At 68.7% G+C, this 80,828-nt stretch carries 76 protein-coding genes, 6 pseudogenes and 1 riboswitch (1 of these 83 only partly in view); of the genes and pseudogenes, 46 read left to right on the top strand and 36 right to left on the bottom strand.

The annotated features are described in order from the left end of the window. Positions 1 to 471: 471 nt before the first annotated feature. The 12 genes from OHB13_RS37370 to OHB13_RS37315 all read left to right on the top strand — a co-directional run bounded on the left by OHB13_RS37370 (position 472) and on the right by OHB13_RS37315 (position 15,850). Positions 472 to 1,098, top strand: a complete 627-nt coding sequence (locus OHB13_RS37370) for a hypothetical protein (protein WP_328374568.1) — start codon at positions 472 to 474, stop codon at positions 1,096 to 1,098. Positions 1,099 to 1,134: 36 nt separating this feature from the next. Next, positions 1,135 to 3,804 (top strand): DEAD/DEAH box helicase, encoded by a 2,670-nt coding sequence (locus OHB13_RS37365; RefSeq protein WP_328374570.1) that lies wholly within the window; start codon positions 1,135 to 1,137, stop codon positions 3,802 to 3,804. 16 nt (positions 3,805 to 3,820) lie between these two features. Further along, the gene (locus OHB13_RS37360) at positions 3,821 to 6,211 is read left to right on the top strand and encodes a helicase associated domain-containing protein (RefSeq protein WP_328374572.1); all 2,391 of its coding nucleotides are present in this window, start codon (positions 3,821 to 3,823) and stop codon (positions 6,209 to 6,211) included. Positions 6,212 to 6,313: 102 nt separating this feature from the next. Continuing rightward, positions 6,314 to 7,168 (top strand): TnsA-like heteromeric transposase endonuclease subunit, encoded by an 855-nt coding sequence (locus tag OHB13_RS37355; RefSeq protein WP_328380181.1) that lies wholly within the window; start codon positions 6,314 to 6,316, stop codon positions 7,166 to 7,168. Positions 7,169 to 7,181: 13 nt separating this feature from the next. After that, entirely contained in the window at positions 7,182 to 9,308 is a 2,127-nt protein-coding gene (locus OHB13_RS37350) for a transposase (protein WP_328374574.1), read from the top strand. Positions 9,309 to 9,421: 113 nt separating this feature from the next. Next, the gene (locus tag OHB13_RS37345) at positions 9,422 to 10,408 is read left to right on the top strand and encodes an ATP-binding protein (RefSeq protein WP_328374576.1); all 987 of its coding nucleotides are present in this window, start codon (positions 9,422 to 9,424) and stop codon (positions 10,406 to 10,408) included. Further along, positions 10,405 to 11,112, top strand: a complete 708-nt coding sequence (locus OHB13_RS37340; protein ID WP_328374578.1) for a TniQ family protein — start codon at positions 10,405 to 10,407, stop codon at positions 11,110 to 11,112. The genes OHB13_RS37345 and OHB13_RS37340 overlap by 4 nt, the downstream gene beginning before the upstream one ends. 74 nt (positions 11,113 to 11,186) lie before the next feature. Then, positions 11,187 to 11,360, top strand: coding sequence for a hypothetical protein (locus tag OHB13_RS37335; RefSeq protein WP_328374580.1), 174 nt, complete (start codon positions 11,187 to 11,189; stop codon positions 11,358 to 11,360). A 401-nt stretch (positions 11,361 to 11,761) separates the two neighbouring features. Further along, positions 11,762 to 11,947 carry a helicase associated domain-containing protein gene (locus OHB13_RS38865; RefSeq protein WP_443062988.1) on the top strand — a complete coding sequence of 62 codons (186 nt, stop codon included), beginning with the start codon at positions 11,762 to 11,764 and terminating at the stop codon, positions 11,945 to 11,947. Between the two features lie 315 nt (positions 11,948 to 12,262). Beyond that, positions 12,263 to 13,363, top strand: coding sequence for a dsDNA nuclease domain-containing protein (locus OHB13_RS37325; RefSeq protein WP_327372368.1), 1,101 nt, complete (start codon positions 12,263 to 12,265; stop codon positions 13,361 to 13,363). Next, complete coding sequence (locus OHB13_RS37320; protein ID WP_328380180.1) at positions 13,353 to 13,934, top strand: hypothetical protein; 582 nt, start codon at positions 13,353 to 13,355, stop codon at positions 13,932 to 13,934. The genes OHB13_RS37325 and OHB13_RS37320 overlap by 11 nt, the downstream gene beginning before the upstream one ends. Next, positions 13,931 to 15,850 (top strand): hypothetical protein, encoded by a 1,920-nt coding sequence (locus tag OHB13_RS37315; RefSeq protein WP_328380179.1) that lies wholly within the window; start codon positions 13,931 to 13,933, stop codon positions 15,848 to 15,850. Before OHB13_RS37320 ends, OHB13_RS37315 begins: the two co-directional genes overlap by 4 nt. Before the next feature lie 67 nt (positions 15,851 to 15,917). Here OHB13_RS37315 and OHB13_RS37310 read toward each other — a convergent pair whose 3' ends face one another. The 6 genes from OHB13_RS37310 to OHB13_RS37285 all read right to left on the bottom strand — a co-directional run bounded on the left by OHB13_RS37310 (position 15,918) and on the right by OHB13_RS37285 (position 21,539). Then, the gene (locus OHB13_RS37310; RefSeq protein ID WP_328380178.1) at positions 15,918 to 16,028 is read right to left on the bottom strand and encodes a hypothetical protein; all 111 of its coding nucleotides are present in this window, start codon (positions 16,026 to 16,028) and stop codon (positions 15,918 to 15,920) included. A gap of 472 nt (positions 16,029 to 16,500) precedes the next feature. Then, positions 16,501 to 16,761 (bottom strand): hypothetical protein, encoded by a 261-nt coding sequence (locus OHB13_RS37305; RefSeq protein ID WP_328380177.1) that lies wholly within the window; start codon positions 16,759 to 16,761, stop codon positions 16,501 to 16,503. Between the two features lie 411 nt (positions 16,762 to 17,172). After that, positions 17,173 to 17,829 carry a hypothetical protein gene (locus OHB13_RS37300; protein ID WP_328380176.1) on the bottom strand — a complete coding sequence of 219 codons (657 nt, stop codon included), beginning with the start codon at positions 17,827 to 17,829 and terminating at the stop codon, positions 17,173 to 17,175. An 801-nt stretch (positions 17,830 to 18,630) separates the two neighbouring features. After that, positions 18,631 to 18,828 carry a hypothetical protein gene (locus OHB13_RS37295; RefSeq protein WP_328380175.1) on the bottom strand — a complete coding sequence of 66 codons (198 nt, stop codon included), beginning with the start codon at positions 18,826 to 18,828 and terminating at the stop codon, positions 18,631 to 18,633. Between the two features lie 728 nt (positions 18,829 to 19,556). Then, complete coding sequence (locus OHB13_RS37290) at positions 19,557 to 20,510, bottom strand: IS481 family transposase (RefSeq protein ID WP_328380123.1); 954 nt, start codon at positions 20,508 to 20,510, stop codon at positions 19,557 to 19,559. Between the two features lie 120 nt (positions 20,511 to 20,630). After that, positions 20,631 to 21,539 (bottom strand): TetR/AcrR family transcriptional regulator C-terminal domain-containing protein, encoded by a 909-nt coding sequence (locus OHB13_RS37285; RefSeq protein ID WP_328380174.1) that lies wholly within the window; start codon positions 21,537 to 21,539, stop codon positions 20,631 to 20,633. Between the two features lie 116 nt (positions 21,540 to 21,655). Here OHB13_RS37285 and OHB13_RS37280 point away from each other — a divergent pair. Then, positions 21,656 to 23,201, top strand: a pseudogene (locus OHB13_RS37280) (MFS transporter). A 323-nt stretch (positions 23,202 to 23,524) separates the two neighbouring features. On the opposite strand, the gene OHB13_RS37275 reads toward OHB13_RS37280, so the two are convergent. After that, on the bottom strand, positions 23,525 to 23,698 hold the full coding sequence (locus tag OHB13_RS37275) for a hypothetical protein (protein WP_328380173.1): 174 nt from the start codon (positions 23,696 to 23,698) through the stop codon (positions 23,525 to 23,527). A 213-nt stretch (positions 23,699 to 23,911) separates the two neighbouring features. Between OHB13_RS37275 and OHB13_RS37270 the strand changes: the two genes are divergently transcribed. Together OHB13_RS37270 and OHB13_RS37265 are read left to right on the top strand one after the other, a co-directional pair. Then, a complete protein-coding gene (locus OHB13_RS37270) occupies positions 23,912 to 25,054 on the top strand; it encodes a PQQ-binding-like beta-propeller repeat protein (protein ID WP_328380172.1) in 1,143 nt (380 codons plus the stop codon). Positions 25,055 to 25,300: 246 nt separating this feature from the next. After that, a complete protein-coding gene (locus tag OHB13_RS37265; protein WP_328380171.1) occupies positions 25,301 to 25,984 on the top strand; it encodes a TetR/AcrR family transcriptional regulator in 684 nt (227 codons plus the stop codon). Positions 25,985 to 26,025: 41 nt separating this feature from the next. Here OHB13_RS37265 and OHB13_RS37260 read toward each other — a convergent pair whose 3' ends face one another. The 3 genes from OHB13_RS37260 to OHB13_RS37250 form a co-directional block, all read right to left on the bottom strand. Continuing rightward, the gene (locus tag OHB13_RS37260) at positions 26,026 to 28,509 is read right to left on the bottom strand and encodes a glycoside hydrolase family 3 protein (protein WP_328380170.1); all 2,484 of its coding nucleotides are present in this window, start codon (positions 28,507 to 28,509) and stop codon (positions 26,026 to 26,028) included. Positions 28,510 to 28,618: 109 nt separating this feature from the next. Then, entirely contained in the window at positions 28,619 to 29,209 is a 591-nt protein-coding gene (locus OHB13_RS37255) for an NADPH-dependent FMN reductase (protein WP_328380169.1), read from the bottom strand. Positions 29,210 to 29,223: 14 nt separating this feature from the next. Further along, positions 29,224 to 30,327 (bottom strand): LLM class flavin-dependent oxidoreductase, encoded by a 1,104-nt coding sequence (locus tag OHB13_RS37250; protein ID WP_328380168.1) that lies wholly within the window; start codon positions 30,325 to 30,327, stop codon positions 29,224 to 29,226. A 267-nt stretch (positions 30,328 to 30,594) separates the two neighbouring features. Between OHB13_RS37250 and OHB13_RS37245 the strand changes: the two genes are divergently transcribed. The 4 genes from OHB13_RS37245 to OHB13_RS37230 all read left to right on the top strand — a co-directional run bounded on the left by OHB13_RS37245 (position 30,595) and on the right by OHB13_RS37230 (position 35,424). Continuing rightward, positions 30,595 to 31,980, top strand: coding sequence for an MFS transporter (locus OHB13_RS37245; RefSeq protein WP_328380167.1), 1,386 nt, complete (start codon positions 30,595 to 30,597; stop codon positions 31,978 to 31,980). Positions 31,981 to 32,393: 413 nt separating this feature from the next. Further along, positions 32,394 to 33,191 carry an IclR family transcriptional regulator gene (locus OHB13_RS37240; RefSeq protein WP_328380166.1) on the top strand — a complete coding sequence of 266 codons (798 nt, stop codon included), beginning with the start codon at positions 32,394 to 32,396 and terminating at the stop codon, positions 33,189 to 33,191. A 121-nt stretch (positions 33,192 to 33,312) separates the two neighbouring features. Continuing rightward, positions 33,313 to 34,338 (top strand): aromatic ring-hydroxylating dioxygenase subunit alpha, encoded by a 1,026-nt coding sequence (locus OHB13_RS37235; RefSeq protein WP_328380165.1) that lies wholly within the window; start codon positions 33,313 to 33,315, stop codon positions 34,336 to 34,338. Between the two features lie 117 nt (positions 34,339 to 34,455). Further along, a complete protein-coding gene (locus tag OHB13_RS37230) occupies positions 34,456 to 35,424 on the top strand; it encodes a PDR/VanB family oxidoreductase (protein ID WP_328380164.1) in 969 nt (322 codons plus the stop codon). Positions 35,425 to 35,538: 114 nt separating this feature from the next. Here the strand turns inward: OHB13_RS37230 and OHB13_RS37225 are convergent, their stop codons facing one another. Both OHB13_RS37225 and OHB13_RS37220 read right to left on the bottom strand, forming a co-directional pair. Continuing rightward, entirely contained in the window at positions 35,539 to 36,162 is a 624-nt protein-coding gene (locus OHB13_RS37225; RefSeq protein ID WP_328380494.1) for an IclR family transcriptional regulator, read from the bottom strand. Positions 36,163 to 36,250: 88 nt separating this feature from the next. After that, on the bottom strand, positions 36,251 to 37,159 hold the full coding sequence (locus tag OHB13_RS37220; RefSeq protein ID WP_328380163.1) for a LysR family transcriptional regulator: 909 nt from the start codon (positions 37,157 to 37,159) through the stop codon (positions 36,251 to 36,253). 136 nt (positions 37,160 to 37,295) lie between these two features. Between OHB13_RS37220 and OHB13_RS37215 the strand changes: the two genes are divergently transcribed. The 9 genes and pseudogenes from OHB13_RS37215 (at position 37,296) to OHB13_RS37175 (ending at position 45,407) form a co-directional block, all read left to right on the top strand. Next, entirely contained in the window at positions 37,296 to 38,297 is a 1,002-nt protein-coding gene (locus tag OHB13_RS37215) for a fumarylacetoacetate hydrolase family protein (protein ID WP_328380162.1), read from the top strand. A 5-nt stretch (positions 38,298 to 38,302) separates the two neighbouring features. Continuing rightward, positions 38,303 to 39,259, top strand: coding sequence for a cyclase family protein (locus tag OHB13_RS37210; protein ID WP_328380493.1), 957 nt, complete (start codon positions 38,303 to 38,305; stop codon positions 39,257 to 39,259). Between the two features lie 46 nt (positions 39,260 to 39,305). Next, positions 39,306 to 40,439, top strand: coding sequence for an FAD-dependent oxidoreductase (locus tag OHB13_RS37205; RefSeq protein WP_328380161.1), 1,134 nt, complete (start codon positions 39,306 to 39,308; stop codon positions 40,437 to 40,439). After that, positions 40,436 to 41,446 carry an amidohydrolase family protein gene (locus tag OHB13_RS37200; RefSeq protein WP_328380160.1) on the top strand — a complete coding sequence of 337 codons (1,011 nt, stop codon included), beginning with the start codon at positions 40,436 to 40,438 and terminating at the stop codon, positions 41,444 to 41,446. The genes OHB13_RS37205 and OHB13_RS37200 overlap by 4 nt, the downstream gene beginning before the upstream one ends. 4 nt (positions 41,447 to 41,450) lie before the next feature. Next, entirely contained in the window at positions 41,451 to 42,389 is a 939-nt protein-coding gene (locus OHB13_RS37195; RefSeq protein ID WP_328380159.1) for a VOC family protein, read from the top strand. An 86-nt stretch (positions 42,390 to 42,475) separates the two neighbouring features. Further along, entirely contained in the window at positions 42,476 to 43,447 is a 972-nt protein-coding gene (locus tag OHB13_RS37190) for a fumarylacetoacetate hydrolase family protein (protein ID WP_328380158.1), read from the top strand. Then, entirely contained in the window at positions 43,444 to 44,199 is a 756-nt protein-coding gene (locus OHB13_RS37185; RefSeq protein ID WP_328380157.1) for an SDR family NAD(P)-dependent oxidoreductase, read from the top strand. Before OHB13_RS37190 ends, OHB13_RS37185 begins: the two co-directional genes overlap by 4 nt. A 70-nt stretch (positions 44,200 to 44,269) precedes the next feature. Next, positions 44,270 to 44,470: pseudogene (locus tag OHB13_RS37180) on the top strand (CoA-transferase); the annotation flags it as partial. Between the two features lie 55 nt (positions 44,471 to 44,525). Continuing rightward, positions 44,526 to 45,407 carry an IS5 family transposase gene (locus tag OHB13_RS37175; RefSeq protein ID WP_328380492.1) on the top strand — a complete coding sequence of 294 codons (882 nt, stop codon included), beginning with the start codon at positions 44,526 to 44,528 and terminating at the stop codon, positions 45,405 to 45,407. Between the two features lie 31 nt (positions 45,408 to 45,438). On the opposite strand, the gene OHB13_RS37170 is transcribed toward OHB13_RS37175, so the two are convergent. From OHB13_RS37170 to OHB13_RS37145, 6 genes are all read right to left on the bottom strand, one after another. Further along, the gene (locus tag OHB13_RS37170) at positions 45,439 to 46,044 is read right to left on the bottom strand and encodes a hypothetical protein (protein WP_266769449.1); all 606 of its coding nucleotides are present in this window, start codon (positions 46,042 to 46,044) and stop codon (positions 45,439 to 45,441) included. 147 nt (positions 46,045 to 46,191) lie between these two features. After that, a complete protein-coding gene (locus tag OHB13_RS37165; RefSeq protein ID WP_328380156.1) occupies positions 46,192 to 46,407 on the bottom strand; it encodes a hypothetical protein in 216 nt (71 codons plus the stop codon). Positions 46,408 to 46,624: 217 nt separating this feature from the next. Beyond that, complete coding sequence (locus OHB13_RS37160) at positions 46,625 to 47,281, bottom strand: DUF5134 domain-containing protein (protein ID WP_328380155.1); 657 nt, start codon at positions 47,279 to 47,281, stop codon at positions 46,625 to 46,627. Next, positions 47,278 to 48,768, bottom strand: coding sequence for a PepSY-associated TM helix domain-containing protein (locus OHB13_RS37155; protein WP_443062987.1), 1,491 nt, complete (start codon positions 48,766 to 48,768; stop codon positions 47,278 to 47,280). Before OHB13_RS37155 ends, OHB13_RS37160 begins: the two co-directional genes overlap by 4 nt. Before the next feature lie 209 nt (positions 48,769 to 48,977). After that, complete coding sequence (locus OHB13_RS37150) at positions 48,978 to 49,577, bottom strand: sigma-70 family RNA polymerase sigma factor (protein ID WP_328380153.1); 600 nt, start codon at positions 49,575 to 49,577, stop codon at positions 48,978 to 48,980. Between the two features lie 177 nt (positions 49,578 to 49,754). After that, the gene (locus OHB13_RS37145) at positions 49,755 to 50,471 is read right to left on the bottom strand and encodes a hypothetical protein (RefSeq protein ID WP_328380152.1); all 717 of its coding nucleotides are present in this window, start codon (positions 50,469 to 50,471) and stop codon (positions 49,755 to 49,757) included. Positions 50,472 to 51,050: 579 nt separating this feature from the next. On the opposite strand from OHB13_RS37145, the gene OHB13_RS37140 reads away from it, so the two are divergent. Continuing rightward, positions 51,051 to 51,266 (top strand): heavy-metal-associated domain-containing protein, encoded by a 216-nt coding sequence (locus OHB13_RS37140; RefSeq protein WP_328380151.1) that lies wholly within the window; start codon positions 51,051 to 51,053, stop codon positions 51,264 to 51,266. 52 nt (positions 51,267 to 51,318) lie between these two features. Here the strand turns inward: OHB13_RS37140 and OHB13_RS37135 are convergent, their stop codons facing one another. The 6 genes from OHB13_RS37135 to OHB13_RS37110 all read right to left on the bottom strand — a co-directional run bounded on the left by OHB13_RS37135 (position 51,319) and on the right by OHB13_RS37110 (position 57,925). Continuing rightward, on the bottom strand, positions 51,319 to 51,630 hold the full coding sequence (locus tag OHB13_RS37135) for a hypothetical protein (RefSeq protein WP_328380150.1): 312 nt from the start codon (positions 51,628 to 51,630) through the stop codon (positions 51,319 to 51,321). Positions 51,631 to 51,871: 241 nt separating this feature from the next. Next, positions 51,872 to 52,666, bottom strand: a complete 795-nt coding sequence (locus OHB13_RS37130; RefSeq protein ID WP_328380149.1) for an ABC transporter ATP-binding protein — start codon at positions 52,664 to 52,666, stop codon at positions 51,872 to 51,874. 5 nt (positions 52,667 to 52,671) lie between these two features. Then, complete coding sequence (locus tag OHB13_RS37125; protein ID WP_328380148.1) at positions 52,672 to 53,637, bottom strand: FecCD family ABC transporter permease; 966 nt, start codon at positions 53,635 to 53,637, stop codon at positions 52,672 to 52,674. Between the two features lie 65 nt (positions 53,638 to 53,702). Next, entirely contained in the window at positions 53,703 to 54,743 is a 1,041-nt protein-coding gene (locus OHB13_RS37120) for an ABC transporter substrate-binding protein (protein WP_328380147.1), read from the bottom strand. 369 nt (positions 54,744 to 55,112) lie between these two features. Further along, positions 55,113 to 55,634 carry a copper chaperone PCu(A)C gene (locus OHB13_RS37115; protein WP_328380491.1) on the bottom strand — a complete coding sequence of 174 codons (522 nt, stop codon included), beginning with the start codon at positions 55,632 to 55,634 and terminating at the stop codon, positions 55,113 to 55,115. 2 nt (positions 55,635 to 55,636) lie between these two features. Then, a complete protein-coding gene (locus OHB13_RS37110; RefSeq protein ID WP_328380146.1) occupies positions 55,637 to 57,925 on the bottom strand; it encodes a heavy metal translocating P-type ATPase in 2,289 nt (762 codons plus the stop codon). A gap of 507 nt (positions 57,926 to 58,432) precedes the next feature. Next, a riboswitch (cobalamin riboswitch) is annotated at positions 58,433 to 58,508 on the top strand. Between the two features lie 112 nt (positions 58,509 to 58,620). On the opposite strand from OHB13_RS37110, the gene OHB13_RS37105 reads away from it, so the two are divergent. From OHB13_RS37105 to OHB13_RS37085, 5 genes are all read left to right on the top strand, one after another. After that, positions 58,621 to 59,712, top strand: coding sequence for a FecCD family ABC transporter permease (locus tag OHB13_RS37105; RefSeq protein ID WP_405945237.1), 1,092 nt, complete (start codon positions 58,621 to 58,623; stop codon positions 59,710 to 59,712). A 65-nt stretch (positions 59,713 to 59,777) separates the two neighbouring features. Next, complete coding sequence (locus OHB13_RS37100) at positions 59,778 to 60,539, top strand: ABC transporter ATP-binding protein (protein ID WP_328380145.1); 762 nt, start codon at positions 59,778 to 59,780, stop codon at positions 60,537 to 60,539. A gap of 21 nt (positions 60,540 to 60,560) precedes the next feature. Then, positions 60,561 to 61,568: an ABC transporter substrate-binding protein gene (locus OHB13_RS37095; RefSeq protein WP_328380144.1), complete on the top strand. Its 1,008-nt coding sequence runs from the start codon at positions 60,561 to 60,563 to the stop codon at positions 61,566 to 61,568. Positions 61,569 to 61,814: 246 nt separating this feature from the next. Continuing rightward, complete coding sequence (tsaD, locus tag OHB13_RS37090; RefSeq protein ID WP_328380143.1) at positions 61,815 to 62,885, top strand: tRNA (adenosine(37)-N6)-threonylcarbamoyltransferase complex transferase subunit TsaD; 1,071 nt, start codon at positions 61,815 to 61,817, stop codon at positions 62,883 to 62,885. Next, positions 62,882 to 63,490 (top strand): GNAT family N-acetyltransferase, encoded by a 609-nt coding sequence (locus OHB13_RS37085; protein WP_328380142.1) that lies wholly within the window; start codon positions 62,882 to 62,884, stop codon positions 63,488 to 63,490. Before tsaD ends, OHB13_RS37085 begins: the two co-directional genes overlap by 4 nt. Here the strand turns inward: OHB13_RS37085 and OHB13_RS38860 are convergent. After that, a pseudogene (locus OHB13_RS38860) lies at positions 63,380 to 64,402 on the bottom strand (IS630 family transposase); the annotation flags it as partial. The gene OHB13_RS37085 and the pseudogene OHB13_RS38860 sit on opposite strands and share 111 nt — an antisense overlap. 479 nt (positions 64,403 to 64,881) lie before the next feature. Next, positions 64,882 to 65,493 carry a TetR/AcrR family transcriptional regulator gene (locus tag OHB13_RS37070; protein WP_328380140.1) on the bottom strand — a complete coding sequence of 204 codons (612 nt, stop codon included), beginning with the start codon at positions 65,491 to 65,493 and terminating at the stop codon, positions 64,882 to 64,884. A 144-nt stretch (positions 65,494 to 65,637) separates the two neighbouring features. Between OHB13_RS37070 and OHB13_RS37065 the strand changes: the two genes are divergently transcribed. From OHB13_RS37065 to OHB13_RS37055, 3 genes are read left to right on the top strand one after another with little or no spacing between them, the layout of a single operon-like run. Beyond that, positions 65,638 to 66,372 carry an SDR family NAD(P)-dependent oxidoreductase gene (locus tag OHB13_RS37065; RefSeq protein WP_328380489.1) on the top strand — a complete coding sequence of 245 codons (735 nt, stop codon included), beginning with the start codon at positions 65,638 to 65,640 and terminating at the stop codon, positions 66,370 to 66,372. A gap of 32 nt (positions 66,373 to 66,404) precedes the next feature. Then, complete coding sequence (locus tag OHB13_RS37060) at positions 66,405 to 67,028, top strand: NADPH-dependent F420 reductase (protein WP_328380139.1); 624 nt, start codon at positions 66,405 to 66,407, stop codon at positions 67,026 to 67,028. 34 nt (positions 67,029 to 67,062) lie between these two features. After that, positions 67,063 to 67,953 carry a TIGR03619 family F420-dependent LLM class oxidoreductase gene (locus tag OHB13_RS37055; protein ID WP_328380138.1) on the top strand — a complete coding sequence of 297 codons (891 nt, stop codon included), beginning with the start codon at positions 67,063 to 67,065 and terminating at the stop codon, positions 67,951 to 67,953. Positions 67,954 to 68,257: 304 nt separating this feature from the next. Here OHB13_RS37055 and OHB13_RS37050 read toward each other — a convergent pair whose 3' ends face one another. Then, the gene (locus OHB13_RS37050; RefSeq protein ID WP_328380137.1) at positions 68,258 to 69,280 is read right to left on the bottom strand and encodes a hypothetical protein; all 1,023 of its coding nucleotides are present in this window, start codon (positions 69,278 to 69,280) and stop codon (positions 68,258 to 68,260) included. 1,100 nt (positions 69,281 to 70,380) lie between these two features. Between OHB13_RS37050 and OHB13_RS37045 the strand changes: the two genes are divergently transcribed. From OHB13_RS37045 to OHB13_RS37035, 4 genes are all read left to right on the top strand, one after another. After that, positions 70,381 to 70,602, top strand: coding sequence for a hypothetical protein (locus OHB13_RS37045; RefSeq protein ID WP_328380136.1), 222 nt, complete (start codon positions 70,381 to 70,383; stop codon positions 70,600 to 70,602). Between the two features lie 64 nt (positions 70,603 to 70,666). Next, the gene (locus OHB13_RS38855; protein WP_443063009.1) at positions 70,667 to 70,786 is read left to right on the top strand and encodes an Lsr2 family DNA-binding protein; all 120 of its coding nucleotides are present in this window, start codon (positions 70,667 to 70,669) and stop codon (positions 70,784 to 70,786) included. Between the two features lie 331 nt (positions 70,787 to 71,117). Continuing rightward, positions 71,118 to 71,579 carry a GNAT family N-acetyltransferase gene (locus tag OHB13_RS37040; protein ID WP_328380488.1) on the top strand — a complete coding sequence of 154 codons (462 nt, stop codon included), beginning with the start codon at positions 71,118 to 71,120 and terminating at the stop codon, positions 71,577 to 71,579. Positions 71,580 to 71,843: 264 nt separating this feature from the next. Continuing rightward, positions 71,844 to 72,104 carry a hypothetical protein gene (locus OHB13_RS37035; protein WP_328380135.1) on the top strand — a complete coding sequence of 87 codons (261 nt, stop codon included), beginning with the start codon at positions 71,844 to 71,846 and terminating at the stop codon, positions 72,102 to 72,104. A gap of 29 nt (positions 72,105 to 72,133) precedes the next feature. On the opposite strand, the gene OHB13_RS37030 is transcribed toward OHB13_RS37035, so the two are convergent. Then, the gene (locus tag OHB13_RS37030) at positions 72,134 to 72,352 is read right to left on the bottom strand and encodes a hypothetical protein (RefSeq protein WP_328380134.1); all 219 of its coding nucleotides are present in this window, start codon (positions 72,350 to 72,352) and stop codon (positions 72,134 to 72,136) included. A gap of 47 nt (positions 72,353 to 72,399) precedes the next feature. Here OHB13_RS37030 and OHB13_RS37025 point away from each other — a divergent pair. After that, a pseudogene (locus OHB13_RS37025) lies at positions 72,400 to 73,229 on the top strand (IS5 family transposase). Positions 73,230 to 73,254: 25 nt separating this feature from the next. Here the strand turns inward: OHB13_RS37025 and OHB13_RS37020 are convergent. Together OHB13_RS37020 and OHB13_RS37015 are read right to left on the bottom strand one after the other, a co-directional pair. After that, complete coding sequence (locus OHB13_RS37020; protein WP_328374641.1) at positions 73,255 to 73,560, bottom strand: DUF7677 family protein; 306 nt, start codon at positions 73,558 to 73,560, stop codon at positions 73,255 to 73,257. A 65-nt stretch (positions 73,561 to 73,625) separates the two neighbouring features. Next, positions 73,626 to 73,781 (bottom strand): annotated as a pseudogene (locus tag OHB13_RS37015) (NADP-dependent oxidoreductase); the annotation flags it as partial. 89 nt (positions 73,782 to 73,870) lie between these two features. On the opposite strand from OHB13_RS37015, the gene OHB13_RS37010 reads away from it, so the two are divergent. Next, positions 73,871 to 74,251: a winged helix-turn-helix transcriptional regulator gene (locus tag OHB13_RS37010; protein WP_328380133.1), complete on the top strand. Its 381-nt coding sequence runs from the start codon at positions 73,871 to 73,873 to the stop codon at positions 74,249 to 74,251. 646 nt (positions 74,252 to 74,897) lie between these two features. On the opposite strand, the gene OHB13_RS37005 is transcribed toward OHB13_RS37010, so the two are convergent. From OHB13_RS37005 to OHB13_RS36985, 5 genes are all read right to left on the bottom strand, one after another. After that, positions 74,898 to 75,137 (bottom strand): hypothetical protein, encoded by a 240-nt coding sequence (locus tag OHB13_RS37005; protein WP_328380132.1) that lies wholly within the window; start codon positions 75,135 to 75,137, stop codon positions 74,898 to 74,900. A 143-nt stretch (positions 75,138 to 75,280) separates the two neighbouring features. Then, the gene (locus OHB13_RS37000) at positions 75,281 to 75,625 is read right to left on the bottom strand and encodes a hypothetical protein (RefSeq protein ID WP_327293571.1); all 345 of its coding nucleotides are present in this window, start codon (positions 75,623 to 75,625) and stop codon (positions 75,281 to 75,283) included. A 217-nt stretch (positions 75,626 to 75,842) separates the two neighbouring features. Beyond that, positions 75,843 to 76,268 carry a transposase gene (locus OHB13_RS36995; protein ID WP_328380131.1) on the bottom strand — a complete coding sequence of 142 codons (426 nt, stop codon included), beginning with the start codon at positions 76,266 to 76,268 and terminating at the stop codon, positions 75,843 to 75,845. A 26-nt stretch (positions 76,269 to 76,294) separates the two neighbouring features. Further along, positions 76,295 to 76,549, bottom strand: coding sequence for a DUF6332 family protein (locus tag OHB13_RS36990; protein WP_328380130.1), 255 nt, complete (start codon positions 76,547 to 76,549; stop codon positions 76,295 to 76,297). A gap of 563 nt (positions 76,550 to 77,112) precedes the next feature. Then, positions 77,113 to 78,648, bottom strand: a complete 1,536-nt coding sequence (locus tag OHB13_RS36985; protein ID WP_328380129.1) for an InlB B-repeat-containing protein — start codon at positions 78,646 to 78,648, stop codon at positions 77,113 to 77,115. A gap of 260 nt (positions 78,649 to 78,908) precedes the next feature. On the opposite strand from OHB13_RS36985, the gene OHB13_RS36980 reads away from it, so the two are divergent. From OHB13_RS36980 to OHB13_RS36970, 3 genes and pseudogenes are all read left to right on the top strand, one after another. Next, positions 78,909 to 79,217, top strand: a complete 309-nt coding sequence (locus OHB13_RS36980) for a transposase (protein WP_328380128.1) — start codon at positions 78,909 to 78,911, stop codon at positions 79,215 to 79,217. Next, positions 79,214 to 80,002 (top strand): IS3 family transposase, encoded by a 789-nt coding sequence (locus OHB13_RS36975; RefSeq protein WP_328380127.1) that lies wholly within the window; start codon positions 79,214 to 79,216, stop codon positions 80,000 to 80,002. The genes OHB13_RS36980 and OHB13_RS36975 overlap by 4 nt, the downstream gene beginning before the upstream one ends. Continuing rightward, positions 79,972 to 80,097: pseudogene (locus tag OHB13_RS36970) on the top strand (IS5/IS1182 family transposase); the annotation flags it as partial. The gene OHB13_RS36975 and the pseudogene OHB13_RS36970, both read left to right, overlap by 31 nt. Positions 80,098 to 80,674: 577 nt before the next feature. On the opposite strand, the gene OHB13_RS36965 reads toward OHB13_RS36970, so the two are convergent. Continuing rightward, positions 80,675 to 80,828, bottom strand: the 3' portion of a protein-coding gene (locus tag OHB13_RS36965; protein WP_328380126.1) for an aldo/keto reductase. 839 nt of this gene lie beyond the right edge of the window; 154 of the gene's 993 nt are visible here — the last part of the coding sequence; its start codon lies beyond the right edge, outside the window — the gene reads right to left on this strand; it ends in the stop codon at positions 80,675 to 80,677.

The following is an 80,828-nucleotide window of genomic DNA, read 5'->3' as shown; positions in this document are numbered from 1 at the left end:
GCAAGCGAACACCCGGGCTGCGCCTGGTGTTGCGCTCACGCTCCGCGTGAGCGCCAACGAGTGGCTGCGCCACTGTGCAACCATCCCGCTGCGCGGGATGGTTGACGGCCCGTCCGCTGCGCTCCCGAGCCTCCTTGGCTGCGCCCGCGGCCAGGTTTCCGCTGCGCTCCAACCTGGCCAAGCGGGTCCGCTGCGCTCCCCCGCCCAACGGCCCCTCCGGCTTCGCCTCCAGGGCCTCAAGGCCCGCTGACGCGGGCCGGGCTGGCTGCAAGGAGGAGGGGTCGCTCGTTCGTGTGGGTTCTAGTGTATCGCTGCATCAAATTGATGCAGCATGTACCGTTGGCGAAAATATAGGACACCCAACAGTCGCCCAGAGACCCCTTAATATTCGAGAGGAACGGCCCGTCGATGACTGGTCACAGCGAATCTATCGGAACGGGCCCCGCGCTGAGCAGCGATTCTGTGCGCAGGGTGAGCCAGTATCAGACGGCGGGCACCAACGCCCGGTTGAAGCTGTTCGCGCTCCTGGAGGCGCAGGGCGTGCCCGCGGCTGAGGCGGACGACCTGCTGGCCTCCCTGGAGGCCGGAGCGGTCGCCGGGGCCGCCGGCGAGGTGGTCGAGTTGGACGGCATGGCGCCGGCCTGCCGGGGCCCGGTCTTCGAGAACGGCTGGGACGAAGGCGTAACGGCCGTGAGCGAGGCCCTGGTGGGCATCGCGGACCGTGACTGGTCCCGGCGTGCCGGCAGGTCGGCCGGGGCCGCTGAGCTGGCCGTGCATCTGGCGGGCGTGAGGCGGCGTGAGCGGTCGGACCTTGTTCGGCTGGAGAGGTTCGTCCGGGGGACTGTGCTGCCGCGCACGCATCCGAACACCACGCAGTGGCGCCGGGTGCTGGCGGCGCTGGGCGAGGCCGGCGCTCTGTGCACCGCGCGAACCGTGAACAGCGACGGGGACTACGTCGTCTGCACACTCAATGCCGGCCACTACGACCCGGACGACAAGCCTCCCTTCAAAGACGGAAAGCCCGGCGGCTGGCACAAGGCGGATGCGTCGATCTGGAATGACTCGGGCGCGGCCTGCACTCCGCACGCGGCCCTCTGAAAGACATCAGGGACAAGTATTAGGGAGGGCTTGAAAATGCTTTTGGTTCCGCTCAAGGAACACCAGGTCGACCAGAAGTTGAGTTTTCGTAACTGGGTTGGATTTCCTGCAAGATCGCCTGTTCCTCCGGAAGGGGCGCGTGCGATGGGGGTGTCTGCGACCGGGTCCGGCAAGACGATCACCACCGCTGCATGCGCTCTGGAGTACTTCCCGGGCGGGCGGATTCTGGTGATGGTGCCCACGCTGGACCTGATCGTGCAGAGTGCCCAGTCCTGGCGGCGGGTCGGGCACCGGGCGCCGATGGTCGCAGTCTGCTCGGTGGACAAGGACGAGGTCCTGGAGCAGCTCGGAGTGCGCACCACCACCAACCCGATCCAGCTCGCCCTGTGGGCCGGGACCGGGCCGGTGGTCGTGTTCGCCACCTACGCCTCCCTCGTGGACCGCGAGGACCCCGCCGACGTCACTGGTCGCCGGACTGTCCCTGGGCCGTTGGAATCGGCTCTGGCCGGCGGGGAGCGGCTGTACGGGCAGCGGATGGCTCCGTTTGACCTGGCCATTCTGGACGAGGGGCACATGACGGCCGGAGACATGGGGCGGCCGTGGGCGGCGATCCACGACAACAGTCGGATCCCTGTCGACTTCCGGCTCTACCTGACCGCCACCCCGCGGATCCTCGCCGCGCCCCGGCCGCAGCGCGGGCGGGACGGCCGGGAGGTGGTGATCGCGTCGATGGAGGATGACTCCAGCACCTACGGCACCCGGATTTTTGATCTCGGTCTGGCGGAGGCAGTGGAACGCTCGATCCTTGCGGGGTTCGAGATCGACGTGCTGGAGATCCGCGACCCGGACCCGGTCCTGGGCCTGTCCGGGGACACCCTGCGTGGCCGGCGCATGGCCCTGCTCCAAGCGGCGCTGCTGGAGCACGCGGCGCAGCAGAATCTGCACACCACCATGGTGTTCCACCAGCGGGTGGAGGAGGCGGCCGCGTTCGCCGAGCAGATGCCGCGCACGGCCGCCGAACTGTATACCGCCGAGGCCTCCGCGGCGGCGCTGGCCGGGGCGGAGGAACTGCCCGCGTCGTCGATCGATGCTGAGCTGTACGAGCTGGAGGAGGCCCGTCACGTGCCTCCGGACCGGGTATGGGCGGACTGGCTGTGCGGGGACCATCCCATCGCGCACCGGCGTGCGGTGATCCACCGGTTCGCCAACGGCATCAACGCCCAGAACCGACGCGTACACCGGGCGTTCCTCTCCTCGGTACGGGCGCTCGGGGTCGGGGTCGATATCACCGGACTGCGCGGGGTCGAGGCCGTGTGCATCGTCGGCTCGCGCAGCTCCCAGGTCGACGTCGTTCAGAACATCGGACGCGCCCTGCGCCCCAACCCGGACGGCACGACCAAGACCGCCCGGATCATCATCCCTGTCTTCCTCCAGCCCGAGGAGGACCCGAAGGACATGATCGCCTCGGCCAGCTACCAACCCCTGGTCGACATCCTCCAAGCCCTGCGCTCGCACTCGGAACGCATGGTCGACCAGCTCGCCTCCCACGCCCTGACCCGCGGCGCCGAGCGGCGGCGCATCCACGTCCGCCCCACCCCCGCGACCGGGGCGCAGAACGGAGACGGGCAAGAGGCGAGCGACGAGGCGCAGCAGGAGGTCGACCGGGTCACCTCGGTCGTGGTCAACTTTGCTTCTCCCCGGGACGCCGCCAACATCGCTGCTCTGACCCGCTGCCGCGTCATCCGGCCCGAATCCCTCGTCTGGCTGGAGGGCTACCAAGCCCTCATCCGCTGGCGTACCGAGAACGAGATCACCGGCCTGTACGCCGTGCCGTACGACACCGAGACCGCAGTCGGCGTGACGAAGGACTACCCCCTGGGCCGGTGGGTGCACCAGCAACGCCGCGCCCAGCGCACAGGCGAACTCGACCCCCACCGCAAGGAGCTCCTCGACGACGCCGGGATGGTGTGGGAACCCGGCGACGAAGCGTGGGAGAACAAACTCGCCGCGTTCCGGTCCTACCGGCGAGCCACCGGACACCTCGCACCCCGGCAGGACGCCGTCTGGGGCGAGGGCGAGGCGATGGTGCCCATCGGGCAGCACCTGGCGAACCTCCGGCGGAAGGGGCAGAAGAACGGCCTGGGCAAGGACCCGGAGCGAGCGGCGGTGCGTGCCGCGCAGCTGGCGGCGATCGACCCGGACTGGAACTGCCCCTGGCCGCTCGACTGGCAGCGGCACTACCGCGTCCTCTCCGACCTCGCCGACGCCGACGGCCACCTGCCCGACATCCAACCCGGCGTGCTCTTCGAGGGCGACGACATCGGACGATGGCTCATGCGGCAAAGAGAAGCGAGCACCTGGACACAGTTCTCCGCCGAACAGCAGGAACGGCTGACAACGCTGGGGGTGCAGCCCACTGAGACCCCGTCTCCTGCCCCGGCGGCAACGCCTGCGGCGAAGGGGCCGGGCAAAGCGCAGCAGGCGTTCCAGCGTGGACTGGCAGCCCTCACCCAGTGGGTAGAGCGGGAGGGTGCCCACCGGCCGGTACCCCGCAGCCACGCTGAGGAGATCGCGGTTGACGGCGAGACGGAGCCGGTGGTCGTCAAGCTAGGCGTGTGGGTATCGAACACCCGCGCGAGGCGCGACAAGCTCACCCCGGAGCAGCTGGACGCGCTACGGGGGCTCGGCATGGAATGGGCGGCGTAGAGGCAGTGGGAGCCCTATGCCGGTCGCGCACGCCGGTGAAGCTGTGGAGTGTCAAGTGACGGATTCGTTTTCCTCGTGGCCTGTGTCCGGTGTCGTCCGGCTGGCCCCGGTGGCAGGTGAAACGACGATGTCATTCGTGAATCGGCTGGCCTCTCGCTACAACGTCACTGTGACGGGCCTGTTGTCTGCGATGGCGGGCCCTGGCGTGCGTGGTGTCTGGGGAGAGGGCTGTCTCGTCGGCGAGTTGTTCCTGGCGTCCGCGGTGCGGCGCCGGCTGGCTTCCTTCTGCCAGGTGCCGGAGTCGCATCTGTCCCGCGCGCTGCCTTCCTGGGATGGGGGCGCTGACGCGAAGGCGAACGGTGACCAGCCGAACGTGCGCTTCGCCTCCGGCAGCACAGTTCCTGCCGTCATGCTGGGATGCCGTCTGTGTACGGCGGCCCGGACAGGCGCTCCCTGGTCTGTCCGTCTGTACTGCGACCTGCGTTCAAGGATCTGCATCAGGCACCAGTGCTGGTCCCTCGACTCACTGGCGCTGGACAGAGCCACGCTGGTCGAAGGCCAGGTGAGCCTCTCCGGGCTACCGGAGGTGATACGTGCGCACGAGCGCCTTCTGCCGATGCTGCGCCGTAGGGGCTCGTGCGAGAGCGCTTTTGCCGTGGCCCAGGCGGTCGTTGCCTCCTGGTGGGACGCGGGCCGGCGGGACGAAGTGATCTGGCCGGCGCGTCTTGGTCGTGTCTGTGCCGATCTCCCCGAGGGTGAGGTGGCGGTGCTCGCCCGGGACGTGGTGACGTATCCCGAGGCTGTCGCGGTCACGACGGTTCTATGTGACCGGTTGTGGCGACAACGCGTATTAGAGGACACGCACGGTCAGATGCCGCACACGTTGGCCGAGGTTCCCCGTCTGCTGACCGAGCTGGCTCGCCGTCTGGGCCGCCCGTGGCTGGTGGAACAGCTTGCCTCCTCCAGTGCAGGAGCCTTGTTCGCCTGGGTGCGGGCGTGTGTGCGGCGGGAGCGCGGAGCAGTGTCCGAGGAAGAGGTGTGGGCGGTTCCGGTCGCGCACCGGCCTCGTGGGCTTGCGGCGCAGCTGCGGGAGTTGCGCCTCCAGCACGTCGGCAGTGCTCCGGTAGGAGGAAGGCAGTCCCGTGCAGAGCAGGCGTATCAGGTCGGCTTGGCACACGCCCGTTCCTACGCGGCGCGTCACGGGCATCTCGCTGTTCCCAAGTACGGCCGTCACGAGGGTTTTGCTCTGGGGCCGTGGCTGGCCAATCAGAGAACCGGAGTAGCAGCGCTCCCCATCGAGCGGGCGCAGGCGTTGCATCGCATCGATCCCTGGTGGAATGGTCCCTGGCCCATCTCCTGGCGACGGACGTACCACCGCGCCCTGGTACACGTTCAAAAGCATGGCCTCGTTGACGCCACGGCAGGATTCCCCGGCACCAGCCTCGCCTTGGGCGAGTGGCTCCATGAGCAGTGTTCCCGGTACGACGACCTCCACGTGGGCCAGCAACGCCTGCTCGCAGATCTCGGAATCCGGCCCGCGCACGCCCGCTCAGCACGCCCTCGCCGTAACAGCCTTGCTCAGGCCTTCGCGGCCGGCCTGGACTACGCCCGAGCCTTTGCCGCCGTCCACGGCCACCTCGCCACGTCCAAGAGCACGCGGCAGGACGGTTTTCCTCTTGGGCAGTGGCTGATGAGCCAACGCAGCCGGGCCCGTATGGCGGAGAAGGAAACCGACCGGAGCCGTGCACTGTCCGCCATCGACCCGTGGTGGAACCCGCCGTGGCCCATGGCATGGCAACGCGCCTACCACCACGCCCGCAAGCAGTGCGGCAGCAATCAGCTGCTGGTGCCGGGGGATGGCTTCGCCGGGGTGGGGGCGTCTGCCAGATCATGGCTGTACGCGCAGTGCGCCCTGTTCGAAGAGCTCCACCCCCGCCAGCAAGATCTACTGCGGGAGATGGGCGTCACCGCCGAGGCCGCACAAGCGAGGCAGACCGCGTGGTACCACCCCACCGGCGCCCGGATCGACTTCGCCGTGGGCTTGGCCCATGCCCGGGACTACGTCGGCGTTCACGGCCACCTGGCGCTGCCGCACCCCGTTCAGCACAACGGGTTCCCGCTGGGAAGGTGGCTCACCAGCAAACGCGGAGAGGCCGGAGCCCACGCGCGCCGCACACCGGCTCCGTGGCCGGGCATGCAGGCCCTCGCTGCTCTGGATCCGTGGTGGTTCCCTCCGTGGGCGTTCGCCTGGCAGCGCGACTACCACCATCTGCGTCTCCTGCTCATCGCCGGCCTCGAACCACCGCCCAAGCTGCGCTCCTGGTTCAGCGAGCAACTCGCTCAACGCCACGCCTTGTTGCCCGGCCAACAGCGGCTCCTGCAGGAACTGAGAACCTCCCTGGTCTGACCACGGGTGCAGGAGCTCGGCGTCGCGGCCGCCGTTCACCCGTTCGGGTGGCGGATCCAGATCACGGCGTTCAGCAGCCACCCATGCACTTGGCTGTTGAGTGTGGAGGGGCACGAGCACGGCAGGCGGGTGCAGCAGGCTACCGCAGGGGGCGGCGGTGCGGGAATCGAGGCCGCGTTCGTCACGGCCGCCGGGCAGTTGACGCAGTTGCCGTGGGATCAGGCGACGGCATCGGTGCGGTTCGAGGACCTCGCGCCGGTATCCGCGTTTCCGGTCGTTCCGGGCCGCCGGTGGGGGCCGGGCTGGTGGTGGTCGGCGACCACCGGACGGCACGTCGTACACGGTTCGGCAGCAATGCGCACCCAGCTGATGGTCCTGGACCGGAATCCGGACGTGACCGGCCTGTCCGCACGTCCGGTACGGCTGCTGTGGCGGGATCCCGACGGGCGGGTGCGCTCGTGGGTGCCTCAGTTGTTCGCCCGGTACACCGAAGGCACCGGCCTGCTCGCCGACTGCCCCTCCAGCCCGACCACCGGGGCAGACAGGGCGCAGCGGGCGCGGATGGTCCTGGAGGCGGCGTGTGCCCGCGTGGGCTGGGCTTACCGGCGCCTTGAGCCACCTCCAGCGGTGGTGGCGGCGAACTTGCGGTGGCTGGCCGGCTACCGCCACCCACGTAATCAGGGCCCGCCCGGGCTGCGGGCCACGCTGGCCGAAGCGTTCGCCGGGCCCCGGCCGCTGGCCGGCGGCGCAGCCGCAGTAGGCGATCCGCTGCAAGTGCTGCCGGCTGTCTATCACGCGCTGTGGTGCGGGCATCTGACGACGCCTCTTGATGAGCCGCTGCACGAGGAGGCGCTGGTCTGCTCTGACGCAGAACGCATTGGTGGGGGCGTCGAAAAGCAGCTGGGCGCCGGCGGCAGCCAAGGAAGGGGCGAGCGCAGTGGGCAGCACACTCGGTAGGAGCCCGCGGCCGGTGGTGGAGGTCGGCGCGCACGTCGCCTACCGGGGACAGACCTGGCAGGTCGCCGCCTTGCAGGGCCAGCAGGTCTACCTGCTGCAGGAGGACGGCACCGAAACGAGCCTGCTGCTGGGGCGGTTGTTCGCCGACCCGGGCTTCGAAGTAGTGGGCGCGCGGGCGCCGGACGCGGTGCCGCAGTGGGGACTGTTCGAGACCGTTCCGGTGGCGGCCCAGCAGCGGGCGCTGGCCTGGCTGCCCCATATCCGGGAAGTGGAGACCGGGCTGCCGCATGCCCCGGGCAGCCGTGACGCCCAGACGATGCGGCCGGAGTACGACCCCGAGCGGTGGACGCTGGCGCAGCGGGACGCGGCCAAGGCGAAGGAACTGGCAGCGCTCGGCTTCGCCCGGGTGACGCCTACGACGGTGCAGCGGATGCGGCACGCCTACCGCAAGCAGGGTTTGTGGGGGCTGGTCGACAAGCGTGCGGTGCCGGCCCGTGGGCGTCATCCGACGGGGTATGCCGACGAGCGGGTCGTGGCTGCTGTGCTGGAGGCGCTGCGGCGCCAGCGGGGCCGGTCGAAGGGAACGGTGAAGGGACTGCAGGTACTGGTCGGGCAGATCCTGGAGGATACGCACGGGCGCGGGGTGGTGGAGATGCCGTCGCGGTCGTCGTTCTACCGGCTGGTGAGTGTGCTGGCCGACCCGGCCGATCGTCCGGGTCGGCCCGCGCGTACCGCCACCGCACCCGCCCGCGCCTCGTCGGCAGCGCCGGTGGTGCTGCGGCCCGGGGAGCAGGTGCAGATCGACACCACCCGTCTGGACATCATGGCCGTCCTCGAGGGCGGCAGCCTGGGCCGGCCGGAGCTGACGATCGCCGTCGACGTCGCCACCCGCTCCATCCTGGCCGCCATCCTGCGCCCGCACAGCACCAAAGCCGTCGACGCCGCCCTCCTCCTGGCGGAAATGGCTGTTCCCCACCCTGCTCGGCCGACCTGGCCCACCTCGCTTCACCTGTCGCGGGCCGAAGTGCCCTTTGAGCGGATGCTGTCGCTGGACAAGCGCCTGGAGGGCGCGGCCGCGCGGCCGGTGATCGTGCCCGAGACGATTGTCGTCGACCGCGGCAAGATCTACCTCTCGCAGGGCTTCGTCGCCGCCTGCGAGACGCTCGGGGTAAACGTGCAGCCCGCTCCACCGAGACGGCCGCAGGCCAAGGCCGTGGTGGAGCGGACCTTCGGCTCGATCAACGACCTGTTCTGCCAGCACGTCGCCGGCCACACCGGATCCAACCCCCAGCGCCGCGGCTCCAAGACCGCGGCCGAGGCCCGCTGGACGATTGGGCAGCTGCAGGACTTCCTCGACGAGTGGATCACCTGCGGCTGGCAGAACCGTCCCCACGACGGACTGCGCCACCCCGTCCTGCCCAAAACCGCCCTCACCCCGAACCAAATGTGGGCCGCACTGATCACCATCAGCGGCTACGTGCCTGTGCCGCTGACCGGGGCCGACTACCTCGAACTGCTGCCCGTGCGCTGGCAGCCCATCACCGAACGCGGCATCCGCCTCGACTACCGCACCTACAACCACGACATCCTCGACCCCCACCGCAGCGAGCGCTCCCCCATCACCAGCAAGGACGGCAAGTGGGAGGTCCACCACAACCCCCACGACGCCCGCCAGATCTTCGTCCGCCTCACCGACGGACACCTCCACGAAATCCCCTGGATCCACCGCGACCACGTCCACCAGCCCTTCAACGACGCCATCTGGCGCCACGTCCAGGCCGAGGTCGAACAACGCGGGGACCGGGAGCAGCATGAGGCCGACCTCGCCGACGCCCTCGACCAGCTCCTGCGCCGCACCCGCCACCCCGCCGAGACCGAGCAGAAAACCCGCCGTCGGAGAGCCTCCCGCGCCGGTACGGCAGCACAGTTGCCCGATCTTCCAGGCCAACGGCGCCCACTCGACGCAGAGACCGCACCGGCCCCGGCACCGGACTGGAGCGAGAGCCTGGACGACCTCATCAGTGTCGATACCGCGGCCGACGAGACCGACGTTAGCGAGCCGGAGGGCGCGAGCGTGCTGCCGCCCGAGGCAGGCGGGTACGGGCTGTGGGACGCCGAAGCGGAAGCCGAGCAGTGGTGAACGCCTCGTCGAGCACGAGCGGTGCACCGGCCGGCCCATGCCCGTCGACAGCGCACCGGAATCCCGGCACCGCGGCAAGTGCCGGCGGCGCCCCTGATCCGCAGCCACAGGCGGTGACCACCTGGGACGGCTTCCAGGCCTTCGCCACCACACCCGTGGCAGCTCCTCCCCCACCCGGCACACCGCACCGCAGCCTCGAGGAACGCCTGGCCTACCACTCGCGGTTCGTCACCGTGCGCACCCCCGCCATCGACGCCCTCGCCAAGAACGTGCGCACCCTGATGATCCTCGGCCGCCACCAGACCGTCACTGCCCGGCCCTCCCTCATCGTCACCGGTCCCGCCGGCGCCGGGAAAACCACCGCCCTGCTCCAGGTCGGCCGCGCCTGCCACCTCGCCCACATCCGCCGCCACGGCGCCACGGCAGCAGCCGGACAAGCCCCCGTCGCCTACGTCCTGGTCCCGCCCGCCGCCAGCGCCAAGACCCTCGCCATCGAATTCGCCCGCTACCTCGGCATCCCCGTCACCACAGGCATGTCCCAGACCCAGATCACGAACGCTGTCTGCCACACCTACACCGCCGCCAAAGTCCAGCTGGTGATGATCGACGAGATCCACCGGCTCAACCCCCGCACCACCACCGGCGCCCAGAGCGCCGACCTGATCAAAGATCTCACTGAACGCATCGGCGCCACCTTCGTCTATGCCGGCATCGACGTCACCACCACGCCCCTGTTCACCGGCGTACGCGGCGCCCAGCTCGCCGGACGCGCCTCCCTCATCGACTGCGACCCCTTCCCCGCCCGCCTCGGCGACGAAGAACCCTTCCGCGACCTCATCACCGCCATGGAAACCGCACTGGATCTGCGCCATCACCGGCCCGGAACCCTCCCCCGGCTGGCCCCGTACCTGCACGAGCGCACCGCCGGCCGCATCGGCAGCCTCGCCCGCCTCATCCGCCAAGCAGCCATCACCGCCCTCATCGACGGCACCGAACGCATCACCAAAACCACCCTCGACGCCATCCGCCTCGACCACCTCGCCGAACAGCACCACCAACCCCGCACCCGGCCGCGAAGCCGGAACACCAGCACGTCGTGAGCCGGACAGACGTCACAACCCGCGCCGCGGCAGGGGCCGCTGCTGCACAGCGCATCGTCGCCGCAGGGACATGGCTGCGGATCCCGTCAGCCGCACCGGGCGTCTCCCGTGTACGGCCACTGCCCGGCGAAGCAACCGCCTCCTACACCCAACGCCTCGCCGACACCTACCAGCTGACCTTGCCCCAGCTCCTCGACGGCGCCAACATCACCCTCCATCGCCACGGCACGCCACCCGCAGCCGAACTCCACCTCAACCACACCGCGACCCAGCACCTCGCCGTCCTGACCCGCACGCCACTCCCCCACCTGACGCGCGCCCTGCCCCGCCTCGTACCCACCGACGACGCCCACCACATCGCTGCCGCCGCGCGCTGGAAGCGGCTCGATGCCGAGCAGCAGCCCGTCCGCGCCTGCGCCCTGTGCACCCGCCACCGCAGCCACGGCACCACCGACACCGCCTGGGTTCATCGGCCGCCGCACCGGCTGGTGTGCCCACGCCACCACCAAGCCGCCCCCGACCCACGACTCGCCACCAGCGTCCGTATCCAGGGCGTGCCCGAACTCGCCGCCGCACATCGCGCCCCCACCAGCGCCTGCTACGACACCCCCGAGCTGCCACCGCCTGGACCGCAGCACGCGCCATCACCACCCGCTGGTACGACCACCAGCAACACCTCACCCACCGCTGGCACACCCGCCTGACCCGGCTCTGCAAGGCCAACCCCCACCTGACCACCACAGGCAACGCCTCCCCCGCCCTGCTGACCCGCGACCTGGTGACCTACCCGGAAACCGTCACCCTCGCCCGCGCACTCGCCGCCCTCCCGAACCGGCCACACCGCGACACCGGCAAGGCCCTCAACCTCATCGCCCACCGACTCGGACTGCCCCGCCTGGCCAGCAACGCGAACGATCCCCTCCGGGCCTTCCTCACCCACACACGCCACTGACCAGCACAAGTCCCCATCCACCCCGGCGCATTGGTACGGCCACCTACGGGCGTGCCACCACACCTACAAGAAAACCAAGATCAATCCCACACAACTACCGGACCACAGGCCAAGAGCCCGAACAACCAAACCGAACACACTCACCAGCCCCGGCCCATCACGCCCGAACCCAACCGCTTCAGCCGTCCCGAATCCCACCCCAAAAGACGGAACACCAGACCAGAACAGCCCAACCCCCTGAAGATCACTACTCCGTCACAGCAGCGAGAGCGGCTGTCCGCGCTGGGCATCAACGCCCCTGTGGCCCCGTCTCCCGCCCCGACGGCGGTCGGTGCGGCGAAGGGGGCCCGGGCAAAGCGGAGCAGGCGCTCCAACGAGGCCTGGCTGCCCTGACGCAGTGGGTGGAGCGGGAAGGCGCGGACCGGCCAGTGCCGCGGCGGCACGGTGAGCCGATCACGGTGGACGGCGAGACGGTGCCGGTGACCGTGAAGCTGGGCGTATGGGTATCGAACACCAAATCGAGGCGCGACAAGCTCACCGCCGATCAGCTCTCCGCCCTCACGGCGCTGGGCGTGGACTGGGCGTGACACGCCACGTCGCCCGTCGTTGAGTTGGGAGATCAGCGAAGTGGAGGCTCCGGAACGTCGTGACCCAAGAGTCTCGTGGCTCCGGGCACGGCGCAGCCTTGGCGGCCTGCGAGACCAAGCGCAGTTGTCGGATATGTGTGATGGTGCGCCGCGCTGGGCACTTCGCACCGTACGGATCTACCCGAACGGATCGTTGCGATCCGTATTCGCTGGGTGATCTACTGCACTCTCCATACGTAGTGGGGGGCACCGTGCGAATAGGAACTTGCATCGCTTCTGCGGTTATGGCCGGTCGGCGACGCAGCAGGAGCGCCGGTGACGCTTGCACCTGCTGATGGGGGGCGCCGGAGTCGGCGCGGCTTCCTCTACCAGGACGCGGTCACCCTTCTGGACTGTCTCGACATGCTGGATGGCCACTGGACGGAAGTCTCCTGGGAGGATTTGGAGGACATCCTCTGCCTTCGCGGAGACGTGCCTTTCTACCGTCAGGTGAAGACGGTAGAAGGTCCGGGAAAGCGCCACAGCATCGCCGACGTCTGCCGTCCCGACATGTCCAAGAAGGAAGCGAACAGAACAGCGGAGTCGAGCTACCTCGGCAAGCTGTTCATGGGAAAACCGCTACCCGAGGGCACGCGGTTCACCCTCATCGTGAACGAGACACCCTTCGCGGACCTATACCCCTTCGCCTGCGAGCGCGGTGACAAGCGTGAGCCGGTGAGCAGCGAGACCCACACCAAGGTGGTCGGGAAGCTCGCGGGGCTGAGCTTGCGAGACGGCCGGGACGTCGGATGGTGCGTCGATCGCCTGGATGTCCTCATCACAGCCCGCACCACGGAGCACGTCGAGAGCGAGGCTCACCGGCGCTTGGTCCCGTTGATCAAGGACTACCTCGGGCAGGAGCCCTTGGTGACTGAGGTCGACGAGGTGCTGAGCGGGCTGGCCCAGTACATCGCGCGAAGCGCAGCCGAGCTACGCCCACGAAGCCACTCCGCTGAGGACTTCCGAGCCATCCTGGACGGCTGTATCCGCAAGGTCACCGGCTTGCGCAGTGACGGCTCCACCGAGCGCCTGATGACCCTCCAACAGAAGCTTCGTCCTGCTGGCGTACTTGAGGCCGAGGCTGAGCGCCAGCATGAGTCGATGCTCGCCTTCCGCCAGGCCCAGCGCAGCACCGTAGGGCTTGGCCGTCAACGCCTTGCTGCCTTCGCAGACAAGGTCTACGCCATCTGTCAGCTGACCTCGGCTCGAAGGCGTGGCGGCTCCATCGCTACTGGTCCCCTGGCATACGCGGCCATCCTGGAGGCGGTCGTCCAGCTCCCGGAGGTGCAGTCCGGAGAAGTGGACTTCAGCCAGGCCGTGGCGGTACTGAGTGACATCACTGCGCGCTGCCAGAACAGGTACGAAGATGCCTCATAAGATCGGCAGGCAGGCCGTGCCGCCCGCTCACAGGGCCTGGGATCCCGATGACTCGGTCGACTTCCACGCCTCCCGGCTGCTGCTCCTCATCCACCTGTGCGGAGAGAGCCCTGGTCCGTACATCGCGGGGCGGACGAAGTTCGCGAAGCTGGACTTCTTTCTGCGCTACCCGGGGTTCCTTGAGCGAGCCCACGCCGCCTTGCCAGGGATGAATGACCGGCAAGGCAGGTACGTCGCCTCGGACGCTGCCGAGATCGAGGCGCCGATGGTGCGCTACCGATACGGTCCTTGGGACCACCGGTACCGCCAGTTCCTTTCCTTCCTCTCCGCGCGCGGTCTGGTCTCCATCACCGTGTCCTACACCCCCGAGCGCGTGAAGCTCACTGCGGCCGGCAAGGCCGCAGCAGCACGCTTCGCGGCAATGGATGAATTCGAGCCCTTGGTGGGCCGCTGTGAAGCCATGCAGGGCAACTTGGCGACGATGTCGGGCACCGATCTGAAAGAACTCATCTACGACCTGTTCCCGGACGAGGTCGGCAACGCGACGTTCCATCAGGAGATCCGACCATGAGTGAGCCCCGTACATCCGAGCGCGGCCTGCGGATCGAGAAGGTCTCCTTGGTCCATCACAGCGGCGAGCTGGACGAGTACGTCTTCGAGTCGGGCAAACTCAACATCCTCACCGGTGTCCGGAACAGCTCGAAGACCACGACCCTCAAAGTGATCGATTACTGCCTGGGCGACCGGGGAAGCCCCGCCGATGCCCTCAAGGGCGCCGTCGCGAGTGAGCACGTCGAGGTCAGTACGGATCGTCGGGTCGATGGTCGGCCGTACAAACTCACGAGGTACTTCACTCATGGGCGAATGGGCAAGATCGGCATCAACGGCGGCGAGATCGCAGCCGCCGACTTCTCAGACTGGATCCTGAACGAACTGGGCTGGCCCAACCTGCTCATCCCCAAGGGCCTCCACCCGACCTCAGCCACCGAGCAGACCCCTCTGTCTTTCCGCAACCCCCTGCGGCACTTCTATCGGAACGAGGACTCCTGGACCAGCTTCGCCGACAAGGAGCAGGAGTTCATGCGGCGAGCCGTCGTTAGTCAGCTCTTGGGCTTCGCCCGGTCACGGACTGCTCAAGCGAACAGGGACTTCGATCTCGCCCGGGCAAAGCGGCGCCTGAACGAAGCCGAGGCCGTCGACCGAGAGGTCCGCGAAAGCACGCTCCAGGCCGTCACAGCGATATCCCAGAACCTGGGCCTCCCCCTCGTCCGCTCCACCGAAGAGGTTGCCGGCGCCCGGAGAGAACTCCGCCGCGAACTCGATGCCGTGTACGAGCGCCGCCGACTCCTGACGGACGAGATTCAGGGCCTCACCGCCGGGACCCCTGTGGCCGGCTCCCCTGCCGGGTACGACCCCTCTCTGACGGACACGTACAGCAACGTCACCACCCGCCTCCGTCAAGCAACCGAGGAGATGGCCAATCTTGGGCATCTCCTTGAAGAGCACCAGCGCTCAGCTCGAACGGTCACCGCGGAGGTAAGCCGCATGGAGCGCCTGGCGACCTCCATCGAGGTGTTCGACACTCTCCCGGTCCGGCTGTGCCCAGCGTGCGAGCAGAACGTCGACCCGCACCGCGACCACGACGAGGATGCCTGCTACCTCTGCTTCCAGCCCGTGGACGACGACAAGCGTCAACGCAGAGCACAGGTGGAGATCAGGTCCCTGAAGTCAGAGCTGGCCGATCTAGATGACGTCATCGCGCGCTCCCAGGACGACCTGGATTCCGCGCGAACCCATCAGCAGCACTTGCACGTGCAGCAAGCTCAACTAGCCCAAGAACTCAACCAGCGTCGCGCGGCGGAACTCGCCCCCTTCATGGCCACGCTGGAAGGTCTCGCCGCGCAGATCGCGCAGCTGGAACACAAGCTGACGGCCTTCCCCGCGATGGAAGAGATCTTCCAACGGCGTACCGATGCGCATCGCAGCGTGCTTTCCGCGCAGCAGCTGGTTGAACGGATCGAGAAGGAACAGGCAAACTCAACGGCGTCCGGGCTGAGTCCCATGGATCGCTGCTCCATCTTCGCCGATCGCATGAACGGCTTTCTCGCCCGCTACAGGGACACGCTATGGGTGGCCGGACAAGTCTCCATCAGGGACACCGACCTCACCTTCTATGTCGGCTCAAAGCCATGGGATCAAGGGCTGGGCGCAGAGGCAAAGGTTCTCTTCTTCCTGGCCTACAGCTACGCCACCCTCTTCCTCGAAGCGGACCTTGACGAGGAATGTGCCTTCCCCGGCCTGCTCCTACTCGACAACCCCTACCAACAAGGCATCGCCGCTAGCGTGGTGCACCAGGCGCTCACAGAGCTGGCCGAAGCCGCCCACGCCAGCGGCACACAGATCATCAGCACCCAGACGCTGCGGCCACCGAGTGCCCAGCACACAATCCGCGAGATCCCGATGCTGCAGGTGTACGACACCCCGTAACCAGGGTGGGAGGGCGCCCGTCAGGTGCCGAGCTGACAGGAGCGCCAACGGCGCCCGGTGCGGCTGATCAGGTCACGGTCCTCCAGGCGACCGAGCTGCTGCTGGACAGGCCGACCCGTTCTCCGATCTGGCGGATCGAGGGCCCTTCGCCGTGATCCGCGATCCAGTTTCTGATCACCCCGCAGAATCTGGACCTGCCGATCGGTCGGGGCGCCGGCACTCATGCCGCCCTCGCTGCGCGACGGTCACCGCGGGCCTGACGGGCGCAGCTCGGTCCGGTCTGCCTGCCTGGCGGGCGGTTGGGTGTTTGGGTGTTCCAGAAGGGGTGCCACCAGATGCGGGCGGACAGGGGAACCGCGTACACACCCCCCCCCGTGGTTATCTAGGGTTCGCAGGCACTTCACGCAGGTCAGGTGGCACGACTCACCGTCAGGCAAGTTAGGCAGGTAGCGTCCAGGAAGTGGTTCGACTGAACCACTTCCTGGACGCCTGTTCGGCGAGCAGTACCCCTACGCGTCCTCGCCGTACTCGGCGACGTAGGCCGCGTAGTTCTCCGCGAGGACGGCCCGGCCAGCCTCTGCGGTGAGGCGGTCCACCGAGGCGACGGCAGGGACCTGCCGCTCCTCAACGGTCGATAGATGAACGCGAGCTCATGTCGTACTGCGGGGGACGGAGGCCAGAATCTCCAGGTCGCCGTCAAGCAGACCGACATCGGTCAGGGTCATGCCGGCTGAGGCGAACTTCTCCGCCGGCGGCAGATCGGGATACCGCTCCCACAGTTTGTGCAGCGCGGGCAGCGCCAAGCGAATGCGTCCGATGACTGCCACGTGTCGAGCAGCGCTGTCAGTGGCGTCTTCGGCCTGTGCCTTCTGTGCTTGGAGGACGGCGATCGCGGCCTTGGTCTCATTCACCGCTTCTTGTGCGACATCCCGCACGTTCCTCTGAGGTCTGCTGAGAGCTTGCCCCTGTGGCCAGGGGCTTCTTCCTCCGTTGGGCGCTCTTCCGTCCGGTGACGGAACTTCTGGATTCTTGAAGCTTTCTCATGTCGCCCGACCGGCCTGCGGTCTGAGCGAAGGCGAGGAGGCTCGGGCCGGCGGCACTGGCAGTCGCAAGAGGCCCTCGCAAGCATCAGGCGCCGGCAGGCCGCCCGCGACCCGGCCCGGCGGCGATGACGCTTCCTGCGCGGGGCGATGGCCGGGCGGGACCGGCAGCCGTCGACCTCGTCCGTGGGCCGACCAATCGCCGCACAGAGGTGACTGGTCTTGTGCTCGGCGACTCCGGGCCCGCGCAGATGAACGTAGTTTCTGCCGCTCCTGGGGAAGCTATTTGATCTTCGCGGCGATGGTCCGGACGAACTCAGGGAGCACATCGTCCCGCCAGACGAAAGGTGCTGGGGCCGGCGTGCCCTTGAAAGTCACGGTGGTCTGCCCGCCTACGGTGAACAGCAGCGGGCCTTTGCGACAGTTCCAACTGCCCTCTTGGAGCCCGGTGATGGCACAGCGATCCGCACCCCCCGCACCCTGGTTGGTATTGATTCCCAGCGCGGCACGATCGACGTAGCTGACAATCAACTTGGGGTCGGCCACGGCCTCGATCCGGAACCAGAACAGGGTAGCGGCGTAGGTCTCGCCCGGAAGGCGCATGCTGTAGAGGCACTGGCCGGACTCGGACCTGTCACTCTCCTTCCACGAGGAGTCCGCAGCAAATTCCTTGATCGACAAGGCGTTGATCGGACGGCTCTCCTGTTTGATGTCCTTGGCGCCAGGGAGGATCGCCTTGATCTCCTCCTGGTCCACGAACGAGCACGCGTCCGGCCACTGATTCGCGGCCAGGATTGCCCCATCCTTGAGTTCAGGAAGGTTGACAGTCGCGTCTCGGGGGGCGGCCTTGCCTATCGCAACATCACCCTCGGACGTCATGTAGGTAGCGACCAGGAGCGTCAGCAGCACGACATTTGACATCAGCAGGGTGAGCATCATGGCTCTGTTCTTCCACATGGCGGCCGATTCTCCCCGATGAGCGAGCTGATCGTCGCCCGCATCCGCTGTGCCGAGGCATCCCGCTGCCGGGAGATCCCGGACACACCGCAGAGCAAGACCGGCCGTCGGTTCCCGTGAACCCAAGGGCCAGAGCCGCCGGACAAGGCTGAAGACCAATGAGTTCGTCCCAAAGCCCCTTCAGTTCGCGCGAACTCATCATGCCCCGGGCGGCACCTTCACGAGAACAGGGCCCGGTACGTGAGTTCACGAATCCCGAACTCGAGGAAGTCGCAGGTCAGCGCGCTGAAGGGCCCCAAAGTGCCTCCCTGGCCTAACGATCGGGCGACTGGCTCCATAGTGTCGCCGCAGGTCAGGGGTGATTACAGAGAGCTACTCGCCACCTGGCAGCAGCTATACGAGAACAGGGCCTCTACGGTCCGTACGTGTTCGCTTTCCGCTGCGCCGAGAGCCTCCTGGGCCCGGCGGTGTTCCTGTTGGGCGTGCCTGAACTGTTCGTCGGCTTCTTCGTACCGGGCGCGCGCCTCACGTACGGGGTCATCCTGGAAATCCGCCATGAGGTCTCCATCGTCGATCGGGCGTCTGTGTCTGCGGGGGGGGCGGGGCACGGCAGCAGCCACTGCGAGGTCGAGGCGCTTGTCCCGCTGCCAGCAGAACGAGCGGCACACGACTTCGGTTCGGTCGAACCAAGATTGAGGGTCGGCACGTACATCACGAACATGCCGTACTTGCCTGAACGACCCGGAGATACCTGTCAGGCACGGGCCGCGGAAGCTACTTGCCTCACATGCCTGACGCCCATTTCGCACCCGCGATAACGGTCGCGGCGTCTTCGACCGGGATGGTGATGTACGCGAAGAGGCCGCCCTGGCGCTCTATCCAGTCGAGCACGCAGCGCTGGGCGGCGCTCAAGTTCAGCGTGTAGAGCGGCGGGGTGACGAACTCCTGCTCGGGTTCGAACGGGAGCGGTGCTGTGGTCATCAGCTCGGCGAATCGGTGTCGCGGTCTGAGCCGCAAGCGCATTGAGCTGGGCTGCCGGGTTCGCCACCACCGGCATCCTCGTCGGCCTCACCTACGGGTCCCTCGCCGCCGCTTCCGACGGCCATGGCTTCACCTACTGGCTGTTCCTCACCCTGATCGTCGCCTGCAACGCCGCCGCGTTCTGCGTGACTCCCTCGTCCTCGTCCGCGGCACGATCGGGCGCCGCTGACCCGTTGCGTACCCACAGGCCCCAGCGGAACGAAGTGGCCGGAAGCCCGGACCGCCCCCGCCAGCCGCTGAGAGACTCGGCATCGTTGTGGTCACCGAGTACCGACGGAGGACACGTTGAGCCAGCAGGAACAGCCCTGGCAGCCGGGCCCGAACGATCTGCCCTTCACCATCCACCTGATCAACCCCCACGGCGACCGGCACCTGGGATTCAACGACGCCGAGGGCCCGCTTCTACCGGCTGTGGCAGCACCGCCAGCCCGAACCGCTCCACGCCGGCGACGCGATCCTGCTGCGTCCCAGCGACATCGACCAGATCATCAAGTTCTCCATGATCTGGGTGAAGAACCATCCCACCGACCCGCGCAGCGGTGACCTGTCGGACGAAGTCGCGGCCGGAGCCAAAGCCGTCGTCCTGCACTTCGCCCAAGCCGCGCATCCCTGAGGCCGTACCAGCCAAGGCCCGGACGTGACGAACTCCAGGTGCGAGCCCAGTAGCCCTAGCTGTATTCACCCGTGAGGTTGGGGACGCGGCTGGCGGGTGGTTGGCCCTTAAGCGCGGTGTGTCCGCGGTGGTGATTGTAGGAGTGCAGCCAGCGGGGGAATGCGTCACGTCGTTCCTGCTCTGAGCGGTAGGGCTTTGCGTAGGCCCACTCGTCGAGCAGGGTGCGGTTGAGTCGTTCGACCTTGCCGTTGGTCTGCGGTCGGTAGGGCCGGGTGCGCTTGTGGGTGATCCCGGCCTTTGCCAGGGTCTCGCGCCAGAGGTAGGACTTGTAGCACGCCCCGTTGTCGGTCAGGACCCGTTCGACGGTGATCCCGCAGTGGGTGAAGAAGGTCTGGGCCCGCTGCCAGAACGCGGTGGCGGTCTCTTTCTTCTCGTCCGTGTGGATCTCGCTGTAAGCCAGACGGGAGTGGTCGTCGACGGCGGTATGGATATAGCTGTAACCGGCCCCGGAGCGGGTCTTGCGGCCTGCCTGGCGGCCCAGGGCCTTGTGACCGCCCCCGTCGGGAATGTTGCCAAGCTTCTTGATGTCCACGTGCACGAGTTCGCCGGGCCGGTCGCGTTCGTAGCGGCGTATGACACGGCCGGTGACCCGATCGAGATGGCTGAGCCGGGCCAAGCCAAAGCGAACCAGCACCCGGTGCACGGTGGATGGCACCAGGCCCAGCAGGTGTGCGATGCGGGCCGGTCCCCACCGCCTCGCGAGGCGGACTTTGATGATCCGGCGTTCGGTCCGGGTCGGCGTGCGTCGAGGGCTGTGGTGGGGGCGGCTGGAACGGTCGCTCATCCCCGCTTCGCCGAGCCGGCGATAGCGCCCGGCCCACCGCTGGGCTGTGGTCGGTGATACCTGGAACCGCTCCGCTGCCCGGCGCAGAGGCCATCCGTCATCAACCACACAGCGGGCCAGCCGCAGGCGTCCGGTCTCGGTCAGAGGTGCATTACGGTGAGGCATGAGGGCCTTTCGGGCTGGTGTAGACGTCGCAATCCACACCGAACCCGGAAGGCCCTCACTCGTTCAAGATCCCCAGACGGTGATCACTGTCACCGCACCCAACCTCCGTGGACAGAACACCTAGCCTCCGGATTGCCCGATGAGCGACTCGACTCCGTCCAGCATCCGTGCGAGCCCGAACTCGAAGAGAGCGTCGAGTTCGAGGCCGGGATCCTCCTGGTCGAAGAGAGTGGACAGGATCGGATAGGACCCGGCGGTCTGGATCGTCTCCATCCGCGGTTCGTTGGAGGCCATCCACTCCTCCGGAGTCATGCCGGTGTCCTGCCGTGCTTGCGACTCCAGCTCGACGGCCGCCGCGACCCCCTGGGCGTACCCGAGGAGCGCGAGGTGGACGTGGAGGATCTGGGTCGGTGTCAGCCCCAGTCCGGTCAGGGCGCTGAGGACCCGCTCGGTGTACCGCATCCCGTGGGGTGAGGCCATCGGCCGGGTGAGGGCGGCCATGGCTCGTGCCAGCCAAGGATGGCGCCGGTACAGGCCCCACAGCCAGCGGGCCTCCCGTTCCAGTTGTGCGCGCCAGCCGGCCGGTCGCGACCCCGGCGGTTCTCCGTTGAACACCGTCTCCGACATCAGCCGTACGAGCTCGCCCTTGCTCGGGACGTGGCGGTAGAGCGCCATGGTGGAAACCCTGAACTTGGTTGCGACTCGGCGCATGGAGAGCGCGGCGAGCCCTTCGGCGTCGACGAGGGCGATCGCGGTGCGGATGATGCGATCCCGGGTGAGTCCGTGGTGCGGAGCCGGGGGCCGTTCTCGTCCTGACTCGGCGACCACGGTGCCGACGCCGGGCACGGCCCGCACCAGCCCCTCCTGGCTCAGGGTGGCGAGCGCCTTCGTCGCGGTCGCCATGGCGACGCCCCACTCCTGGGTGATGCGCCGGGTGGAAGGGATACGGGCACCGGGCTCAAGCTCACCCGAGGCAATGAGCCGACGGATGTCGCCAGCGATGCGGAGGTAGGGCGGTTCCACAGTCATGACCGCACTGTACTAGTGCACTCACACGGCATTGATACTGCTCAAAGCCGATAGTTGGCGGGGTGCACTAGGTATCTGTTTGCGGCGTACGCCATGCTCCCGGTTCCCTGCCGTTCATGGAGAACACACCCGGCCCCCGCGCGGGGCGCAAGGAATGGACCGCCCTGGGCGTCCTGATGCTGCCCCTGCTCCTCGTCTCGATGGACGTCTCGGTCCTGTACTTCGCCATCCCCTACGTCAGTCAGGACCTGGAGCCCAGCGCGACGCTGTGGATCCTCGACATGTACGGCTTCGTCCTCGCCGGGCTCCTCATCCCGATGGGGGCGCTCGGCGACCGGATCGGCCGGCGCACGCTGGTGCTCGCGGGAGCGGTGCTCTTCGGAGCGGCCTCGGTCGCCGCCGCGTACGCGCACACCGCCGAACTGCTCATCGCCGTACGCGCGCTGCTGGGTCTCGGCGGCGCCGCCTTGATGCCCTCGACCCTCGCCCTGATCCGCAACCTCTTCCACGACGAGAAGCAGCGCGGCAAGGCGGTGACCCTGTGGCCCGCCGTCATGACGACGGGCATTTCACTGGGGCCCCGTGGTCAGCGGTCTGCTTCTGGAGCACTTCTGGTGGGGCGCGGTCTTCCTGATCAACCTGCCCGCGATGGTGCTGGTGCCGTTCCTCGTGCCGGAGTTCAAGTCAGCGAAGCGCGAGCGCTTCGACCTGCTGAGCTCGGTGCTGTCCCTCGGCGCTGTGCTCCTGGTCATCTACGGCATCAAGGAATGGGCCCGGCACGGGTACAAGCCCCTGCCCGCCCTCGCCATCAGCGTAGGGCTCGTCCTCGGCTTCGTCTTCGTACTCCGGCAGAAGCACCTCGCGCATCCGATGATCGACCTCGGCCTGCTCGGCCGGCGCACCTTCCGCGGCCCGGTGTTCGCCAATCTCCTTGCGATGTTCGCCACGGTCGGGATGGCTGTCTTCCTCACCCAGTATCTGCAGTCCGTCCTCGGGCTGAGCCCGTTCAACGCCGCACTGTGGAGCCTGGTACCGGCCGCCGGAGTGGCCGTCATGGCGCCGGCCGGAGCTGCGCTCGCACAGCGCATGGACCGCGCATACGTCATGGGCGGCGGCTTCCTCCTCGCTGGCTGCGGATTCCTCTGGCTCACCCAGGTACGCACCGACTCGGCACTCTGGTTCACCCTCGCCGGCGTCTCCCTGTACGCGGGCGGCCTGGTCGCCGCCATGACCCTCGCCAACGAACTCACCCTCGGCGCGGCCCCGCCGGAGCGCGCGGGATCAGCCGCGGCCGTGCTGGAGTCAGGCCAGGAACTCGGCGGAGCGCTGGGCATGGCGATCCTCGGATCCATCGGGGCAGCGGTGTACACCCGGGATATGGCCGGAGCACTGCCCTCGGGAGTACCGCAGGCCGAAGCCGTCCGCGAAACGCTGGGCGGCGCGACGGCCCCCGCGGCCCAGCTTCCGGGCGGGACCGAAGATGCCGTACTGGCGGCCGCGCGTGACGCGTTCACTCACGGGATGAGCCTCGCGGCTGTCGGCGCGGCCGTCGTCATGGCCGGTGCCGCCCTCTTCTCGTTCACATGGCTGAGGGGCGCAGGTAAGACGACGCGCACGACGGAATCATCTGCCGACCCACAGCCCGCGACCCTCTCGTCGTGATGGCCAGTAGTCCTGCTTCGAACACCAAGCAGCAAGTAGCCCCGAACTCGGTTCGTGAGGGCTCACCTGCGGCGGGCGGGCGGGATCGCGTCCGGCGACGTGCCGGGCCACGGCGTCGACGCCCGGGCGGGCGTATCGCTCCAGGGAGCGGACGGATGCGTGTCGGGAGCGGGCCAGCAGCATCGGGGTGGAGGTGCCGTCCTCGGCGTCGTGCGTCAGGGCGCTGTGGCGGAGCCGGTGAAGTGTCCAGCCGTTCAGGTCCTCTGTCCTCGGGTGAGGCGAGCGGGTTCGCCAGCAGCCGGGTGTTCTCCTCGAAGATCTCCTCAGCCCGACGGTAGGAGAGCCGTGGCCCGGCCGGTCTCCGGGCACACGTCCAGTGTCGGCGTTCCGGCCGGGGCCTTGCGGTCGGTGAGGAACAGCGGGCCGCGGGTACGGCGGGCGATCAAGCGGGGCAGCAGCTGAGCGGTGCCGGACTGCCAGTGTGGCGGCGCAGGCACTCGGCGTCCGTCATCGGCCGCGCCGGGGCCTCCTCGAACAGCTTCTCGACCGGCTTGAGCGGAACGTGAAAGTGCCTCGCTTGACAAGGGCGAGCCCCAAGCGGGCTGCAGGGGTAGTGGAGTTGAAGGTGTGGGAGCGGCGGGCTGCCCGGTCTAGGATCGGCGCGCGTGCGGGGCGGCCGGCGCTCCGCTGTCCGACGTGAGGGGCGGGGCATGGCACCGACGGCCGTGAACGAACTGGGCGGGCCCGACCGAGCCGGTGTGTATCCGCAGGGTGCGGTCCCGGACGGGTTCCGGCCCTGGCGCTTCCGGTACCGGGGCGGAGAGTTCGACTGCTCGCCGGTCGTCTGCGACGGCACGGTGTACGTCAATGCCTCGCGGGGCCCCTGCTTCGCCCTGGACGCCCTGACTGGCGCGTGCCGCTGGCGCTTCGCCGCTCCCGGGGGTGTGTGCAACGCACCGGCGGTCATGGACGGCCAGGTCTTCGTCACCGACTGGAACCACGGGCTGTCGGCGCTCGACGCGGTCAGCGGCCGGGTCCGCTGGCACCGCGAGGGCTCCCGGTACTGCAAGAACGTTCTCGCGCAGGGGGGTGTGGTCTACCTGTCGGACGTCGGCTACCCGTTCAAGTTCATCCGGGGCAAAGGGGATCTGGTGGCGGTGGACGCCGCGAGCGGGCAGGACCTGTGGCAGACCCCGAAGAGCGACTACGGGGCAAACACGATCGCTCTGTCCGGTGGCCGGATCTTCCACAACGGGGGCGAGGGCGAGCTGTCCGCCTACGATGCCCGCTCGGGAGAACTGCTGTGGCGTGACGCCGGCGGCGGCCGGCAGGAGTTCGGGTCCTCCTGTCCGCCGAGCGTCGCGAACCGGGTGGTGTACGCCGGCTCCGGCGCGGTGCTCTCCGCGTTCAACAGGGGCGGGCGCGACCTGTGGGGATGCCGTACGGGTGGCCCGGTCCTGGAGGCACCCGCCGTGCGGGGCGACACGGTGTACGTGAGCGTCGAGCGCGTGGGCGTCTACGCGCTGAACGCGTCCGACGGCCAGCAGCGCTGGCGGCTTGCGGACGCCGACGGCGGTTCCGCGTTCGCGATCAGCGGCCCGACGGGCTGGCTGGTCACGGGACGCGACCGGCGGTACCTGTGCGCGGTGGACCTGGCCACGGGAAAGCGGCTGTGGCAGCGCGACTTGGGTGGGCGCGGCCGGGGGACCACCCCCTTCCTGTGGCAGGGCATCGCCTTCCTGGCCGCTGGCCGCGACAGCGTGATCGCCGCGGAGGCCGAACAGGGCCTGATGCCCCCACGCCTGCGGCCCGCCCAGCGCTTCCGGGGCGGCCGGAGTACCGGGCTCGGGTGAGCGACTCTTTCCAAGGGCCTGGGGCTGCTTACCGCCAGGGCTTTCGGGCTGCCTGGACCGCCCGTTCCCCGGCCCTGGAGTGCGGCCGCGCTCCTGGCGTGGTACAGGCGCGCTAGGAATCGGCGACGAGAAGCTGGTTCAAGGTCTGTCGACGAAAGTCGACCGAGGCGGTGGAGAGCGTCGCCTGTACGTCGGCCGGGGTCGGGCGCCGCTCTCCTTCGGCGAGCGGTTCCCTAGACTGAGCGGGTGCCCACCTCCCAGAAGCGCCCCGCGAAGCCGTCCGGCATTCGAGCTCCTAAGCAGGAGCGCAGTCAGCGATCCTTCGAGCTGGTGCTGGACACCGCCCTGGAGCTGCTCGCCGAGCAGGGCTACCAGGGTTTCTCGCTCACTGAGGTGAGCCGACGTTCCAAGGTTTCGGTGGGGGCCATCTACACCCGGGTCGACGGCAAGGACGATGTCCTCCGCGCGGCGCAGGAGCGGTTCCAGGAGCAGTTTTCCACCGAGCAGCAGGAGCTGTTGCGCGCTGACCGGTGGGAGGGGAAGCCGCTCCCGGATCTGCTGCCCGAACTGATCGAGGGGTTCGCCCGTCTGCTGGAACGGCGCGGGAAGGTACTGGGCGCCTTTATGCAGTTGGGCGCGGTGGACGAGACGGTGGCCAGGGTCGGGAAGGTGGGCTACTTCGATCTGCGGGACCGCTTCACAGCCCTGCTTCTGGCGCGCCGGGACGAGATCCGCCACTCGGATCCGGAGCGGGCGGTCGGGTCCTGCTTCGTCACTGTGTACGCGACGCTCGCTCGTGCCATGGCTCTGGACGTTGCGGCGGAGGCTGCGGAGGCGGCGGGCGGCGACGGTGGCCTGTCCGCGCTCGTCGAGGACCTCGGTGCGATGACGTTGTCGTTCTTGTGCTTCGACAGGTCGTCGGGGTCCTGAGATCTCGGCGCCAGACGCCCTTGCGTCCGGCGCCGCGGGTTTCAACCGATCGGGCCCGTGAGCAAATTGCCGTCCCGGTCGATGTAGACACGGAAGCGCTGGAAGATGTCCCGGCTGGAGCGGGCCAGGCGGATCTCCCACCGGCCTGCCCGCGGCTGCCAGCTGCCTGCCCGGGTGTCCCACATGCTGAAGTCCTGCACGTTCAGGGGGATGTCGACCCGCAGCTCCGCCGGCCCGGGGGGGACGTGGACGGCGGCGAAGCCCACCAGGTGTTGTTCGGGGCGGCCGGGTTCCGCGGTATTGGTGTCCGTGAGCGGGGCGGCGTACACCTGGATCACTTCCTTGCCGACCCGCCCTGCCGCGTTGTTGAGCGTGACTCCGGCCAGGGCGAGGTGCCGGCTGGTGGGGTCGGTGTGCAGGTGCGCGGCGCGCCAGCGGATGTCGCCGTATCCGAGGCCGTGGCCGAAGCAGAAGCGGGGTGTTGTGTGCAGGGCGTCGAAGTGCCGGTAGCCGGTCAGGACGCCTTCGGTGTAGGTGAGGCGGCCGTCGTCGGACGGGGCGGTCGCTGTCACGGCGTGGTCGGTGTCCGCGCGGGCCAGCGTGACCGGGAGTCGTCCGCCGGGTACCAGTGCCCCGGTCAGGACGTCGGCCAGGGCGGGTCCGTACTCCTGGCCGGGGAACCAGGTCAGCAGGACGGCCGCTGCCCGGTCGGCCCACGGCATGTCCGCGGCGAAGGGGGCGTTGACCACCACGACGGTGCGCGGGTTGGCCGCGCAGACCTGCTCGATCAGTTTGGTCTGGGCGGCGGGCAGGGCGAGGGAGTCACGGTCCTGGCTCTCCAGTGAACTGTCCTGGGAGACTCCGGCGAATACGATCGCGGCGTCCGCCTCTCGTGCGGCGTGCACCGCGCGCTCGGCCAGATCGGTCGGCACGGCGGCATGTCCGCCGAATTGCATGCCCTGGGCGCGGCCGCCGCCGGTGAAGCTCATCTCGAAGTCGATGCGGACCTGCCGGCCGGCTGTCAGCTCGACGGGGGCCCGGGTGACGTCTCCGTGCAGCAGTGCTCCCATCACGTCGGCGGCAAGTGCCCGGGAACCCCCTCGTCCGGTCTCCCGACCGTCGATCAGCAGGCGTACGTCGCCGGTGCCGGCGAAGTGGAAGTCGTAGGTGCCGTCGGTTTCGGGTGTGAGCAGGCACGAAGCCCGTACGAGCCCGTTGGACCCGGGTGGCAGGTCGGCCAGGGCGCCGATGCCGGGCAGTTCGGTGAACCACACCAGGATCCCGGTGGCCCGGGTGTCGGTGGCCAGAGGCTCGGACACCGCGCCGTCGGTGTTGACGTGGTGGTAGGTGACGGTGAAACCGGGTGCGCCGGGTGAACCGGTGGCCCGGGGGCCGAGGGGCAGCAGGGAGGGCACGCGGGACTCGGACGGTGCGCCGGGCTCGTGGGCCGTGACCCGGGGGCCGAGTGCCTGGCGCAGTGCCGCCAGGGGTGTGCGGACCTCGGGGCCGAGGGCGATGCGGGCGAAGGTGCCCCCTTGGTAGGCGGGTTGGTCGGCGTGGGGGCCGAGAACCGCGACGGTCGTGTCAGCGGCGAGGGGCAGGAGTGTGCGGTCGTTCTTCAGCAGGACGAAGGAGTCTGCCGCCGCCTCGTGCAGCACCCGCCGGGTCTCGGCGGCCGGCCGGGTGGGAGCGGTGCGTCCGGCGGTGCGCCGGGACAGCAGGGCCAAGCGTTCGGCGGCCCGCTCGACCGTGGACGCGGCGACGTCGCCGGCCCGCACGGCCCCGGCGGCGGCGGGACCGAGATGGCGGGCGGGCCCTGGCATCTCCAGGTCGAGGCCCGCGGTGAGGGAGGCGGTGGTGGAGTGGGTGCCGAACCAGTCGGACATCACCACGCCGTCCCAGTTCCACTGCTCGCGCAGGACGCGGGTAAGCAGCTCGGGGTGTTCGGCGCAGTGCTGGCCGTTGACCTTGTTGTAGGCGGCCATCATGGCCCATACGCCGGCGCGCGCGGCGGCGGCGAAGGGCGCCAAATAGACTTCGTGGAGGGTCTGTTCGTCGATCTGGACGTCGTAGCCGTGGCGGCCTGTCTCGGTGTCGTTGCACACCAGGTGCTTGGCGCAGGCCGCGACACCCTTGCTCTGCACACCGGTGATCCAGGCGGCCCCGAGGACGCCGGCGAGGTAGGGGTCCTCACCGAAGTGCTCGAAGTTGCGGCCGCCCGCCGGGCTGCGGCTCAGGTTCAGGTTGGGGCCGAGCAGGACGTCGACGTCGCGCGCGGCGGCCTGTTCCCCGAGCAGTTCCCCGACCGCCTCCACGGTGGTGCGGTTGAAGGTGGCGGCCAGCGCGGTGCCGCAGGGCGCCAACAGCGAGATGTCCCGCTCGTCGAGGAGGCCGCCGGTGACGCCCATGGGGCCGTCGACCAGGCGCAGAGCGCGCACATGGTGCTCGGGGTTTCGGTGCGTGGTATGCATGTCGGCGCCGGCGGTGAGGCGGGCCAGCAGGTCGAGGTTGTCCGGGTCGTTCACGGGGTCACAGGGCCTTCGTCGGTGAGCTGTCGTGCGGAGTGGAGGGCGGCCGGCGTGCCTGCGCCATCGCGGGGGTGGGTGGGCACGCCGGATGACGCGGCTGCCGGTTTCAGGCGGCGCGCACGGCGGCCGGGGCCGCGGCGTGCCGCAGCGCGAAGTCGTGCACCTGGCCGCCGAGCATCGCCAGCTGGTCGGCGGCGGCGGAGTCCGCGCAGGTGCCGTCGGCCTCGAAAAGCCTGGTTCGTGCTGAATTGAGGGTGACGCCCAGCGGTGTCGGCCAGCCCCGCATGGCGTGGACAACGTTACGCAGGGCGCTCAGCGTGGTCCCGCACGCCTGCCAGCCGGCCGCGGTGACGACCAGGCCGACGGCGCGGCCGTCGAAGTAGACGCGGTCGTCGTCGCGCAGGTCCTCCAGCAGGTCGACGGCGTTCTTGACCAGTCCGGAGATGCCGCCGTGGTAGCCGGGCGAGCCGATGACCAGCCCGTCGGCCTGCCGCACGGCCTCGACCAGGCGCTTCTGCTCCTCAGTGCGTTCGGGGCGCTCCGGGGCGTAGTGAGGGAGTGCGGCGAGGAAGTCGCCCCCGAAGTGCACGGTGCGGGCGCCGCGCCGCTCGGTGGCGGCGAGGGCGGTGCGCACGGCCAGTTCGCTGCTGGAGCCGGGGCGGGTGGTGCCGCCGATACCGACGATGAGGTGACTCATGGTGTGGAGCTGCCTTACTGGTCGGTGGAGCGGAAGCGGGGCATGACCTCGTCGGCGAACAGGCGCAGCGAGGACTGGGTGAGGGCGTAGCGCTCGGGGGTGAGGGGGCCGTTGGTGAAGCCCATGAGGATGTTGCCGACACCCAGCTGCTCGTAGTGGCGCAGCTGTTCGGCGACCGTCTCCGGGCTGCCGTACAGGCACCAGGTGCGGATCCAGTCCTCGGACAGTGCGTTCGGCGGGTCGGGCAGGTCGACGCCGCTGATGGCTTCGGCCCGCTTGTTGAAGGCGTGCTCGCGCTCGATGGCTTCCTGGTAGGCGCCGAGGATGATGTCCAGTTCCTCCCGGGCCTGCTCGTCGGTGGGTGCGACGTGCACGCACTGGTAGGAGTGGGTGGTCCAGGACATGGAGTCGTCGATGACGTTCTGCGGCTGTCCGGAGCCGGCCATGGCCGCCCGGTAGGCGTCGAGGTATTTCTGGAAGGCGGTCGACGGCTCCCCGCTCGCTGGGATCGGCGGGACGAAGGCGGGGATGAAGGCGGGCCAGCCGTACTTCGCGGCGCGTGCGGTGCTGGTTTCGCGCATCGCCACGCTCATCAGGCGGTGACGGTCGCTGTAGGGGGCGGGCACGATTCGCTGGACCACGGCGCCCTTGTAGGGGCCGTGCTCGAACTCGATGGGCTCGTCCTCGACCTTCTTCGCCCACAGCCGCTGGACCAGTTCGGCCTGGGCGTCCATGAGGTTTTTGGAGTCCTGGAAGTTCACGCCGAAGCCGATGGTCTCCTCGGGGGTGGTGCCCGAGCCGATGCCGACCAGCAGCTTCCCGCCGGTGAGGTGGTCGAGGAGGTTCACCCGCTCGGCGAAGCGGACCGGGTGGTGCAGCGGCAGCGTGGTCACCGAGAAGCCGTAGTGCACGTTCTGTGTCCGGCCGGCCAGGTAGGCCGCGAACAGGAATGGATCCGATGCCATCGGCGCGTAGCCGGTGAAGTGGTGGTCGGGCAGGAAGACGGCGTCGAAGCCGAGCCGGTCGGCCTCCAGCGCGTGGTCGGCCAGGGTCTGGATGACGTAGGAGTCGTCGTCGGGACCGGTGGAACGGCCGACGAGGAACACGGAGAAGTGCACGAGCAGCCCCAGATCGAATAAACGGAATCGAGATTCTGAATCTAGGTCGGCCATAGCCCCCGGTCAAGACCGGGAACCGAGGAAACAAAAACAGAATTCTGTATTGACGTTGGGCTGTCGGCGTGACACGTTTTCGGCCATCGACCTCACCGGGACGCCCAGTGCGCCGCAGGTCGGACACGGTGGGGTCCGCCGAGCCGCAGCAGGCCCGCGCCCGCCACTCTCGTACCCGTTTCTGTCTTCACAACGAAGTGAGCGTGCGTGCACATGACAGACCCGATGCTTGCGGCTGCGCCCGTACAGGCTGGTCCGCGACCGTTGTCCCGCAAGGAGAAGCTGGGCTTCGGCCTCGGCGACCTCGCTTCCAACCTGTCGTGGAACTTCACCGGCAGCTTCCTGCTGTACTTCTATACGAACGTCGCCGCCATATCGGCGGCCGTCGCCGGCACTCTCATGCTTCTCGCCCGCGTCCTGGACGCGGTCGCCGACCCCGTGGTCGGGGCGGCCGTCGACCGCACCCGCAGCCGCCACGGGCGCGCCCGCCCCTACCTGCTCTACGGCGCGGTCCCCTTCGGCGTGCTCTCCGTACTGGCCTTCGTCTCACCCGACGTCTCCCACACGGGCAAGGTCGTCTACGCGGCCGTCACGTTCCTGCTGATGGGCGTCGTGTACTCGGTCGTCAACATCCCCTACGGCTCCCTCATGCCGCTCATGACCCGCGACAGCCACGAGCGCATGCAACTGGGCACCGCCCGCGCCGTCGGCATGTCGATCGGCACCATCTTCGTCGCCGTGGCCACCCCGCACCTGGTCACCGCGTTCGGCGGCGGCAGCGAGGAACGCGGCTACCTCCTCACCGCCATCCTTCTCGGCACCGGAAGTGCCGTCTTCTTCCTGCTCACCTTCCGCGCCACCACTGAGCACTACGGCGACCTGCCCGCGACGGAAGCGGCCGGCAAGACCTTCACCGGCGCCTGGACCACGGTCAGGCAGGGCCTGCACAACGGCCCCTGGGTCCTCGCCGCCCTGTTCATGGTGGTCAACTTCACCCGACTGGGACTGCTCACCACCGTCACCGTCTACTTCTCCCTGTACGTCCTCAAGGAACCCTGGACCATCTCCATCCTGCTCCCGCTGATCTCCGGCTCCCTGCTCGTCGGCTCACTGGCAGCCCCCCGCTACTTCGCCCGTTTCGGCAAGCGGCGCGGCAACGTCCTCGCTCTGGCCGTCGGCGCCCTGCTGTATCTCGTCATGCCCTTCACCGAGTCGGTCCTCCCGCTGCTGATCATCGTGTACACGTGCGCCTGCCTGGTCATCAGCCTCAGCCTCACTTCCAGCTTCACCCTCGTCGCAGACTCGGTCGACTACCACGAGTGGAAGTTCGGCAACCGGGCCACCGGACTGCTGAACGCCGCCCAGTCCCTCGCCACCAAACTCGGCACCGCACTGGGCAGCGCCCTCGTCGCCGGCGCCCTCGCCTGGACAGCCTTCGACCCCGACCACGTGGCCGCAGCCACCGTGAACGGCCTGCGCTGGCTCTACTACGGAGCGCCGATCGCCCTGCTGCTGCTCCAGCTCCTGGTCATGTGCTTCTGGCGGATGGACGCCCTGCACCCCCGCATCCTCGAAGAGCTCAAGGAACGACAGAAGTGACCAGCACACGAAACGAGACCACTCACCGCCTTCGGCGCAACGCCGCGGCGAACAGGTAGTCCGTCGAGCTGTGGTGCCCCGGGGCACCACAGCTTTGCGCGTACTCGCTCAGCTGGGTGCTTCCGCCAGTTCTTCACGATCCGGGTCGCGATGACGTGTTTCATGTGCCCGATGGTCAGCACCGCGTCGGCTTCGGGATCCTCTCCCTGAGCGACGACATCCGTGCCGGTGAACCCCAGCAGGTGTTCGAGCAGCATCGTCTTCAGCGAGCCGAAAAGCATGCTCGACCGCGTACTTGTCCGTGGCCCGCAGTGTGCGGGCGGGCAGGATCTTGTAGCCGATCCCGTCCTGAGCCGGGACGATCTGGTGCTGCCAACGGTTCTCACACACCTGATATCGAAGGAGAACGAGCGATGGCGACGCCCTTTGAACCCGTGGTACCAGAACCGCGGTCTGCCGCCGATCGCCTGCTCGCTGTCTTGTCGGCGTTCGAGCAGGCACACCCGACGCTCGCACTCACCGACATCGCCCGGCGCGCTGACCTGACGCTGCCCACCGCACACCGCCTCGTTGCCACGCTCACTTCGTGGGGGGCTCTGGAGCGGGACGAGACGGGGCTGTACCAGATCGGCTTTCGGTTGTGGGAGGTCGCTGCCTTGGCCCCGCGCGGGGTGGCACTACGGCAGGCGGCGCTGCCCTTCTTGGAGGACCTGTACGAGGCCACCCACGAGAATGTGCATCTGGCCGTGCGCGACGGGCAGGACGTTGTCTACATCGAACGGCTCTCCGGCCGCTCAGCCATCGGTGTCCGTTCCCAGATAGGCGCCCGCTGGCCGTTGCATGCCACCGGCGTCGGACTGGTACTGCTTGCGCACGGGCCGCATGAAATCCAGGACCGTTATTGCGCCAGCGAGCTGTCCGCATTCACTCCCTTTACCCTCACCGACCCAGCGCGGCTGCAGCGCACCCTTGCCGAAGTACGGCGCTCTGGTGTCGCGGTGAGCGACCGCCAGATCACCGGGGATGCCCTCTCTGTCGCTGCACCGGTGCGCGGACTACGCGGTGACGTCGTGGCAGCCGTCTCGATTGTGGTCCCTTGGGAAGGTGCGCAGACGCCGGCTCTCGTCCCGGCCGTGCGGCTGGCTGGGCGGGGCATCTCCCGGGCATTGGGATGGCGGCCCGAAATACGACCAGGCAACGGCTCTGGTTGAGTTCCGCCAATGGTTCCGCCTGACAAAAGTCGCGTTGTGCGCCGAATGACTGACCAGCACCCTGTCGTGCAGTGGCAGCGCACCAGCGCCGCATCACACATCTCAGGGAGGGACCCCTGCCATGACCGGCCTTTCCACCAACCCTTCCGACTTCGCTCGTGACCAGTGGTACGTGGCCGCGTGGTCTACCGAAGTCGGACGGGAACTGCTCGGCCGCACCCTCCTCGGTGAGCCGCTCGCCCTCTACCGAACCGAGGACGGACGAGCTGTCGCGCTTGCCGACCGCTGCGTTCACCGCCGCTTCCCGCTTTCCGAGAGCCACCTGGACGGCGACCGCGTGGTGTGCGGGTACCACGGCTTCACCTACGACACGGCCGGCACCTGCGTTTCCGTCCCCGGCCAGCAGCGCATCCCCCGTACCGCGCGAGTGACGTCCTACCCGGTGGCGGAGGTCGACTCGTTCATCTGGGTATGGATCGGCGACCCCGAGAAGGCCGATCCGGCTGCGATCCCACGCGCGCCGCACCTCACCGCCGACGACTGGACGACGATCAGCGGCATGGAGCCGATCGACGCGCACTACGGTCTGCTCGTCGACAACCTCATGGACCTTTCCCACGAGACCTACCTGCACGGCGGATACATCGGCACCCCCGAGGTCGCGGAGACGCCGATCACCACGGACGTCGACGTGGAGCGAAATGCGGTCCGCGTTTCCCGCCATATGCTCGATGCCGAATGCCCTCCCTTCTACGCCCGCTCGACCGGGATCAAGGGGCGGATCCAGCGGCTGCAGGACATCGAGTACCACGCGCCCTGCCTGTACCTGCTGCACAGCCGGATCAGCCCCACCGGGCAGGCGGAGCCCGTCTTCCGTACCGAGATCACCTATGCGATCACGCCTTCTGCGCCGGGCAAGGTCTACGACTTCTGGGCCGTCTCGCGGAACTTCGCGGTCCAGGAGGAGGAGGTCACCACGTTCTTGGGGGACTTCAACCACACCGTGGTGATGCAGGATGTCGATGCCCTCAACCTGCTGCAGCGGTGCCTGGACACCGAGCCCGCCGGCTACCAGGAACTCAGCATCAACATCGACACCGGTGCCCTCGCTGCCCGCCGCATCCTGGCCAAGCTCTCCGCACGATGACCGCTGACACCGTACTGAGGGTGCACTGGCTTCCTGGCACCGACGAGCTTCTCGGTACCTGCCACTGCGCCGCGACCTTCAGCAGCCAGGACCCCGAAGAACTCTGGGAGTGGCTGCATGACCACCCCGACCACCGCACACCCCGTCCGTCGGAGGGCCCTCCCCGTGACTCATGACCTGCTCGATCTCATCGTCACTGAGCGCGTCAAGGAAGCGACGGATGTGGTCTCGCTGTCATTGCGTCGTACCGACGGTCACCCGCTGCCGCCGTGGGCGCCGGGCGCCCACCTCGATCTCCTGCTGGGCGATGGGCTGCAACGCCAGTACTCGTTGTGTGGCGGCGACGCCGTGACGTACCGCATCGCGGTCCTGCTGAAGCCCGCAGGACGCGGAGGCTCAGCGCACGTCCACGCCGAACTGCGGGAGGGGTGCCACGTCCAGGCACGCGGGCCGCGCAACCACTTTCCCCTGGAGCCGGCCACCGGATACCGGTTCGTTGCCGGCGGGATCGGGATCACCCCGATCCTGCCGATGCTCGCGGCGGTCGACGACAGCGCGCCGTGGACACTGCTGTACGGCGGACGGTCCCGGAGCTCCATGGCCTTCAGGGAAGAACTCGCACGCTGCTTCCCGGACGAGCGGATGCGGCTCGTTGAGGGCTCGCTGGATCTGGGTGACCACCTGGCCGGCCTCGGGGGCGGCGAGCTCGTCTACGCGTGCGGACCTGCATCCCTGCTCACAGCGGTCGAGGCGCTCGTTCCAGCGGAGCAGCTACGCCTGGAACGCTTTACACCGACAGCCGCGGAACGCGCACTGGACTCGGTCTTCGAGATCGAACTGGCCCAATCCGGGAGGGTGCTGAACGTACCGGCCGACCAGTCGATCCTGCATACCCTTCAAGCGGCGGGGCTGGACCCGCTCTACTCCTGCACCGAGGGCACCTGTGGCACCTGCGAAACGGGGCTGGTGGCCGGGCAAGCCGACCACCGAGACAGCGTGCTCTCCCCGCAGGAGCGTGTTGCGGACGACACGGTAATGATCTGTGTTTCGCGGGCACGAAGCCCAAGACTCGTCCTGGATCTGTGACGCTTATGCCGCTGGTTTCCGTTGCCGCAACCTAGACAGAGACCCTCCTGTGCGCCGTTGCCGGCGACACACCAGGAGTAGTACCCGCCCGAACTGCGCCGTCTCGAGGTGTGGTCAACAGGTCGGCACGTCGGGCATCCGCGAGTGCTTTGGTCGGGTAGGTCTTGCTGTGCTTTTGGTACCGGCCTTCCGGACCACCTTGTCGGCCTCGCGCACCGGCGCGGCGATCCCGAGTGCGTCGTCGCGCACGTACCCGGGGCGGTACGCGAATCCCTGACGGCGCACCTCGGCAAGGAGCGCGCGCAGCCGCGCGGGGGCGGCCGGAGTGGCCACCGTGTAGGCGGTCATCTCCCCCGCGAGGACTCGGTCCTTCAGCGCGGCCGGGCCGTGGGCCAGCAGGACCAGGCCGCTGGAGGAGGCGTGCAGCGGAAGCCGTCCGGCGATACGGGTGTAGTTGATCAGCGCGTTCGGGGCGGAGAGCCGCTCGAGGAACAGCGCCTCCTCGCCGTCGAGGACGGCGAGTTGCACATGGTGGCCCACCACGTCGTGTACGCCCTCCATGAACGGCATCGCGGCGTCGCGCAGGGACAGTGTCGGCGAAGCCCGTACGACGAGTTCCCACAGCCGGATCCTGATGCGCACGCGACGGTCGTCGTCCCGGCTCAGGAACCCGTGCGCCACCAGCTCCCCCACCAGGCGGGAGGTCGTGGCCACGTGCAGACCGGTGCGGCGAGCGATCTCGGAGACGGTCAGCGTCGGCTCGTCCTGGCTGAACGCCTCCAGGATGCGCGCGCACGGGAAAGGACCGACTCGTGGTGCGGTGGCTTCATCGCGCGGGCAGTCTGCCCCCGACGCGCGCGGCGGTCTCGCGCAGCCAGATATGAGCCGCATCGTGCGTGTGCACCGGATGCCACCACAGGGCCTCCCGCAAGGGGACCGCCTCGTAGGGAGGTTCCACGATCCGCACGGGGGCGATCGGCGCGAGCAGTCGGGCGAGCCGGGCCTGGACCATGGCGATGCGCCGGGTGCCGCCCACCAGCTGCGGTAGCAGCTGGAAGCTATCGACGGAGACCTCCACGCGTGGCTCCACGCCGAGCATTCCGAGCTGGCGCACGGCCGGTGCGTCGTACGTGCGCTGGTAGGTGACCCACGGCAGTTCCTCGAGGTCCTGCCGGGTGAGCTGGTCGGTGACGGATGGGTGGTCGTCGGCGACCACGAAGACCCATCGGTCGTGGTAGAGGTCGGTGGCGGGGAAGTCGCTGATGACGCCGTGCGGCATGAGCAGTCCGTCGACGGTGCTGAGCAGGGTGGCGGTGTCGTCGACCACGGTGGGCGGGGTCTGCGCGAAGCGCAGCCGGATTCCGGGGGCCTCCTCGTGGACGGCGCGGGCGAGTTCGGCGCCGAAGACGGCGACTGCGTAGTCGGAGGCCACCAGCTTGAACTCACGGCTTTCCTTGGCCGGGTCGAAGTCGGCCTGGCTGGAGAAGAGCCGTTCGAGGACGTCGTAGGCGGTGGAGGTGCGGTCGAGGAGGACCTGTCCGAGGGCGGTGAGTTCGTAGTGGCCGCCGACGCGGGAGAGCAGGTCGTCGTCAAAGTGGCGGCGCAGCCGGGACAGGGCGGCGCTCATGGCGGGCTGGCTTAGTCCGACGCGCTGTCCGGCACGGGTGACGTTGCGCTCCTCCAGTAGCGCGCGCAGGGCCACGACGAGGTTGAGGTCCAAGCGGGCCAGATTCACGTTCTTTCCCTTGCTGTACGGCGTCAGTCGGCGCTGACCAGGAGAAATCTGCCTAACGGATGGCTTCCATCCATGCAATCTATTTCCCTGATCATTGGTGGCGGGTCCAGATTAGTCCCACCGCAATCAGGAGGACATGTCCGTGAAACCCGCTCCCGCTTCCGCACCCTTCGCCGGCCCCTTCGCCCTCGCGACGCTCTCGGCCCCGGACGGTCCCGCGTTCCCCGCGCTGGTCACGCCCGAGGAGCACGTGCTGGACCTGCGCGCCGGCCTGGACAACGCCCGGCTGACGGTACGTCGGCTCCTAGAGGACTGGGCTGCGGTACTGCCGCGGCTGCGCGCCCTGGCCGATGACGGCTCCGTGGTGCGCAGGCCGCTGGCGCAGTTCCGGGTGCACGCCCCAGTCGAGCCGCGGCAGGTCTTCCAGTCCGGCGCCAACTACCGCCGGCACGTCATCGATCTGCACGTGGCGCACCGCACGCCCGGTGACGACCGCCCGGAGGACGAGCGGCGCGCGGAGGCCGCGGAGATCATGGACCGGCGGGCGAAGGAAGACCTGCCGTACGTCTTCATCGGCCTGCCGAGCGCCATCACCGGGCCCTACGACGATGTCGTGCTGCCCGCGTGGGCCGAAAAGCCGGACTGGGAGCTGGAGTTGACGGCCGTGATCGGCCGCCCGGCGTACCGGATCTCCGTCGACGAGGCGCTGGAGTACGTCGCCGGGTACACGATCGCCAACGATCTCACCGACCGTGCGACCGTCTTCCGCCGGGACATGCCGCAGATCGGCACCGACTGGCTGCGCAGCAAGAACGCGCCGGGGTTCACCCCGCTCGGCCCGTGGATCGTGCCCGCCGAGTCGATCGCCAGCCCCGACGACCTGCGGCTGGTGCTGAAGCTGAACGGCGAGACCATGCAGGACGAGTCCACCAAGGACATGATCTTCAATGTGGCGCGGATGGTCTCCTACGCCTCGCAGGCCGCTCAGCTCCTCCCCGGAGACCTGGTGCTGACGGGTTCACCGGCCGGGAACGGCATGCACTGGGGCCGCCTGCTGCGCGACGGAGACGTGATGGACGGCTCCATCACCGGTCTCGGCGCGCAGCGCACCCGATGTGCGGCGGAGGTGGCGGCGTGACGGCTCTGGACCGGGCCGACCCGGAGGGCGCGATCGCCGAGTCAGCCAAGGCGTACTCGAACTGGGGGCGTTGGGGCGAGGACGACCGGATCGGCACGCTCAACTTCCTCGACGAGGCCAAGCGCCGCGAGGGCGCCGCGCTGGTACGGCGAGGCGTCAGCTTCTCCCTCGCACAGCGCTTCGACATGGACGGCCCGCAGAAGGGCTGGCGGCGCCGGACCAACCCCGTCCACACAATGCTCGACACCGGCACCGACGCCGCCCTCGGCAACCAGGGCTTCCCGCACGGGATCGGCGGCGCCGACGACGTGATCGCCATGCCCCTGCAGTGCTCCACACAGTGGGACGGGCTCGGCCACATCTTCGACCACGGCAAGGCGTGGAACGGCCGCCCGGCGGAACAGGTCGTCACCTCCGACGGCGACCTGGTCACCGGCATCGAGCACATGGCCCCCTGCGTCGCCGGGCGCGGCATCCTTCTCGACGTGGGCCAAGTGATCGGCGAGGACGGCGAATTGCCGGACGGTTTCGCGATCACCGAGGAGCATTTGAGCACGACCGCGAAGGCGCACGGCGTGACCGTCGGCCGCGGCGACATCGTGCTGGTGCGCACCGGGCGCCTCGCCCGCGCCCGGCGCGAGGGCTGGGGCGAGTACGCCGGCGGCCCGGCACCCGGCCTCTCGTTCACCACAGCCGACTGGCTGCACCGCACCGAGATCGCCGCGATCGCCACTGACACCTGGGGCTTCGAGGCCCGGCCCAACGAGTTCGACCACGCCTTCCAACCGCTGCATCAGGTCGCCATCCCCAACATGGGCCTGCTCATCGGCGAGATGTGGGACCTGGACGCGCTCGCCGACGACTGCGCACACGACGGTGCGTACGACTTCTGGCTGACCGCCGCCCCGCTGCCGATCACCGGCGCGGTCGGCTCCCCGGTCAACCCGGTCGCCGTCAAGTAGCACGCCCTCAGCCCGCAAGTCACCAGCGGAACGAAGGAGTTCCCCCATGAGCACACCCCGCACGGTCCTCGTCATCGGCGGTGGCGCGGCCGGAAACGCCGCGACGATCCTGCTGCGCCGCGCCGGGATCGCCGTCGACCTGATCGAGGCCAAGGACGACTGGAACGCCACCGCGGGCTCCGGCATCACCCTCCAGGGCAACGCCCTGCGCGTGCTGCGCGAACTCGGCGTGTGGGACCAGGTGGAGAAGTCCGGCTACGGCTTCGGCGCGGTCGGCATCACCGCCCCCGACGGCACCGTCCTGCACGTCGCGGAAGACCTGCGTACCGGGGGTGACGACCTGCCCGCCACCGTCGGCATGCAGCGCCCCCAGTTGCAGAACATCCTGATCGACGCGGTCCGCGCCAGTGGCGCCACCGTCCGCCTCGGCCTCCGGGCGACGTCGCTGGACCAGTCCGCCGACGACGGCGTCACCGTCGGCTTCAGCGACGACACCGCATCCCGCTACGACCTGGTCATCGCCGCCGACGGAATGGGCTCCACCACCCGCGCCGCGATCGGCATCACGGACCGGCCCGAACCCACCGGCATGGCCATCTGGCGCGTCGCGGCGCCCCGCCCGGCAGGCATGACCCGTACCGACCTCGCCTACGGCGGCCCCGCCTACATCGCTGGCTACTGCCCCACCAGCGAGAGCACGCTCTACGCGTACGTCGTCGAGGCCAACCGAGACCGCGCCTCCATCCCGCCGACCACGTACGCCGACGAGATGCGGTCTCTGGCACGGAATTACGGCGGCCACTGGCCCGAGATCACCGCGCAGATCACCGACCCGACGCAGGTCAACTACACCTGGTTCGACCGGATGCTGGTCGAGGGGTCCTGGCACCGCGGCCGCGTCGTCCTCGTCGGCGACGCCGCCCACTGCTGTCCGCCCACCCTCGCCCAGGGCGCGGCCCTGTCCCTGGAGGACGCCTGGGTCCTCGCACAGTTGCTGACCGGAGACGACGCCTGGGACGACGTGCTGTTCCAGGCGTACTACGAGCGGCGGATCGCCCGCGTACGGCCCGTCGTGGACGCGTCCGTGCAGCTGGGCCAGTGGCAGCTCGACGGGGTCCGTGACGCCGACGTGCCCGGCCTGATGGGCCGCACCATGACCATGCTGCGGGAGCTGCCGTGACGACGACACCGCCCACGGTCGACGTGCACGCCCACGTCCTGCTGCCCGAGATAGAGGCACTGGTGGACGGCCTGCCCGGGCTCGCCGAGGCAAAGGCCCTGGACGCGCGGCGCAACGGACCGGCCGCCCTTCAGGTCAATGGCCCGATGATCGGCGAACGCATCGCCCGTCTCACCGATCCGGCCGTCCGCCTCGCGGCGATGGATGCCCAGGGTGTGGACGTCCAACTGGTCAGTCCGTCCCCCTCGCACTACCACTACTGGGCCGACGAGGAGACGGCCGAGAAGGTGTACCGGCTCGCCAACGAGGCAACCGCGGCGCACTGTTCGGCCGCACCGGATCGGCTACACGGCCTCGGTCTCGTACCGCTGCAGCATCCCGAAGAGGCAGTGCGCGCGCTCGAACACGCCTTGGCGCAGGGCCTGTCCGGGGTGGAGATCTCCAGCCACGCCCCGGGGTGCGAACTGTCCGACCCTGCCTACGAACCCTTCTGGTCACGCGCCGAGGAGACCGGCGCGATCGTCTTCCTGCACCCCTTCGGCTGCACCCTCGACGAGCGCCTCGACCAGTGGTACCTGTCCAACTCCGTCGGCCAGCCCACCGAGAACGCCGTCGCCCTCTCCCACCTCATCTTCTCCGGCGCCCTGGACCGTCACCCCGGCCTGAAGGTCATCGCGGCGCACGGCGGCGGCTACCTCCCCACCCACATCGGCCGCGCCGACCACGCCTGGACGACCCGCACCGACGCCGGTTCCGGCTGCGCCCACCTGCCCAGCAGCTACCTCAAGCGTCTCTACTTCGATTCCCTGGTACACGACCCGTACGTACTGAGGGAGTTGGTGCGTGCCGCGGGCGCCGATCGGGTGCTGCTCGGCTCCGACTTCCCCTTCGACATGGGCACCGAGGACCCGCTCAGCGCGCTGCGCGCCGCACGTCTGCCCGACGCCGCATTCCACGCCGTCCGCGGCGGCAACGCGGCCGCCCTCCTCCATCTCCGGAAGGACTGACCCCATGAGCGGACGTCTGCTCACCCACCTGCGGCACGTCGACCTGGCGGTGCCGGATTACGACAAGCAGCTCGACTTCTACGCCGGCGTCTGGGGCCTGACCAAGGTCGCCGAGGACTCCGGGATCTCCTTCCTGGCCGCCGAGGGCTCCCCCGAGCAGTACGTCCTACGGCTGCGCAAGGCCGGCGAGAAGCGCCTCGACCTCGTCTCGTACGGAGCGGCATCGACGGCCGACGTGGACACCCTCGCCGGGCAACTCCTCGCCGGAGACGTGCAGTTGATATCACATCCGGGCGAGGTCGACACCCCTGGCGGCGGCTACGGCTTCCGCTTCTTCGACGTCGACGGCCGCACCATCGAGGTCTCCGCCGACGTCGAGGTCCGACAGCACCGCAGGATCGAGGAGAAGGAGGCCATCCCGGTCAAGCTCTCGCACGTCGTCCTCAACTCCCCCGACCTGAACCGGACCCGTGAGTGGTACGAGCGTCACCTCGGCTTCGCCCTGTCCGACACTCTGTCCTCGCCGCACATGGGTGAGGTCATGCACTTCATGCGGATCTCCAACCAGCACCACTCGATGGCCATCGCGCAGGGTCCGCACACCGCCCTGCACCATGTCTCCTTCGAGATGCGCGGCATCGACGAGTACATGCGCGGCTCCGGCCGGGTGATGCGGGCCGGGTTCAAGAAGATCTGGGGCCCGGGCCGGCACATGGCGGGCGACAACACCTTCACGTACTTCCTCGACCCGCACGGCAACACCGTCGAGTACACCACCGAGCTGGAGAACCTCGACGAGGACACCTGGCACCCGCACGTCTACGACTTCTCCCAGCCCGAGGTCACCGACCAGTGGGGCACGGCGAACGCGATGAACGAGATCGTCGCCAAGGAGTCCTTCAACGACCCCGACCGCGGCGTGTTCGTCGCCCCGCCGGTCTGACCACCCCAAGCTCCGGGGGCGCGGCGGCCCTGTCCATGCCCTGACTCACCCCGCGCCCCCGGCCCCTGTTCGTGCCAGGAGCCTCCATGCGATTCGCCACCTACGCTCACCAGCACCGCACCCGTGTCGCCGTCGTCGAGGCGGACGGCACCCTCTACCCACTGCCCGGCATCGCGTCACTCACCGATCTGTTGCGCTCCGGCGGCGGTCTGCCCGCCCTCCTCGACGCGGGCGCAGCCGCGCTCGACGTACCGCCGGGACCGCACGTCTCCCAGGTACGGGTGCTGCCCCCGCTCCAGCCTTCCTCCGTACGGGACTTCGTCACCTTCGAGGAACACGTCGAAGGCGTACGCAAGGCCGTCGACGGCGTCGCCGGCGTGCCCGAGCAGTGGTACGCGGCACCCACCTTCTACTTCACCAACCCGCACGCCGTGTTCGGCCCGCAAGACGACATCCCGATGCCGCCCGGCTCGGCCGCCCTCGACTACGAACTCGAAGTCGCCGCCGTCATCGGCCGCGAGGGCCACGACCTCACCCCGGAACAGGCCCGCGACCACATCATCGGCTACACCGTCTTCAACGACTGGTCCGCCCGCGACCTCCAGTCCGCCGAAATGAAGGTCGGCCTCGGCCCCTGCAAGGGCAAGGACACCGCCACCACACTCGGCCCCTACCTCGTCACGCCCGACGAACTGGAACCGTACCGCGCCGCCGACGGCTTCCTGCGCCTCGCGCTGACCGCCGAGGTCAACGGCCAGGTGATCGGCACGGACCTGCTCTCCAACATGAGCTGGACCTTCGAGGAGATGACCGCCTACGCCTCCCGCGGCACCCGCGTCGTACCCGGCGACGTCCTCGGCTCCGGCACCTGCGGCAACGGCGGCTGCCTCGCCGAGCTGTGGGGCCTGCGGGGCGAACAGACCCCACCGCCTCTCCGGCCCGGCGACACCGTCACGCTCACCGTCGAGGGCCTCGGTACGGTCGCCAACACCGTGGTCACCGGCGCCGCCCCCATCGCCCTGCCCGCCGGTCGACGCCGCGCCCGGGAACGTCCGTGAGCGACCTGCACACCAAGCGGCTTCTCGGCAAGGTCGTGGTCGTCACCGGCGCGGCCCGCGGGCAGGGCGCCGCCGAGGTCGAGGCGCTCACCCGCGACGGCGCGCGCGTCATCGCCACCGACGTCACCAAGGCCCCAGGCATCCGCCCGCTCGACGTCACCGGCGAAACGCAGTGGGCCCAACTGGCCTCGGAACTGCGGGAGTCATACGGGCAGATTCACGGCCTGGTCAACAACGCGGGCGTCACCTGGCGGGCCCGCCTGGACGAAATACGCGCCGACGACTTCGCCCGCGTCCACGCTGTCAACGTCACCGGCCCGCTGCTGGGCATCCAGCACCTCACCCCGCTGATGCCACCAGGCGCCTCGATCGTCAACGTCGGCTCCTCCGCCGCCCTCACCGCCCACTACCCGGTCGCGTACACGGCCAGCAAATGGGCCCTGCGCGGCCTGTCCAAGACCGCGGCACTCGAACTCGGGCCACGCGGCATCCGCGTCAACACCATCCACCCCGGCTTCATCGAGACCGAGATGACCGCGTCGGCCGCCCCCGCCTTCCGCGAGAGCAACCTTCGCGAGACCCCGCTCGGCCGCACCGGCACCGTCGACGAGATCACCCCGCTCGTCACGTTCCTGCTGTCGGACGACGCCTCCTTCATCACCGGGGCCGAGATCCCGGTCGACGGCGGCTACACCGCCCACGGCGGCGCCAAGTCGATCTCCGACGCCCTGCGCACGGAAGCCGGATTGTAAGGCGCGCGGATGGCGAATCCGTCCTGCCCTGATCACCCCACCCGCTCCCCTGAAAGGACCGCCTACCACCGTGGACAAAGTCATCGGCAGCGCCGCAGAGGCGGTCGCCGACATCCCCGACGGCGCCTCCCTCGCCGTCGGCGGATTCGGCCTCTCCGGCATCCCCGGCACCCTCATCGACGCTCTCCATGCCCAGGGCGCACACGGGTTGAAGGTCGTCTCGAACAACTGCGGCGTCGACGACCACGGCCTGGGCGTGCTGCTCTCCGCTAGAGCCTGTCCGGCGGATCATGTGACCACTTCGCTCTCGATTCGTTGGCATGGACATGGGGCGGGGAGATCTGACGAACGACGAGTGGACACGGCTGAAACCGCATCTGCCGAAGTCCGGTCAGCGTGGAGGTCGTTGGGCGAGCCACCGAAGGGTGATTAACGGGATCCTCTTCCGGCAGCGCACGGGAGTGCCTCGGAGGGATCTACCTGCGCGTTTCGGCCCGTGGAAGACCGCGTACGAGCGGCACAGACGCTGGTCGCCGGACGGCACGTGGGACAAGATCTTCGCAGCTGTCCTGGCCGACGCTGATGCTGAAGGTCGCATCGACTGGTCGATGGTGAGCGTGGACTCGACGTCCTGCAGGGCCCACCAGCACTCTGCCGGAGCGCGGAAGAGACCTCCGCGTGTGCCGGGAAAAAGAAGCACGCCCCGGCAGCACCGCCCCGACGAGGGACTCGGACGCTCCCGGGGCGGACTGACCTGCAAGATCCACCTCGCTGGGGAGGGCAGTCGCCGCCCGCTGTCCCTGCTGATCACACCAGGCCAGTGGGGCGATGCCCCGCAGTTCATCCCGGTCATGGAAGGCATCCGCGTCGGCCGCCGCGGTGGCGGGCACCCCAGGACCCGGCCGGACCATCTCGGCGGCGATAAGGCGTACAGCTCCCGACGCAACCGCCGCTACCTGCGCAGACGCCAGATCAAGCACACCATCCCCGAACCGAAGGACCAACGGGCCCACCGCAAAAGGCGCGGCAGCCACGGTGGTCGACCCACCGGCTTCGACAAGACGATCTACAAGCGCCGCAACGAAGTAGAGCGGACGATCAACACACTGAAGAACTTCCGGGCCGTGGCTACGAGATTCGACAAACGCGCCTTCATCTTTCACGGCACTGTCACCGTTGCCGCGGTCCGGCTCTGGCTCCGCACGTGATCCGCCGCTCGAAGCCTGCACGGCGTAGTACTCAGGGCTGCGGCTTCTTCCGTTGCCCGACCCAGGTCTCAAACCGTGCGGAATCGCGGACGCCGTCATCGAGGACCGCGCGGTAGACGTCGAAGCTCTTGACAGTCGTGCCGTACTCGGGACGGTCGGCCCAAGTCCGCTTGATTTCGATAATGGCCGCGCGGCTCTCGTCCGTCAGACGCGGGCGCAGGGTAGTCAGGTGGGCGGTCGAGGGCTGACGTTCGGGCTCGTCGAGAAACCAGACGTCGAGGTTCCAGGCGGCCCCGGACGATACACACTCCACACCGAGGTACAGGCCGTCGGGGTAGGCGTCCGGCTCCCGGTTCCACGCCCCGCAGTCATTGCGGAAGGTCACAAGACGGACGTGTGGGTGAGTCGCGAGCCGAGCACCGACCGCGGCGACGGCCGCCACGGCAGCATCGTCCAGACGCTCGCACACCACGTCCAGATCCAGATCCCGACGAACCATCAGGCCCAGCGCCGCGCTCCCGACGATGGTCGGAGTGCCGACATCGGCCAGCAGCTTGTCCAGCCGGAGCTCCCGATATACGCCCTCCGCTTCGGCTCGCAGCGCATCCTGCTCCCCCAACACCTCAGATACGTCCACACGATCACCCTACGGCGTCCGGTGGATCACGTCGCCGGCCTGTTGGACTGGCTCCAGAGACAAAGGTGGGGAACCTCGCCCACGCCATGATCCGCCGGACAGGCCCTAAGCGTCTGCGACGCGATTCAGGGTGCCGTGCCCGCCCTGTCATGCCGTGATCAGTGCGTCCAGTTTCCCTTCCTTCGCCTCCTCGACGAGCGAGGAGAACTGGTCGGCGCTCATCTGAACGCGCTGGCCGAAGTCGTCGGTGATCACGATGCGGCGCTCCTCCGGTGCCTGGGGGTCGATGAACAGCTGGGGGAAACCGCAGTTGCAGTTTCCGCAGAAGGTCGCCACCTCTTGGAGGCCCGTAAGATCGTTCATGTCCCAGCTCCCTTTGCGCAGTTGTGACGGCGTGCTGCGGTCATACCCGGCGGTGTTTCGACGAACGCGGCCACGGGCCATGGAGCGGGAGCACGCCCGAAGCGATGACCGCTGCGTCGCGCCCCACATGCTTCCGTGGGCGGGAGTCGTTCGGGAACCTCAAGCGGTCCCCGAACGACTTCCTGGAAAAGGGGAATCAGCGACCCGCGCACCGTCGTCACACGAGCAGGACGAGCATCACCCCCATCCCGACGGCCATCGCCGCGTGGCAGGCGGGCTCGGAGGCTTCGCTGTGAAGGAGCGCGGTGGTGCCGCGGGGGGTGGCAGGAGTAACGGCGACGCGCCCGTGGTCGAACGCCTGGGCCAGCCAGCGCAGTCCGAGGATTACGAGAGCGACTGCGAGGAGGCAGGCCGTCCACTGGTCGCCGGCCCGGGACAGGGTCATGGCGCTGGTGGCGTTGGTGCCGGCCATGTCCATTCCCGGCATGTCGTGGCCCGCACCGCCCGCGCCGGCGGCCATCCCTGATCCGTTCATCACGGTTGCCATCCAGGCCATGGCCCCCATCATCACGATGTGGGGCAGCGCGGCCACCAGTGCGGCGGTGCGGGTGTTCGCCCGCGAGGCACGGGCCAGAGCAGCGGCGGCGAACCACACCCCTCCTGCGGAGAAGACGACGATCTGTGGACCGGCGGGGAGGTCCATGCCCCAGGGCCAGGCCATCGCGGTCATCGCGAACCCCATGACGGCGTGGAGGGTGTGCTCCACCCGGTTGGCCGGCGTACGGCCCGGCGCTGCCGTCGACCACAGCGCGTAGAGGGCGGGAAAGGTGAAGAGTGCGGTGAGGATCCACCTCAGTCCGGTCGCGTTGATCACGCGGCCACCTCCGTACGCTCGGTGCGGCGCCGGCGGCGCGCGCCGATGATCAGGTCGACAGCCAGAAAAGCCAGCAGGGGCAGGCCGAAGAGGGGGACGTAGTAGCCGATCATGGCGGTCAGTAGCACGGCCGGAGCCAGGAACCAGCCAGGCAGGCGACGCCAGGCACCTCGTGCCGGTGCCCGGCCGAGCACGAAGCCTTCGGTGCGGGTCGGCCTGCGCAGCCACCACATGCGGTAGCCCCGCAGGATCATGCCGATGAGGGCGACGGCGAGCAGAGCGAGCGCGATCTGGTTGGCGAGTCCGAACAGCAGGCCCATGTGGGCGTCGATACCCCAGTTCGTCATCTTGGCAAGGAGCGGGTAGTCGGCCCAGTTCGCGCGGTCGGTGACCTTACCGGTGGCGGGGTCGACGGCCACGGTGTCGTGGCGTTCTGGCCAGCTGCGGGTGTTCTCCTTGACCACGTACGTGGTCTGATCCTTGGTCGGCGGTGTCACATCGAGTACGCCGCGCAGTCCGGCCGCGTGCGCGGAGGCCACGACCGCGTCGATCCCCACGTCCTTCACGGGTACCGATGCGGACTCCTTCCCGGCGGCGCGTCCGGGCAGGGTTGTGGACACCGCCGGGGTCGGTCCGGCCAGCGCCGACTGGATCTTGCCGATGCTCGCCCCGGCATGCACGGACCAGGTCATGCCGGTCGCGGACAGGCCCAGCAGACCGATCGAGGCCCAGACGCCGACGGTGGCATGCCAGGACATGGTGCGTCGGCGCCCCTTCGCACCGCCCTGGGGCACGAGCACGCGCCGCAGCCGCCGGCGTGAGCGCGGGGCCGTGAGCCACAGGGCGAGGCCGCCCAGGACTTCCACCCACAGCCAGCTGGCGGCGATTTCGCTGTAGTTGCGGCCGAATTCGCCGAGGTTGAGGTGCCGGTGGAAGCCGTCCACCCAGGCTCGGACCGGGAGCCACCACCCGGCGAACGTCCGCTCCTGGCCGAGCACTTCACTGGAGTAAGGGTTCACGAACGCGGTCTGCGTGTAGTTGTCGGGCAGGCCGGGCTTGTCGAAGACCACGCGGGTGCTGTCCGTGCGGCCGGTGGCCGGGGCCACCGAGAACAGCGTGCCCTCGGGGACCGCCTTGCGTGCCGCCGCCACCTGGGCGGAGAGCGGTTCAGCCTCGCCGTGCGGGGTGACCTTGAGTTCGTGGCGGTAGACGACCGCCTCGATCTGCGGTGTCGCGGTGTACATCAGCCCTGTGATGGCCGCGACGAGCAGGAATGGGCCGATGACGACGCCGGCGTAGAAGTGGAGGCGAAGCAGCAGGGGACGCAACCCGCTCCACGACACGGGAGGCTTGGAGCCGCCCGACGACGTAGCGGCTTCAGCGATCCGTCCGTGAACGCTCTCCTCGTGGCCGGCCTCTGGGACGTTCAGGCCGGGATCTGCTGTGGATATGTCCGTCGCAGCTTGCGCTGTGTGGCTTTCCGCCATAACGGGCCTTTCTGTAACGGAACGTTGTCCACCGCTCCAGGCGGTCCGGTGTAGTGGTCGGACGCGCGGGCGGACGAGTTCCATCCGTCTTGGCGTGACCGGGGTCACGTCGAAGAGGTGCGCGGGGGAAGACGGCCGACGCCGCCCGGATCTGCCGTACGCAACAGCAGCGACACGACAGGAAAGGGTCGGCGTCGGCCTACGCGAGGTCAGGCCGCGACGAGTTCGGACGCCTCGTCAGGCAGCGACGCGGCATCGGACAAGCACTGCACCAGAAACACGCGCGCCCTTGAGACGCGCGAGCGCACTGTGCCCACCGGGCAACCGGCCAGAACCGCGACCTCCGCATAGGACAGGCCCAGGAGTTGCGTGAGCATGAACGCGTCGCGGCGGTCCGGTGGCAGCGCGTCGATGAGTTCCATGACAGCGATGCCGTCATCGAAGCCGGGCAGCCCCCTGGGTTGCGTACGCTCGGCGGCGCCTTGCCAGTCGGCGGTGTCGGCGATACGTGGCCGCACCGCGGCACGTCGCATACTGTCGGCCACCACACGGCGCGCGATGGACAGAAGCCAGGTGCGGGCCGACGAGCGGCCCTCGAATCGGTGCAGGCTCGACAGGGCACGCAGGAACGTGTCCTGGGTCAGGTCGTCCGCTGCTTGCGCGTCCTGGGCCAGGTACGTCACGAATCGGCGCACGTCCAGCTGAAGTGCGCGCACGAATCGTTCTGCTGCGTCGCTGTCTCCGCGCGCGGCGGCGAGAGCGATGGCGGTGACCGTTTCGTCGGTCACCGCGGGCAGGGCAGGAGTCATTGCCCGGGGTCCCTTCTCGGATCCCGCTCCGCGCACACGTGACAGGCCGTCGGCACAGGTCGCCGCACGCCTCACGGGCGCGTCACGGGAAATCGGGATGAAAGCCGTGCAGCGCAGGCGCGTGCACGGGGAGCACGTCCGGGCAGCGGTCAGCTGCCGGGCACGTGGAACCGGCTGTCATGCGACAGCAGGCGCTCCGGGTGGACCTCGGGTCGTAAGGGTGTGGACGAGTAGTCGCGACTGCAGGCGCCGCACGATGGGGACGGCGTGCCGGACAGGCGGGGGGACGTCGCTGACCGGCCAGACGGCAAGGATCAACCGCAAGGGTACGAAGGCCCGGTCGGCGGCCGCCCGCAGGACGCGGAACGTCGCCCGCTCCCCCAGCGCCAGCCAGATCCCGCAGACAAGCGCGGCGGCCAGGTGCGCGGCCAGCATGCCCCACGACGCAGTTCCCGACATTCCTCCCATGTGATGCATGCCGGCCATGGAGTGCATGCCCGCCATGTCGTGTGACATCGGGTCGCCGCTCCGGGCAGGCGGCAGGTGCATCTGGCGCGTCAGGCCGTTCTGCACCACCAGGTCGTAGGCACGTGCCGCCGCCTCGGGCGTGGGATTGCCGCACAGCAGCAGGCGGCCCCACTGCTGGGGGCCGGCCGACGAGGACATGCCGGATGCGGGAGACGGACTCGCGAGCGACTGCGCCAGCGTGAAGGCGACGTGCAAGCACGCCTGCACCGCTACCGTCAGGGCGATCACGGTGTGCCGCCCGCGTTCCCTGGCCGCGAAGACCCAGCCGGAAAGTCCCGTCCCGGCGGCCGCCAGGGCCAGTACCGGCCACGGCAGCGGCGTACCGGACATCAGCACGTGCCCCAGCGCAGCGAGTACGACGCTCACGGCGGCGAACACCGCGGCGCGTGACGCGCGAGACACCCGGCTGACAGACACAGCCACATCTTGGCACTGCCCGTGGGCGCCGCGAAGCACTGGGGCCGCATGCATGAGATGCGGCATATGCGCTGTACGAGGGCCGCACCGGTGCCGACGTTCCGCCCGCCGCCTGTGCCCGCACGAGGTCCCGCAGGACTTCGGGATCTCCCATCAGCCCATCGCCGCCGGCGGGAACGATCAGAAGGTCGCCCCAGGTGGGTTCCCACGCTGTCGGCGCGACGACCCTGGTGCCGAAGAAGCACGTCACCTCGCCAGGCGCCGACAGCCGCACCAGCGTGGCCTCCACCTCACCACCAGCCTGCGCGGCGTGCCCCAATACGTCGCGCAGCCCGACGAAGTGCTGCTCCTCCACTCCCGTGAGACCGGAACTCGCCCTCGACCGGTCAGAGTGACGGCTGCGACACAGGGGAACCCTGACGCGCCACCGACCGACTCATGAGAGACACGGACCGGCCGAACACCGTGCCGTCTCCGCACGTATCGGGACACGCATGCCCGCGTCTCCCCCACCTCAGGAGTGGTGCCATGAACCGAATCGACTACCGCGTCACCGGCATGAGCTGCGGGCACTGCGCTGCCGCCATCAAGAAGCAGGTCACCGCCGTCGGCGGCGTCACACTCGTGGATGAGCATCTGGAGAGGCAGACGGTCCGAGTCGAGGGCTCCGGCCTGGACGACGCCCTGCTGCGGGCCGCGATCGAGGAAGCGGGATACCAGGTGGCCCAGACCGTCGATGCCTGACACCGGGTCGGGCCGACCGGCCGCTTCGCCGGCGGGGCGGCACGGGATCCGCTCAGCGGCGCCCGTGCCACCACCTCGACGAGAGCCGGTGGAGTCCGCCACCGCCACCGGCCGTCGCGCGCGAGACAAAGAGACGGAGCACGACGCTGATGACCACACCCGCACCGGCTCCACCCCAGGCACCGGCCGCCTCTCCGAACTGGAATCCCAGCCAGCAGTCCGCGCCCGCGAGCAGAACCGTGGTGAAGACGGGCAACGACCACCCGTACACCCTGTCCCTCAAGCCCAGCAGAAGGGCCTGCGACCCGTTCGCCGGCGCCTCCCAGAGGCAGGTCTCGAAACCCGGACTATCAGGCGTCGCCATGACGGGCTCCTCACAGACGGGAGAGGCAGTGAGGCCCAACTCACCTTGCTTCAAAGAGTGTTCAATAGCTCAAAGCTGACAGACCTGTCCTGCCCACGCGTGGGGGGAGCCATGCACAGGACACAGGAACTCATCGAAGCGTCGGCAGCCGTCCCTCCGTCGACAGCGGCATCCTCGCCAGCACGGTGACCGCGCCGACCTCTGGCTGAGCGGCTGAGTGCCCGCCGTCCGCGCGCCTGCCTCAGTACACCGCCCGCTCTTCAGTGGCCAGTGGGTCCGCGGCGTAGGTCAGCCGGACCACGCCATCGGCGTCTCGCCGTGACGCTGCGGCCACACCGAAGACCTTGGCGAGAACGGTCGGTGTGAGGACGTCGAGGACGGGGCCTGCGGCCCTGACGGTCCCCTGGTCGAGCACGGCGAGGTGGTCGCAGAAGCGAGCCGCGAGATCGAGGTCGTGCAGCACCGCGAGCGTCGTGATACCGGCGGACCGGATCAGCTCCAGCAGCTCGAACCGGGCGCGGATGTCGAGGTGGTTGGTCAGCTCGTCCAGTACGAGCAGCCGGGGCTGCTGCGCCAAGGACCTTGCCAGCAGGACCCGTTGACGCTCACCACCGGACAGCGATCCGTAGTCCCGGTGAGCCAGGTGCCGTACGGCGCACAGGTCGATGGCGTCCGCCACGGCCTGCCGGTCACCTGGCCCGTCACGCCCGAGCAGACCGTGGTGCGGGGCGCGCCCGAGGGCAATCGCCTCGGTCACCGTGAGTCCTCCGGCCTCACCGCTCCCGTCCTGGAGGACGGCGGCGGTCCGCATGGCGGCGGCGCGGGGGCTCAGCTCCCAGATGTCGTCGCCGCCGACCCGGACCGCGCCGCCGGCGGGCCGCAGGGACCGGTAGACGGCGCGCAGCAGCGTCGATTTGCCGCTGCCGTTGGGCCCGACCAGCCCCACGAGGTCGCCGGGATGGGCCTCGATGTCCACGCCGTCGAGGATCGGGTGGTGGTCCAGCGTCACGTGGAGCTGGTCGACGGTGAGTCGCATCGTGTTCAGTCCAGACCCTTGTTGCGGCGCAACAGCCACAGGAAGAAGGGGGCGCCCAGCAGGGCGGTGAGGATGCCGAGCGGGAGTTCGTTGGGGCGGTCGAGCGTGCGGGACAGCAGGTCGACCAGGACGAGATAGACCGCTCCGAGCAGTGCGGACAGTGGCAGCAGTCGGCGGTGGTCGGGGCCGACGGTGAGCCGTACCAGGTGCGGGATCATCAAGCCGACGAACCCGATGCTGCCCGCGACCGCGATCACCGTGCCGGTGAGCAGGGCGCAGAGCAGAAGCAGGACCGTCCGCAGCCGGTTGACGTCGGTGCCCAGTGAGGTGGCGGTCTCGTCGCCGGCGAGCAGCACGTTCAGCCGACGACCGAACAGGGTCAGGAGAGCCGTGCAGCCCACGACGACCGCGGTGACGGCGGGCAGCTGATGCCATTGGGCACCGGCGACGCTGCCGAGCATCCAGAACATCACCGTGCGCAGCTCGTTGGGCGTGGCCTGGAGCTGTACGTAGCTGGTGGCCGACAGGAACACGTAGCCGACCGCCACCCCGGCCAGGATGAGACGGGTGGGCGCCATCCGGCCCCGCCTGCGTCCCAGCCAGAACACCAGCGCTCCGGCGATCAGCGATCCCACGAAAGCTGCGGCTGGGACACCGAGGCCGAGCAGGGCTGTTCCGCCGCCCAGGGTGATGACAAGGACGGCTCCGAGCGTGGCTCCGTAGGAGAAGCCGAGCACGATCGGATCGGCCAGGGGGTTGGCGACCACGGTCTGCAGCACCGCTCCGGACAGGGCGAGCCCCGCCCCGGCGAGGGCCGCGAGAACCACACGCGGCGTGCGGAACGTCCACACGATCTGGTCGAGCGCGATGTCGTCGGGCGCCCGCCCGATCCCCGAGACGTGGTGCAGCACGATCCGCCACACGTCGTCCAACGGCACGGTCACCGCGCCGGTGCTGACGGCGACGAGCATGACCACGACGAGCAGGAACGGCAGGACACCGAGTGCGACGGCGGCGCGGCGGCGGCCCGGTGGGGTCAGAACGCGTCCGGGTGGAGCTTCTTCGCGATCCGCTCCACGGCCAGGTCGTTGTCGGGGCTCAGGTAGATGGAGTCGGAGACCGTCACGTACGTGTGGTTCTTCGCGGCCGGCCACTGGGGGAACTCCTTGAAAAGTTTCTCGGCGTAGGCCGCGGCGTTCGGGTCCTGGTAGGCGATGACCACGAGAGCGTCGACATCGGTGGCCGCCACCTTCTCCTTGCTCAGGTCGGCGAAGGACGTCTTCGAGGCATCGGCGAAGACGTTGACGGCACCGGCCTTTCCGAGAATGTCGTTGTAGATTCCCTTGGCCACCACGGAACTGAAGTCGTTGCTGCCCATCGACATGTTCGTGAACAGCATCATGACTTTCGGCTTCTTCTTTCCTTTCACCTTCGAGGCGATGTCGGCGATGTGCTTGCGCGACGCGGCGATGATTTTCTCCGCGCGGTCGGACACATGGAAGATGCGGCCCATGTCGCGCAGCAGACGGTAGCTGTCCTCGATGGTGAGCTTCGAGTTCTCGTCGTGGCAGCCCTGCGGCGATATGTAGGTGCGCGCGCCGACGTTCTTCAACTCGTCGCGGGTGGCGAATCCGTTCTTGGCGTCGAACCCGTACGACGTCGTCGACAGGACGAGGTCGGGGCGCAGCCCGATCATCGACTCCCGGGGAATGTCGAAAGCCGCGTTCTGCTTGACGCCGCCGGTCGGCAGCTTCTTGATCGCTTCGGCACGGCCCGGGAACTCGGACATGCCGTACGACTGCTGGTTCGCGACGACCTTGTCTCCGAGGCGCAGCGCGAGCAGGGTCGAGACCTCCGCGACGGAGGCACCGTTCATGACGACGACCCTGCTCGGCGCCTTGTCGAAGACCTGACTCGTGCCGCAGTTCTCGATCTTCACGGGGTAGCCGGAGCGCGCCGCGGCGGCACCCGCGCCGCTGCCGGATCCGCCGTCATCCGCCGACGCTCCGCACGCCGCGACACCAAGGCTCAGGGCGATGACGGCCGCGACGGCGGCTACTGGTCTCGTGACGGGCATACGCGCTCCTCGAATACGGACGGCAGGGGCCGTTCGATCGCCCCGAAGCAGTAGTCGGGCTGCGCCGCGTACGGGTTCCCGATATATCCGAGAGAAAGGAAATTCCCGTCGGCTGCTCCCCGCACCGGGTCGGGGTGTGGCGATCGCTGCAGCCGACAGGAGTACGGAGCGCGCTCGGGAAGGCGAATTCCACCGCGCCCGCAGTGGAGATGCTGGCACAGGAACTGCGACTTCAGAAGTCACGGGCAACTTCCACCACCCGTGAGGATTCTCCTTCTCCCTCACGGGAACCGAGCGGTCGTCGCGGCCGACCAACTCGAATTACGGCGCACGGAAATCTGAGGTTGCCCGCATGTACCGCCCGTCATTTCAGTCCGCACTCCCGGGCCGGACGACCTCCGCCTGTACCCGCACCGTACCGCTGTGCTCGAAATGCAGGTCGAACCAGATCCGGTCGCCCGCACGCCATCCCTGGCCCGCGGGCACGGTCACATCGCTGGACATCGGCGTCATGTCCAACGTGCCCCGGGCGGGCACCTGGAGCCGGTCCACGGCGTCGCGGTAGGCCGCACTGTCCGGCGTCATCCGGTGCCGGCTCAGCCTGATCCCGCCCGGCACGGACGGCGAGGTCACCTCGGTCAACTCATCAGCCGATCCGCCCTGGTTGGCGATCCGGAAGAAGGCTGCGGTCTCGGGAGTCCCGCCCGTCGTCCGGAAGACGCGGGCCCGGGTGACGGCCACGTCGGGCGGCGTACCGGCGTGACCGAGGGAAGTCCAGGCGGTGAGCCCACCCAGGGCCACCACACACGCCACCATCGGCGCCGCAGCGGCGAACGCGGACTGTTTGAGCCGCCGCACCGGCCGTGCAGGCCCGGCGATCGATCCAGACATGGTCACCAGTTGCTTCCCGCCCGTTGCCGGGGCTTGTGCGTACGGGCAGCGGTGGGCGCGGGTTGCCAGGCCCGCAGCCGCAGGCTGTTGACGACGACGAGGACCGAGCTGACCGACATGGCCGCAGCCGCCAGCATCGGATTGAGCAGTCCGACCATGGCCAGCGGCACGGTCACGACGTTGTAGCCGAACGCCCACACCAGGTTGGCCCGGATGGTGGCGAGCGTCGTGCGGGACAGGCGCACAGCGTCGGCCAGCGCCTCGATGTCGCCGCGTACGAGCGTCACGTCGGCGGCGCCGATCGCCACATCCGTTCCCGCGCCCATGGCGATGCCGAGATCGGCCGACGCGAGGGCCCCCGCGTCGTTGACGCCGTCACCGACGACCGCGACCCGGCGGCCCTCGGCCCTGAGTACGGCGACCAGCGCAGCCTTGTCCTCGGGCGAACAGGCAGCGTGGACCGTGTCGATGGCAAGCTGGGACGCGACCGCACGGGCCGGAGCCTCCCGGTCACCGGTGGCCAGCACGGGGCGCACTCCCAGCCGGCGCAGCCGGTCCACAGCCCGGTAACTGCCCGGGCGGATCACGTCTCCCACCGCGATCAGCGCCACGACCACCCCGTCGACGCGAACCTGCACGGCGCTGTGCGCCGCCTCCTCAGAAGCCAGCAACGCATCGCCGAGCGTGCTGGGCAGATCCTCGGCGACGGCGGACACCTCCACGAGCCGCCCCTCCACCACGCCGCGTACACCGAAGCCGGGCACAGCCACGAAATCCCCTACCGGCAAAAACACTTCATCAGCAAGCATGCGCACGGCATACACGGTGATCGCCCGTCCGAGCGGATGCTCCGATCCGTCCTCGACCGACGCGGCCAAGCGCAACACGTCGCTCTCCGCCGGACCGCCGGGGACGACGGTGACCCGGGCGACACTCATGTGGCCCGAGGTGAGCGTGCCGGTCTTGTCCAGCACGACGGTGTCGATGTGCTGCAAGCCCTCCAACGCCTGGGGCCCGGTGACCAGTACTCCGAGTTGGGCGCCCCGCCCGGTCGCGGCCATCAGCGCCGTCGGTGTGGCAAGCCCCAGCGCGCACGGGCAAGCCACGACCAGGACCGCCACAGACGCGGTGACCGCAGCCTGCGCCTCGGCCTCCGCGCCGAGCCAGAAGCCCAGCGTGGTCACCGCCAGCGCCAGGATCACCGGCACGAACACCCCGGCCACCGAGTCCGCGAGCCGCTGCGCCCGCGCCTTGCCCGCCTGCGCATCGGTCACCATCCGCGTGATACGGGCCAGTTGGGTGTCCGCGCCGACGGCAGCGGCGCAGACCACCAGCATCCCGCCCGCATTCACCGCGCCCCCGATCACCCTGTCCCCAGGGCCTGCCTCGACCGGCTCGCTCTCACCGGTCACCAGCGCCCGGTCGACAGCCGAGTTGCCCTCCACGACGACACCGTCGGTGGCGACGCGCTCGCCAGGACGTACCAGAAAGGTGTCGCCGACAGCGAGCTGCTCGATGGGCACCAACCGCTCGCTGCGGCCTTCACGCACTGCGACGTCCTTGACCCCCAGGCGGGCCAGCGACCGCAGCACGGCTCCCGTCCCCCGTCGTGCCCGCGCCTCCAGGAACCGGCCGACGAGCACGAACAACGGGACCCCGACAGCCGCCTCCAGATATAGGTGGGCGGCCCCGTCGGCGGCGGATGGCACCAGCGTGAACGGCATCCGCATCCCCACCCGGCCCGCGCCGCCGAAGAGCAGCGCATACACCGACCAGGAGAACGACGCCAGGACGCCGAGCGAGACCAGCGAATCCATCGTCGCCGCGCCGTGTCGCACCCCGCGCAGCGCCCGCTCGTGGAAGGGCCACGCGCCCCACACCGCGACCGGCGCGGCCAGCATGAAGCACAGCCACTGCCAGTTACGGAACTGCAGCGCCGGGACCATCGACAGCACGATCACAGGAACCGACAGCAGGGCGACCACGACCAGCCGCGAGCGCTCGGCGCGGTCCGCCGCCGATTCCTCGTCGTCTCCCCGCGTCCCTCCCTCCTTGTCGGACCGGGGCAGGCGGGCCGTGTATCCCGCCTGCTCCACGGCGGCGACGAGCTCGTGCGGGCTGACGTCGGCAGGATGACTGACCCGCGCTCTGCCTGTCGCGAGGTTCACGCTCGCCGCGACCCCGTCGAGCTTGGCCAGCTTCTTCTCCACGCGCCGCACGCACGCGGCACACGTCATCCCGCCGACCTCGATGTCGGTGACCGTCAAGGACGGCACAGGTACGGTCCCCATCAGCCACCGCTCCCGTGTCCCATGTCCATCCCGCCCATGTCACCGGAGTCCGGCCCGCCGCCGTGCCCGCCGGAACCGCCACCGCTGCTCGTCCCGTGCATGCCGGGAGCGACCGGACCGACCGCCTGACCCACGGCGTACGAAAGCCCGAACATCGCCGCGAGCAACAGAACGAAACCGAAGAGCGCAGGTGGCGGGAGCCATCGGAGCCTCGAACGGTGCACGGAGGACGGTGGTGACGCGGAGGCTTGCTCGCCTCCATGGACTTGGCTCACTGCTTCTCCCGATCGTGCCGGCCACCGCTCCCCCAGCGCCATGCCATGGCTATGGGGCGCACGGTGTCTTGCCAGTAGTCGGATGCGGGCGCGCCCGCGTTCCCGACTGGCCACGTGATGCGCGTCACATGACCAGTCGCCGCACACGGGAGCCGGCCGTGCCCCTCAAGCGGGCACCATCCACCTGGTGGACCGGTGTCTCCGGGTTGCTACGCTGCGCCTGCCTCCCGCGGGGGAAGCCGGTGCGAGTCCGGCGCTGTCCCGCAACGGTGTGTGTGGCCTGCCAGGTCACGCGAGTCCGGTCACCCGCGGCAGGTGTGCAACCCGTCAACCGCTCGCCGCGGACTGCGAGCAGGATCCCCAGAGCTCCCGGGCTTTTCTGGTGCCCTGCGCTCTCCACCGGTGGCACCGACCCGGAGGATGTGCGCCACCGTGTCCCGCACCACCACCCCCTCTGCCCCCGAGGTTGTCCCAAGGGGACGAATACCTACTGCGCAACTGGTCATCGGACTCGCACTCGCGTTGATCGTCTCGCTCGCGTGCGGGGTCGGGCTCGGAGCGACGGGAATGGGCTGGGGGCAGGTACTGCGGCTCATGTGGGCCGGCCTCAGCGGCGGGAGACTCGGCACCGACGATGCGGGGGCCTACACCATCGTGTGGGAGATCCGCTTCCCGCGCGTCGTGCTGGCCGCCGTGGTCGGCGCGGGGCTCGCCGCTGTCGGCGTCGCGGTACAGGCACTGGTGCGCAACGCGCTTGCCGATCCCTTCGTGCTCGGTATCTCCTCCGGCGCCGCCGTCGGCGCCAACGCGGTCATCCTGTTCGGCGCGCTCGCCGGTCTCGGCGTCTGGGCGCTCTCCTTCTCCGCCTTCGTGTCGGCGCTCGCCGCGACCCTCATCGTCTACGCGGTGGCCCGCTCCCCGCTCGGGCTCAGCCCGCTGCGGCTGATCCTGACCGGCACCGCGCTCGCCTACGGCTTCCAGGCCGTCACGACCGTCATGGTCTTCGGCGCCGAGCGGGGCGAGGCGGCTCGTGCAGCGATGATGTGGCTGCTCGGCAGCCTGGGCGGGGCGACCTGGCCGAAAGTTCCGCTGGCGGCAGGGACGGTCCTGGCGGGGTGGCTGTGGCTCAAGCTGCGGGCGGGCTCGCTCGACGCGCTCTCGATGGGCGACGAGACGGCGGCGGCCCTGGGTGTGCCGCCCGACCGGCTGCGGCGTGAGCTGTTCGTCGTGACGGCGGCTGTGACGGGCACGGTGGTCGCCGTGAGCGGGGCGATCGGTTTCGTCGGGCTGATGGTTCCACACCTCGTACGCATGCTCGTCGGCGCGTCGCACCAGCGGGTGCTTGCGGTCGCGCCGCTCGCCGGGGCGGTCCTGCTCGTGTGGGCCGACGTGCTGTCGCGGGTGCTGCTCGCACCGACGGAATTGCCCGTCGGCGTGGTCACGGCCGCCCTCGGTGTGCCCGCGTTCCTGCTGCTCATGCGGCGCGGGGGCCATGCGCTGACAGGCCGTTGAGGCCGCGCCTCCCGCAGCGCACCCGTATCTGTCCCCGTTCCGATGCTTGATGTGAAGGAGGAGTTGTGCAGCTCGACGTGGAAGGCGTTTCGGTCGAGGTGGCCGGCACACTGCTCGTCGACGAGGTGACCCTCGGCGCACCCGACGGAACCTTCGTGGGTCTCGTAGGCCCCAACGGCAGCGGGAAGTCGACGCTGCTGCGGTGCGTCTACCGGGCGCGACGACCCGACGCCGGCGTGGTCAGGATCGAGGGCGAGGACGTGCACCAGATGCCGCCGCGGGCCGCGGCGCGCCTGCTCGCCGCGCTGCCGCAGGAGTCGACGGCGGACTTCGACTTCACGGTCACCGAGGTCGTCGCCATGGGCCGCCTGCCGCACCGCGAGCGCACCGCCGCGCGTGACGGGCAGATCTGTCGTCAGGCCCTGGAGCAAGCCGGAGTGGCACACCTCGCCGCGCGCGGCTTCCTGTCGCTGTCCGGCGGTGAGAAGCAGCGGGTGCTCATCGCCCGCGCGCTGGCCCAGGAACCACGCGTCCTGGTGCTCGACGAGCCCACCAACCACCTCGACATCGCCCACCAGCTCGACGTCCTGCGCCGGGTGCGTGCCAGCGGCCCGACCGTGCTCGCCGCGCTGCACGACCTCAACCTCGCCGCCGCTCACTGCGACCGGCTGCATGTCCTGCACGGCGGCCGCGTCGTCGCCTCGGGGTCCCCGGACGAGGTCCTCTCCCCCGAGCTTCTCGCCGACGTCTTCAACGTCCGAGCACACCGGGTGCGCCACCCCGAGACCGGCGCCACCCAGTTCCTCTTCGATCCACTGGCACCCTGACACCCCTTCCGGAAGGCCCCCGTGCGCAAGCTCATCTCCTCCGCCTCCCTCGGCCTCGCCGCCGCTCTCACGCTGACCGGCTGTGGCGCGAAGGTCGCGTCCGACTCCAAGGCCGCGAAGTCCCCGGCGGTGACCGTCACCAACTGCGGCAAGCAGGTCACGTACGACAAGCGCCCCGAGCGGGTGGTGACCAACGATGTCGGCATCACGGAGCTCATGTTCGCGCTCGGCCTGGAGGGCCGCATGGCGGGCTATGTCATGCCCGCTGACAAGGGCTCCCTCGTCGGCCTGCCGTACAAGGACGCGTACGACAAGGTGAAGTGGCTCTCCAAGGACCACATCACCAAGGAGATCGCCCTGAACGCGCGTGCCGACCTCGTCTTCGCCGGCTGGAACTACGGATTCAACGAGAACGTCCTGACACCGGACGAGCTGCACAAGGACGGCATCGACACGTATCTGCTCACCGAGTCCTGCCGCAACGCCCGTACAAGCACCTCGCGCGGCATCATGCCGCCGCTCGACGCGCTCTATACGGACCTGGAGAACCTCGGCCGGATCTTCGGCGTCGAGAAGCGCGCCCAGAAGCTGATCAAGCAGTACAAGGCCACGGTTGCCGCCGTGCACGCAAAGGCCCCCAAGGGCACGGGCCGGCCCTCGGTCTTCCTCTACGACAGCGGCCAGGACCAGCCGTTCACCTCCGGCCGCTACGCCGCGCCCGAGCAGATCATCAGCGAGGCCGGGGGCGTCAACCTCCTGCACGACCTCAAGGACTCGTGGACGACAGTCGGCTGGGAGACGGTCGTGAAGCGGAATCCGGACGTCATCGTCATCAACGACTACGGCTCGACGAGCGCGGAGCAGAAGAAGAAGTTCCTGCTCTCCTACCCGCCGCTGCGGAACGTGTCCGCGATCAAGCACAAGCGGATCTACACGCTGGACTACGCCGATCTGGTCGAGAGCCCGCGCAACCCCTCGGCGATCGAGCGGCTGGGCGCGTACCTGCGCCAAAGCACTGACGGCTCCTGAGGGTCAGGCGGCGGGGCCGAATCCGCTGCTGAAAACAGTGGCTTGCGGGAGCGTCGACGTCTCCCGCTGTCGCCGCGGCCCCGGTCGGTACGGCTTCTCCAGTGCGAGATCTGCCGGAGTGAGGGGAAAACCAGAGGGCGTCTGAGCCTCCTTCGTGGTTCCCACTTCCCTCGTCGCGGCATGGCGCGACGGCGTACCTTATTGCAAATAGGTTGCAACTACGCTTGATGTGCGAAAGAGGTTGTGGTGGGTTCTGCGGTGGTGCTCGGGATCGAGTCCTCGTGCGACGAGACGGGCGCCGGTCTTGTGCGTGACGGGCAGTTGCTGGGGCATGCGGTGGCGTCGAGCATGGACGAGCACGCCCGTTTCGGTGGAGTGGTCCCGGAGATCGCCGCGCGGGCGCACGTCCACTCGTTCGTTCCCGTCGTGAGGGAGGCGCTGGAGCGGGCCGGGCTGCGGATGTCGGACATCGGTGCTGTGGCGGTCACCACGGGGCCGGGTCTCTCGGGTGCGTTGCAGGTCGGGCTGGCCGGGGCGAAGACGCTGGCCTTCTCGCTGGGCGTGCCGCTGCACGGGGTGCATCACCTGGCGGGTCATGTGGCGGCCGACACCCTGGAGCACGGGCCGTTGCCCGACCCGTGCATGGTGCTGATCGTGTCGGGCGGGCACACGTCGCTGCTGCTTGTGCGCGACCTGGCGCGGGATCCGATCGTCCACCTGGGCGACACCATCGACGACGCGGCCGGGGAGTGCTTCGACAAGGTGGCCCGGGTGTTCGGGCTGCCGTATCCGGGTGGGCCGGCTGTCGACCGCACCGCGCGGGAGGGCGATCCGCGGGCGGTGGCGTTTCCCCGGCCGCTGAGCGGGTCGCGGGATGCGCGTTACGACTTCTCCTTCTCTGGGCTGAAGACCTCCGCTGCCCGTTGGGCGGAGCAGTACCGGCTGCGGGGCGAGGAGTTGCCGCTCGCCGACGGGGCGGCCTCCCTCCAGGAGGCCGTGGCGGATGTGCTGACGCGTAAGGCGGTGGCGGCCTGCGGCGAGCACGGGGTGGGCACGCTGGTCGTGGTGGGCGGGGTGGCCGCCAATTCACGGGTGCGGGCGCTGGCCGAGGAACGCTGCTCGGCCGCCGGGATCACTCTTCGGGTGCCGCCGCTGAAGCTGTGCACCGACAACGGCGCGATGATCGCTGCTGTCGGTGACCTCCTGGTCCGGGCGGGCGCCCAGCCGGGCCCGCTGGATGTCTCGATCGACCCGTCCGCGCCGCTGGAGTACGCGGCCCTGCACCCCGTCTCCCGCACTGCCGCGAGAGCGGCATGAGCGACGCCACCGCCGTCCGCCGCGTGCCCGGCCCGGAACTGCTGGGCCACGTGGAGGGCGTGCGGCAGGTGTACGCCGAGGCGTTCGGCGCCACGCCCTGGTCGCAGGACGAGGGGGCGGCGGGCCGATTCGCAGCACGGCTGGCCGCTGACGTCATACGCCCCGGGTTCGTAGCGGCCTTGGCGTTGGACGGTGGCGTCGTGCTGGGCTTCGCGACGGCCTGGACCACGCCCGCCGCGTTCCCGGCCGACCACTGCTATCCGCAGGTGACGGCCTCACTGGGCGCTGAGCGTACCGCCGCCTGGCTGTGCGGAGCACGGGAGGTCGATGAACTCGCCGTACTGGGCGCGGCACGCGGCCGAAGCGTCGGGGCCGCGCTCCTCGACACCGTGACGGCCGACGCACCGGGCGGCCGCTGCTGGCTGCTGACCTCGGTACGCGCCGAGTTACTGAGGTTTTCAAGGCGGGGTCGGTGGGTTGATGGCCAGTCTTGTGGCGATGAGGCGGGGCCGGAGTTGGATCCTGCGCAACTCGCTGCGGAGCTTGCGGTCGGGGTCGTCGGGGGTGGCGAAAGCGGTGTTGGCCATTGCTCTGCGCACGAGTGACCAGACAGCCTCGACCGGATTCAGGTCGGTGCATACGGCGGAAGCCGGACGGTGGTGAGCCAGTCGTGTTCGGCCTCGTACCGCTTCACCCCGCGGCCAGATGGGTGTTGAGATTGTCCCAGACCACCACGATCGGTCCGTCGAGCTGGATGTGTGCCCACACCAGGAGGTCGCGATAGTCCTGCCAGGAGAAGCTCTTGCGGGCGCCCTTGAGCAGGAGGTACGTGCGGGGCCGGTGGATGACACGGCTCTTCTCGCCGGCCTTGTAGCAACACAGCGCGGCAACCGAGGTCCGGCGGCGGGACCTGCCACGCACGCGGATGACGGGGGTATGCCCGCGCCGGCCCCAGCTACGGGCACGGGGCGGCGTCATCGAGAAGCCGGCCTCGTCCTCGAAGACGATCCAGGCCCCAGAGGCCGCCGCGAGCCTTTCGCCCGGGGCCACACCTCCTTCTTCCACAGCTCCACCGCGTGCTCGTCACGCTCCAGTGCTCTGCGGGCGGGCGCCTGCCAGGACCAGCCGTGCCGTTTCAGTAGCCGCCACACCGTCGCCACCGACACGCTCACTCGCAGCCGACGGTGGATCACCACCTGGACCCGGACCAGGGTCCGGCGTTCGTCTTCGAAACCGTGCGTCGCCGGGCCTTTGCCGAGTTCCTCCTCCAGCAGCCGAACTGGGCATCGGTGATGGTCGGCGAGTTCGCCGGGCCCGCGGATCGCAGGCAGGCCCTCCATGCCGCCCTCGCGCCAGGTCCGACGCCGGCGTTCCACCGACCGCACGCTCACTCGCAAGTCCTTCGCGATCACCAAGGTCTTCTCACCAGCCGCGAACCGCTGCCCGGCCTGAAGCCGGATCTCCTCACGAAACGCCCGACGCTCAGCGGTCAGGCCCCCACCCTCCGAATACCTCACCCCACCGGCATACCGCAGGAATTAAGAACCGTCACCACCCGACGACAACACGAAAACCTCAGTAGAACTTGCGGAATACCCAAGGGGCGGAGGGCTACGCCGACAGGGCCGGGCAAGACGGAGCCCCCGTACGGATCAGTGAGCATTTTACAGCGTGGCCACCGATCGGGTGTCGATGGTGCAGGGTGGGGGCAAGGCCCGCAACGGACTAGCCCCGGCGCCATTGAGCTGTCCGGCAGAGCGCTGAGACTGTTCAGCCACTACGGCAGCGTGCTGGGCAAGCATCTATCCGGCCGACCACGGCGGCGGATCCTCGCGGGTCGCCGGTCTCCCCAGCGGCTTCTACTGCGGCCTTCAGCGGGCGGCCAGTTCCGTAAGAAGCCAACAGGTCCGGTCCAGGTGCCTGGCGAAGGGTGTCGGCCTACCAGTGGGTGCAGCAGCGTGACCGGCAACGAGTCCAGCCCGGCCGGAGTGCCAGGTCAACTCGGCACTTCTTCCCGTAGGCGGTTGTGGCCCGCAGGGGCGGGGAGAGCGTTGCCGATGAGGACGGCGGCAATGGCGGCGGCGGCGGGGAAGGCATCGGCATTGAGAACCCGGGTGCGGGCCGCGGCGCCATCGATGAGCAGCGCGAGCTGCTCGCCGAGCTGCTCGGGGTCGGCGGCGCCGGCTTCGCGGGCGGTGTCGGCGAGCCGCGCGGCAACGGCCTTCTTGTAGTCGCGTGCGTACTGGGACGCGGGGTGCTGGGGGTCGTGGAGCTCGACGGCCGCAGCGATGTACGGGCACAGGGGTGTGTCTGGGGAGATGTCGAAGGCAGCGAGGAGCCGTTCTCGGGGTGTGAGGTCGGTGCGGTCGAACACGCCGGACAGCACGGAGGGGTCGAACCGGCGCAGGTACTCGGCGACGAGTTCGTCCTTGCCGCCGAAGTGCTGGTAGGCCGTCCGCTTGGACACCTCGGCCGCCGCGCAGAGCTCGTTCATGCCGGTGCGGTTGATGCCCTGCTCGCGGAAGAGCTTCTGGGACGCGCTGATGATGCGCTCGCGGGCACCCCGGCCGCGGCGGCTACCCGTGGGGCCCTTCTCCAACTCCGTCATGGGTCCACCGTACCGCAGCTAGGTAACGACCGGTGTACATAGCTTGCGCCCTGACCACCCGCCGCGTACGTTAAGCACACTAGACGGTGTACTTAACTCCGTCGCCCCAGGCACACACGGCACCACGGACCCAAGGGAATGACTATGGGAAAGCTCGACGGCAAGGTCGCGGTCATCACCGGCGGCACCACTGGCATGGCGCTGGCCGGCGCGAAGCTGTTCGTCGACGAGGGAGCGCACGTCTTCATCACCGGCCGCCGCCAGGACGCCCTGGACGAGGCCGTGAAGCAGATCGGCCGCAACGTCACCGGCGTCCAGGGCGACGCCGCCAACCTCGACGACCTGGACCGCCTGTACGACACCGTCAAGCGGGAGAAGGGGAGCCTCGACGTGCTCTGGGCCAGCGCCGGCGGCGGCGCGCCCGCCCCGCTCGGCGAGATCACCGAGGCCCAGTTCGACACCTGGTTCGGGCTCAACGCCCGCGGCACCCTGTTCACCGTCCAAAAGGCCCTCCCGCTCTTCAACGACGGCGGCTCCATCCTCATGACCGGCTCCAACGCCTCCCTCGGCGCCTTCCCCGGCTGGAGCGTCTACGCCGGCAGCAAGGCCGTCCAGCAGGCATGGGCCCGAATCTGGCTCAACGAGCTCAAGGACCGCCGCATCCGCGTCAACGTCCTGACCCCCGGCCAGGTCGCCACCGCCAAGCAGGAAGAACTCTTCGACGAGACCACCAGGCGCCAGTTCGAGTCCCTTATCCCCCGCGGCCAGATGGGCCGCCCAGACGAAATCGCCACCGCCGCCCTCTTCCTCGCCTCCGACGACTCCAGCTACGTCAACGGCATGGAACTCGTCGCCGACGGCGGCACCACCGCCATCTGAACCCAACAACACGCACCAGGACAGGACACCTCATGAGCAACATCAGCATCATCGGCACCGGGAACATGGCCCGCACTATCGGCGCGCGAGCGGTAGCGGGCGGCAACACCGTCGAGATCATGGGCCGCGATCAGTCCAAGGCCACCGACCTCGCCAAGACTCTCGGCGGCGCCGCCACGACGGGAGAATGGGGCACCGCCCCGGCCGGGGACATCGTCATCGTCGCCCTGCTGCACGACGGCGTCGTACCGGCCGTCGCCCAGTACAGAGAAGCTCTCGCGGGCAAGGTCATCGTCGACATCAGCAACCCCTTCAACTCCACGTTCGACGGGCTGGCCCACCGCGAGCAGACCTCGATCGCGCAGGAAGTCGCCAAGACGGCACCCGCAAGCGCCAGCGTGGTGAAGGCGTTCAACACCGTCTTCCGCCATGTCCTGGAAAAGGGTCGGCCCGACGTCTTCCTCGCCGGCGACAATGCGCAGGCCAAGGCAAGTGTGGAGGCGTTCATCGAGAGCCTCGGGCTGCGCCCGCTGGACGTCGGCGGCCTGACAATGGCGCACTGGCTGGAAGGAGCGGGCGTGGTCACAGTGGGCCTGGCCAACCACGGGGTGGGGAACCTGGACTTCGCCCTCAGCATCACCGAGCTTCCCGTCTGACCGGACGGTTGACGGAACACCGAAGGGGCTCGTCATGAAGCTTGGTTTCACACTTCCCATCATCGGGCCCGCTATCCGCAGCGCCGCTGGCCTGAGCGCGTTCTGCCGCGGAATCGAGGACCTTGGCTACGACACGCTGTGGGTCGGCGATCGCCTGGTCCAGCCGGTCGAGATGCACAGCACCTATCCGGGCAGAGAGCAGCCGTACCCGCCGCAGATGAAGCGATACCTTGACCCGGTGCTGCTGTGGACCGTCGCCGCGACGGCGACCAGCCGGGTGCGGCTGAATGCAAGCACGCTCAGCACCTTCTACTGGGAGCCACCGCACCTGGCCCGGATGCTGACCACACTCGACGTGCTCAGCAACGGACGTCTCGAAGTCGGCGTGGGACTCGGGTGGATGAAGGACGAGCACGACATCTCCCGCAGCGCGGACTGGCACCGGCGCGGGCGGATGCTCGATGACCTGCTGGCGTTCCTGCACGAGTGGTGGACGGCCAACCCGGTTTCCTGGGAAAGCGAGTTCCTCTCGCTGCCGCCAGTCCACGCCGACCTGCGACCGGTGCAAGCAGGCGGGCCACCCATCTGGATTGGCGGCACCAGCGAGGCCGCGATGCGCCGGGTTGGCCGCAGCGCCACCGGCTGGCTCGGGATCGATTTCCTCCCGGACGAGGTCACCGACCAATTGTGGTTGCTCGCGCGCCAGGCGGCGCAGGGGGCCGGCCGCGATCCCGACGCGCTGAAGAAGGCCATCCGTATCAACCTCGAACCGGGCACGTCCGTTGGTTCGCTGGCCGACAAGCTCAAGCGCTTGACCGAGTCCGGTGCGGACGAGGCGTTCGTGGACGCCTTCGCACTGTTCCCCGACCTTGAGCAGATGCTTGACTTCGCCGGCCAGGTGATCGCGCGTACCGGTCGGTTGTGACCACCCAGGAGCAGTATGCCAAGGACTTCCTCGCCTGGTTACCCGTCGGGAACACGGAACGCTGCGCGGCTTAACGTCCGGCCCTACTGGGCCAGGAGCGCGGTGCCCCGCGGCCTTGGCCCAGTGGCACTCAGACATTCAACGCGTTTCGCCATCGAGACTGTTCAACGAGGCGGGATCATTTGCACCCCCTGCGTGCTATGTCTGCCGCGTAGCCGAGCCTCGTGTTGCCGGCGTCGTGGGACCAGGCCACCGCGCAGGTGATTGAGAGGCCCAGAACCTCGCTCAATACCGACGCCGAGATCTACGCCGCAAGGTCCAGCAGGGCTGTGTTGCGGCTGGCGCGAGCACGGATGCCGAGCCTGTTGAGCCGTACGGTCAGGTGGCTTGCAGTCATAGCTTGTCCGGCGCGGCCGCCTGGGAAGAGCCACGGGCCTTGGCCGTTCTGTCCCAGGACAGCGAAAGCCTGTCGGCTACGGACGAGTTCGAGGAGCAAGAATCCCAGCGGCTCAGGAATCTCTACTGGTCGGGATCCCAGCTGGAGCTGAACGCCATCGGCTTCAGCCAGGATCTTGTCTGTGGTGAGCGGGGCGACGCGGGACACCGGCTGGCCGTAGAGCACGACGAGGCAGCCAGGCCACCCTGTCCGGCAGGGCGAGATCTGCGTCGTGGAGAAGGCGTTTGCTGATCTGCCAGCGCTCGTCCTCTTGCTTGAGTCGCTCGGTGCCGCGCGACGTACCCCGCGGGGGAACGTGCACCGCGAGAGTGTGGCCTCGTGCAGCGGACCACAGCAGGAAGCTCCTGGCCTGGGTGTGCTTCCGGCCGGACTGAGCCAGCCATTCGTCGATCTCAGCCTGATCGCAGGTCGTAACACCGCTTCCGCGTCGGCGCAGCCAGCGTTGCAGAGCAACCGCCGCGTAGATGTCGTGCCGCACGGTTTGGCACTCCCCGCGCGTGACAGGGCGGCGCCGCGCGCGGGACCGCAGACGCCTGAGGTGGCGAAGCGGCTGATGAGCGCCCGCTCCTGCCGGTCCCCCACCTGTTGGAGAAATACGCTCAGCCAGCGCTCCAGCGAGGCTAGCTGCTCATCTCGGGCGGGCAGCACGTCGGTGGCCACCAGAGCGGCTCGCAAGTACGTCACGGCCTTCGATTCCGGCATCTCGTCCAAGGTGGCGTGTGTGACGGGGCCAGTGCCCTCGGCCAGGGTGCGCAGGATCTGCTTCGGCCGCTGGTGGGAGAGCCAGAGCAGCAGCGATGACGCCTTGGACTCGGCCAGCGCCGAGAAGAGGGGCTCGAGCTCCGGGCGCAGATCTCCACTGGGATTCATCAGGGCAGCGTGCAGCTGCCGCGGAGCTGCACAGGCAGCGCAGAGTCCGAAGTGGTGCAGGCGTTCGTGTGTGCCGCATTGAACGCAGTGGCGTCGCGACGAGGGGTGCTTGCGGTAGCAGATTGTGCACAGTGGACCTGCGTCGATTCGTCCGTAGACCCGCATGGTTCGTCCGCAGTCGACACACGGTTCCCGGCGGCGGGCGCAGGATTCGCACAGCCCGTCGCCGTTGTCCAGGCGGACGAACACGGCCCGGACGGCGCTGCACCGTGAGCATGGGGCATGTGCGCTGCGGTCCCCGCAGGCCGCACAGCGAGGAGCCTCGGACGTGGAGTAGTGGCATGGCCTCTGCTGTCCGCAGACCGAGCAGGTCGTGACGGGTGGGCGCCAGCACGTTCCGCAGATGGCGTGGCCGTCGGCGTCTTTGACGGTCCAAGGCCACAGGCGGCCGCAGAGGAAGCAGGTGCTCATGTTGGCGGGATCGCGGCGCATGCACGGGTAGCACAGGGGCTCGCCTTCGTGGGTGCGTGTGGCGACGTGCTTGGTCTGGCCGCAGCAGCTGCAGGGCTCTTGGCGGCTGGCCTCGTAACAGCCGCGGCAGCAGCGAGCGTCCTTGTCGCGCCACTTCAGGGGCTTTGCCAGCCCGCAGACGGCGCACGGAGGGAGGACGATCTGGGCAGCGCCTGCGTTGAGCAAGCCATTGATCAGCGAGATCACTGCCGGGGAGCCTTGGGCACCCTCACCGGTGAGCAGTCTGGGGCGGTGGCGGAGTTGCGCGGCAGCCTTCCGTCGCTGGTGGGCGTGGGGCAGCGCTTCCTGAGGATGACGGTTGTGCCGTCCTCGGCAGGTGGGTGCTTCTGGCATCTGGGGAGGCCGTCCTGGTCGTGACGGAAGATCGGGAGGTTCTTTCCGCAGATCGCACAGGGCTCCCGCGGCTCGCCTCCCGTCGTCTTGCGTTTGCAGTGGGAACACAGCCGACGTTCCCCGTCCCGGTGCTCCAGTGACGTTGTCCGGCCGCACCCGGCGCCCCTCCAGTACATCCCCACCCCGGGCACCGACACCGACGCCCCGCAGACGGCCAGCCGGCGTCCGATGGCCCGGTGGACAAAGACGGGATCGAGGCACTGCTCTCCTGGGCGAAGGACCACCCGGCCGCCGCCATCCGCAACAAGGCAGCCCGCATCCACAGCGACCTCTCCGAGCTGACCGCACGGCGCGAGAGCGACGATGCCCAGCGCGAGGGCGAAGAGCGTGTCACCAAGCTCAAGGCTGAACCGGAACAGGCACAGGAGAAGCTCCGCACCGTGAAGGCCAGCGGCTGACCCGCAGCGCCCGCCACAGCCGCCACGCAGACCGGCACCAAGCGCAGCAAGCAGCAAGGAGCAGCTGACCGCGATCCGGACGTGGGCCTTCGCCCATGGCCACCAGGTCGCTTACGCCGGAGTAATCCGCAAAGCCGTGATGGATGCGCAGGACACGGCCACCGCACCACCCTGGCGCAGGTGAGCTGATGGACACCCAGCCCCTCACGGTCGACGGCTTCCTCTACGCCGTCCCCACCCCCGGCGCCAGGCCGGGAACCGAACTACCTGCTCCGGTCCTCGCCCGCACCCTCGGTATCGACATCACCGTCGCTGTCAACTGGCAGCGAGCGCCGCCGGCGATTGGGGCGCCTATGCGGCCGAGGTCAGCTGCCGAAACTCGGAAGCCTGACCTGTCCGATGTCAGACTCCGCTGACATGCTGCTTCTCATGACAACGCCCGAAAGGACGCCCGACCTCGCTCAGATCACCGACGCCCGCGAGGTCACTCCCGAACTCCGACGCCAGCTGATCGACTGCTGGATCGCGGTCACCAACTCGGGCGGCGCCGCCGGATTCCCCTTCCCACCCGTCCAAGACAACGATGTCGCACCGGTCGCGGACAAGCTCCTCGGCCGTCTCCACCGCAACACAGCCGACTCATCACCGCCAGATTCGACGACGTTCTTGCCGGATGGGTTGTCCTCAACCACGATCCCTACCGGCTCGTCGGGCACTGGGGCACGGTCAACCACCTTCAGGCCCACCCCGAGTTCCGCGGGCGCGGTGTCGGCTCCGCCCTCATGCGTGAGCTGCGGAAGTTAGCCCGCAACGACGTGGGGCTCGAACAGCTCAATCTCGCTGCCCGGGGAGAAGAGGGTCTGGAGGACTTCTACAGCCGACTCGGACGGCGTGAGGTCGGTCGCTGGCCCGGGGCCCTCCGCCTCGCGCCCGACGACACCCTGGACGAGGTCCTGATGCTCCTCGATCCCCTCTGAGCGCGGGGGTATTCCCGGAGTTCCAATACCCGAGTCCACCATTAGCCGTCTTCCAGGACGACTTGATCAGGACCTACCGCGGCTTCCTCGACTATCGTCGCGTGGCACGTCCCCAGGAGGAGTACCGGGAGCCCACTCCGCAGGAGTGGCGCGACTTCCAGCAGCACTTCGAGCTCCGCAAGGTCTCGCTCGGCACTTGCGGGCGTCCCTACGGAACCTCGTGCAAGCAACGAGCACGCCTGCATCCGCTGCCCGGTCCTTCAGATGGATCCTCGCCAGAAATCGCGCCTCATCCAGAACCTCCGCGAGCGTATCCGTGAGGCCCGCGCCAACGGCTGGCTTGGCGAGGTCGAGGGACTTCAGGTCAGCTTCGACGCCGCGATGGCCAAGCTCAAGAGCCTCAAGAACACTCCGGCCGACGGGTGTCCTCGGCTGGTCGACCTCGGCATGCCCATCTTCACCGACCCCGCAAACCCGCCTCAACTAGGCACGGGAGAGTCCGGGCCCTGGCCAGAGCAGCCCTGACCGAATGCGGGGCGTCTCAAGGCGCCGGCTTACTCACGCCGGTTTCGCACAGCAAGCACCGCCCCCGCGAGCCCCGCCACGCCCCCACCGATCATGGGCACGACCTGCGTCGACACCTTGTGGTCCACGGCGTAGAACCCCAGCCAGACAAAGGCCAAGCCGAACCCCACCACGATCACGTGCTCAAGCAGCCGGAAGCCGTACCCCATCCACTGGTCGAGGCGCTCCCGGTGCAACTGGCGCTCCACTAGGCAGTGTCTTCAAATGATCACCGCTGGTGGATCATGGTGTCGTGATACGTCGCCATGAACTGTCGGATGCCGAGTGGGAGTTCGTCCGGCCCCTGCTGCCCAGGCCGCTGCGGGGTAGGAAGCGGCTGGACGATCGCATGGTGCTCAACGGGATCGTGTGGAAGTTCCGGACGGGGGTGGCCTGGCGGGATGTGCCCGACCGGTACGGTCCGTGGGCCACACTGCACACCCGGTTCCGGCGGTGGGCTCTGGACGGAACGTTCGAGCGAATGCTGCAGGCCGCCCAGGCCGGGGCGGACGCGGACGGGGACGTCGACTGGCTCGTGTCGGTCGACTCCACCGTCGTCCGCGCCCACCAGCACGCCGCCGGGGCACGAAAAGGGGGCTCCGCAGCCCCGCACTCGGACGTTCCCGAGGTGGCCTGACCAGCAAAATCCATCTGGCCTGCGACGGTGCCGGCCGTCCGCTCGCTTTCACGCTCACGGGCGGCAACACCAATGACTGCACCCAGTTCACTGCGGTGATTGAAGCGATACGAGTGCCTCGCATCGGCCCGGGGCGGCCCCGAGTACGACCCTCCCACGTGCTGGGCGACAAGGGCTACAGTTCCCGGGCCATCCGCACCTGGCTGCGACGACGCAGCATCGGTCACACCATCCCCGAGCGGGCCGACCAGGTCCAAAACCGGCTCCGGCGCGGCAGTCGCGGCGGGCGCCCACCGGCCTTCGACAAGCAGCGCTACAAGCAGCGAAACGTGGTGGAACGCTGCTTCAATCGGCTGAAGCAGTGGCGCGGCATCGCCACTCGCTACGACAAGACCGCGGAGTCCTTCCATGCAGCCGTCACTCTCGCGTCGCTCCTGATGTGGGCGTGATGTTCTGACGGTGAACGCCGGGTCATCAGAGATGGAGCTCCGTCTCCCAGGCATCGAAGGGCGGCTCGACCCGATAGCTCGGGTCGCAGCACACTCGGACCCACTGCGCGACCCGGTACTGCGCGTCTCCGTCGTTCAGCACCATGCCGTCGGTGTCGATTTGCAGCACATTGCTATAGATCGCGAAGACCTGTTCCAACGAGGAGCCGGAGTGAAAAACGGTCGAGCGATAGTCAAACCCTTCGAGCAGGTCCAGGTCGAGGGTGCCGTTCGCCAAGTAGAAAGCGAAGAGCCGGAGCGAAGCGCGCACGTCGACAGAAAGATGTTCCACCAAGGCATCATGCTCAGCTACCGCGCCATCTTGGCAAGATCTTTGAAGACACTGCCTAGCAGCGGGGGAAACTCGCCGGCGCGCAGGAGCGCCTCCAGCGGGTTCAGCCCGATCGCCTTGACGCGGACGAGAACCTCGGTGGGGAGGGGCTGGGGCTCGGGCGCGTCCACGATGGTGAGCACCTCGGGACCGCCGAACGTCTGCTGAGTGATGACTCGCATGATTCTCCTGGCTCTGGAGGGGGGAGAGAACCCAGGCTATGAATCTGATAGGAACCAGCAGGTACCTTCGGCGCAGGTACCTTTGGCGCATGAGCGGTTTCTGTCCCGGCGATCCCTTTCTCGCCGACTGTCCGGCGCGGCTGGCGGTCGAGGTGATCGCCGACAAGTGGACGGTGGTCGTGCTCTACGGCCTCAGCAAGGGCCCGGTGCGCCACGGCGAGCTGATCGAGCTGATCGGCGGCATCTCCCGCAAAATGCTCACCCAGACGCTCCGACGGCTCGAAGCGCACGGACTCATCCGCCGCCACGCCTACACCGAGGCGCCGCCCCGCGTCGAGTACGAGCTCACCTCGCTCGGGGCCACGCTGATCGAGCCGATCCACATGCTGACCGAGTGGGCCAGGGCGAACGGCGACGCAGTGCTCGATGCGCTCGACGCCGACCCTGGGTCGGTCGCCCATAGTGACTGAGACCCCCGCCAGGGACCGCCCCTTCAGACTCACCCCAGCCGGGGTATGGCCATCCAGCACCCCAGCCACTCAGCCGCGCGACCAGGTTCGCTGAGACAGAAGGACGAACGACTCGGTTCGTTGAGAAAGTGACTCTATTGAGTGAGACGGGACAACGAAATCTGTGCCAGAGCCTCTCCAGGAACAGCGTCTATCGACGAGTTACGGAGGCGTTCGTTGATCAACTTGCTCTCGGATATCGACGGAAACTGACGGCATCCGCGCGGCGCTGAGCGCTGGACTGGCGTTGAGGCGCCAGGTCCAAGGACGGTTCCAGATACGGGGTCCTGTCGCCGTCCTCGGCGGCGGCGAGAGTCTGCTGGGCGGCAGTGCGAGGACAACCCGCACTGCCCCTTCCCCTCGCCCGTGCCGGCGGTGCCCGTGCCGGTCGACCGCTGCTACCCGGATCGCCCGTACGCGGCCTGGCGCACGGTCGCCACGGTCTCCCCGCTGTCGATCCCGCGGCAGGCCGAAGGGGTCCCGTACATTCAGATCGAGACCCACGTCCAGCCTCTGGAGAACACCCTCTTCCGCTTCTACCAGAACCTCACCGGTCGCGACTGCTCGAACGGCGTACTCGACCCGTGCACCGCGTGTGCGGAGCTGTTCATCCGTGGCTTCCCTCGAACGCGTCCATCAGCATCGACGGCCGCACCCAGAAGGCCAGCTCGGTGTGCCGGCAGAGCGACCCCGGGCTGCGGTTCGTCACCACAAGCCAGCGCGTCTCCCTCATCGGGCCCGGCGGCACGGCGTTCCAGTGGCCGGTCTTCCCCTGCGGCACCGGCTTCTGCATCGAGATCGTCACCTCACAGAAGGTCGCCGTGCAGGACTCCAGCGGCAAGAGCACGACCGTGAGCATCGGAGCCGATGCCCCGTGTCTCCATCTCCCACGTCGCCCGCTTCGACGCCACCTGACCCAGGACGCACAGGTGCCCGCGCCTGCCGCGAACGACGGGGGCGGGCACCTGGTGCCGCGTCAGGACAGCGGCGTCACTTCACGAGGACCACCGAGTTCACCGGCGTCATGTCGTACGAGATGGTGGTGACCAGACGGTTGACGCCGCCGCAGTTGGTGCCGTTGTACCCCCGGCAGATCTGGTAACCCGCTCCGCCGGTCTGGTTGTTCACGACGTCGCGGACGCCGAGCACTTTTTCCAAGTTGTGCGCGCCGTACTGGTAGAAGATGTTCTTGGGCAGGATGCTGCCGTCCGGCTCGCGGATGCAGACCGCGCCGGACGGGCAGGGCGCCGCCGCGGACGCAGTGGGCGCCAGGCCGAGGCCAAGGGCCCCCAGAGCGAGAGTGGCACCTGCGGCGGACGCGATGAACTTGCGCATACTTCCCCCATGCTTGTTGAACGGCGGCCTGGCCAGTGCCGCCTGGACCGCGAACGTGGACCGTCGCCGCGAGCATAATCCAGAGCGTTCGAACGAGTCCTCGCGTTCGCCGACTTCAGAGACGGCTGTGGTTCGTGACTCGTACACGTCTACGTCCGGGAGGTACCCCGGCTGGTTCCTGCCTGATCTTTCCTGATCCCGCCAGCGGCCGACGGCGTCACACCAGTCGACCTTCATCTGGCGCATGACCAGCACCTCTCACCAGGAGCACCGCGATGCTGTCCTGGCAGGAGTCCCCGTGCCTCCCAAACTCAGGTTCTGGTCCAACTTCTGTGGAGCTCTTACGCTCTGTAACCTGTCGGGACCGGATGGCCCTTCGTGGCTCGTTGACAGATCCTTTTGGATCATGCCCGTATGGACTTCGACCTCGCCCCACCGACCGGCGTTGGCCCGTTGCGAATGAAGCTGCGGGCAACTGCTGCCACGTACAGCCCGACGTGGCCACGAACACGATCGCGGCCAGCACCTCACGATCACCATGCCGACGCCGCCCACCGCCCTGAGGCCGCGAGGGCGCCTTGGGCACTACCCGCTGAAACAACGCCCACAACTCATCCGGCACCAACGGCTCAACGATCCCCACCGCAGCAGGCTATCGGCCCCGGAGCATCAGCGTCCTTCGCGGCGATGGGCATCGAACCGACGCAGCACCCGGACCAGGCGCCATACTCCGAATGCCGCTCCCACCAGCGCACCTGCCACCAGTACGCCATCCCGCGCCGCACCAGAGATGCCGAAGACCAGCACGAGAACCAGCGCGACGACGAATACGGTTGCAGCCAGCAGGGCGGCCGTCACCAGGGCGAAAACGATCTCTACCGTCATCGCGTCCTTTTCCCACCGCGACTGACGCCCCATATCCATACTGGCAAGTCTTACACCTCGGCCAACCACATCCGCCCTCGCCCGAACATCACCCCACCCACCTGTCATGGCAGACAAGCCAAATGAGATGACTTCTAAGTCGCTGGACGCGCCAGAAGGCGGCATCGCCGGTCGAACCGGGGATGCCGCCTTCTGCTTGCGGACGACGTTGCGTCCGTCGCACTATCGTCGGGCGGTCTTCGAGCCAGAGCCGACGGTCTGACATGCCTTGGTGGCGCTGACGCCCTGCTGCATGAGCGGGAAGTACGCCTCCCGATCATGCGACAACTGCATGCGTTCCTGAGCCACGGTCCGCAGCTCCCGGCTCTCGAAGCGCATCGCATCCCCCTGAACCGGGGCGTTGCAATGACCGCTGGAACGGACGTCTTGGCCGGGGTCCATGGGCACCTGTCGTTCGGCCCGAGGGGCTTCCTCACGACGCGGGGGCGACGCCGGCTGAGGTCGCAACGTGGCCCGGGCGTGCCGGGTATCTGCTTCGCGATCGCGGCCGGCGCACGATCGTGCCGTGGCTCTGCCCTGGGCTGTTGAGACGTGGGAGACGTCTACGACCCGATCGGGGCGAACAGCGCGTTGATGGTCCGGTTGGCGTTCATGGTGATCTCGTGGCTCGGGTTGCTTCCCGCCAATTCCACGCCGTCGACCGCCCAGGCGTCGAACCGGTAGCCGGGGTTGGGGAAGGCGCTGACGGTGACCCGCGTGTTGGGATCGTACGGACCGAATTCGCTGATCCTGACCGTGCCGCCGGTGTTCGGGGTGACGGACACGGTGAGGGAGTGGCGGTTCACGGGCCTTGTGGGGGCACGGTAGGCGGCCAGGATGTCGGCGTTCTGCCGTGCGACGGCTGCGTTGTTGTTCATGGCGTCGCCGAGAGGCTGGTTGCCCCAGAACCTGTCGGGGTTGGAGTACTCGTTGACGACGTTGCACGCCTGGGGGCAGGCGTTGGAGTAGGCCATGAGCGTGCGGTGCTGTCCGTCGGGCGTGATCCAGCCGTAGTTGGACGAGCCCTCGGGCGGCGTTGAGCCTTGCCTCATGTACGTCAGGCGGTCGTGCTGCATGCCGAAGTTGTGGCCGATCTCGTGTGCGAGGTTCTCCCATGCCGTCACGGAGAAAATACTGGTGACCGAGAACGCGGCACCGGAGGTTGCCGCTGACGGGCGAGGAGTGGGCAGGTCGGACGCCCCGGAACTGTCCTCCGCGGGGACGGAGGCGAACAACGCAACCAGGTCGGCGCCGTACAGCAGCCGTTGGGATGCGGCCGCGCTGCCGAGGACCGTGTTTGTAGGGCTGCTGATCATGCTCAGCAGCGTGTTCACGTTCTCGCGATGGACCCCGGTGGCCGCGGTCTCGTAGGTGTTGATGACATGCACGCTGGCCGGCACATTGCTGTCCGCGAGCGCCCTGTTGAGCTGGTTCACGCCGTAGTTGATACGGGACACGACCGCCGAGACACTGCCGAGTTCGGCGACAGTGGCCGGGGTGTAGGCCGCGACGATGTCGATGGCTGCCGGATTGTTCGGCGTGGCGGCCCTCGTACCGGGCTTGTGTGGCTTGTTCGGCTTTGTCGCGCGGACGTCGACCGTGTCGACACCGTGCCCGTTGGGCGGCAGTTTCAGGGGGTCGATCTCCTTCAGCATGTACCAGCCCGGCCGCTTCGCCAGCGGCTCATAGGCGTACTGGCGGAAGCCGGCCTCGATCGTGCCGGAGAGCGTGACCGGCCCCTTGCCGCAGGCTCCGATCACGGACACCGAGATGGTCTTCTGGACATTCTTCGGGTCGTGGCCGCTCCAGTACACCGTGCCGTTCTTGTCCAGTCGCTGGAAGTCCTGCACCGCGGTGAAGGGCTTACCGTGCTCGAACAGCGGGAAGGTACGACGCTCGGGTCTGCCCTCCTTCTGCTTGCCGCACAGCGAACGGAACGCCTTGGCGTCCGTGCGCTGTGCGGCACTCCGCAGTACCCAGGGCTCGTGATCACCGCCGCCTGGTCTGGCCGAGGCGGCAGGTGCGGTCAGGACCAGTGACAGGCCGGCAGCGGCAGCGGTCGCCGCGCGGGTGGTGGCGAGCAGGAATCGAGGACGCATGAGATGGAGGAGCCTTCCGTGAGGATTTCCGCCTTGTATCCCGCACCGAAGACCACGCCACGCCGGTAAGACGTTCCCACACGACCGACCGGTCTCCGGTTCACCCGAACAGAGGGGGCGGGGTCCGCCGGACGCCGCCTGGACCGTCAGGTCGGCCCGGACAGACTCGTGCATGCCCGGCCATAAGCTTGGCGGTTTGAGCTTGCTCCGGTTTGGCGGACATTCGAGATCGGGGGTTCGTCCCCGGGAGGATGTCCATCATGGAGAGCATGGGGAAGACGCCTCGTCGCGCTCGCCGCTCGTTCACGCCGGAGTTCAAGGCCGAGATCGTTGAGCTGTGCCGCCGCGGCGACCGCTCGATCGGCCAGGTCGCCACGGACTTCGACCTGGCCGAGACCCGGGTGCGTGACTGGGTCCGGCAAGCAGAAGTCGACGCCGGCGAGCGGGATGGCTTGACCGGCAACGAACGTGACGAGCTGGCCGCGTTGCGGCGGGAGAACCGCCGTCTGCGCGAGGACGTGGAGGTCCTCAAGCGAGCCACGGCTTTCTTCGCGCAGGAGACCCGGTGAACGTCCACCCGTTCATCGAGGCGGAGAAGCAGGCAGGCCCCAGCGTCACACGCGCATGTGAGCTGCTGAAGGTCTCCCGTGCCGCCTACTTCGCCCGCCGCTCAGGCCCCAGCGCCCGCACCAGTGACGATGCTGAGCTGACCGAGAAGATCCGTGCGGTCCACGCTCGCTCCCGAGACACCTACGGCTCCCCGCGCGTGAAGGCCGCCCTCAACCGCGACGGCACTGTCTGCGGGCGACGGCGGGTCGCCAGACTGATGCAGCAGGCGGATCTGACCGGGATCACACACCGACGCCGCCAGCGCACCACCATCCCGGACCCCAAAGCGGCCATCCGCCCAGACCTGGTCCTACGCGACTTCCAGCCGAACCCTGCCGGCGCTGACACGCGCTGGTGCGGCGACATCACCTACATCCCCACCGACGAGGGCTGGCTCTACCTACCCACCGTCATCGACATCCGCCGCGTCGTCGGCTGGACCACCGCCGACCACCTGCGCACGAGCCTGGTCGCCGACACCCTCACCACCGCCTGCCGCACCCGTCGACCGACAGAGCACGTGATCTTCCCCTCCGACCGCGGCTGCCAATACACCAGTCACGAACTCGCCCCACTCGCGGCGCAGTTGAACGTCCGCCTGCCCGTGGGGCGCACCGGACAGTGCTGGGACAACGCCCTGGCGGAGTCGTCCTTCTCGACGTTGAAGAACGAACTGCTCGGCAGGCAGTCCTGGGGTGAGCTGGCGGGACGTCCCCGGGGAACAGTTCGGGCTGCAGCGGAGTGACGGCCTGGAGGTGTCTGCAGGACTGGACCGAAGCGGGGGTATGGCCCCGCCTCCATGAGGTCCTGCTGGCAGAACTCCGCAAGGGCGGCCTACTTGGAGATGGACGGGTCCGCGCCCCGCCTTCTGATGCCTGATACCTCCGAGGCGCCAGACAAAAGTGCTACTTACCCATTGGATGGACCAATGCCGTGCCCAGCACGTCGCAGTGGCTACCGCCCGCCCGCTACGAAGATCACGGCAGATGGACTCGTCCGGAAGGGATCCTCGGTGGTGAAGGTCTCTCACCTCACTCGATTCCATGGCGCCTCGTGGCGCACCGACCCGTTACGACAAGCGGGCGTACGTTTTCCATGGCACCGTCACGGCCGCAGATCCGACTCTGGCTTCGGCCCGGAGTGGAATCACCCCTTCTGATGCGGCGTCCGAGAAATCAGCAGCAGCGCGACAAACAAGACAAACGGGACAGACGCCCGCGCTCCACGGTTGCGGCACGATCTTCAGGGCGGCAACCGCCAGAACTGCGAGCAGAACCCAGCTCGCGAAAAGCCACGGACGCTTGACCAGCGTCCTAGCCACGATGGCCCAACGACTGCGGAAACCATCCCCCATCGATCCCATGGCCAGACCCTAGTCTCAGTGGGCAGCGGCCATCCATGATCCGCCGGACACGACCTAACCCCGAGCGACCTCAGCGGTGTGCGCGGGGGTGTAGCGCTCGCCGATCACCTGGTCGCTCAGCGGGTCCAGCGCGGCCAGCGCCTCGGCGTCCAGGGTGAGCTCCAGCGCGGCCGCGTTCTGCTCCAGCCGGGCAGGGCTGCGGGTGCCC

The organism is Streptomyces sp. NBC_00440 (genome assembly GCF_036014215.1).
Classification (GTDB): domain Bacteria; phylum Actinomycetota; class Actinomycetes; order Streptomycetales; family Streptomycetaceae; genus Streptomyces.
Note: the sequence above shows the minus strand (reverse complement) of the source record. Positions and strands in the feature narration are given on the sequence as shown.

Excerpts from the sequence above, each read along its gene's own strand:
- OHB13_RS37365 (WP_328374570.1), top strand. The coding sequence starts at position 1,135 with ATGCTTTTGGTTCCGCTCAAGGAACACCAGGTCGACCAGAAGTTGAGT.
- OHB13_RS37360 (WP_328374572.1), top strand. The coding sequence starts at position 3,821 with ATGCCGGTCGCGCACGCCGGTGAAGCTGTGGAGTGTCAAGTGACGGAT.
- OHB13_RS37320 (WP_328380180.1), top strand. The coding sequence starts at position 13,353 with ATGCCTCATAAGATCGGCAGGCAGGCCGTGCCGCCCGCTCACAGGGCC.
- OHB13_RS37315 (WP_328380179.1), top strand. The coding sequence starts at position 13,931 with ATGAGTGAGCCCCGTACATCCGAGCGCGGCCTGCGGATCGAGAAGGTC.
- OHB13_RS37300 (WP_328380176.1), bottom strand. The coding sequence starts at position 17,829 with ATGATGCTCACCCTGCTGATGTCAAATGTCGTGCTGCTGACGCTCCTG.
- OHB13_RS37295 (WP_328380175.1), bottom strand. The coding sequence starts at position 18,828 with ATGACCACAGCACCGCTCCCGTTCGAACCCGAGCAGGAGTTCGTCACC.
- OHB13_RS37290 (WP_328380123.1), bottom strand. The coding sequence starts at position 20,510 with ATGCCTCACCGTAATGCACCTCTGACCGAGACCGGACGCCTGCGGCTG.
- OHB13_RS37285 (WP_328380174.1), bottom strand. The coding sequence starts at position 21,539 with ATGACTGTGGAACCGCCCTACCTCCGCATCGCTGGCGACATCCGTCGG.
- OHB13_RS37270 (WP_328380172.1), top strand. The coding sequence starts at position 23,912 with ATGGCACCGACGGCCGTGAACGAACTGGGCGGGCCCGACCGAGCCGGT.
- OHB13_RS37255 (WP_328380169.1), bottom strand. The coding sequence starts at position 29,209 with ATGAGTCACCTCATCGTCGGTATCGGCGGCACCACCCGCCCCGGCTCC.
- OHB13_RS37245 (WP_328380167.1), top strand. The coding sequence starts at position 30,595 with ATGACAGACCCGATGCTTGCGGCTGCGCCCGTACAGGCTGGTCCGCGA.
- OHB13_RS37240 (WP_328380166.1), top strand. The coding sequence starts at position 32,394 with ATGGCGACGCCCTTTGAACCCGTGGTACCAGAACCGCGGTCTGCCGCC.
- OHB13_RS37235 (WP_328380165.1), top strand. The coding sequence starts at position 33,313 with ATGACCGGCCTTTCCACCAACCCTTCCGACTTCGCTCGTGACCAGTGG.
- OHB13_RS37230 (WP_328380164.1), top strand. The coding sequence starts at position 34,456 with ATGACCACCCCGACCACCGCACACCCCGTCCGTCGGAGGGCCCTCCCC.
- OHB13_RS37215 (WP_328380162.1), top strand. The coding sequence starts at position 37,296 with ATGTCCGTGAAACCCGCTCCCGCTTCCGCACCCTTCGCCGGCCCCTTC.
- OHB13_RS37205 (WP_328380161.1), top strand. The coding sequence starts at position 39,306 with ATGAGCACACCCCGCACGGTCCTCGTCATCGGCGGTGGCGCGGCCGGA.
- OHB13_RS37195 (WP_328380159.1), top strand. The coding sequence starts at position 41,451 with ATGAGCGGACGTCTGCTCACCCACCTGCGGCACGTCGACCTGGCGGTG.
- OHB13_RS37190 (WP_328380158.1), top strand. The coding sequence starts at position 42,476 with ATGCGATTCGCCACCTACGCTCACCAGCACCGCACCCGTGTCGCCGTC.
- OHB13_RS37175 (WP_328380492.1), top strand. The coding sequence starts at position 44,526 with ATGGGGCGGGGAGATCTGACGAACGACGAGTGGACACGGCTGAAACCG.
- OHB13_RS37165 (WP_328380156.1), bottom strand. The coding sequence starts at position 46,407 with ATGAACGATCTTACGGGCCTCCAAGAGGTGGCGACCTTCTGCGGAAAC.
- OHB13_RS37155 (WP_443062987.1), bottom strand. The coding sequence starts at position 48,768 with ATGGCGGAAAGCCACACAGCGCAAGCTGCGACGGACATATCCACAGCA.
- OHB13_RS37150 (WP_328380153.1), bottom strand. The coding sequence starts at position 49,577 with ATGACTCCTGCCCTGCCCGCGGTGACCGACGAAACGGTCACCGCCATC.
- OHB13_RS37140 (WP_328380151.1), top strand. The coding sequence starts at position 51,051 with ATGAACCGAATCGACTACCGCGTCACCGGCATGAGCTGCGGGCACTGC.
- OHB13_RS37135 (WP_328380150.1), bottom strand. The coding sequence starts at position 51,630 with ATGGCGACGCCTGATAGTCCGGGTTTCGAGACCTGCCTCTGGGAGGCG.
- OHB13_RS37130 (WP_328380149.1), bottom strand. The coding sequence starts at position 52,666 with ATGCGACTCACCGTCGACCAGCTCCACGTGACGCTGGACCACCACCCG.
- OHB13_RS37125 (WP_328380148.1), bottom strand. The coding sequence starts at position 53,637 with ATGCTCGTCGCCGTCAGCACCGGCGCGGTGACCGTGCCGTTGGACGAC.
- OHB13_RS37120 (WP_328380147.1), bottom strand. The coding sequence starts at position 54,743 with ATGCCCGTCACGAGACCAGTAGCCGCCGTCGCGGCCGTCATCGCCCTG.
- OHB13_RS37115 (WP_328380491.1), bottom strand. The coding sequence starts at position 55,634 with ATGTCTGGATCGATCGCCGGGCCTGCACGGCCGGTGCGGCGGCTCAAA.
- OHB13_RS37110 (WP_328380146.1), bottom strand. The coding sequence starts at position 57,925 with ATGGGGACCGTACCTGTGCCGTCCTTGACGGTCACCGACATCGAGGTC.
- OHB13_RS37105 (WP_405945237.1), top strand. The coding sequence starts at position 58,621 with ATGTGCGCCACCGTGTCCCGCACCACCACCCCCTCTGCCCCCGAGGTT.
- OHB13_RS37085 (WP_328380142.1), top strand. The coding sequence starts at position 62,882 with ATGAGCGACGCCACCGCCGTCCGCCGCGTGCCCGGCCCGGAACTGCTG.
- OHB13_RS37070 (WP_328380140.1), bottom strand. The coding sequence starts at position 65,493 with ATGACGGAGTTGGAGAAGGGCCCCACGGGTAGCCGCCGCGGCCGGGGT.
- OHB13_RS37065 (WP_328380489.1), top strand. The coding sequence starts at position 65,638 with ATGGGAAAGCTCGACGGCAAGGTCGCGGTCATCACCGGCGGCACCACT.
- OHB13_RS37060 (WP_328380139.1), top strand. The coding sequence starts at position 66,405 with ATGAGCAACATCAGCATCATCGGCACCGGGAACATGGCCCGCACTATC.
- OHB13_RS37055 (WP_328380138.1), top strand. The coding sequence starts at position 67,063 with ATGAAGCTTGGTTTCACACTTCCCATCATCGGGCCCGCTATCCGCAGC.
- OHB13_RS37050 (WP_328380137.1), bottom strand. The coding sequence starts at position 69,280 with ATGAATCCCAGTGGAGATCTGCGCCCGGAGCTCGAGCCCCTCTTCTCG.
- OHB13_RS37035 (WP_328380135.1), top strand. The coding sequence starts at position 71,844 with ATGGATCCTCGCCAGAAATCGCGCCTCATCCAGAACCTCCGCGAGCGT.
- OHB13_RS37010 (WP_328380133.1), top strand. The coding sequence starts at position 73,871 with ATGAGCGGTTTCTGTCCCGGCGATCCCTTTCTCGCCGACTGTCCGGCG.
- OHB13_RS37000 (WP_327293571.1), bottom strand. The coding sequence starts at position 75,625 with ATGCGCAAGTTCATCGCGTCCGCCGCAGGTGCCACTCTCGCTCTGGGG.
- OHB13_RS36990 (WP_328380130.1), bottom strand. The coding sequence starts at position 76,549 with ATGGATATGGGGCGTCAGTCGCGGTGGGAAAAGGACGCGATGACGGTA.
- OHB13_RS36985 (WP_328380129.1), bottom strand. The coding sequence starts at position 78,648 with ATGCGTCCTCGATTCCTGCTCGCCACCACCCGCGCGGCGACCGCTGCC.
- OHB13_RS36980 (WP_328380128.1), top strand. The coding sequence starts at position 78,909 with ATGGAGAGCATGGGGAAGACGCCTCGTCGCGCTCGCCGCTCGTTCACG.